The sequence below is a fragment of the Fibrobacter succinogenes genome (genome assembly GCF_902779965.1).
Classification (GTDB): Bacteria; Fibrobacterota; Fibrobacteria; order Fibrobacterales; family Fibrobacteraceae; genus Fibrobacter; species Fibrobacter succinogenes_F.
The window spans coordinates 1-83,557 of the sequence record NZ_CACZDK010000026.1 but is presented as its reverse complement, the minus strand read 5'-3'; the positions used below and the strand labels follow the sequence as shown (position 1 = coordinate 83,557).

Annotated in this window: 59 protein-coding genes, 2 tRNA genes and 1 pseudogene (1 of these 62 cut by a window edge); 36 read left to right on the top strand and 26 right to left on the bottom strand. The window is 46.2% G+C overall.

Features of this window, described 5'->3' with window-relative positions; all coding sequences use genetic code 11:
• Together HUF13_RS17380 and HUF13_RS12215 are read right to left on the bottom strand one after the other, a co-directional pair.
• Nucleotides 1-51 (bottom strand) — tRNA-Gly (locus tag HUF13_RS17380) (it extends 141 nt beyond the left edge of the window).
• Between the two features lie 627 nt (nucleotides 52-678).
• Nucleotides 679-751: transfer RNA gene (locus tag HUF13_RS12215), tRNA-Gly, on the bottom strand.
• 162 nt (nucleotides 752-913) lie between these two features.
• On the opposite strand from HUF13_RS12215, the gene HUF13_RS12210 reads away from it, so the two are divergent.
• Both HUF13_RS12210 and HUF13_RS12205 read left to right on the top strand, forming a co-directional pair.
• Nucleotides 914-2,053: an FISUMP domain-containing protein gene (locus HUF13_RS12210; RefSeq protein ID WP_173475394.1), complete on the top strand. Its 1,140-nt coding sequence runs from the start codon at nucleotides 914-916 to the stop codon at nucleotides 2,051-2,053.
• A gap of 75 nt (nucleotides 2,054-2,128) precedes the next feature.
• Complete coding sequence (locus HUF13_RS12205) at nucleotides 2,129-3,289, top strand: coproporphyrinogen-III oxidase family protein (RefSeq protein WP_173475393.1); 1,161 nt, start codon at nucleotides 2,129-2,131, stop codon at nucleotides 3,287-3,289.
• A gap of 79 nt (nucleotides 3,290-3,368) precedes the next feature.
• On the opposite strand, the gene HUF13_RS12200 is transcribed toward HUF13_RS12205, so the two are convergent.
• On the bottom strand, nucleotides 3,369-4,181 hold the full coding sequence (locus tag HUF13_RS12200) for an RNA polymerase sigma factor RpoD/SigA (protein WP_014545470.1): 813 nt from the start codon (nucleotides 4,179-4,181) through the stop codon (nucleotides 3,369-3,371).
• A 534-nt stretch (nucleotides 4,182-4,715) separates the two neighbouring features.
• Here HUF13_RS12200 and HUF13_RS12195 point away from each other — a divergent pair.
• The 6 genes from HUF13_RS12195 to HUF13_RS12170 all read left to right on the top strand — a co-directional run bounded on the left by HUF13_RS12195 (nucleotide 4,716) and on the right by HUF13_RS12170 (nucleotide 11,722).
• Nucleotides 4,716-5,492: a class I SAM-dependent methyltransferase gene (locus HUF13_RS12195; RefSeq protein ID WP_173475392.1), complete on the top strand. Its 777-nt coding sequence runs from the start codon at nucleotides 4,716-4,718 to the stop codon at nucleotides 5,490-5,492.
• Nucleotides 5,493-5,500: 8 nt separating this feature from the next.
• On the top strand, nucleotides 5,501-6,694 hold the full coding sequence (locus HUF13_RS12190) for a glycosyltransferase family 4 protein (RefSeq protein ID WP_173475391.1): 1,194 nt from the start codon (nucleotides 5,501-5,503) through the stop codon (nucleotides 6,692-6,694).
• A complete protein-coding gene (locus HUF13_RS12185) occupies nucleotides 6,691-7,719 on the top strand; it encodes a lysylphosphatidylglycerol synthase transmembrane domain-containing protein (protein WP_173475390.1) in 1,029 nt (342 codons plus the stop codon). Before HUF13_RS12190 ends, HUF13_RS12185 begins: the two co-directional genes overlap by 4 nt.
• A 226-nt stretch (nucleotides 7,720-7,945) precedes the next feature.
• Nucleotides 7,946-10,192, top strand: coding sequence for a UvrD-helicase domain-containing protein (locus HUF13_RS12180; protein ID WP_173475389.1), 2,247 nt, complete (start codon nucleotides 7,946-7,948; stop codon nucleotides 10,190-10,192).
• The gene (gene murI / locus HUF13_RS12175) at nucleotides 10,176-10,985 is read left to right on the top strand and encodes a glutamate racemase (protein WP_173475411.1); all 810 of its coding nucleotides are present in this window, start codon (nucleotides 10,176-10,178) and stop codon (nucleotides 10,983-10,985) included. The genes HUF13_RS12180 and murI overlap by 17 nt, the downstream gene beginning before the upstream one ends.
• 98 nt (nucleotides 10,986-11,083) lie before the next feature.
• A complete protein-coding gene (locus HUF13_RS12170; RefSeq protein WP_173475388.1) occupies nucleotides 11,084-11,722 on the top strand; it encodes a hypothetical protein in 639 nt (212 codons plus the stop codon).
• A 72-nt stretch (nucleotides 11,723-11,794) separates the two neighbouring features.
• Here HUF13_RS12170 and HUF13_RS12165 read toward each other — a convergent pair whose 3' ends face one another.
• The 3 genes from HUF13_RS12165 to HUF13_RS12155 all read right to left on the bottom strand — a co-directional run bounded on the left by HUF13_RS12165 (nucleotide 11,795) and on the right by HUF13_RS12155 (nucleotide 16,078).
• Nucleotides 11,795-13,237 carry a hypothetical protein gene (locus tag HUF13_RS12165; RefSeq protein ID WP_173475387.1) on the bottom strand — a complete coding sequence of 481 codons (1,443 nt, stop codon included), beginning with the start codon at nucleotides 13,235-13,237 and terminating at the stop codon, nucleotides 11,795-11,797.
• Nucleotides 13,237-15,045 (bottom strand): hypothetical protein, encoded by a 1,809-nt coding sequence (locus tag HUF13_RS12160; protein ID WP_173475386.1) that lies wholly within the window; start codon nucleotides 15,043-15,045, stop codon nucleotides 13,237-13,239. The genes HUF13_RS12165 and HUF13_RS12160 overlap by 1 nt, the downstream gene beginning before the upstream one ends.
• A 91-nt stretch (nucleotides 15,046-15,136) precedes the next feature.
• Nucleotides 15,137-16,078: a lysylphosphatidylglycerol synthase transmembrane domain-containing protein gene (locus tag HUF13_RS12155; RefSeq protein ID WP_173475385.1), complete on the bottom strand. Its 942-nt coding sequence runs from the start codon at nucleotides 16,076-16,078 to the stop codon at nucleotides 15,137-15,139.
• Between the two features lie 239 nt (nucleotides 16,079-16,317).
• On the opposite strand from HUF13_RS12155, the gene HUF13_RS12150 reads away from it, so the two are divergent.
• From HUF13_RS12150 to HUF13_RS12135, 4 genes are all read left to right on the top strand, one after another.
• Complete coding sequence (locus HUF13_RS12150; RefSeq protein ID WP_173475384.1) at nucleotides 16,318-18,999, top strand: LamG-like jellyroll fold domain-containing protein; 2,682 nt, start codon at nucleotides 16,318-16,320, stop codon at nucleotides 18,997-18,999.
• 79 nt (nucleotides 19,000-19,078) lie between these two features.
• A complete protein-coding gene (locus HUF13_RS12145; RefSeq protein WP_173475383.1) occupies nucleotides 19,079-20,056 on the top strand; it encodes a glycosyltransferase family 2 protein in 978 nt (325 codons plus the stop codon).
• 157 nt (nucleotides 20,057-20,213) lie between these two features.
• The gene (gene dnaE, locus HUF13_RS12140; protein WP_173475382.1) at nucleotides 20,214-24,071 is read left to right on the top strand and encodes a DNA polymerase III subunit alpha; all 3,858 of its coding nucleotides are present in this window, start codon (nucleotides 20,214-20,216) and stop codon (nucleotides 24,069-24,071) included.
• On the top strand, nucleotides 24,058-25,224 hold the full coding sequence (locus HUF13_RS12135; RefSeq protein ID WP_173475381.1) for a lipid-A-disaccharide synthase: 1,167 nt from the start codon (nucleotides 24,058-24,060) through the stop codon (nucleotides 25,222-25,224). The genes dnaE and HUF13_RS12135 overlap by 14 nt, the downstream gene beginning before the upstream one ends.
• On the opposite strand, the gene mutL is transcribed toward HUF13_RS12135, so the two are convergent.
• Complete coding sequence (gene mutL, locus HUF13_RS12130) at nucleotides 25,186-27,168, bottom strand: DNA mismatch repair endonuclease MutL (RefSeq protein ID WP_173475380.1); 1,983 nt, start codon at nucleotides 27,166-27,168, stop codon at nucleotides 25,186-25,188. The two genes, HUF13_RS12135 and mutL, sit on opposite strands and share 39 nt — an antisense overlap.
• 100 nt (nucleotides 27,169-27,268) lie before the next feature.
• Here mutL and HUF13_RS12125 point away from each other — a divergent pair, with 100 nt between their 5' ends.
• Entirely contained in the window at nucleotides 27,269-28,567 is a 1,299-nt protein-coding gene (locus tag HUF13_RS12125; RefSeq protein WP_173475379.1) for a hypothetical protein, read from the top strand.
• A 663-nt stretch (nucleotides 28,568-29,230) separates the two neighbouring features.
• Here HUF13_RS12125 and thrC read toward each other — a convergent pair.
• Nucleotides 29,231-30,571, bottom strand: a complete 1,341-nt coding sequence (gene thrC / locus HUF13_RS12120; protein ID WP_074207796.1) for a threonine synthase — start codon at nucleotides 30,569-30,571, stop codon at nucleotides 29,231-29,233.
• Between the two features lie 240 nt (nucleotides 30,572-30,811).
• On the opposite strand from thrC, the gene HUF13_RS12115 reads away from it, so the two are divergent.
• From HUF13_RS12115 to HUF13_RS12100, 4 genes are read left to right on the top strand one after another with little or no spacing between them, the layout of a single operon-like run.
• Nucleotides 30,812-32,269 carry a hypothetical protein gene (locus HUF13_RS12115; RefSeq protein WP_173475378.1) on the top strand — a complete coding sequence of 486 codons (1,458 nt, stop codon included), beginning with the start codon at nucleotides 30,812-30,814 and terminating at the stop codon, nucleotides 32,267-32,269.
• Nucleotides 32,269-33,510 carry a hypothetical protein gene (locus HUF13_RS12110; protein WP_173475377.1) on the top strand — a complete coding sequence of 414 codons (1,242 nt, stop codon included), beginning with the start codon at nucleotides 32,269-32,271 and terminating at the stop codon, nucleotides 33,508-33,510. Before HUF13_RS12115 ends, HUF13_RS12110 begins: the two co-directional genes overlap by 1 nt.
• A gap of 23 nt (nucleotides 33,511-33,533) precedes the next feature.
• On the top strand, nucleotides 33,534-34,814 hold the full coding sequence (locus HUF13_RS12105; protein WP_173475376.1) for a DUF4912 domain-containing protein: 1,281 nt from the start codon (nucleotides 33,534-33,536) through the stop codon (nucleotides 34,812-34,814).
• Nucleotides 34,814-36,427 (top strand): glycoside hydrolase family 57 protein, encoded by a 1,614-nt coding sequence (locus tag HUF13_RS12100; RefSeq protein ID WP_173475375.1) that lies wholly within the window; start codon nucleotides 34,814-34,816, stop codon nucleotides 36,425-36,427. The genes HUF13_RS12105 and HUF13_RS12100 overlap by 1 nt, the downstream gene beginning before the upstream one ends.
• Before the next feature lie 96 nt (nucleotides 36,428-36,523).
• Here HUF13_RS12100 and HUF13_RS12095 read toward each other — a convergent pair whose 3' ends face one another.
• From HUF13_RS12095 to HUF13_RS12085, 3 genes are all read right to left on the bottom strand, one after another.
• A complete protein-coding gene (locus HUF13_RS12095; protein WP_304039123.1) occupies nucleotides 36,524-38,146 on the bottom strand; it encodes a hypothetical protein in 1,623 nt (540 codons plus the stop codon).
• Between the two features lie 71 nt (nucleotides 38,147-38,217).
• On the bottom strand, nucleotides 38,218-40,104 hold the full coding sequence (locus HUF13_RS12090; RefSeq protein ID WP_173475374.1) for a UbiD family decarboxylase: 1,887 nt from the start codon (nucleotides 40,102-40,104) through the stop codon (nucleotides 38,218-38,220).
• A gap of 4 nt (nucleotides 40,105-40,108) precedes the next feature.
• Nucleotides 40,109-40,621 (bottom strand): hypothetical protein, encoded by a 513-nt coding sequence (locus HUF13_RS12085; RefSeq protein WP_173475373.1) that lies wholly within the window; start codon nucleotides 40,619-40,621, stop codon nucleotides 40,109-40,111.
• Between the two features lie 145 nt (nucleotides 40,622-40,766).
• Between HUF13_RS12085 and HUF13_RS12080 the strand changes: the two genes are divergently transcribed.
• The 11 genes from HUF13_RS12080 to HUF13_RS12030 all read left to right on the top strand — a co-directional run bounded on the left by HUF13_RS12080 (nucleotide 40,767) and on the right by HUF13_RS12030 (nucleotide 52,276).
• Nucleotides 40,767-42,242, top strand: coding sequence for an oligosaccharide flippase family protein (locus tag HUF13_RS12080; RefSeq protein ID WP_173475372.1), 1,476 nt, complete (start codon nucleotides 40,767-40,769; stop codon nucleotides 42,240-42,242).
• A 28-nt stretch (nucleotides 42,243-42,270) separates the two neighbouring features.
• Complete coding sequence (locus HUF13_RS12075; RefSeq protein WP_173475371.1) at nucleotides 42,271-43,107, top strand: glycosyltransferase family 32 protein; 837 nt, start codon at nucleotides 42,271-42,273, stop codon at nucleotides 43,105-43,107.
• Nucleotides 43,104-44,129 carry a hypothetical protein gene (locus HUF13_RS12070; protein ID WP_173475370.1) on the top strand — a complete coding sequence of 342 codons (1,026 nt, stop codon included), beginning with the start codon at nucleotides 43,104-43,106 and terminating at the stop codon, nucleotides 44,127-44,129. The genes HUF13_RS12075 and HUF13_RS12070 overlap by 4 nt, the downstream gene beginning before the upstream one ends.
• Before the next feature lie 9 nt (nucleotides 44,130-44,138).
• A complete protein-coding gene (locus HUF13_RS12065; RefSeq protein WP_173475369.1) occupies nucleotides 44,139-45,089 on the top strand; it encodes a glycosyltransferase family 8 protein in 951 nt (316 codons plus the stop codon).
• A 108-nt stretch (nucleotides 45,090-45,197) separates the two neighbouring features.
• Nucleotides 45,198-46,583 (top strand): hypothetical protein, encoded by a 1,386-nt coding sequence (locus HUF13_RS12060; RefSeq protein WP_173475368.1) that lies wholly within the window; start codon nucleotides 45,198-45,200, stop codon nucleotides 46,581-46,583.
• 21 nt (nucleotides 46,584-46,604) lie between these two features.
• A complete protein-coding gene (locus tag HUF13_RS12055; RefSeq protein WP_173475367.1) occupies nucleotides 46,605-47,486 on the top strand; it encodes a hypothetical protein in 882 nt (293 codons plus the stop codon).
• A 2-nt stretch (nucleotides 47,487-47,488) separates the two neighbouring features.
• Nucleotides 47,489-48,412: a hypothetical protein gene (locus HUF13_RS12050; RefSeq protein WP_173475366.1), complete on the top strand. Its 924-nt coding sequence runs from the start codon at nucleotides 47,489-47,491 to the stop codon at nucleotides 48,410-48,412.
• A gap of 21 nt (nucleotides 48,413-48,433) precedes the next feature.
• The gene (locus tag HUF13_RS12045) at nucleotides 48,434-49,192 is read left to right on the top strand and encodes a hypothetical protein (protein ID WP_173475365.1); all 759 of its coding nucleotides are present in this window, start codon (nucleotides 48,434-48,436) and stop codon (nucleotides 49,190-49,192) included.
• Between the two features lie 305 nt (nucleotides 49,193-49,497).
• Nucleotides 49,498-49,857, top strand: a complete 360-nt coding sequence (locus HUF13_RS12040; RefSeq protein WP_173475364.1) for a hypothetical protein — start codon at nucleotides 49,498-49,500, stop codon at nucleotides 49,855-49,857.
• Nucleotides 49,833-50,543, top strand: coding sequence for a hypothetical protein (locus HUF13_RS12035; RefSeq protein WP_173475363.1), 711 nt, complete (start codon nucleotides 49,833-49,835; stop codon nucleotides 50,541-50,543). The genes HUF13_RS12040 and HUF13_RS12035 overlap by 25 nt, the downstream gene beginning before the upstream one ends.
• A 251-nt stretch (nucleotides 50,544-50,794) precedes the next feature.
• Complete coding sequence (locus HUF13_RS12030; RefSeq protein WP_173475362.1) at nucleotides 50,795-52,276, top strand: amidophosphoribosyltransferase; 1,482 nt, start codon at nucleotides 50,795-50,797, stop codon at nucleotides 52,274-52,276.
• 201 nt (nucleotides 52,277-52,477) lie between these two features.
• Here HUF13_RS12030 and HUF13_RS12025 read toward each other — a convergent pair whose 3' ends face one another.
• The 6 genes from HUF13_RS12025 to HUF13_RS12000 all read right to left on the bottom strand — a co-directional run bounded on the left by HUF13_RS12025 (nucleotide 52,478) and on the right by HUF13_RS12000 (nucleotide 58,826).
• Complete coding sequence (locus tag HUF13_RS12025) at nucleotides 52,478-54,058, bottom strand: hypothetical protein (protein WP_173475361.1); 1,581 nt, start codon at nucleotides 54,056-54,058, stop codon at nucleotides 52,478-52,480.
• Between the two features lie 231 nt (nucleotides 54,059-54,289).
• Nucleotides 54,290-54,784, bottom strand: a complete 495-nt coding sequence (locus HUF13_RS12020) for a hypothetical protein (protein WP_173475360.1) — start codon at nucleotides 54,782-54,784, stop codon at nucleotides 54,290-54,292.
• A gap of 398 nt (nucleotides 54,785-55,182) precedes the next feature.
• Nucleotides 55,183-55,338 carry a hypothetical protein gene (locus HUF13_RS12015; protein ID WP_173475359.1) on the bottom strand — a complete coding sequence of 52 codons (156 nt, stop codon included), beginning with the start codon at nucleotides 55,336-55,338 and terminating at the stop codon, nucleotides 55,183-55,185.
• A gap of 52 nt (nucleotides 55,339-55,390) precedes the next feature.
• Nucleotides 55,391-58,153 (bottom strand): valine--tRNA ligase, encoded by a 2,763-nt coding sequence (locus HUF13_RS12010; protein ID WP_173475358.1) that lies wholly within the window; start codon nucleotides 58,151-58,153, stop codon nucleotides 55,391-55,393.
• A gap of 138 nt (nucleotides 58,154-58,291) precedes the next feature.
• Entirely contained in the window at nucleotides 58,292-58,570 is a 279-nt protein-coding gene (locus tag HUF13_RS12005) for a DUF4160 domain-containing protein (protein ID WP_173475357.1), read from the bottom strand.
• Complete coding sequence (locus tag HUF13_RS12000) at nucleotides 58,554-58,826, bottom strand: hypothetical protein (RefSeq protein ID WP_073114413.1); 273 nt, start codon at nucleotides 58,824-58,826, stop codon at nucleotides 58,554-58,556. The genes HUF13_RS12005 and HUF13_RS12000 overlap by 17 nt, the downstream gene beginning before the upstream one ends.
• A 532-nt stretch (nucleotides 58,827-59,358) precedes the next feature.
• On the opposite strand from HUF13_RS12000, the gene HUF13_RS11995 reads away from it, so the two are divergent.
• Both HUF13_RS11995 and HUF13_RS11990 read left to right on the top strand, forming a co-directional pair.
• On the top strand, nucleotides 59,359-61,755 hold the full coding sequence (locus tag HUF13_RS11995; protein ID WP_173475356.1) for a UvrD-helicase domain-containing protein: 2,397 nt from the start codon (nucleotides 59,359-59,361) through the stop codon (nucleotides 61,753-61,755).
• 258 nt (nucleotides 61,756-62,013) lie between these two features.
• Entirely contained in the window at nucleotides 62,014-63,192 is a 1,179-nt protein-coding gene (locus HUF13_RS11990) for an ORF6N domain-containing protein (RefSeq protein ID WP_369697082.1), read from the top strand.
• A 97-nt stretch (nucleotides 63,193-63,289) separates the two neighbouring features.
• Here HUF13_RS11990 and HUF13_RS11985 read toward each other — a convergent pair whose 3' ends face one another.
• Nucleotides 63,290-64,747 (bottom strand): chloride channel protein, encoded by a 1,458-nt coding sequence (locus tag HUF13_RS11985; RefSeq protein ID WP_173475354.1) that lies wholly within the window; start codon nucleotides 64,745-64,747, stop codon nucleotides 63,290-63,292.
• Between the two features lie 202 nt (nucleotides 64,748-64,949).
• Here HUF13_RS11985 and HUF13_RS11980 point away from each other — a divergent pair, with 202 nt between their 5' ends.
• The gene (locus tag HUF13_RS11980; RefSeq protein WP_304039121.1) at nucleotides 64,950-68,048 is read left to right on the top strand and encodes a CotH kinase family protein; all 3,099 of its coding nucleotides are present in this window, start codon (nucleotides 64,950-64,952) and stop codon (nucleotides 68,046-68,048) included.
• Between the two features lie 148 nt (nucleotides 68,049-68,196).
• On the opposite strand, the gene HUF13_RS11975 is transcribed toward HUF13_RS11980, so the two are convergent.
• Both HUF13_RS11975 and HUF13_RS11970 read right to left on the bottom strand, forming a co-directional pair.
• Entirely contained in the window at nucleotides 68,197-68,622 is a 426-nt protein-coding gene (locus HUF13_RS11975) for an ACT domain-containing protein (protein ID WP_173388933.1), read from the bottom strand.
• Nucleotides 68,623-68,639: 17 nt separating this feature from the next.
• Nucleotides 68,640-69,977, bottom strand: a complete 1,338-nt coding sequence (locus HUF13_RS11970; protein WP_173475352.1) for a phenylacetate--CoA ligase family protein — start codon at nucleotides 69,975-69,977, stop codon at nucleotides 68,640-68,642.
• A gap of 477 nt (nucleotides 69,978-70,454) precedes the next feature.
• Here HUF13_RS11970 and HUF13_RS11965 point away from each other — a divergent pair, with 477 nt between their 5' ends.
• Together HUF13_RS11965 and HUF13_RS11960 are read left to right on the top strand one after the other, a co-directional pair.
• A complete protein-coding gene (locus HUF13_RS11965) occupies nucleotides 70,455-73,199 on the top strand; it encodes an outer membrane protein assembly factor (protein ID WP_173475351.1) in 2,745 nt (914 codons plus the stop codon).
• An 18-nt stretch (nucleotides 73,200-73,217) separates the two neighbouring features.
• Nucleotides 73,218-73,733, top strand: coding sequence for an OmpH family outer membrane protein (locus tag HUF13_RS11960; protein WP_173475350.1), 516 nt, complete (start codon nucleotides 73,218-73,220; stop codon nucleotides 73,731-73,733).
• 45 nt (nucleotides 73,734-73,778) lie between these two features.
• On the opposite strand, the gene HUF13_RS11955 is transcribed toward HUF13_RS11960, so the two are convergent.
• The 6 genes from HUF13_RS11955 to HUF13_RS11930 form a co-directional block, all read right to left on the bottom strand.
• Entirely contained in the window at nucleotides 73,779-74,786 is a 1,008-nt protein-coding gene (locus tag HUF13_RS11955) for a hypothetical protein (protein WP_304039120.1), read from the bottom strand.
• Between the two features lie 23 nt (nucleotides 74,787-74,809).
• Nucleotides 74,810-76,849, bottom strand: coding sequence for an AAA family ATPase (locus HUF13_RS11950; RefSeq protein ID WP_173475348.1), 2,040 nt, complete (start codon nucleotides 76,847-76,849; stop codon nucleotides 74,810-74,812).
• 90 nt (nucleotides 76,850-76,939) lie between these two features.
• On the bottom strand, nucleotides 76,940-77,674 hold the full coding sequence (locus HUF13_RS11945) for a hypothetical protein (RefSeq protein WP_173475347.1): 735 nt from the start codon (nucleotides 77,672-77,674) through the stop codon (nucleotides 76,940-76,942).
• A 10-nt stretch (nucleotides 77,675-77,684) separates the two neighbouring features.
• Nucleotides 77,685-78,464: a hypothetical protein gene (locus tag HUF13_RS11940; RefSeq protein WP_173475346.1), complete on the bottom strand. Its 780-nt coding sequence runs from the start codon at nucleotides 78,462-78,464 to the stop codon at nucleotides 77,685-77,687.
• Nucleotides 78,448-79,551 (bottom strand): radical SAM protein, encoded by a 1,104-nt coding sequence (locus HUF13_RS11935; protein WP_173475345.1) that lies wholly within the window; start codon nucleotides 79,549-79,551, stop codon nucleotides 78,448-78,450. Before HUF13_RS11935 ends, HUF13_RS11940 begins: the two co-directional genes overlap by 17 nt.
• A gap of 210 nt (nucleotides 79,552-79,761) precedes the next feature.
• Entirely contained in the window at nucleotides 79,762-80,415 is a 654-nt protein-coding gene (locus tag HUF13_RS11930; RefSeq protein WP_173475344.1) for an SIMPL domain-containing protein, read from the bottom strand.
• 207 nt (nucleotides 80,416-80,622) lie between these two features.
• Here HUF13_RS11930 and HUF13_RS11925 point away from each other — a divergent pair, with 207 nt between their 5' ends.
• The 3 genes and pseudogenes from HUF13_RS11925 to ettA form a co-directional block, all read left to right on the top strand.
• Nucleotides 80,623-81,243, top strand: coding sequence for a CatB-related O-acetyltransferase (locus HUF13_RS11925; RefSeq protein WP_369697081.1), 621 nt, complete (start codon nucleotides 80,623-80,625; stop codon nucleotides 81,241-81,243).
• 81 nt (nucleotides 81,244-81,324) lie between these two features.
• The gene (locus HUF13_RS11920) at nucleotides 81,325-81,762 is read left to right on the top strand and encodes a hypothetical protein (protein WP_173475342.1); all 438 of its coding nucleotides are present in this window, start codon (nucleotides 81,325-81,327) and stop codon (nucleotides 81,760-81,762) included.
• A gap of 218 nt (nucleotides 81,763-81,980) precedes the next feature.
• Nucleotides 81,981-83,557, top strand: a pseudogene (gene ettA, locus HUF13_RS11915) (energy-dependent translational throttle protein EttA); the annotation flags it as partial.

Sequence of the window (83,557 nt, the reverse complement as noted above, 5' to 3'; positions counted from 1 at the left end):
CTCGACCCCGACCTTGGCAAGGTCGTGCTCTACCAACTGAGCTATTCCCGCGAGGACAGCCCATATATAGAAATAAAATTTGTAGTTATAAAGGGGTGTAGGGCGAAAAAAGTGAAAATTTTTGTTTTAGAGCGGGCGACGGGATTGATGGCTTGGCCAGTCACCTTGCTTACGCAAGGCTGTCCAGCCACCCTACGGGTTTATCGCTAAGCGATAAATCCTAAACAACTTGTACGCACTTCGTGCTTCTCGTTGTTTAGTGTCAAAGTCCAGTTCCCGCTGCGCGGCTGGCCTTTGCCCCTTCGGGCTTGCGCTCACTACGTTCGCGTCAAGCCATAATTTGCCTCTTCGCACTTCGTGCATGAGCCAAATTATGCCGCACCCTCGACCCCAAGGAGTCTCGTACCCGAGTCAATTTCAGTATAAAACAAAAAAGACACCGTTAAGGTGTCTTTTTCGTTTTAGAGCGGGAACGGGAATGATTCGTCGCTAGTTTCCGGTCTTGCGCCCGGCTAGCTCCTCACCCTTGCGGGCCTCTCGCCATGAGGCGAGAGTTCCTAAACAACTCGTAGGCACTTCGTGCATCTCGTTGTTTAGTCGGCCCCTCTTCTCGGGTCCTCGTCCAAATTACGGCATAAAAAAAGAAAACCACCTTAGTAGGTGGTTCTTTTATTTTAGAGCGGGAAAAGGGACTCGGACCCTCGACCCCGACCTTGGCAAGGTCGTGCTCTACCAACTGAGCTATTCCCGCGAGGTGACCCAATAATAGAAATAAAATTTCCAATTGTAAAGGGGATAGGGTGAAAAAAGTGAAAAATTTTTATGTGCGATATTTCTTTGGCCACGCGGATTGTGCCGTGTGATGATTTTATCTATTTTTATAATAAAAATGTGTATATGGACGAGGTTTAGAATGAGAAATTTCAAGTATAGCATTATTGCGTCCATAACTTTAACTATAGCCCTTGCCGCTTGTGGCGGCAACAGCGGTACTTCCGTAAATGACGATAATGTGTCGTCTTCTTCCTCTTCATCTGTCATTCCCGCTTCAAGCGGGAATCGCCCTTCAAGTAGCAGTAAAAAGATTGCTTCGTCGTCTTCGACTCCTCGCAATGACGTGAAGTCGTCATCCTCGAAGCGTAGCGAAGGGGATCCGTCAAGTTCTAGTCAAAAGATTACTTCCTCGTCTTCCGTCAAGACTGTTTCTTCTTCTTCCGTTGCCCTGAGCAGTAGCAGTAAGCAATCGTCTTCTAGTAAAAAAGTAGAATCCAGTTCTAGTTCGCTTCGGCTGAGCTCAGCGAATTTGTCTTCTTCTAGTAAAAAAGTTGAATCCTCTAGCAGCGAATATGTTCCGTTTGATCATTTTAAATGCTTAGCGGATAACTGGAATCTTAGGGATTCCATTTACAAGACTTTTGTCGACCCGCGTAATGGCCGTAGTTATTATTACTATACGGCAACTTCGTATAAAACAGGAAGATCTGTTACCGTTATGGCTGAAAATTTGAACATCGGCGAGATGGTTCTTGGCGAAAATGACCAGAATGACGATACAAAGATGGAACGCTATTGCTACAATAACGACACTACATATTGTGACAAGTATGGTGGCTTATACCAGTGGGCCGAAATGATGCAGTTGCCCAGCCGTTGCAATACAGAAAGTTGCTATAAAAAAATAGAAAGTGAACATCAGGGAATTTGCCCTGATGGATGGCGCTTGTTTACGTGGCACGATTACGAAATCGTGAAAGACTATTATGACAAATATGATGAAGGAATACCTCTTGGTTTACGTTCTCAGTGTTTTAGTGGATACAATACAAGTGGTTTTTCCTTAATTGGGGCCGGGGCGCGAACCATTAACGGTGGGTTTGAAGATGTAAACGAAACATTCTTCTGGCGGTATCCACAAGAACATGAGTATGATAAAGCGGAATTTGCTTATGCGGCATATGTTTCGCGTTATAGTGATGATGCAACGGGAACAGCAAAAAATCGTCGTGCTGAAAAAATAGCAGGTTATTCTGTTCGTTGTACAAAGATAGAGTAAAAATCTCTTAACGAATAAAAAGAACTCCCATGGGTGGGGTCGCGGCGTGCGGTGGTAAAAACCTATATTTGAGTTATGTTCGGTATTTATATTCATGTTCCGTTTTGCGCGAAAATTTGCGATTATTGCGACTTCCGCGTGATGCCTGCGAATGCTCGGCTGTTCGAAGAATATGCAGGCTTGTTGGAACGTGAAATCCGTACTTTTGCGGCGACGCATCCTGTATCGCATTCGGCGTCACCCCAAAACGTTCTTTCGCAAGCGCGAACGCTTTATCTCGGTGGTGGAACGCCTTCGATTTTGCCGGGCGCGTGCCTGGAACGGATTTTTGCCGTGCTTGCGGAATGCGGCGTTCGTGTAGATTCGCTTGACGAAGTCTCGATGGAATTTAATCCAGAATCGTGTACCGAAGAATCTGTACAGACGGCGCTTTCGTGCGGTGTACGTCGCTTTAGCCTTGGGCTTCAGACGTTTTCGCAAACGCTCTTGGACCGTATTGGTCGCAGGCACACGGTGGAACGAGGTTTTGATGCTTTGCGGTTGTTGACGTCGCTTCCGCAGGTGAAAGTCTCGGGCGACTTGATGTTTGATTTGCCGGGACAGTCTGTGGATTCTTTCTTGAGCGATGTGGATCGCTTGTCGGATTTTCCGCTTGGGCACTTGAGCTTTTACGGATTGAATGTGGGCGAGAGGACGCTTTTGGGCGGTCGCGTATCGCGTGGCGAAGAAAAAATTGACGAGCGTTTGTACGAACCGATGTATCTCGGCGGTGTCGAAATCCTCGAGAAAAAAGGCTTCGCGCGTTACGAAGTGTCGAATTTTGCAAAGCCGGGCGACGAGAGTTTGCACAACATGAATTACTGGAATCGCGGCGAGTATATCGGTTTTGGGCCGGGGGCGCACAGCTATTTTGGCGGTCGCCGTTTTTGCGCTCCGGAAATATATCCGCGCTGGCGCGATTACGTGAATGCAGGCTCGCCAGATGCATCGCTGACATACGACGATTTGGACAAGGACGACATCCTAACGGAACGTGTGTGGCTTTCGCTTCGCCAACGCTCTGGTCTCGACATGAACGCGCTCGCTGCTGACGGAATTTCTGTTTCGCCGGAAGGCTATGAGCCGTGGGTCAAAAAAGGCTTTGCAACGCTTGAAGGCGGAATCTTGAAACTCGTCGGCCGTGGCTGGATTTTTATGGACAGCATCGTGACCGACGTGCTGAACGCCTGCCGGTAACGCTTTCTCCATAAAAAAAGAAGCCCGCTTGCAGGCGGGCTTGAAAGAGTTTTGTGTTTTGAGCGTAACTTTTGGCTTGTTACTTATTAATCGCTGCCAAGAATGCGTCCTTCTTTTCTTGCAAGAAGTCCTTGCTGTTGTACTTGCGGATACGGCGGAGAGCCTGGTCGCGCAACTGACGCACACGTTCGTGGGAAATGTTCATGGATTCGCCCACTTCGCGCAGTGTCTGCGGAGCTTCCTGGTTGATGCCGAAAATGCCTGTGATGACTCGGGCTTCGCGTTCCGGGAGCTGCTCCATGAGGTCGCGGGCCAAAGCTTCGACGCTCTGGATTTCGGAGTCGGCTTCCGGGTTCGAGGCGCCGCTGTCCGGGAGGACTTCGGCGTAAGTAGCCTTGGAGTCTGCCTTGAGCGGGCTGTCGAACGAAACACCGCGCTGACCGATCTGGATGAGTTCGCGGATTTCTTCGTTGATTTCCTTACCGCGGGACTGTTCATGCAAAGCCTTGCGCACGCGGAGGTGCTGGTTTGCCGGCAAGCGGATGAGGTTGCCCTGTTCGTTAATAGCGCGAGTAATATATGCCTTGATCCACCAAACGCCGTAACTGATGAATTTAAGACCACGGGTGTGTTCGAACGATTCGATAGCGCGGACGAGCCCCATAGCGCCTTCGCTGACCAAGTCCGGCAGAGGAATCGGGCAGCCACGGTACTGGATTGCTACTTTGAGCACGAAACGCATGTTTGCGGAAATGAGCTTTTTACGGGCGATTTTGTCGCCTTCTTTAGCTTTCTGGAATAGAATCTGTTCTTCTTCGCGGGAGAGAGGTGCTGTGCGACGAATATCTTCTAGGTATCTTTTGAGAGTGGTATCGGTAGAATCAATATGCATTTTAAAAACCTTGCTCCTATAATATCGCTTTTTTAAAGCAAGTTGCGTGCCAAATGTGTAAAATTTTCCAAAATTTTTACAAAAAGTCCTTTATAGCCCCCATTTGCGGTTTTGTGAGGCGAAAATGAGGGAATTACGTGTCGTGTTTTTATAAAAGTGTCGTAAAAATATAACAAATTTTCAAAAACGTGACAAGTTGGACGGGTGCATCCCTGCCGAAAAATGTAAAAGAGCCTCATTCGAATGTTCATTATGAACATTGCGGTTCCGCTTTGGACGCGCGTGTTTCATTTTGAGATAAGTCTCTAGATCCTTCGGCTTCTCAATTGCAATTCGAGAAATGATGGTTCCTCGCGTACGCGAGGAAGACAGGTCGAGAATGACTTGCAAGGCGAACACCGCGACAAAATGCTTGCATTTTGGCATGGTTAAGCCGGAGAGTCATGCACGAAGTGCAATGACCGCGCAGTATGGTCTATTTCTAAGTTCTACCAACTAAGTTCTAAGTTCTAAATTTCGTATATTTTTCCCGTTATGTCGATTAAAGAACCCGATCAATCCGTATGGAACCGTTTTTGGCAGCGCAAGAACGACATGGACAAGGTCTATCCGTCTTCGCCGTCTATTATAGAAGCTATTAAGAAGAATTTTAAGCTCGAGGGCTTGAAGGTTTTGGAGGTCGGTGCAGGAACCGGTCGCGATAGTGCCGAACTTGCTCGCCTCGGCGCCGATGTTTATGTGCTCGATTACGCCGAAAACAGCCTTAAAATTGTGAATTCGCTCCGTGAACGCGAAGGCCTTACGAATTTGCATTTGGTTCGTGGCGATGCTTTCAAGTCGCCGTTTCCGGACAATACTTTTGACTTGGTTTTCCACCAGGGCTTGGCCGAACATTTCAAGGATTCGCTCCCGCTGATTCAGGAAAATTACCGCATCGTCAAGCATGGCGGTTGCTGCCTTTGCGATGTTCCGCAGACTATCCACCCGTACACGGTTATCAAGCATATCTTGATTGCGATGGACAAGTGGTTCGCCGGTTGGGAAAAGCAATTCACGATGGGACAACTCAAGAAACTTATGCGTGATGCTGGCTTTGAATGCATTTACGCTTATGGCGACTGGATGCGTCCGAACCTTTACTACCGAATCTTGCGTGAACTTTGCTTCAAGATCGGTATTGAACTTCCGAAGTATCCGCTCGATGGCACGGCTTACCAGAAGATTAAGGACAAGATTTTGGATAGCCTCCAGTCTGTGCCGGTGATGCACTACACTCAGCTTTGCATTGGTGTTATTGGCCGTAAACCTTAGGTAGTTGCTTGAAAATCCTTGTCGTAAATTATCGAGATCGCATGCATCCGGCTGCCGGTGGCGCCGAAAAGCATTTGCACCGCATCTTCTCGAAAATTGTAGAGATGGGGCATGAAGTTGTCCTGTTTACGACATCGTTCCCGGGCGCAAAGGAACGCGAAGTTGTCGATGGAATTCAGGTTGTCCGCAAGGGCGGTGATTTGATGTTCCAATTGACGGTCGCTATGAATTTGAAAAAGCTCGATTGCGAATTCAACTTCGATGTTGTCGTCGAGGATTTGAACAAATTGCCGGTCTTTGCCCATTGGTTCGTCCGCAAGCCGCTGTTGGTGCAGATGCATCACCTGTGGCGGAAGTCGATTTTCTCCGAAGCGTTTTTCCCGATTGCGTTTGGCGTCTGGTTCTTTGAACGCATCATTCCGTTGTTCTACCGCACGCAGCCGTTCGTGGTGGTGAGTCCGAGTACCAAGAAAGAGCTTGCTGAAATTGGCGTGGACGAAAGCCGGATTTCCGTGATTTATAATGGTTCGGAAATGCCGCCGATAGCCGCTCCGCAAGAATGCGCGGAATCTCGTGAAACGAACGAGAATGCAGAAGTTCGTGCGAATGCAGCTCTCGAGAATGCTGATGCTGGCAAAAATGCGCGGGCTCCGTATTTTATTTGGCTGTCGCGCGTGCATCGCTACAAGGGGATTTGGACGGCGCTCGAAGCGTTTGTAATTTTTTCGCAGAAACATCCCGAAGTCCAGTTGAAAATTGTCGGTGGTGGTCCGCTTCTGAAAAAGCTCCCCGCTTGGATTAAAGCTCATGGACTTGAAGGCAAGGTGGAATTGACTGGCTTTGTGCCTGCCGCTCGCAAGTACGAACTGCTTTCGTCTTCGCTTGCGTTGTTGCAGACGAGCTACAAGGAAGGCTGGGGCCTCACGGTGATGGAAGCGGCGCAGCTCTGCAAGACGACGCTCGCGTCGGATGTGCCGGGACTGCGCGACAGCGTCCGTGACGGCGAGACGGGAATTCTGTTCCCGTCGGGAGATGCGCCCGCGTGTGCATCTGCAATGGAAAAAGTTTATGGCGATGCTGAATTGCGTGCGAATCTTGGCCGGAATGCCAAGCGTTATGCGCTCACGTTCAGCTGGGAAAAGTCTGCTCGCGAAACTCTAGAATTGTTGGAACGTACGGTTGAGGGTGGCGTACGAAAATGAAATTGAATCCGAAGCTCAAGTCACTGATTGTTTTTTGCTTGAAACTGGTGGTAACACTTGTTCCTGCTTACTTTGTCTATAGTAACATTGTGAGCGATCCGGAATGGAGTGCAAGTGACCTTTCCAACTTGTTTAAAAACAACAGTGTGTTCCCGCTTGTGCTTGCACTTCTTTGCCTTGCGGTCTCGAACTTTACGGCTTGCTACCAGTGGAAGTTGTTGCTCGAAAAACAGGGCGTCCACATGAAATATGGAAAGCTCCTCAAGCTTTATCATGTCGGACTTTTCTTCAATAACTTTATGCCGGGAAACGTTGGTGGCGATGCCAAGAAAGTTTACGACATCCGTGTGCAGGGCGGTCAAGATACCGTTGGTGCGGGTTTTACGGCTACGGTATTTGATCGTTTGTTTGGACTTTTCTTTATTACGTTATTTGCGCTTGCGGTCGGTGTGTTGTTCTTTGTGCACGATCCGGAACAGCGCGCGTTCATGTGGCCGTCAGTTTGGATTTTCATGGGCTTCTGCGTGATGTTTGCAGGGCTTTTGAGCCGTCGCATTGGCCGCTTCTTTTGCCGCATGGCGGGGAAGGTGCTGCCCGAAAAAATCGAGACGCGCTTGTTGCGCATGTTTGAACGCTTCCAGAAGTTCCGTTCCAAGAAACTTTGGGTAAACATCATTTGCCTTTCGACGGTCACTCAGGCGTTGCGCATCTTTGTCCACTTTTTCTGCGGGATTGCGGTTGGCGTGAACCTCTCGATGTCGTGGTACTTCTATTACATTCCGCTTGTTGCTATTGTGAGTGCACTCCCGATTTCGATTGGCGGTTTTGGTCCACGTGAATTCTTGGCGCAGTCGCTTTTTGCACGTGCTGGAGTGCCCGGTCTTGAATCGGTCGTGATACAGTTGCTTGCTTATTTTGTAAGTTTGATATTGAGTTTGTTCGGTGCTGTCGTGTTCTTGGTTGGGCAGAAACCCGTGCCGTCAACACCGAAAAATGCAAATGGTCATCTTGAAGCTAGGTCGTAAGGCCGATGCGATAGGACCCATAATTTCTTATATCCTTAATTTTATCCGTTTGCTATATGAGCCTGTAGTTTATGGGGCTACGTGTATTGGAAGAATAACGTTTACGTCATTCTGAGCGTAACATCGTGAAGCGAAGAATCCAGTTATGTTCTGCATTGGATCCTTCGTCCTTGCAGTCCTCAGGATGACGTGTTCGGTACTTCTTTGTAAATACGATTGAATTAATATGGATGTAGAAAATATTTTGGCGGGGCTAAACACCGACCAACGTGCGGCGGTGCTGCATGATCATGAAAAGAACGGACAACTTTTAATTTTAGCAGGAGCGGGTTCGGGAAAAACTTCGGTTTTGACCAAGCGAATCCAGTACCGGATTTTGTGCGGTGTGCAGCCGGAGAAAATCTTGGCGCTCACGTTTACGGCGAAAGCGGCTGCCGAAATGCGGGAGCGCGTGCAAAAGCTATTCCCGAATGCGGGCGTAAGACTTTGTACGTTCCATTCGCTCGCGCTGTTTATGCTGAAGTCTAAGATGCCGGGCTCCCTTCGGCAGGCTCAGGGGCCTTGTGAAATTTGCAGGGAGGATGAGTTCACTGAGCAAGGCCGAAGTGAACGATTTGCTTACGAACTTGTCGGGTTCAAGAAGATGCCGGTGCCGACGGAATCGGCTGACAAGTCCTTTATGCAAGAGCTTGCGAAAGTCGGCGGTCGAAAGTTTCGATTCTCGCGCGAAGAACTTTTTTCAGATGCGCATCCGTTATCGCTTATAAAAAAACTGGAACCTTCGCGTGAACGCGTGCTTGAATCCGGTCAAGTTGTATTTGAAGACCTCATTTATCAAGCGATAAACTTGCTTGAAAATCACGAGGAGGCGCGAGCGTTTTTCCAAAATCAATGGTCTGAAATTCTTGTCGATGAATACCAGGACATCAATCCGTCGCAGTATCGGCTTGTCAAGGCGCTGTTGGGCGAACGCAAATCGCTTTTTGTCGTGGGCGATGACGACCAAGCTATTTACGGGTTCCGTGGGGCGGATATAGGAAATATCAATCGCTTCCGCGATGACTTCAAGGAGAGTTCGCTTATCCGCTTGGAATGGAATTACCGCTCAGTGGCGAACATTTTACATTTTTCGAATACAATCTTTGAAAATAAGCCCATCCATTTGCGGAAAGTTTTGCGTGCGGGCAACATGTGTGGCTCGGGCGGTTCCGCCATTTTCAAGGAAAACCGTAAACCGGAAGTGTGGGTGAGTGAAGATCCGGTTGTTGAAATGCAAAAAATCATCACGAATATCAAATTGCTTCGCGAAAGCTATGACCTCAAATGGAAAAACTTTGCGATTTTGGTTCGCTATAACCGCCAGCGATTGTATTACGAAGAAGCGCTCCGCGAGGCGCAACTCCCTATTGCGGGGACCGAGATGGAAAACGGCGAACTTCTCGAAGACGGAATCCATGTCGAGACGGTTCATGCGTCCAAGGGCCTCCAGTATGCGGTGGTTTATTATGCGGGAATGTCCGAGGGGCTTACGCCGGGAACATGCACGGGAACGCGGGAGCAGCGTAAAAAACAGCTGGACGAGGAACGTCGATTGTTTTACGTCGGGGTCACGCGGGCAGAATCTTTCTTGGTTTTGCTATATTGCAAACGTAGGTATTGGAAAGGGCGCCTTGCGAAACTGAAACGGTCCCGCTTCTTGCCCAAAGAAAATTTAAAGACAGAGATAGATATGCCTGTTATTTTATTTAGAATATTTGCCGCCGCAAGAATACTCCTCTTTATGCTTGAGTATATTGTGAAAATTGCGTTCATGTATGTTTTCCGACGCAAGGACTTGGACACATGGCTCGAAGAAAAGGTCCAAAAATTCTCAAGGTTCTGCATGCAGGCTATCCGTGTGGATTTGACAATCGAGGATCAGGCGCAGCTTGCCAAGGTGGATTGGACTCGTCCTGTGTTCGTGATGGGGAACCACCGCTCGTATCTGGATATCCCGATAGCGTTCCTTGCTTTGCAGCGTACCGTTGGCTTTATTGCAAAAACGCAGTTGCAGCGCATCCCGGTTTTGAACTTCTGGATGCACAAGCTTGGCTGTGTCTTTATTAATAGAGAAAAAGGTGGCGGCGCCGAAATTATCCAGAAGGCTGTACAGTCGGGTAAAATGCCGAGATTGTTCATTTTCCCGGAAGGCACTCGCAGCAAGCGCGAGGGAATGGTCGCTTTCAAGAGCGGTTGCTTTAGGCTTGCTGTCGAAGCGAACGCTATTATATTGCCGATTGTAACGAAGGGTTCCGATGAAGCTTGGGAACATCGCAAGGGGTGCAAACACCGTCCGGTGAAAGTGAAGATTCTTGAACCGATAGATACGGTCGAATTCAAGAAAACTCATGGCGGCGATGCGATGGATCCGCGCCATGAACTGCTCCCGTATGTCCGCAGCCAAATGGAAAGTGCTTATGATCGGCGTCTTTGATTCCGGCTTTGGCGGTTTGACCATTCTGCAGAAGCTCCGCCACACGCTCCCGCAGTACGATTACCTGTATCTGGGGGATAACGCTCGTGCGCCGTATGGTTCCCGCAGTTTTGAGACGATTTACCGCTACACGCTCCAGTCGGTACGTGAGCTTTTTCATCGCGGGTGTCCGCTAGTGATTCTCGCGTGCAACACGGCGTCGGCAAAGGCGCTCCGCAGCATCCAGCAGCAGGTGCTGCCTGTCGAATTCCCGGACCGTCGCGTGCTTGGCATTGTCCGCCCGACTGCCGAAGAAATCGGTAAGTTTTCCAAAACAGGGCATATTGGCATTTTTGCAACTGCAGGGACTGTGTCTTCGAATAGTTACGTCCTTGAAATCAGCCACTTTTTCCCGAAATTGCATGTGACCCAACATGCCTGCCCGATGTGGGTGCCGCTAGTGGAATATGGCGAGCGGGGGACCGAAGGTTCTCGGTTCTTTGTGAAAAAAGACGTGGACCAACTTTTGGCGGCTGACCCCGAAATCGATACGGTTTTGTTGGCCTGTACGCATTATCCGCTCCTCGAAGATGAAATTCGGGCCGCACTTCCACCGCATGTTCGCCTGGTAGTCCAGGGAGATATCGTTGCAGACAAGACTTTAGACTACCTGAAAAGGCATGTAGACATGGAAAAACGCCTTTCAAAAGGCGGAATTGTTAAATATTTGACGACCGATACAGCCGAATTTTTCAAAAAAGGCGCTTTTCGCTTTGGAATGGAAGATATTTGTGCGGAGTCGTTGACTTTTTAATCCATAAATTATATTTTAATGGTTGTTACTGACGAACCGTACTCGGTCCGCTTGTATTCTTTTTAATTTTCGAACTTTAAACTGAGTGGATTTATAAAATGCCGAAAACACAGATCAATCTTGAGGGTTGGCAAGACTACCGAGGCAATATGGCCGGTAGCCTGCTTTATGTCGAAACTAGCCATCAGTCCGAAATGCCTGTACGCGACCAGCTGAATGAAAATGAAAAAGGTTTTCTCTATGAACCGAACTACGAAACTAGCACCTATGGTCTGATGAGCTGTTACAATGTTAAGGCTATTAACACGATTGTGAAGAGCAAGAGCCGCTATATCCTTTTTGGTACACGTTACGAAGGTTTGAGCGATTCCGAAATGCGCAACAAGTACCTCATCATGGGTTACATGCGTATCGATAAGATTAAGGATGTGCGTACCCGTCACGTGCAGCGCTACATGGCAAATCCGGAAATGGAAGAACCGGAATGCATGCAGATGGAACACAACTGGGCGGTCTATGGTCCGATGCGCTTTGTCTCTCTCGACGACTCTTTCGTGGTGACGGACGAAATCCTCAAGGAATGGGGTTACAAGGGCCATGCTTCTCGCCAGCTCAAGACTGTATTCTCTAAGGAACATCTCGAAAAGATTTTGGCACACTTGGATTCTAAGGAAGATATGATTGACGAGTATATCGCTACCGTCGATGAATACAAGGAAGCCCTCGCTGAAGAATAGTCTTTTACAGAAAGTAAAAAGATTGAAAGTCTCCGCTCGAATGCGGAGATTTTTGTTTTAATAGGGCGCCGTTTAGAACTTGATGGAGAGTCCGAGGTGCGTGGCGAAGCCGTTGCGGAATAGCAAGTCGGAGAGTCCGCCTTCCAAGGAACCGGCTTTGTCTTTGTCGCCTTGTGTACCGGATTGGGTCCCGCTGCCGTGTTGCTGCGAAGGTCCTGTGCCATCTCCCGGTTCCACGCCTTTGTTGGAGTTTTGGTCTTTGTAGTCGATGTAGAACGGGACTATTTGCGAGATGCCGTACACGAACGCTAAACTTACGGGCCCTTCTTTGCGGATCTCGCATTCGAGGGAGAGAATTGTTCCGATGGCGCTCAATTCTCGGAATGTTTTTTCTTTGTACGTGTTGACGGTGGCAAGGCGCGTTGTTTCTGTTTTCTTGTCGATGTCGAGGTCGCCTTTGATGCCGAAGAAATCGAGACCGACATTAGGCGTAAAAATGTAGCGCTTGCCGAGATTCCAGCGGTAGGTGCCACCGCCGAGAATCGCTTGGGTGCTGAGGTCGGCATCGACGCGGAATGTCTTTTGCAAAAAGGCAAACGAGAGGCCTTTGATGACCGAAGCGGGGAGCGCCCGGTTGGGCGCAAGCGTTTCGTAGAAACGGTTCGGGTTGCTGCTCAACCTCCCCGCGAGGTAGAAGTATTCGAGGTGCGTGCGCACTTGTTCGCGTTCCCACTTGGTGTATAGCGAATGGAGTGTGGCGTCAAGCGGCATGTACATGAACCGCTTGCGGCTTTCTTCGTTATGGTAAATTCCGTAAAGTGTTGCGCTCGCGTTTGCAAATGTGTAACTTGCGTCTAGGCGAGATTTGCTAAAATCGTGCCCATAATTAGCGCTTAGTATTAGGACGCCTGCGGAATCCCTAACGTAATATTCTTTGTCTGGATTGTGCGGCGATGTTTTCAGGTAAGTTCCAGATAAATTTATATGATGTGCCGCAATGTTGTATTCTGCGGAGAGGTTCCCGTAAAAAATATGGCTCACCCAGTCCACGGATATGGTGCCGACCATTTCAGTTTTCTGGTCGGGAATCCAGCGCATGTTCCCTAAGTCAATAGAGCCACCGGCGAAACTAGCGTTCACTTTGAAAAGTGAATCCTTCGGGTGTGCCGAAAGCGTTGCCTTGACGAACGGATAACTGCTGACGTTTACATCAAATGAAAGATACTTGTAGTTGCCTTCGAATCCGGCGGTAACGATGTTCTGAGTATTCTTGCCTTTTATGCTCCATTCATCGGTATAACGGCCTTGAATGGCGAAGTGCTCAAACGAACCGTAGACTTTATAGTTATCAACGGTTAGCGAATCCTTAATGCTACAAGACTTTGTCGAAAATTGCTTGTCGCTCAGGTGTAGCAAAAAAAGCCCGCCACAATCGGCGAGCCTGGAATTGCTTACTGCAAGGGCTGCGTTTACCGCAAACCCAAGCGCAAGGAATATTTTATTGGTGGATTTCACTACCAGTCGTATGCGTCGTCGTTACGGGATTCAGTCTTGAGAACTTGCCAGAACTTTTCGGCTGTCATACCCGGGAGAACGCCGCCAAATGTGACATCGGGGAAGAAGATGAGGTTCTGCATGTCGTCCAACGTGTAATCCTTGGAATTCGGCCTTCTGTTGTTTTCAATGGCGTATGCAAGTTCCGCTTCGTCAACTTTGCCGTTTTCCAAAGCTTGTAACGAAATCGTCTTGTTGCCCATCGGGTCGGTGAAGTAGAATACGTTTTGTTCGTAGTCGTTGTATGCGGTGGCGAATAACTGGACTCCGTTTTGGACTTGGCAGATAGAAGAACTGAGTGTAATCGGGGCTACTGTTTCTATAATTTTCGTGTTTTCGTTGCCGTAGTAGTAATCGTCATTAGGTTCGAAGGTGACTGTGCAATTTGTGGCCTTGACATCGAAACAACGGTACATGTAGCTTACGCCGTATTCAACGTCGGCGCAGTATTCTGCGGTTCCTGCTGTATGGCTGTAGCCTCCATAGAGGTATCCGTAGAAATAATCAATCTTAATGGATTTTTCAATCTGAGTCCTTATGGCTTTGTTGATTTCGTATTCAGCGTGAGAATCTCCATAAAGGTTTGCCGACCAATAGAAACCATCAACAGGAATATTCCATACAGAGTAGTCGTTAAACTTGTGGTAGGGGAGGTAATCTTGCCAGCCATCGGTAATTTCGAAGAACTTGGCAATGTTGATTGTAACCTTGGAGCCTGCCGGGAGCGTGATTTCTACACCGGTATGGAGTGCTTTGCGGTATTGTTCCAGGGAATCGATTGCCTTTTGGAAGTCTTTTGCGCTTACATCGGCCATTTCGTCGTCACCGACTATGTAAGGGTCGTTCAATTGGGTCTTGATGCCATTTTTGGATTCGTCGATACCGTACTGGAGGCCGACTTCTACGAATTGAATGGCGGAATCCAGCAAGTTCGGGATGTCTTTGTAGCGCGGTTTCCAATTGTCGTAAACGGTTGTGAAGGAGCTGCCTTTGTCCATGAGGGCTATGATTTGATCTGCAAAGGTCTTGGAGTCGCCATTGTATTTGTCGGCATCGTTCATCCAATCGTATTTGCCGTTTGCGGAAATGTCGATGTTAAGGCTTGCTCCGAATGTGAGTAAGGCCTTGGCCACGAACATGGTGGCCAGTGCCGGTGCAAATTCACCGCGGTCGAGTTCGAATAATCTGTCTTCAATATTGTAATGGCAAACAAAGTTGTCGTCACCGACGATGTTCTTCAAGTAAATGATGGCCGAATCCAAAGACGGAATAGCTGCGGCTATGGCTTCTTGGCTCATGCTCGTAAGGTGCTTTCCGTTGCCTGCGATGAGGAGCTTGTTGAAGTCTTCAACGCCCATGTCGGCGAGATTCGTTTTGTTGGAAACGGTATCGATAAAGGACTTGATTTTGGTGTTGTTCATCAAGTCGGTGATGATGCTCAAGGCGTAACCGAGTTGCGCTTCGCAGTTTGCAGGGTATTTATCTAAAACAGCCTTGAATGTGCTTTTGGTCTGGGCGCTTATGGCTTGTGCATTCTTGAGATTGTTGTCGCCTAGTTCTTCCAAAACGTCTTTGATGCTTGCTTTAGCATCTTCTAATTGCGCTGCAACAGCTGCGTCTGAGACTTCCTGGCAGCTAAAAACGTTGAAGTTCGGGGTTGTTGGCGTATCGGCGGGTTGCGCGACATTGGTGGGGTTGCTGTCGGAACATCCCATCAGGAATGAACAAGCTCCAATAGCAAGTGCAATCAATTTTTTTGATTTTTTCATAAATACTCCTTCTTTTTGTAGCGTAATATACAAAATTGATTTTACGGAACAAGTCCTTTGTATGAATATTTTTTTTACCGCCGCGAGTCGATTATTTCTTGCGGGCGATGAGTACAACGGCTCCTTGCGCGGCTTGAAAAAGCAATGGAATGTAACCTAATAATCCGGCGGACAAGACAACAGGGGCCGGGATTCCAAGGATACCCGTAAATAGCGCAACCTGTGTTCCTTCGCGGACGCCGATGCCGTTTAAGGAAATTGGAAGCATCGATGTGACGATTGTAATGCTTGTGAATACGACCAGGATGCTGATATCTACATGGACTCCGACGGCGCGGAAATAGGCGTAAGCGATGAACAGCGTCAATAGCTGTAGCCAAAGGGAATCCAACGAAGAAAGCAGAATTTGCTTTTTGTGCTTTCGGTATATAGAAAGGCTTTCTTGAAGTTTTGTGATGAATTTGAATTTATTTGTGATTGCTTGTGGGACGGGAAGTTTATCCGAGAAAAGGCAGAGCGAAATGAATACAACGCAGGCGAATGTAGCTGCGGTCATAATCAAGGTGTAGCTCAAGGGAATGTCAGCCTTGCTTAGCGCGAACGGAAGCGCGATGAAGAAGCAAAGAAACATGGCCAAGAGCCCCTGTATGCGGGCGATGAGGACTGCGGAGACCGATTGGCTTGTCTGGTTGAACTTCTTCCCGAAGGCAAGCGATTTGACGGCGTCTCCACCAAAACCGGTGGGGAGAAGGTTGTTGAAAAAGTACCCCATGGCGGTGTAGGCGTAGTACGTTTTGAACGGAATTTCGGGACCTTGCACTGAAAGTCCTTTCCAGCGATTGGCTTGAATGACCATGATGAGTGTAGCGGCGACTAGCATAGCTACTACCCACGGAGTCATGCTTAAATTCCAGTTGTCGGTAACTTCGCTTAAGGGAATTTTATAGAAAATATAAGCGAAACCACCCACGCTGACGAGGATTTGTATGATACGCTTGGCGAAAACTTTTTTATTTGTCTGATTCTTAGCCATTGGCTTATATTATAGCATTTTTAGCGATGCCTCGTTTTGAAAATCGGACTTTATATGTTCCAAAAAATCATGTTTTTTTCGTATTCCCATGATACATTCTGTATCCGCATGATACATGGTGTATCCTCATGATACAAAATGCCAATTTCTGACACGAAAATATTAACTTTTTTGAAGAAAAGGTCTTGTTTTGGTATAAACAAAAAATTAATTTCTTTGGTACTAAGAATGGAGGAAATATGAAATTAAAAAATTTAGCTTCCGCTGCAGCTATAGCTTCGTTAGGAGTGTTTGCTGGGTGCTCGGACTCGTCAACACCATCCCCTGTCGCAAATGGCATTGATGGTAATGTCAACGTGATTGGCGGGGCCGTAGCTTCAAATACGAACTATAATGCAGCGAGAGTTAAACTTTCCCAATATTCGCACTCTGTTGTGAATGAATGGGAAATGGATACCACGGCAGTTGCCCCGGATACCGTCCCTGGTTCTGTAGCAGCCGCTTTCCGAGAAGGAGGAAACTTCGCCATTGAGGCCGATGTTGCAGTCGATTCGTCCGATGCATATACCGTTGCATCTGCTGGTATCGGTGGAACGGGATCTGCTTGGCTGTTGCAGGTCGACAATGGCGAAGTCATTTTTAAATGGCGCGAAAAGAAGGACGATGAGTGGACTGTCCTCAAGGCCGATAAGGATTTTCGTTTAGGGGAATGGAACGATATCCGTTTGGAACATGTGGACTCTTTGAGTGTCCTTATTGTGAATGGCGAAATTGCTGGCGCCTATCAGCATAATGTGCATTTGGGAAATATCCAGGGTGACATTACTTTCGGTTATGACCGTACAGAATCTGATCGCACCAATAGCGATGGCCGTATTGCAGTCATCCGCATTGAACATACCTTTAATATTTATGTAGTTCCTGCTGAATCTTCTGGCAGCGAAGAAGTGACTGAAGATTCAACGCTCGGTGACCGTCCTTGGATTGCCGCTTGGGAATTCAAGGATGCCGAAAATGTCGGTCGCGATTTCTCTGGAAACGGCCATACTGCTGTTATTGGCGAAGGCTCTGTTCCTGCTGCCGGTGGCGTTGCCAAATTCGATGGCAAATCAGGCTTTAGCGTTCCCTTGACTCCGGATTTCAAGATTAACGATTTCGTGATCGAATCCCGCTTTAAACCGGCTAGCTCTTCTCGCTTCAATAACATCTTGGTTTCTGAACCTCCTGGACGTTATGGTGATGGCTGGATCTTCCGCCTTGGCTACGGCAAGCTGTATTTCAATATTCGTGATGAAGCCAATGGTACGGGTTGGTCTGAATTCGAAATCGCCCCTGTTCCGATGAATGAATGGACGGTTGCTCGTGTTGAACGCCTTGGTGACGAAATCAGCTTCTTTATCAATGATACTTTGATAAAAGTTGTTAAGTTTAACGGCGATGTAAGCGACTTGACTTATAACTGGGGCCTTGGCTATGATGCTATGAACCAGGCTATTCATGAACGTTACTTTGATGGTGAAATTGACTACATCCGCTTTGGCGAAAATCTTGAAAGCGCTCCGGTTGAAGTTGTTCCTGTAGATACGACGAAGGCCGACACTGTAAAGAAGGATGTTGAAGAACAGAAGCCGGAAGAACAGAAACCGGTTGAAGAAAAACCTGTCGAAGAGAAGCCCGTTGAAGAAGTTGTCGATACGGCTGAGGTTGTCGAAAAGCCTGTTTCCGAAGTCGAAGGCGACTGGATTGCCGCTTGGGAATTCAATGATGCCGAAAATATCGGTCGCGATTTCACAGGAAATGGTCACACGGCAAAGATTGGTGAAGGTGCGGTTGTCGCTATTGACGGTATCGCAGCTTTCAACGGCAAGTCTGGATTCTCTGTGGCTCTTGCAAATAATATCAACATCAACGAATTTGTGGTCGAAGCCCGCGTAAAGCCGGCTCAGTTTGGCACCATGCAGAATATCATCGTGGCAGAACCTCCTGGAAGAGGCGTTGATGGCTGGCAGCTCCGCATTGATGAAGGTGTTTTGACGGTTCATCTCCGCGATTCTCAGAAGGACGGCGACAACTGGAACATTTTCCCGGGCAAGAAAATGACTCTCGGTGAATGGAGCACGGTTCGCGTTGAACGCAGCAATGATTCCCTCAAGGTTTTCCAAGATGGCGAACTTACGGTTTCTGTAGCTTATACAGGCGATTTGACCCAGATGCGCTATGATTGGGGCCTTGGCTATGATGCTATGAATCAGGCTTTCCACAACCGCTACTTCATTGGCGAAATGGACTACGTGCGCTTTGGCAAGTTTGAAGGTTTTTCCACTGCTGATGGTGTTGCTCCGGTCGAAGTGAAGCCGCTCGCTGCTTGGGAATTCAACGAACCGACCTATGTGGGACTTGATAGAATGGCAAACAATTCTACCCGCAATTTGGTGGGTGCTCCGAAGATTGCTGATTCTACTGTGATTCTCGATGGCGAATCTGGCTTGCAGGTGGCTCTTTCTCCGACGTTCGCTCGCAATACCTTTGCTGTTGAAGCTCGCGTAAAGCCGACAAAGTTTGGCGGAATGCAGAACATCATCGTGGCAGAACCTCCTGGATGCCGTGGCGATGGCTGGATTATCCGCCTCGATAATGGTGTTCTTGATGCTTATTTCCGTGACGAAAATACCGATGGCTCTACATGGAATTCTCTCTACGGCCAAAAGCTTGCTCTTGATGAATGGACCACGATTCGCGTAGAACGCAGTGCCGATTCTATCAAGGTGTTCCAGAATGGCGAATTGACGGTAAAGGCCGCTGCTAAGGGCGATGTGTCTCAGTTGGGCTATAACATCGGTATCGGTTATGATGCCATGAACCAGGCTATTCACGATCGTTTCTTTGTCGGTGAAATCGATTATATACGTTACTTCGAATAGTAGTTTTTTTCCCTTGGTATAATGTATATTTATAGGGTCTCCTCGATTTTTCGGGGGCCCTTCTTTTTTTGGATAATTTATGGTAGTAGACGTTGGAATTATCAATTATAATGGTGGATCGGAACTTACGGAATGTGTCAAGAGCTTGAAGGCTCAGTCTAATCCGGTTCGGGTTTTTGTTTTTGATAACGCTTCGACGGATGATTCTATCCAGATTCTAAGAAATCAGGGGTTTGATTGCAAGATTATTGAGTGTGCTGAAAATTTGGGTTATGCGGGCGCCTGCAATGGACTCCTTGCGCAGATGGATTCCGAGATTCAGGTGCTTTGCAACATGGATTTGGAATTTGATCCTGCTTGGGCGGAAAACTTGCTCAAGTGCTTTGAGCGCCACCCGGAATGCGGTTCTGTGGCAAGCCTTGTGATGGAAAAAAGCGGCTACGTGAATGCGGTGGGCGTGTTGCTTGGCGCAGACCTTTTTGCAAAGAATGAAGGTAGCGGCCTTGATGCTTCTGATGCCGATATCCGCGAAAAAGAAGTCTTTGGATGCTATGGCGCCGTGATGAGTTTCCGCAAGGCGGCGGCGCAGGCGGTGGGCCAAATGGATGCGAGTTTCTTCTTGTTCTTTGAAGAAACGGAATGGTATTTCCGTCATAATTTGGCTGGGTTCAAAACCGTCTTTTGCCCAGAGGCTAGAGTTTATCATGAACGCTCGATGACAACGGTGCGCTATTCTCCGTTGAAATTATTTTATTCAGAACGTAATCGTTTGCGCTCGGCAATTCGGCTCTTGCCTTTTGTTGAAATTTTAAAACTTCCGGTTCGCGGTTTTGTGCGCTATTTGAATATGGCGAAGGGAGGCGTTCCTGGGCAATCTGGCGATGGGAAAAAACTTTCGAAAGTCGCAATTTGCAAGGCTCTTGCTGCGTCTTGGTTGCAGGCGATGCTTGCGTTTCCGAAGGAATGGGCTGTTCGAAAACAGTACGAACGCAAGTATGGGAACGTGACGGGAAAGGTTCGCGAACTCCTTGCTGCATATCCCTTGCAAGAGAAGTAGAACATTAGATGTTGGTGATGGGCACGGTCGCCTACGGCTCTCTTTCAGGTATGGGGTATGAGGTTGTTGTAATTAGAAAAGCTCAAAGTGCCCCAGAGCGAAGCGTGCCCATAGCCCAAAGCGAAGCGCGCCCATAGCTATTTACTAAATTGCTAGCATGGCGTTCGTTCATTTACAGACTCATTCCGAATTTTCGATTTTGCAGGCTTCGGCCCGACTTGATGATATTTTGGCGGCTGCCGCAGCAGAAAATGCACCTGCCGTTGCGTTGACGGACCATGGTGCCATGTTTGGGATTTTGGAAATCCAGACACGCGGAAAAGATTTGAACAAAAAGCGTAAGGAACAGGGTCTCCCGCCGGTCAAAACCGTTTACGGTTGCCACATTTACGTGGATACGCCGAGCGCAAGCCAGAAAGATCCAACGACTTTTGAACGTTTGACGCTCCTTGTCGAAAACGAAAAAGGCTATTACAACCTGCTCCGCATCGTGAGTTACCGTTACGAAGATGGGGACCGCTGGGCTGAAATTCCGTCTGTTCCGCTCGATACGATTGAACAGTTCAAGGAAGGCGTTATTGCGATTGCAGGTGACTTCTTTAGCCGCTATGGGCAGAATGTGGCTGCAGGGCGCGATTCCTTGGCGCTTGAATACATGGACCGCCTGAATCAGATTTTTGATCACGACCATCTGTACATTTCTGTTTGCGACAACGGGATTCCGCAGCAAAAGCGCGTCAATGAATTTAACGTAGAACTGGCAAAGAAGTATGGGCGAGAAGTGGTGGCGGTAGGCGATGTCCATTATATCAAGCCTGAAGACGCTACGGCTCACAAGATCTTGCGCTGTATTTCGCTCAAGGTGACGCTCAACGGTTTTGAGGACAAACGTTTCCCGACGGAAAAATTCTATTTCCGCACCGAGAAAGAAATGGTGGAATTGTTCGGGCATATTCCGGGCGCCATCGAAAATACGGTCAAGATAGCCGAACGCTGTAACTTTACTGTGAAAACCGGTATCGGTGACGAGTTCTGGCCGCGTTTCAAGATTCCTGATGAGTTCCTTGCTTCGGATGAATACCAGAGCATCAAATCCATCATGAAGGCGGAATACGATGCAGAATATCCGGTTGTGCGTGAACGCGAACTCAAGGGCGTTATCAAGGACCGCAAAAAGAAGGTCAAGGCAAATTACTGTGCCGAAAAAGGCGTTGCCGAAGATGCGCTGACCGACGAAGACAATGCCGAAATCGATCGTTTGTCGCAGCCGGAATTTTTTGATGAAGATGACCAGAAGGCTTTGAAGAAAAATGTGCATCGCTGGTGCAAACCGGGTGGCGATGCCGATATCTATATCACACACCTTTGCAATGAACGCCTCAAGTGGCGATTCCCCGACGAAGATTTTAAGTTCCCGGCTCACGAAACAGATGTGGGCAAGCGCATGTACAAGGAACTGAACTGTATCCGCAACATGAACGTCGCAGGCTACTTGCTCATTGTTTGGGACTTCATCAACTGGTCTCGTGAACACGGTATTCCCGTGGGTCCGGGGCGTGGTTCTGCCGCTGGTTCCCTGGTCACTTACATCATCGGTATTACCGACATTGACCCGCTTACATTCGATCTCCTTTTTGAACGATTCCTGAACCCGGAACGTGTGTCCATGCCGGATATCGATACGGACTTTGCAGACCGTGACCGCGGCCGCGTGATCCAGTACGTGACGGATAAGTACGGCAAGGAGTGCGTGGGCCAGATTATTACCTACGGCATGCTCAAGTCGAAGGCGGTGATTACGGACGTGGCCCGCGTGCTCGGGATTCCGCCTGCCGAAGCGAAGGCCATTACGAAGCTCTTCCCGCAGCGCACGTTGAACTTTAGCTTAAAGCAGGCCTGGACGGGTAAAGACAAGAAGGGCAATAACCTGGAAGATGGTTACAGCCCGGAACCGTTGCAGGCGATGATTGGCAGCCGCGCAAGCTACCAGAACCTTTGGGACGTTGCTAAAAGACTTGAAGATTTGCCGCGCCAGACGGGCGTGCATGCTTGCGGCGTGGTGATTACGCCGACTCCGATTTACAACCTTGCGCCTTTGTATCGTGCCGCGCCCGAAGATACTCCGGTGGTGATGTACGATAAGCACTACGCCGAAGACATCGGGCTTTTGAAGATGGACTTCCTTGGGCTTATCAACTTGTCCATCATTCAAGATACGGTGAAGATGGTCGAACAGAACCGCAACATCAAGCTGGTGATGAATAAGATCCCGATTGATGACAAGGCAACGTTCGATCTTTTGGGCAAGGGTCTTACCACAACGGTGTTCCAGTTCGAATCTCCGGGTATGCAGAAGTACCTGCGCGAACTGAAGCCGACGCGAATCTTTGACCTTATCGCTATGAATGCCCTGTACCGACCGGGGCCGATTGACCAGATTCCGCACTTTATTGCGCGTAAAAACGGTAAGGAAGAAATCGACTGCTACCATCCGGACTTGGAGCAGGTGCTTGGCGAAACGTACGGCGTTATCGTTTATCAGGAACAGGTGATGAAACTGGCCCAGATTCTGGGTGGTTATTCGCTGGGTGGTGCTGACAACATCCGCCGTATCATGGCAAAGAAGATGCCGGAAAAGATGGCAAAGCTCGAACCGGAGTTCTTCCAGAAGTGCTTGGACAAGGGCTACGACAAGGCGATGATCCAGAAAGTCTGGGACGCTGTGCTCCCGTTCTGCGGATACGCATTTAACAAGAGCCACGCTGCTGCTTACGCTTACGTTGCTTACCAGACGGCGTACCTCAAGACGCATTACGGTCCGGAATACATGGCCGCATCCATGACCTCTAAGATGGGCAAGACCGAAGATACGGTGACCATCATTTTGGAATGCAAGCGCTTGGGCATTGAAGTCTTGTCGCCGAACATCAACACGTCGTTGGGTGTATTCTCTGCCAATACCAAAGGTCAAATTCTTTACGGCCTTGCGGGCATCCGCAACGTGGGTATTGCTGTTGTCGAAGATGTGGTCGCGGAACGTGAACGCCGTGGCATCTACAAAGACATCTTTGATTTCTGCAAACGCGTGACGGAATACCAGGCCGCGCAACCGGAAAAGCGTCCGCCGCTCAATAAAAAGGTTTTGGAATGCTTGATCATGGCTGGCGCTTTGGACGACCTGCCGGGAAGCCGTGCCGTGCAATGCGCAACGGTGGACCGCGCTCTCGAAGTTGCGATGCGCAGTCAAGAAGACAAGGTGAAGGGCCAGGTCTCCTTGTTTGACTTGGGTGGCCCTGCTGCCATGCCGAATACTGCTGAAGTCTTGGAAGAAGCCGAAGAATGGACGGCGATGGAAATGCTCAACAAGGAACGCAGCGTGCTAGGCTTGTTCCTTTCTGGGCATCCGCTGGACGAGTTCCGCCCGGAATTGCAGGGATTTACGAGCTGCTCGCTTTCGGAAGATGAAATAACTCGCTATGTGGGCGATACGGTCGTTGTGGGTGGTGTCGTTATTCGCATGCGCTCCATCGAAACAAAGCGCGGTGATACGATTGGCTCTGGCGCTATCCAGGACTTCCATGGCGAAGTTGAAATGTTCTTCAAGAAGGATGTGTGGGAGCGTTTGCGCGATTCCGTTTCGATTGATGACCGCGTTCTTGTGAAGGGCGTTTTGGAGCAGCAACGCGACCGCGATGGCTATCAAATTATCGTCGAAGAAGTCATCCAGCTAGACAGAGTCCGTTGCGATATGGTGAGCCATATTCATGTTTCGCTATACTCGGGAATGCTAACGGACGAGTTTTTGGATAAGCTTGAGGTCGAAATGAAGGCCAATTTGGCCGACGAATACTCCCGTGGGTGCGAATTTGTGTTCCATTTGGAGACAGAATCTGGTTTTGAACATGTCGTTCTCTTAAAAAAATATAAAGTTGTATATACTCAGGATTTGTTGCAGTGGCTCAGAACCGATTTGGGCGCACTGAAGGTTTGGGTATCGAATCGTGCAAAACGTTAACGAAGAAAACTCTCCTTACATCCTCTTCTGCGCAGGAGAGGATTCCGGTGACATGATTGGCGCCGAGATGGTCTCGACGGCGGTCAATCTTGGCTTCAAGGTCATTGGTCTTGGTGGCCCGTTGATGCAGGAGAAAGGGCTTCATCCCTTGTGGGATTACAACGAACTCCCGGTGTCGGGCGTCGGCGATGTAGTCCCCAAATATTTCTCGTTAAAGAATGTTTTTGAAGTTTTGAGCGATGCGGCGGAATCGAAAAAGTGCCTGGGTATAATAGCTATTGATTATCCGGGTTTTAATATGCGGCTTGCGGCCCTTGCCAAAAAGTGGGGCAAACCCATGCTTTACGTGGCGCCTCCGCAAGTGTGGGCCTGGAAATCCAAGCGGGCGAGTTTGTTCAAGCAGGCTAGCAATATTCGTTTGGCCGTGTTCTTTGACATCGAAGCTTATGCGTACAAGCGAATGGGCTGCGATACGATTCGACTCAAGCACCCTATAACGGGCTGGGCGTTTGATCGTGTCGAGCCCAAGTCCGATATGTTACTTTTGCCGGGAAGCCGCCGTACAAGCGCTTTGCGCAATCTGCCGTCTTTTGTCAAGGTTGCCGAAAAATACCGCAATATATGCGCAGAATACAATTTTGGCCCGCTTCCAGATGTCGCGGTTGTTGCATCGCGTGAACATTTGGAAGTTCCGCTTTTGGTCGCTCTTGAAAAACTTTATAATGGGCGTTTACCGAGTTGGTTAAAGGTTGTGGTTGCGCCCAAACGTTTGAGTGACCGCATGAATTTCTATTCGGCATATGCGGCGGCGATTACCTCGTTTGGTACAAGTACGCTTGAAATGGCTTGTGCCGCGATTCCGTTTGCGGCATGCGTTGTACCGGACTTTTTGACTTATGCAATGGGAAAGCTGTTGGTCAAGTCCGAATATCTGTCGTTACCGAATGCCATCTTTGGCTGTGGCGTGACACCGGAATTTATTATTCGCCATAAGATGAACGATCGAATGGCTACAGCTATTGTCGATGCCTTGTTCCAGCAAGATATCGGAACCGTTGACGAAATAGCTTTCCGTCTCCGTAAAATTCTAGATGTCGGCAAGACCTCTAGTGAACTAGTGTCTGAATTTCTTGCTCAGTTCGTCAAGCGTTAAACGCATGAGCGTGGGACTTCCGAAGGGTGACTTGAGCGGGTCCTGCGTAATCATCAACTGACTTACAAGCGCTGTAATTTCTTCGGGCTTGAGTTTGTCGCCGGCTTGGTAAGCGTTTGTCTTGGCCCAAGATTTTGCAATGGCTTCTTGGAATTTGACCATGTCGTTCTTGGTATCGTTTTCATCGACATCGTTCAAGAAGTCGTGAACTGCTTTTGCCGCACGCGAAAGCGGGAGCGCACTCGGAATGGAGCGGATTTGGTACGTGTCGCCGCCAAACGGTTCGACGAAAAATCCCAGCTTGCGGAGTTGTTCATCGACGTTTCGGAAAATTTCTTTTTCTTGCTTAGAGAGATCGATCAGTTCCGGAAACAAGAGCTCTTGGCTATCTTGAGAAATATTGTTCTGGAGCGATTCCATCGCTTGTTCAAAGAGCACTCGCGTGTGGGCGGCGTGCTGGTCGATAATCAAGAGGCCGTTGGAATCTTCTCCTGCAATGTATGTGTTTGCAATTTGGAAGAATGATGGCGGCGCCCAAGGCGTTTCGCGCGGTGGCGTGGGCTTCGTGAGGTCCGGTTCCAGCGAAATAATCTTGCCGTACTCGGGGAGCGAAAACAAGTCCTGAACGTCGTCGCTCACGTTGTACTTGGATTTTTTATCCGAAAGAGAACTTGTCGCTTTGGGCGGTTGTGAGTAAGGCTTGCTTGTAGGCACTGTGCTAGCGAAGTTCGGCTGAGCAAAGCTTGGTTGTGTAAACGAGGATGGCGCGGAGGTATGTGCCGCGGCGCTCGGTTGCGATTCCCAAGACAAATCGTTTTCTGCGTTTGACGATTGCGCAAAGGAAGGCTGCGTTGATGGCTGCGCAAAACTAGACTGTGCGAATGGCGCCTGCTGTGTTGACGTGGACTGCGTCGGTTTTCCCATAAATTCATCGCTCAAGTCGATGAATGGCGAGTTCGCTTCTAAATCTTTGGTGAATGTATCGCGGATAGCATGCGTCACGACGAGGAATACCAAGTTGCCGTTTGCGAATCGGACTTCGCGTTTGGCCGGGTGTACGTTAATATCGAATTCCATGTCGGGCATGTCGAGGAACAACACGGTAACGGGCTTGCACTGCGCTCCGTACGGCTCGTAAGCTTGCGAGACCGCCTTGCTTACCATCTTGTTTTCGATGGGGCGGTTTCGCATGAATAAAAATTGGTGATTGCGTTTACCGTTTGTCTCTGTTGTCGGGGAAATGTAGCCCGAAACATGGACGCCCGCTTCGGTGTAATCGACGGGCAATAAGCCTTTGGCGACTTTGGAGCCGATGGCTTCGGCAATGCGGCTGCGGAGCTCGCCTGGAACGCCTGTGAAAACGGTTCTATCGCCGACTTTATAGTCAAAGCGGATTTCCGGATGCGAAATGGCGGTCTTGATGACTATATCTAATATACGAGAACATTCCGATGTTTCGCTACCGAGGAATGTGCGACGCACGGGCGTGTTATAAAAAAGGTCTTCGACGAGGAATGTCGTGCCGCGGCTTGCCTGGATATCTTCTTTTTCGATGACTTCTCCGCCCTTGACGACAATGCGGCCGCTTTCGCCATCTTGCGTGGCGCTTGTAATTGTCAGCTTAGAAACTGCGGCGATAGAGGCGACAGCTTCACCACGGAAACCGTTTGTCTGGAGGTGGAATAAGTCATCTGCGCTTGTTAGTTTGGATGTAGTATGGCGCAAAAAACAAAGTTCCAGATCGGCATTTCCCATGCCTTTTCCATTGTCAGTGACCTGGATTTTTTTCTTTCCACCTTGTTCGATTTGGACTTGAATTCGGGTTGCTCCGGCGTCGATTGCGTTCTCAATAAGCTCTTTGACAGCCGATGCTGGACGTTCTATGACCTCGCCAGCAGCAATTTTATTGATGATTTCATCGGATAAAAGGTGAATTTCAGCCATTTTTCGCTTTTATATGTAGCTTTTTCGTAGTTATTTAATAATTGATTGCTATATTATAAATATAGCTAATGAATTTTTATGAACAAGTGAGGTGAGTGAAATGGTTTCAAATCTATTCCTTCAGCTAGCACACATTGAATTACTGATGTCTTACCCGGTCAAGGACATTTTGACCTTGGTCAAACGAGATTCGCGATTCAACGTGAAACTTCTAAATGATTTGTACTTCGAAGATTCTTACGTAGATGAAAGCGCTTACCGATTCATAATGGACAACATCGTCGCATGGTTGTACGAACGCGGCGAAAATCCAGATGATTTTATCGATCGTATCGTAAAGCGTTGTGCCGCATTTGAAGCAGTTCCTGCTCGTAGCGTGCTCCGCTCTTACTTGCCGTTTGTCTCTTCGTTCTACTCGGCTGAAGATGCCCGTGAACTCTGCCTTGAAATCATTCCAAAACGTTATCCTTTCCTTACGAAATCCAACATTCTTCGTAACGAAATTATTGACGGAAATCGCAGGGTGGACTTCACCTTCCAGTTCGAGACTCCGGGTGTGCTTGCCGCGAACCCCATGCGTTGGATTCGCAGCATGATCAACATCGGACCTCTTCTCTTGAACACTCCGGCATATGAAAACATTAGCTACCTAGCCACACAGACGTCGTTTATCGAAGCTCTTGAAAACAGAGTTCCCGCTGAAATGAAGGATGACGGTGGGGTCTATATCAAGGGTGAATTGGTGGGCCGCCATGCAACGTTTAACGATTGCATCAAGGAACACAACCTTGAATGGAAGAATGAAGTCGAAAAGAGCATTGGTTGCGTCCGCTCTCTGGTGGACATCCGCGACCCGAAGACCGGTGCGCTCCTTATCGAAAAGGATTGTTTCTACGGTGCCCCGGCTTATATTCTTGAATTCAACTTCAAGGCAAATGTGAATGCTTCTGAACCGTTCCTCAAGCTCATGAGCTCTGTGGTGAAGCAGGAATTTGCTGCATGGGCTCCGATCCAGAAGGCTCATGAACAGTTGCTCGATGCCATGAACGATTCTGTTACGATAGTTTATTATAAGAGTGATGACTCGATTTCTGTGAACAGCAAACACCTTATGCGTAACGTTCCGGCACGTATCCTCCGCAACCTTCTCCGTGAATACACGGTGACTGGCCGTGAAGAATACGAGAACCGCGAGTTCAAGCGCGATCCGGCTATTTGCATGGACCCGCTTCGCCCGAACTTCGAGAGCAGGTTGAACCGCGTCATAGCCCATATCAATGGCTCCGACGATCCGGATCATCCGAGCGAAGGCGTAAAGAAGTACTTCGAAATTGAACGTCACCGTCGTGGTGGTTTCCGCTTTGTTCCGAAGTGCAAAATCGTCTTCAGAGAAGAATAGAATTACTTTGTACTAACTTCGGTTGTTCCAATGTTAGGATAAAAAAAATTAACATTGAGCATGGAAGTTGAAAAGGTAAATTTTATTGAGTGAAGAAATAAGAAAAAGGAAAGAACCGAGCCCTTATCAAATTGGTATATTTAGAGCGTTGAGAATGGTTAGAAAGGTAAATCCTGAAACGACTTTATCATTGCTCCCCTCCTGATAGGTTCAAGGTTCTGGAAACCGCTCAATATTTTCTCCTTCTTAGGAAAGGGCTCTTTTAGAGCCCTTTCTCTTTTTGTATAAAAAAGATTTTTAAAAATTTATGCTGGAGGGGTCCCAGCTCGGAGTGGACGCCTACGGCGTCAGCGGCTTCACTCGGTCATGTGCGCCTGCATAGTCTACAAGGCGAAGCAAGCAGAAAACATTATGTTTTCTATTTGTGAGCCGAAGAACTGACGCTGTAAGCGTCAACCAGTCGCCCGCGACTCTCGTTTTGCACGCTACTGCGAAGGCTTTTTGAAGCATAAAAATACCCTCGACTGATGTCGAGGGTGAATTGTAACTGGATCCTTCGCGGTCTATGACCGCTCAGGATGACGCATTAGCAATAGCTTAATGCCATTGGCTAATGCTTATGCATTAGCGACGGCTCAAGGCCATTGAGCTAATGCTTGCGCATTAGCGACGGCGGGCGGCCATTTCTTTCTTCAAGATGTCCATGACGGCGCCGATTTCAGCAGGGGCTTTGAACACCGGGTTTGCATATTTGCTAGCGATGTTTTCGAGCTTTTGTTCGTGATAGGCGACCTTGAATTCTGTGAACTTGAGACCGTGTGCCGTGCTGATAACGACAACGTTTTCGTCCTTTGCAATCTTGCCTTCTGCACAAAGTTTTTCGAGTGCGCCGAGAGCGACACCCGTGTGCGGGCAGCAGTAAAGACCGATGCGGTCGCCGCGGTGAGCGGCGTTTGCGAGTTCTTCTTCAGTGACGCTTACGACCATGCCGTTTGTCTTCTGGATTGCGCGAACAGCCTTCGGGTAGCTGACGGGGTTACCGATCTGAATGGCAGATGCGAGGGTCTTCTTGGCCTGAACCGGTTCGAGCTTGTCAAAACCGCGTGTATAGGCGCGGTAGAACGGGTTTGCGTTTTCGGCTTGAGCGACGATGATGCGCGGGATGCGGTCGATGAGGCCCATGGCCTTGCAGTCTTCGAAGCCTTTGGCGAGTGCGCTCACGTTACCGAGGTTTCCGCCCGGGATAATCACTGTGTCAGGAACGGTCCAGCCGAGTTCCTGGCAGATTTCCGGAGAAATCGTCTTCTGGCCTTCAACGCGGAGGCTGTTCATGGAGTTGGCGAGGTAAATGCGGTTGTCCTTCGTGACTTCCTGGACAATCTTCATGCAACCGTCAAAGTCGGTGTCGAGTGCGAGCACGATGCTGCCGTTAGAAATCGGCTGGATGAGCTGAGCGGTGCTGGTCTTGCCGGCCGGGAGGAACACGATAGACGGGATGCCTGCCTTGGCGCAGTAGGCGCTGAGGGCTGCAGAGGTGTCGCCGGTAGAAGCGCAAGCAACAGCGTCGATCGGGTGGATATTCTTCTTGATGATGTGGTTCACTTGGCTGACGAGAACTGTCATGCCGAGGTCCTTGAAGCTACCTGTATGGGAGTTGCCGCAGAGTTTTACCTTGAGGCTTCCGATGCCAAGATCTTTTGCGAGCGGAGCGGCATCAAAGAGCGGGCTCCAGCCTTCGCGCATGGTGACGATGTCTTCGACCGGAATGTCCGGGAGCACCATTTCACGCTTGCTCCAGATACCGCTCATGTCTTCGGGCTTAAAGCTCATGCGGCGTTCGGCAAAGAGCTTCTTCCATTCTTCGGGGCTGCGGCTGGCGAGCGCTGCGCGGTCGTGTTCGACTTCGAGCAGGCTACCGTCCACCTTGCTGCGGTAAATGACGTCGGTCAGCGGGTAGGTATCGTCGCCGTTGATGTTTCTGAAATGAGCGTTAAACTGAGACATAATTTCCTCTTTGTTTTTCGACCGCAAATATAGCAATTTAGTGGTTAGTGATTAGTGGTTGGTGGTTAGGATTGCAATTAGAACATTCTTTTGACTTTCCTGCTTACTAACCACTGCCTACTTCCTACCGTCTATCTCTCGTCTGTAGGACCGAAGGTCCGTTCTTTCGTCTAATCTCCCTACAGCGATTTTGCTATATTATGGGCGAAATTTGTTACAAGTAAATACTCGGAGTTCTGAGTGAACAAGAAAAAATTTATTCTATTCCCGCTTTTAGCGTTCGTTTTGTCGTCCTGCCTGTTCGATACGGATGACGAAGGCTTGTCTAACTGGCTTTCTGATCAGGGGATGCCTAGCAGCTATAAGGTCCAAACGGTGACTGTTAGTGACTTGAATCCCTTGTCTGCCGAAGTTTATCGTGATACGCTTCCGAAAAGCGCTTGGAGACGTGGTGTGTTTGGTGCCGCAAACAGCATTTCTTATGATGCTGTTCTTGACTTTGCGTTGGATAGTGCTTATCTCGATACCTTGACGTCTTCGGATTCTGCAAAATCTTCTCTGAGTCTGGTACTTTTGGATTCGTATTATGATGACTATTATGTACCCTCGAACTTTTTCCCAATCAAAGAAGACTTGCAACTCAATGTGAGTTGGATTCTTTCGGAAAAATTGAGCAAGAGCGAATTTGATACTTTGGGTAATGCATCCAGTGATTCCGCTTGGTCTCATGAACTTGAATCGTGGAACGCGAAGAGTTCTGCGGATACCATGATTTCTGTTTCTTTAGACAAGAAGGATACTCTTCTCCTAACGCTTGGTATGCCGAAGGCGCTTGTCGATGAACTTCACAAAACCAAGGGCAATCGTCGTTTGCAATTGCGTTTGTCAGCTCCGAATGCTAAGCGTATTTATCGTTTCTATGGTGCTGGCTCTGCCACGTTATATCCGCAATTGGTTTTGGTTGCGCAGGGTAAGAAAGATTATCCGAAAAGCTATCAACCGACGCGTGCTGTGAATATTTATTCGAGTCACGAGACTTGTTCTGATTGCCTTGTAATGCATGGTGGCGGTTATGATTCCTTGTTGGTTGAGTTCCCGTCTAAGCCGATATTGAAGGCTTTGTCTGATTTTTATGGCGATGAATTCCCTTATACCGTGGGAGACAGCAACGATGTGCGTCAGGCCGTCGTGATGGCTATTATAACGTTCTCTAGGGACGATTCCAAGGGAAGCCAAGAAATAAGTTTGCCGATTTTTATGCAGGCTGGTACCTATTTGGATAGTGCTGATACATCTGTTCTGTATTGGGAAAGTTTTACGTCGAAGATGAACAAGTCAAAAATTGAATTGGTTGGACATCCGAATGTGGTGTTCTATCCTGGCGATTCCTTGTCTTTGCAGGTGACTTATGGCATGCGCGACTTCATCAACAGGGCTAGCGATGGCCGTACGTTCAAGATGGCAATTCGATTTAATCATTCCCTTATCTTTGATAAGGAAACGAGTCTTTATGATCATTCTGTGGATCAGGCGGATACGATTAAATTGGCCAATGGGGATTCAATCATCGTTGCAAAAGGAGATTCGCTCCAGGTGATCAAGTCTGATGTGGATTACGCTCGTTACGATTTTAGTACCATCAAGAGCAAACCCGCTACGCTTAAGCTCTGGCTTGCTTCTAAGCGTGGGGAGGAATAATGAAAAAGTTTATTAGCGCATTGCTTTGTGTTTCCAGTTTTTCCTTTGCGTCGATGATTGGCGCTGATGCTCTTGGTCAAGAACAGATTGCGGGTGGTTCTGCGGCGATGGCTGGTCGTGGCTTTGCGGGTAATGCAAAGACGGGCGATGCCGAAGGGACTTCTGTTGTGAACCCGGCTCGTCAGGCTTTTGATTCTAAAGTTTCGTTTAACTTGAACTTCTTGCTCGATGTTTCGACGGCGGATCGTTCGAATTCTCATTTTACGAAGACGAGTATTGCAATTCCTTCGATGAACTTGACGTTCCCGATGACTGATTTTGGTACGCTCGGCTTTTCGTTGTGGCAGCATTATTCTACTTCGATGCGCGAAAGCATCAATAACGAAGAAGAAAACTGGAATGCCGAAATAGAGTACCAGAGCAGCGTTTATGAACTGGTTCCGTCTTATGCTATTAGACTTCCGTTTTTCCGCGCAATCTCACTCGGTGCCTCGGCGCATTTTGTGATGGGTAGTTTTACTCGTAATCTTACGCTTGGGCCGGACAATAGCAAAATTGACAGTGCCGATGTTTGGGCTACGAGCAATTCCGATGTTACGGATCATGTGAGTGGCGATTGGGATATCAAGAGTTCGGCTTACTTTACTATAGCGGCTCAGTTCCGTGGTCGCATGGCTTCGTATTACTTCTCGTTCTCGACGCCTTACACGCTCAAGAATGATCTTGAATACAACTTCAGATTTAGCGAATTGGATACGCTTGCTCCGACTTGTGATTCTCGTTCTATCAAGGTGCCGGCCATGTTTGCTACGGGTGTCAATTATCGTTTGAACAAACGTCATAACGTGATGGCCGATGTTGCCTGGCGCGCTTGGACCCGCGATATCGAGAATGTTGCAGGTAGTTGGAACATGTCACAGGTGACAAAAACGCAAAATGATTTTAATATATCCATTGGATATCAGCGTGATGGAAGCGATGTCTTTTATGATTCCTACTGGGATCGCATTGCATATCGCGCTGGTCTCTGGTACAAAAACTGGTATGTAGAGGATGTATCTGAAATTGGAGGATCCATTGGTGCTGGTTTCCCGCTTGGGAGAAAGGGCACTATGCTGGATCTCGCTATTCAAGGTGGGGTGCGCCTGACGGACGACGACCGCAACTGGAGTGAATCGTTTATTGGTATTCGCTTGGGTTTAGTGGGTGTCGGAAATTGGGGCAAGACCCGTGGTCAGTAAGATTCAATTAGAAGGAGATCGAGATGACTACTAAGAAGAATGATGAAATTGTAAAGAAGGCCGCAACGAAGGCTGCTCCGGCCAAAAAGGCTACGAAGGCAACAGCGAAGACTGCAAAGCCTGTTGCAGAAGCTTCGGCAAGTGCTGAAGATAAGGCCGCAAAGAAGCCTGCTGCAAAGGCAGAAAAGAAGACGGCTACAAAGGCCGCCGAACAGAAGGTTATTGCTAAGGTGGCAAAGAAGCCTACTGCTGTGGCTGAAAAGGTTGCAGCAAAGGCTGCTCCTGCAAAGAAGACCGTGAAGACCGCTAAGGCTGCTGACAAAGCCGAAGCTTCGACCAAGACTGCAAAAGTTTCGAAAACTGCTGCGAAGGTTTCTGAAAAGACCGCTGCTTCGGCAAGCTCAGCAACCTATGTGAAAGCTGTGAAGAAAGTGGTGAAGGCCGTAACGAAGGCTAAGAAGGTCGATGTTGAAGTTGTAGAAACTCCGGCTGCAAAGAAGGCCGCCAAGGCCGCCGCTCCGGAAGCTCTTCCGCAATCTTTTGATGCCGAATACCTCGTGCTCATGCAAAAGGATCCGAACTGGATGCAAGCCTTCTGGGACGTTTCTGAAAAGAGAATCAATGCCGCAAAGAAAGGCAAGGGCAAGCTTGTTTTGCGCTTGTTTGACATTTCGAACGACCTCACGGTTAAGCGTAAAAAGAAACTCAAGTTCCACGATATCGAAGTTCCGGCAGATGCACGTAGCTGGTATGTCGAAAACAAGGTAACGCAAAATTGTTCGGCTGCAATTGGCGTTGTTTCTGCTGGCAAGTTCGAACCGCTCGTTGAAGCTGGTCCAATGCAGACGTTTACGCTCGAAGGTTCCGAAGTGAATACGGATAACATATTTGTTCGTGCTTCGCTTGGCGGTGCTGCTATTGGCGGCTTCGGCAGTTCTGGACTTTCCTCGATGTCTGCAAAGAACTGGCTTGAATCGCTTTCGAGTTCCTCGGGCTCCATGTTCTCGGGCGCACTTTCCAGTGCAGCTCTCAAGAGCAACAAGCTTGAACTCCCGAAGGATACAGTGAATTACGGCAAGGACTTCTTCTTGTGGGTGAAGACTCGCTTGATTGTTTACGGTGGCACGCGTCCGGACGCTCATTTGCAAGTGCGCGGCGAACCGTTCCCGCTGAATCCGGATGGCACTTTCAGCTTTGAAGAAGACCTCCCGGATGTCACAAAGATCATTCCTGTCTTTGCAACTGACAAGGATGGCGATTTCCCGACTACAATCGTTCCGATTGTCGTGAAACGCACGGAATAATGGCGAAGCCCGGTAAAGTTCATCTTTTGCTTCACGCACATTTGCCTTTTGTGCGTGAACCCTCTTACGACCGGTTCTTGGAAGAGAACTGGTTTTTTGAGGCTATGGCAGAGACGTACTTGCCGATTATCCAGATGCTTAACCGCCTGGAAGAAAAGGGCGTGCCGGGCACTTTGAATTTTAGTGTATCGTCAGCACTTTTGGCGATGCTTACGGATTGTTCGCTTTTGGACAAATTCTCGCGTCATTTGCATAAACAACTTGAGTTGTTGGAGCGTGAGAAGGTCCGATTGCAGAATGATTCCGAAAAGATGGAGGTGGTGAATTTTTACTACCGCCGTCAAATTGCTTTAATCAATACGTGGGAGCGGGATTGCAATTGCGAAATTGTTCCTGCGCTTAAACGCTTGGTGCAGATTGGAAAAATCAACCTGCTCACTTGCGTTGGGACGCATCCATTTTTGCCTGCGTACCAGAACGATGTCGAAGCGATTCGGCTCCAATTAGAAATTACAGTTCGCGCTTTCGAAGAGGCTTTTGGCAAAAAGCCGCGTGGCTTGTGGCTGCCGGAATGTGGCTATTTTGAAGGCCTGGACGCCATCCTTGCAGAATACGGATTCAAGTATTTCTTCTTGGAAACGCATGGCGTACTGCTTGCAAAACCGGCGCCGAAGTATGGCGTTTTTGCGCCGATTAAGACGCCCGCAGGGCTTTATTGCTTTGGACGTGAACAGAGCAGTTCCATGGAAGTCTGGAGCCGCAAGACTGGGTACCCGGGGCATCCAGAGTATCGCGAGTTCTTCAAGGACATTGCGCACGAACGCGAAGATGAGTATTTAGGCGATTATTTCTTGGCGGCAGGAACGCACATCGAGACGGGACTCAAGTATTACCGCATCACGGGAAGCGAAGACAAGAAGATTTATCGCCCGTGGAATGCACTGCGGTTGGTCGAAGACCATGCGCGTTTGTTTGTTGCGAACCGCGAAGAGACTGTTTCGAATTTGCTCCCGAATATGGATGGCAACAAGGTCTCGATACTTTGCCCGTACGATGCGGAACTTTTTGGACACTGGTGGTTTGAAGGTCCGCTGTTCATCGAAAAGATGTTTGAACGGGCGGCAAGCTCGAATGTTGTCGAGATGGCTTCGCTCGAAGATTCTGTGCCGTCGTTGAATGTTGCGGGTAAAGTCGCAGATCCTGATGTTCATGCGCCGATTTTCTCGTCGTGGGGCGAGGGCGGTTTTGGCGAAGTTTGGATGAACGATGCCGTGACTTTTGAATACCCGCTGTTCTTTAGAATGCGCGCGATGATGAACGATTTGAAAAAGCGTATTCATGGGGCAGTGCGCGGTTCAAAGGTTGCAACCGTGAAACGATTCTTAGCGCAGATGGCGCGCGAACTCGTGTTATTCCAAGCATCTGACTGGGCGTTCATGATTCATAATAATTCGGCTGCGGATTACGCGCGTAACCGTTTGAACGGACATTATGAAAATGTCTGTGCGCTTTATGCCGAGGCTGTCAAGGCAAAGCCGAATTTGCAATTGCTTAAAACGTTAGAACAAAAGAATAACTTGTTCCCGTGGATCGGGGAATGTTTTACGTCGTAGTTGTAAGACTAGAAATTATGGATCCCCTACGCTTCGCTTCGAGGATGACGATCCCTAATCACTAACCACTTCTAACTTCCTACTGTCTACTTCCTACTAATAAATCACTATAAAACTAGTTGTCTTGCCTTTGTTGACGACACGGAAGCGATAGATTCCCGGAGCCATCATCGATTTGACTTGATCTTCTTGCAAGCAGAAAGAAGTTCCTTCGTATTTTTCTTGCGAGATTAAATCGCCACGCCTGGTGCGGAGCTCGATAAACTTTTTGTCCTTAGGAAGCGGCGCGAAGCAGAGAGGACCATTTCTCCATGGAACTGGGAATGCGTGCGGAGCGGAATTGCTGTTTGAAATCGGGATGTTTTCGGATTTGCCCAAGCGACTGAAAATCCATGTCGAGGAATCGCTGGTTGCCAAAGTTGCTGTAAGGCTATCGAGCGTTTTATTGCTTGAGATTTTGTAAATGGAAGCTTTGCCGTCGTTATACACAACAACGGATGCTTTACCGATAAAGTTTGCAAAATCAACAGAGTATGGAACGGAGTAATTTTTCGGAATACCATAAAATTCGAACACAAGGCTTTCGAGATTCGGTTTGATGGAATCTTGATAGTAGAAATTGGCATCGCGCCATCTTGGCTGATCTTCATTAATCCAATTTTTCTTGTCGATGGCTGCGGTGCGGGAGCCCGAGAATGAAAGCCGGACTGTGTAATCGTGGAAAATGCTGTCGGCGTCATACTTGAATGTTTTTAGTGCCGATTCAAGTTGGTATTCGAAATTTTTTGTTGGATTTGCGTAATAACTTTCCCAAATAAGTCTGTCCAAATCTTTAGAAACATGCAGGTATAGATAAAGGAATAGCGTTGATGCTCCATAGTTACTTGTATCTTCTGACAGCGGAACACCCATGCTGTCGAGTAATTCAGGTATGTAACGAATATAATCGTCAATTTTTGGATTGGTTATTTCTTCAAATCCTGTGGCGGAGGCTTCGAACCAAAATGAGAAATTTACATTTAAGTCGAGATAGGTGAGTTGTATAGCATGGTAGAATTCGTGGAAAATTGTTACACGAAGTCCTTTTGCCCATTCATCTGTATAACTGAAATTGTATGAAAGATTGAATAACGGATTTTTTGTTTTGGGATAAGTGCAGGTGTTGCCATGAACGAAGATGGTGTCGTTATAGTTATAGCGTGAACATGTCCAGTAGAAATCGTTTTCCATGAAAATTTCCGAGGTGTTGCCAAATGGCATGGTGATGGCGAAGTTTTTGTCGCATCCTGAGTCTCCGAATAAGGTGTCCGCGGCTCTAATTTGATTGATGTCGACGATTTCAACCGGGTACAAACCTTGCTTGACAGCTTGCTGGAAATGATAACTAATGCTTTTGCCTTTGGGCTGGTGCATTTTATGTTGGTTGATGTAAAAGTTCCATGCGCTTTCTAAAATGGCGGCGGTGCTATCTGCGAATGGCTTTGTGGTGGCGTGGGGCCCTGTTAATACATACATCACTTGAAAGTGCAGTGTTTCAATAGTGTAGACGGAGTCGTAAAAATCTTCGACTTTGCATTTTTCTTTGGACTCCTCGTATTGGGGCTCGTGTTTGACGCTTGCTTGGCCTTTGTCTTTTAATTGCTTTTGATTTTTGATGAACTCCAAAGCGTGCATTGTACCGCATTCGCCTCCGTAGGCGTGCGTATAAGTGGCTGCCACAAAAAAACATAATGCAACAAGAATGATTAATTGTAAAGGTGAAAAACAACGTAAATGTTCTTGGCGCATTATTAGTCTCCAATATCTTTAAGAATTTGTTTGGCTCTTGCTTTAATTTCGGCTGGTACAGTCAATTGTTTTTGATGCTGCGGTTTGACTCGTGCATCAATAATCAATGGGGCTTTGCATTTCCAGTGCTTGTCGCAAATGGATTCGTCTAATCCGTAAATGTCTTGTGCCGGATCGGAACGCGTGAATGTAAGCCACAGAAAATCGCTCAATATGTTGTCTGCGTTTAACGCACCTTCGTCGATGATGGAAATCCAAGGGTAGTTTTCGCGGAATTCCCAGCGGGCGAGGGCCGCCTTGAGGTTTGCGAAATGTTCTGCTTTGCTGCTTGCGTCGAAAGTCGCGGAACTTTCGAGTAAGATAACGCCTGGCATCACGATTGTTGCCTTTGAGAATTCCTGTGGAAGTTCGAGCGATTTTAAATCTTCTGGATTGTTGCGGAGTTCGCGGCACTTCAAGCCTGCCGCGGCCATCACGACTTTGGAACCGTGGTTGAGGCTTGTGCCGGTGTAATCGAGCGTGTCAATGGTTGTTGCAGTCTGGAAATGCAAATCGCGGTCGAAATGGATGCGTTCGAGAATGTGCGTAAAAAATGCGGGTACGTTGTTTACATCGAGGCCTGCGGCATTATTTGCTGCTTTATTAGCTGCTTTATTAACGGCATTCCCTTCAACGTCCTCTTTTGCTGCTATTAGCAGGTACTTGGTGAGGCTTGCCTGGTTGAATCCGAGCAACGCATTAGCCGTCTTTAAAAGTTCCATCGGCTCGCGTTCTTCTGGGCCTGCGTAGGGGCGGAATGCTTCCGAACCAAGCGCTAGGCAGAGCGGGTGGACGCCTGCATCATCGACCGCATGGAGCCCGTAAACACCCGGGAGCGAAGCGGGAACCATTGGCTTCGTGATTTTATGAATGAATTTCCCAAACAGCGTGTCTTCTTGAGGCGGGCGCCCGACAACCGTGAACGGAAAAATGGCATTCTTTTTACAGAGCACTTTTTGGACTCTCATGCAGGGAAAATCGTGTTTGCCGGAGTAATAGCCGATGTGGTCTCCAAAGGGGCCTTCGGGTTTTAAACCGGGTTCGAGTTCTCCTAAAATACAAAAATCAGCATCGCTAGAGACAAGGTAACCATTGTATTCAAAGTAACGGAAACGGCGATTACCGAGCATTCCTGCGAACAAAAGTTCCGAAAGGTTTTCGGGCATGGGCATCACGGCTGCAAAAGTGTGCGATGGAGGCCCGCCAATAAAAATGCTCACCTTGAGCGGTCGGCCTTCTTCAATGGCTTTTTGGTGATGGCGGGCGATGTCGCGCTTGATTTGGTAATGCAGTCCGCATTCTTCGTTTGGAATGTATTCGTTCCCGGAAATTTGAATGCGGTACATGCCCACGTTCGTTTGCATGATGCTTGCGCTTTCGCTTGGGCGTGTGGCGACTTGCGGGAGCGTGATGAACGCTCCGCCGTCTAGCGGCCAGCTGACCAACTGCGGCAAGTCCTGCAAGCTGCATTCTTCAAAATCCTTGATGCTTCCCGAACGCATTGGAAGCGATGCTAGCCCTGCGCGAGCGGCCTTGAAAAGCGTTTTCGGCGATTTTAACGCGTTTTTAAAAAATTCGACCGGATTTGCCTTGAAATTTACAGCCGCTTTTGTCTGCTCGAATCCGTCACGGAACAAAAAATTGAATCGTTCGTCGCTTCCGAAAATGTTACAGGCTGCGCGGAACTTGCTCCCTTTGACATGTTCAAAAAGCAGCGCCGGCCCGCCTTGTCTAAAATTTTCCCTCGCGATTTCGGCCATTTCTAAATGCGGATCGACCTCGGCGTGAACACGTTTGAGCATTCCCGCCTTTTCTAAATCCAGCAGGGCCTGTTCGAGGGACTTGTACATGATGCTATCCGGCTGTTGCGGATTGGTCTAAGGCTTCGAATGCCTGCGTCTTTTTCTTTGCTTCTACAAATGCAATTTGTTCGCGAGCCATTTCTCTAGCGGGGATGGCGTAGACCATGCTTGCGCTTGCCATGACAATCGAGAACGTGTCTTCGGCAAAGTCCTTGCATCCCTGGAAAGTCATGCTGTCGTAGCAAGTCGTGATTCCCTTGACGGAATCGAACTTGTGATTGGCGGTAAAACCGCGGAATGGGCCTTCGCCAAGGCGTGCTGCAATCTCGATTACGTTTTCGGTCTTGCCTGGAGTGACCGCTCCAATGATGCCGGTCCAACTTAATTTTCTGAAGCCAGCAACGATAGTGTAGCGGATAAATTCGCCCGGTTCAATGCTTTTTGGCAATGTGTAATAGAGTACGGCGTTTTTCCCAACGGACAAGGTCATTGGCGCATAGCGCATGATATCAAGCGTATCGGAAAGAGAGCCGTGTTGCCAAGAAGTTTGACTGAATTGAACCATGACGTATAATGTAGTAAATTTTTTTGTTATTTACGCATTTTGTCGAAATTTTAGGTCTATTCATCGGAATGTGCATTTTGTGCGGGTTCCCTTTTTAAATAGTATTTTCTAAATTGGAGTTCTACTTTTTTTTGTTGTTGACCTTATGGATTCTATACAAGCAGATAAAAAATATTTACAGAAAAGTACCTTAATTACGTTAGTGGGAACGGGACTCAAGGTGATTGCTCCGGTTCTTACGATTGTTATTGCGCGTGTATTTGGCAAGGAAATCTTTGGTATATATGTTTCAACGCAGCTTTTGGTGCTGACGCTTGCCCGCGTTTCGGTGATAGGTCTAGACAAAGGCTTGCTGCGCCATTTGCCGCAAAATAAGGTGTGTGGCCGCCCTGCTCATGAAGGAATCATTGAATCGCTCAGGTTGGCGTTTGTGATTGCGCTTGTTATTTCGAGCATTATCTGGGTGGGCGCGTATTTTGGCTTGCAGAGTATTTCTACCGGGCTTGCGATGCTTTCGTCGATAGAAATTTCTTTGTATGCACTTTCGATTGTTCCTTATACCATATTGCTTTTGTTTGCTGGCGCTTCGGACGGCAATAGGCATCCGCAGTACAAGATTTTTATCAATGAATTTGTGGTGATGACGCTGGCACCGGTTATCGCTCTTAGCCTCCACTATACAGGTTTTGATGATAAATTGGCGCTCCCAGTGGGCTTTTTTGCTTCGAACATGCTGGGTATTTTCGTCTATATCTTCTTGATTAATAAACAGTTTCCCGAAATTGAGTGGTTTACAAATAAATTTGTGCCGAAGGAACTGTTGAACTTTTCGATTCCTATCGGTTTTACTGAAATTATTGCTTCGTTCTTGCTCCGCGTGGATATGTGGATGGTGCTTGCTTTGCTTGGCCCTGAGGCTGTTGGCATATACGCAGTGATGGTCACTGTTTCGAACGGGCTAAAAACAATTCGCAGCAGCTATGACCCGATTTTGCAGCCCGTTGTGGCGGGAATGTCTAGGGAGCGTTTAAAAACGGATTTGAAACCGGTCTTTTCGTATTGCGTTTCTATGGTGACGATTATCCAATTGGCAATTGGCTTCTTTATTGTGTTGTTCCCTGAACAGACGATGATGATTGCCGGTAAGTCCTTTATTACTAAGGAAAATCCGGTGGCTGTTTTTGGAATTTTGATTATCGGCAACTTGATTAACGGTTTCTTTGGCTTGTCGGGTGCGGTGGTGACTGGGCTTGGCAAGAGTAAGTTTATGCTCATGATGAACATCGTTTCGCTTGTATTTGCGGTGACGATGAACCGTATTTGTATCCCGATCTTTGGCATTGCGGGGGCGGCTCTTTCTTGCATGTCGTATCAGGTGTTGCAGTGTATCTGGATGAATGCGTATCTTCGTCGAATGGGTTACTGGCCGTATCAAAAGAGTCTTATCATTCAGGGCATTTGGATTGTTTCGTTAGTGACTGTTTATATTGTTTTGAATACGGTGTTTTCTGCAACGCTTTTGTCCAAAGGTGTCTTTTATGGAGTTGTAATACTTCTGCTTCTGTTGACTTTCTGGAAACAGGGCCTTGCAAAAAAGAATTTATCTTCGGAAAAAAATTAGCTTTGAATTTTTTAATAGATTATAAGATATGATACCTAAGAAAATACATTACATTTGGCTTTCCAATGATCCACTTCCGCATTTGGCTCAGCTTTGCATAGAAAGCTGGAAACGTCATTGTCCCGATTACGAAATTATCCATTGGGATATGGCGAAATGCCAAAAGATTATCGACACGGTTCCCTTTGTGCGTGAAGCGGTGGAACAATCGAAGTGGGCGTTTGCAAGCGATTATATCCGTCTTTACGCAGTAGCCACGGAAGGTGGAATTTATTTAGATAGTGATGTTTATCTGTACCGCAGTTTTGACGAGCTTTTGGACAATCGCTATTTTACGAATATTGAGTTTACATCACATTTCAAGAGAAATAAGTCTTGGAAATTGCTGAATGAAGATGGCACGAAAAAGAATAAGGATTTGATTCCGATTCCGGGACTTGCTTTGCAGGCGGCAATTTTTGGCGGCGAAGCGAATCATCCGTTCCTTAAAAAGTGCATGTCTTATTACGAAAATCAAAAGTTCATATTGCCGAATGGCAAGTTGAATATAGACAATATTTCGCCTTGCGTTTATGCCCATACGGCAATAGGTTTTGGCTTTGTCTATAAAAATCAGTTACAGCACTTGGACGAGGGAATGACCATCTATTCGAGCAAAATCTTTTTGCCAAGTTGTGATGAAGTTGACTACAAGCCGCTTGCTATTCACGTGACAAGTGGGAGCTGGAGACCGTTCTCGCATCGCATTGTGCGTTTCTTTAGACGTTTGCCGCTTATTTTGGTGAAAGCCTTTAAGAAAAAAATTACGATTGATGATGTCTTGAATAGCTATGAATCTAAAAAAGCTATAAGTATTCAGGAATGATTATGCCTTCTGTCAAGTATCTTTTTGTTTTGACAAGTTCCCCGAAGGATTTCTTTTGCGAGCAGACGCTTGTGGCGATTGCATCGCTTCGCGACCACAACCCGAATGCCTTTGTAACGCTTTTGACTGACGATAAAACAGCGGCAACGCTCACGGGCTCTCGTGCTGCATTGAAAGAAGCTGTCGATGAACTCAAGGTTTTGACGCTTGATGAAAAGTTTACGCCGATGCTCCGCTCTCGTTATCTCAAGACGGTGATGCGTAATGTGGTCGATGGCGACTTCTTGTACATGGATTCGGACATCGCGATTGTCGATGACCTCTCGATTCCGGACGAATGGCGCGGTGGCATTTACGCGGTGCTCGACTTCCATACGAATCTTTCGAAAGCCATTAACCGCAAGAAGGTCTTGAATAACGCCAAGATGATGGGCTTTTCGCCGATTCTGAACGATGAAATTTTCAACGGGGGCGTGATGTTTGCCGCCGATACGCCGGAAGCCCGCGAGTTCTTCAAGACTTGGCACGAACTGTGGCTTTACTGCGTTTCCAAGAATTTCCCGTACGACATGGCTTCGCTTGCCGAGACGAACTATAAGTTCGGTTATATCACGAAGAAGATGGATGGCGGTTGGAATTGCCAGCTTGCTTATGGCAACCGATTCTTGCCGACGGCAAAGGTGTTGCATTTCTTCGGCTCGCGCATTATCGATACGCGCGGTCACAAAGTTCCGGAATCGATGAACTTGTTCTTGCCGAAAATTTTGCGCAAGGATTTTTACACGAACTTGAAGAATCTCCCTGTGACCGTGAACGCAGACAAGTCCATTCACATCAACGAGTATTACGATGACGTGATTTTGCATGCCAAGGAGGCGTTTGAATTCCAAACGAGAAAGGTCGGTGCTGCTGGCGCTTACATCATCCGCTCTTACGCGTTTGCAAAATCGCTCGCCTGGCTGTACAAGAAAGCACCGATTCTCGTGAAGCCGCTTGAATGGCTTGGAAAACTTTTTAAGTAAACATTGGTAATGGCTATGGAACAAATTCACATCCCGGTAATCCTTTCGAGCGACAATAACCAGGTGAATGCCATGGCTGTTGTGATGACGTCTGCCATTGAAACGGCGAGCGAAGGATCGTACTACGATTTTTATTGCTTTTTGTCGGACAACGTAACCGAAGAAAATCGCGAACGTTTGTTAAAGTGCCGCGAAAACTCTCGCAAGAATTGTTCCGTGACGCTGGTGGACATGTCTAAGTATTTTGACAATAATGCCATCCAGTACAGTGGCAAAGTCGGGATGGTGCATTCTGTGACAACGCCTGCGCTTTATCGTTTGAAAGCTCCGTCGGTGCTTTCGCATTTGGATAAAGTTTTGTATCTCGATACCGATACGATGGTGCGTACGGATTTGCGTGAACTTTTTGAAACGCCGATGGACAATGTTTACATGGCGGGCGTGCCTGTCGTTTGGGCGCAAATCAAAAAGAGCGATCGCAATCGCTGGCTCAAGCAAAGCGGGATTCCTGGCATGGACTTTTACGTGAACAGCGGTGTGCTTTTGATGAACCTCAAGGCCATGCGCGAAGACGATGTGGAAAGCAAGTGCTTAGCGCTTGTGGGCAAAAAGGAATTTGCTCCGCTCGACCCTGCTGATCAGCTGATTCTGAATTACGTGTGCTACGGAAAAATCGGTTTTGTGCCTTGCCGCTACAATGTGACCATGAGCAATATCAAGCATGCTAAGCGAATGACGGCGCTGTATTCTGCAAAAGAAGTTCGCGAAGCGTTTGACGATCCGTCCGTGATTCATTGGACGGGTGCGGGCAAGCCATGGAAATATTACGATGTGCTCTTGGCGCACGAATGGTGGCGCCGCTATATGCAATCGCCGTTCAAGGACGTTCCGCTGAATCGCATGGCAAAACCGGGAACACTAGGCAACTGGTGGCGCCTCCTCAAGAAAGTTTTTAAGTGAATTTGTAAAAAATATTTTCTGAGCCGTTCTGCGTTTGTCATGCCCGCCTTGAGCGGGCATCTCCAATTTGCTAAAAATTTATCCTGTTATTTTTTGTAGTTTATAATTATGATAAAACGATTATTGCTTATTGTTGTTGCGTTTGCGAGTGCCGCTTGCGCAATTATTTTCAGTGTTCCTGAGCGTGCTTATCTTGAAGGCGGATCGGACCATTTCTATTTCAATGGCGAACAATGCCGCATTTTGACGTATCCGCTTAACGAATATATCGCCAAGCATTATTCGCAGTGGCCTTTTAGACCCTGGATTCGGGAATGGCATTACGCTCCGATGTATATGTATTATGGTCCTGAAAAAGGTGGTGGTTATTCAGCGTACTGGAGTATTCACGATTCTTCGCTTTACTTGGATAGTGTATTTGTAAAATCGTATTCGCGTTCAATTCATGTTCCTAAGGGATTTCCAGAAAAAACAGGGGAAGACCCTAGAATTGTTTCGGTAAGCATCCCTCCGCAAGAAATTGTTTTGAATACATCCGCTGAAAAACGAATTTTCAGACAGAAAAGCGAACCGTTATTTGCGGATTTTGTCAGTGATACTATAGGCTTTACATGTGAAAAGAAAAATTATGAATTCGTAGTCAAAAATGGTCGTATTTTATCATTGCCTAAACACAATTTGTCTAATATAAAGCGTTATCCTCAGAATAATTTGAATTATGGATTTTTTGATCCTCTAGGGTATAAAGAAGAACAATATGAAAAAAAACTTGAGATGTACCAAGAGACTGCATCTCCTTTTATCGCTTATTACAAAGTTTTAGATAGCCTTCGCCAAGAGCTTGATGATGTGGGCAATGAGTCGATTCTTGAAACATTCCGTGAAGACTCAAGATTTAAACGATTTGAGGATTTCTTTAATATCAAAGCTGTAGTCGGTCGCACTCGTACTGAAGATGATGTTGAGTATTCTGTTTATGTATCGCTGAAAGGGGAAACTCCTTTTAATGAGCTCGTTTTCCGTCTTGAAAAGTATGAAAAGTTTTATGAGGACCCGATTGAATCAGTCAAGCTTTTCTTAAAGACCTTGATTGCGATTCGTAAAAATCCGACTTTTGAAAAATGGTTGCGATATAAAAATTCTTTGATGAATTACACAGAGGTGACTTTGACTTATCGAGATTCATTGGGCCTTTTCCGCCCTATTCCAAAAGACGCTGCTTGGAAAAATGTGGGGATGAGAGGAGGATATGTTGGATCGCTGCAATATGGAGATTATTATGAATTCGCTTTGAGCGATAGTGGTGATGTCCTTGTGCCTACGGCTTGGGAGTCTGAAGGTGATAAATTGCTTAATATCGAAGATGATAGACCTTATTTTAGAGGTTTTAAACGTCAGGCGGAAATAGCTGAAATGTACGACCATTTCTATGATTACATCATTATCCGCAACGATGGTTCAATCGAATACGGCCCGAAATCGGGAAGGTGGTAATTTTTGACAAGGGTAGTTTTGATGATAAAGAAAATTAGTTTTGTTGTTTGCTTGTTACTTTTTGGGGATGCTTTTGCATGTAAATCCATGCCTAGTCCTCCTTGTTTGCTCATTAGATGTCCGGGCTTTGGCGATATGGGTTGTGCACGACTCGATCCGAAATTTAAGGATTTTGAAAATTTTTTTGATGTTAAAAAAGTTCGCCATTTATGCGGAGAAAGTTTTACTTTTTATGTAACGCCTAAAGTTAAAATACCGTTTGAAAATATAATTTTTAAATTCAATATGGCGTTTGCAGATAGTTCGTTTAAAAAATCTCCATTAGATGTTGTAGAGTCTTTTAAGACAATGGCGGCTGCTATCCATAAAAATCCATCTTTCGAAAAATGGTTGGAAAGAAATGCTAGGGAACGAGTAGAGAAAAAAATGCCCCATCAATTATTAGTTTATGAAAATATTGCAAAGATATACAATCAAAAAGAGATATATGTTAAGGGTAAATCTTGGTGGAACGAGCCTATAGAAAATGTTTGGAATAAAATAGGAATGTCTGGTAAATATGTTGGTACGTTATCTTTTTGTGAAGCTCCAGATTTTTGCGAAGTTGTTGAAAGCTGTGGAACTCCAGATTTTTTGTTGGGTGATAATGGGGACGTTTTCGTTCCAGAAATATGGTTGTGGAATTCTAAAAAAGAAAAGATAAGATTGAAACAATGCAAGGTTCAAAAATCTTCTAAAGGAATTTTATCATACGTTGAAGACTTTCTGTGCAATCATTCTCTAGTCTCAGAAAAACGTTGCGCAGAATGGCGTTCAAAATATTATAAGACTGAATATTGCGACTACCTTATCATCCGCAATGATGGTACAATCGAATACGGCCCGAAATCGAGGGATTTGTAATCATGCATAGAAAAATTTTATTTGTTGTTTTTGTTTGTGCGGCTTTGGTGCATGCTGAGCCAAGTGCGTATGATTTAGAGCTTGTTCGCCAGGATTCGAGATTTGTTGAATTTGAAAAATTTTTTGATATTGAAAAAATACAAAAAGAAAATATTCTTTTTTGCACTTCGGATCGGAGAGGGCGTGAGGAAGAATTTAAAAGACAATCTTTTTTGGGGGGTAGTGTAAGTAAAGTTTGTACAGTTACGGGCTATAAATATAAAATTTATGCAAATCCCAAAGCAAAAATGCCGTTTGGAAAATTATTTTTTGAATTTGTTTTAAAAAAAGAATCTAAAACGTTAAATGAAAATCCGCTTCATGCGGTTAATCTTGTGAATGAAATTTATAAAGCGGTTCGTAAAAATCCTTCATTTGAAAAATGGCTTGAAAATAAGAATCTGCAACTGAAAAATAATGAGGTGACTAGTGTTGAATTCAATAGAGATGAAAATGTATGGAAAAAAGTAGGGATGTTTGGAGAATATATGGGAACATTAAAAATTAGCACGGAAATGCAATTTTGCGGACCGAATAGGTGGAGTGGTGGCAGTAGTTGTGATATCTTGTTTTTTGATCATTATAATTTTATGTTAAGTGACGACGGCGATGTACTTGTTTCAAGTATTTATAGACCTAACGAAAAAAAACTTTTAGATGTTGTTTTGGAAGATAGTTATTCTTCTTTTCGCATGCAAGAATGTAGAGAACCTAAATCCAAAAGAGTTTCGTCTTACGTTGAACACATGTTCTGTGATTATTCGATAATATCCAAAGATTATTGCGTTGAATCTCTTTCGAAGTATAATATGTCTGAATTCTGCGATTACATCATCATCCGTAATGACGGTTCAATCGAATACGGCCCGAAATCAGGGAATATGTAAGTTTTTATGAGGGTGGTTTTGATGATAAATAAAATTAGTTTTGTTGTTTGCTTATTACTTGTTTGGAATGCTTATGCTTTTAAATACAAGCCAGGTCCTTGTTCTAATAAAGTCATAATAAATTTAAATATTTGTCCAGGCGTCCGTGGTGATATGGATTGTGCGCGACTCGATCCTAAATTTAAGGATTTTGAAAATTTTTTTGATATTGAAAAAGTAAGAACAGATAGACGGTTAGATAGTCATTGTGAAGAAGGCGGAAAGTATTTTACCTTTTATGTAACGCCCAAAGCTAAAATACCGCTTGAAAGTATAATTTTTAAATTCGAAATGACTTTTGGACATAGTTCGTTTCTGAAATCTCCAATAGATGCTGTAGAATCTTTTAAGACAATGACGGATGCAATCCATAAGAATCCATCTTTCGAAAAATGGTTGGAAAAAAATGCTAAGGAACGTCGTGCAGAGGAAAAAGAGTCTAATCAATTATTAGTTTATGAAAATATTGCAGTGATAGAAAAACAAGAAGATGTGCGTATTATGGGCAAATCTTGGCATGAACCTATCGAAAATATTTGGAATAAAGTAGTAATGTCTAGTGAATATATTGGTACGTTAGCTTTTTGCAAGGCTCCGAATCGTAAGTCTAATGTTGGACATAGGTCTAAAGTTGAACATTGTGGATCACCTGAATTCTTGTTAGGTGATAATGGGGATGTTTTCGTTCCTGAAATAAGGATATCGTTATGGAATTCTAAAAAAGAAAATATATTAGATTGAAACAATGCAAGGTTCAAAAATCTTCTAAAGGAATTTTATCATACGTTGAAGACTTTCTGTGCAATCATTCTCTAGTCTCAGAAAAACGTTGCACGGAATGGCGTTCAAAATACTATAAGACTGAATACTGTGACTACCTTATCATTCGCAATGACGGCACAATCGAATACGGCCCGAAATCAGGGAATATGCAAAAATTAATCGAGTCCCTTTGCCTGTGAAATTTATTTTTCACGCTTTTACAACATTGCCATAATTCAGATTTCTATTTTAGAATAGGATAAATTCATGTTGCTGGAATTGGAATGAAACTTGGAAAAATTTTATTTATTATTTTGTTTGTATGTGCTGCCTCGGTTTGTGCTAAAGAACAATCTTCTTCTGTTGGTATTCTCAAACCCTTAGCTAAAACTAAGCCTTGGTCCACGTTGTATGCCGGGGATTCCTATGCGTTGAACAAAGCTCGCCAAGATTCGAGATTTGTTGTATTTGAAAAATCTTTTAATGTTACAAATGTGATAACTCGACCAGTCTATGAGCTGGGTGGTGATAATCCTTGCTGTGTAATTGCTGAAGATTATTCGGTTTACGCAACACCTAAAGTGGATAAGTTTTTTGAAAATTTGAGTTTTAGATTTGATTGGCGTTTTCAGGAAAAAAAATAGGATGTTTAATTTCCACTAATATAGAAAGTTTAATTCACACTAATGTAGGAATTGCGGCTAATACGAAGTCGTTTAATGAATCGCCGATAGATGAAGTTAAATTGTACGAAAAAATTAAAAAAACTATTTATAAAAATCCTTCATTTGCAAAATGGCTACAGCAAGAGAGCCTAAGGTACAAGGGAGAATCTGAAAAATCGTATGTCGCTAAAATCAGTTATGATAAACATATAAATGATGGAGCTTGGGGCTCTTCTATAGATTATGTATGGAAAAATATTGGTTTGTCAGGAAAATATGTGGGGACATTGCAAATGGGGTTTGAAAGCGAATATCGTGGTCGTCTGATTCAATGTGGTCATAGGTGGGGTTATCGTTTTTCTTTTCAGTATGAATTTATGCTGAGTGATAACGGTGATATTCTTGTTTCAAAGCTTTTTTTTGTGAGTGATGAACATTTTTTAGCATCCGTTCTCAATGGAGGCTATTCACATATAGAACGATGTAAAGAACCGAAAAAAGTTGGCATTCCATTTGATTGCTATTATTCAATAAATTCTAACGAAAAATGCCAAAATCCGTTTTCAAAAACGGATGTTCCGTATAGGTTCCCTCAATTCTGTGACTACCTCATCATCCGCCATGACGGTTCAATAGAATACGGCCCCCAAAGCGGAAATCTATAATTTATATTTTTGTTACATGAAAAATGATGGACCCTATCAGGGCCACGCCCCTCCAGGGTGACAGGTTGCACAATGTGTGGGTTCACTCCAGTGATACAGTTTTAAAACGTTGCTTTCCTATCACGTCATGGCGGACTAGATCCGCCATCTTTCTAGCTTACAGAAATATTTTTTTTGCGTTGATGTCTTTGCATATGGCGCAAGATTTCTATTTTTTCGCTGGAAAAATCCTTTTCATCTAGGAGTCTTATATGGGCGGCTTTTGTGGTGTTATTTCCAAAGAAGATTGCGTTTGTGATCTCTTTTACGGAACCGACTACCATTCTCACCTCGGAACCCATCGCGGCGGTATGGCTGTTTTGAAATCAGATGGAGTTTTCCATCGCTCGATTCACAACATCCAGAACACTCCGTTCCGCAGCAAGTTCGAGCACGATCTTTCACATTTTTCCGGCAAGGTTGGCTTAGGCGTCATCTCCGACACGGATCCGCAGCCGCTCGTCATGACCTCCAAGCTGGGAACGTTCGCGATTGTGACTGTTGGTCTCATTACGAACATTGAAGAAATCAAGGAAGAACTCTTCCGCAACAATTGCATGCAGCTCCAGTTCTCGACGACGAGTGGAATGGTAGGACCGACCGAAGTGGTGTCGGCCCTTATTGCTACTCAGGATTCCATCATCGATGGTCTCAAGTACGTTCAGGACAAAGTCAAGGGCAGCTGCTCCGTGCTCATCATGGATAGCCAGGGCCGCTTCTACGCTTGCCGCGACAAGTGGGGCCGTACGGCAATTATCCTCGGCAAGAAGAATGGCGCTATGATTGCCTTGCAAGAAAGCTGCGCTCTTCCGAACCTTGGTTACGAATACGTTCGCGATCTTGGTCCAGGTGAAGTGGTTGAACTCACGCCGGATGGCGATACAACGCTTGTTGAACCGCGCAAGAAAAAGGCAATTTGTTCGTTCCTTTGGGTGTATTACGGTTACCCGGCCTCCAGTTACGAAGGACGCAATGTTGAAATGACTCGCTACCGTTGCGGTTCTGCTCTTGCCAAGCGCACCCCGACCGAAGCCGATGCCGCTTGCGGTATTCCGGATTCCGGCACGTCTCACGCTTTGGGTTATGCTCATGAAGCTGGCATCAAGTTTGCTCGCCCGTTCGTGAAGTACACTCCGACTTGGGCACGTTCCTTTATGCCGCAGGACCAGCGCCAGCGCGAACATGTCGCCTCGATGAAGCTCATCCCGATTCCGGAACTCATCAAGGACCGTCGCCTCGTTTTCTGCGATGACTCCATCGTTCGCGGAACACAGCTCGGTAAGCAAGCCCAGAAACTTTATTCGATGGGCTGCAAGGAAACGCACATGCGTATTGCTTGCCCGCCGCTCGTTTATCCGTGCAAGTTCATCAACTTCTCTCGCTCCAAGAATGAATACGACCTCATCACGCGCCGTTACATTCGCGACCAGGAAGGTGAAAACGCCGATCTCGACAAGTACACCGATCCGAATGGCCAGCCGTACAAGGACATGGTCGAATACATCCGCAATAAGCTGAACCTCACGTCGCTTGCGTTCCAGCGCATTGACGACTTGATCCAGGCTATCGGCCTCCCGGAAGAAGACCTTTGCACTTACTGCTGGACTGGCAAGGACTACGCCGAAACGGGTGACTGCTATCATTGCCCGTGCCATTGCAGTGAATGCCACGACAAGGAAAAGGATAAGGAATAATCCGTCATCTCGTCATGGGGCTTGCCCCATCCAGTAACATAATTACATTAGAACTTTAACTGGATTCTTCAAGGCTTCGCCTTTCAGAATGACGGTAGAGAATTGAAAAATCCGACCTCATGTGAGGCCGGATTTTTGTTAAACAGAAAAGTCCCGCACTCTGTGCGGGACTTTCTACATAAGGAGATTGCTATGATTTTTTTATTTTGACTGAGCGATAACTTGAGGTGCGCAGGTTCCGCTGTTGTACGGACCGATTGCTTGAATGTTGAAGTCGTATTCGCCTGATTGTGCCTGTATTTTGAATTTGAGATTTGCGAGATTCTTTGCTGCTTCTTCACCGGTAAGCGTTTTTTTGCCACTGTACCAAGACGGCTGCTTGAAGCTAGACCACGGAATGAACTTTGTTGTGCCTGAGATGCTCTTGGGAAGTATTATGGCAGGATTGGCATAGCCGATTGCTGCGTCCATTTCTTCGCCAAGGCCCATTTCGAGAACCGGTTGTGTACTGGATGTGTATGTGATGCAGACGCCGCCCATGGCAGAGGCATCAACTATATCAGCTTTACCCCCGTCATACGATTCTCCTGCCAAATTGAAGCCTACAGCTACATACGGCTGATATACCAGTGAACCCTGATCGAGGACTGCTTTTCCGCAAAGACCGCCGCAGTGTTCAATAACGGGATCCTTAGCTTCTGGATCGTATTCATTGCCTATTTCCACAGGCCAAATGATTGTAGACATGCCACCATCAACATTGTCACTATAGGTGAACCAGTAGCCGGAGGTTTCGGTGCCGTTGTCGTATCCGGTAATGATTTGTGCGGAACCAGACGTGCCGAACCAAGTTTCAAAGTTGTTCGGTTGCGGAACTGGTGGCTTTGGCGGATCAATCGGCGGAATTTCTTGGGAAGTAAAGTCAAGCGATGCTGGAACGCCCGTGCAACCATCTAAGCTCCCGACTTCTGTAATGTTGAAACGGTAGTCACCCTGATTAGCTTGGAAGCGGAAACGTAAAAGAGCGAGCTGCGTTGCTCCTTGGTCGCCAGACATTGTAAATGCTCCAGTGTACCAAGAAGGTTGCTTGAAGTTAGACCATGGAATGAACTTTGTTATGCCCGAGGTGGCTTTGGGAAGAGTGACCATGGGATTGGCGTAACCGAGTCTAGCGTCAATGTCATCGGTAAAGCTCATTTCGAGAACTACAGGAACTTCGGATGCGTAAGATACGCATACGCCACCCATGCTTGAAACATCAGCGGCAGCGGGTTCACCGAATTCTGTTTCTCCGGCAATTGTGAATCCAACGCCTACAAAAGGTGGGTATGGTAAGTTACCCTTTCTTAAGGTGGCTGTACCGCAAATACCATTGCAGTGTTCAACGACTGGCTGTAGAGATTCATCGCTGTATACATCTCCTATTTCCACAGGCCAAATGATTTTGGATTCGCCACCGTCAGCTTTATCGGCATAGCTAAACCAGTAGCCGGAAGTTTCGGTTCCGTTGTCTGCACCTGTGATGATACGCTGATCGCCGTCTGTTCCGCGCCAAGTCTGGAATGCAGAGTGCTCGCTGTTAGAAGAGTCCGGCAAAATGGCGCTGGATGATGATACCGGTGTTGGTACAACATTGCTTGATGAACTTATCTGTGGTTTCGGATCTCCTGGATTGGGATCTGCGGGGATGAAGTCGTTGATGAGGTCACATGCTGTGAAGAGTGTTGACACAGCGGCTACGCCCAAAATCGAAGCTTTAGAGAATTTTTTTGTTCTTATCATCAGAGTATCCTCCTGTTTGATTGTCTGATGCTAAGAATATAAATAACCTTGGACAAATGCGTTACAGTTTGTTACTTTGTGTAATTACTTTGTATATAAAACACACTTCTGTATTATACTACACTTCGTATCATATAATACAAAAGTTTAATGAAATGTCTTTATAATACACGTTATGTTCGTATAGAATACGATTATTACTTTTTTATGTTAAAAAACTTACACTACGGATTAATAGCTGGTTTGGCTGGTTTTATATCGCTTGTATGCCGAAATGTAGTCTTCATCGGAAGTCTTTTTTGCTTTTTGGCGGCTTGAGCTAGAAGCAGTCTTGCTGCTGGAACTTGATGCAAATGGCGAAATGTCCCATCGTGCGGCGTTTTTCTGGCTTTGGATCCTTTTATTGCGTGCGCTAAGATACTCATTGATTGGAACTACAACATCGGCTCCAAGGAATCCTTCTGGGCATCTGTTGTATTTTTCATCGTCATTTTTATCAAGAACCGAAATGAGGAATGGAACTTCTTTATAACCGTATTCTTTTGAACCGTAGATTGTAGAATCGCGCCTTGCGGAGATGTTCATCAAGTTGCATCTGCTGTTCACATTGTGCTTGAATATGCATTTGTCCGTATAGGAACATACAAGGCCTTCGTTTATGTAAAAGTCGTATTTTTCGCCATCGGATGCTTCAATCGTTATTGATTGCCTTTGATCTGCAAGCATGAGCAACGTTACGCAGCCCGTTAAGGGTATTGTTGACGTAATTACGAATAAAAGGCATAGTATTCTTTTGATAGAACTCATAACAATTGCAATATACTAAATGAACGTTTTGAGGAAAACAAAGAAAGCTCCGTTCACTGACGGAGCTTGCGTTTCACAAGATGAAATGCAATGCTTACGGATTGCAATACTCTACGGCCCTTCGGCAGGCTCAGGGACCTTCAAGTTCACTGAGCCTAGTCGAAGTGAACTGCTATCTACTTCAGTTCTTTCAATGCCGCTTCGTTTTTGGCAATGATGGGCACTTTCGCTTCGCTCAAGTGCCAAATGCTGGCCTCGGTCATGTGCAAATAAATTTGCCCGCGACTCTCGCCCTACGCATTTGTCTTGCTGAGAAATTATCGCAGATCCTTCAGGGCTGCTTCGTCCTTGGCGATAATTTCTCTCTGTGTAGCGAGCTTGGTGCGTTCGGCGTTCACGACAGCTTCCGGAGCGCCATTGACGAACTTCTGTACTTTCGCTTCGCTTAAGTACCAAATGCTGGGCTCGGTCATGTGCAAATAAATTTGCCCGCGACTCTCGCCCTACGCATTTGTCATTGGAGAGCTACTTTAGTTCTTTCAATGCCGCTTCGTTTTTGGCGATGATATCCTGCTGAGTAGCCAACTTTACACGTTCAGCATTGACAACGGCCTCCGGTGCTCCTGAGACAAACTTTTGGTTAGAAAGTTTTTTCTCGATAGAAGCGGCGAATGCCTTTGCCTTTTCGATTTCCTTTTCGAGGCGTGCGATTTCTGCAGCCGGGTCAAGGATACCTTCGAGCGGGATGTAGAGTTCGCCACCCGGCACCACGGAGCTTGCGCTGAACTTCGGCTTTGCAGCCTTAACAGCTACAGAGAACGATTCAAGTCCACCGAGTTCGGTGATGATTGCCTGGCAGTCCTTCACGCTAGCTTCGGTTTCGGCGGTGTCGACGCTCACGACAGCCTTGAGCTTGGTAGCCGGGCTTACGTTGTAGCGACCGCGCACGCCACGCACACTTTCCACGACGGCGAATGCCTGGTTGAAAGCGGCTTCGATCTTGGCGTCGATGAGGCTTGTGTTAGCCTTCGGCCATGCGCTGTTGATCACGCGTTCAGAACCCGGGAAGAGCGTTGCGTTCAGTTCTTCCGTGATGAACGGCATCACCGGATGCAACAGGTCAATCACGCCGCGGAGCACGTGGCTGAGGATTGCCATAGCGTTCTTCTTTTCGGCGGTGAGCGTTTCGCTGTTGATCACGGCCTTCTTGATTTCCAAGTAGCTTGAGCAGACATCGTCCCACACAAAGCGGTAGAGGAAGCCGGCGAGTTCAGCAAAGTGGAACTCTTCGAGCATCTTCGTTGCGTCCTGGATGGTGGAGTTCAAGCGAGAGAGAATCCAGCGGTCTTCGAGTGCGAAGATCGAAGAATCCATCGGGAGCATTTCCTTGGAAAGTGCGCCTGCCTGTTCCAAGTGCGGGAACAAGAAGCGGCAAGCGTTCCAGAGCTTGTTCGAGAAATTACGACCAATTTCGAACTTTTCGCTCGTGTTGATGACGGAGCCATCTTCCTGCTTTTCCTTCTTCACCGGGAGACGAACGTCCTGGTTGTCGGTGCAGAGGCTTGCCATCACGAAGCGGAGAGCGTCCGTGCCGTACTTCTTTTCGATATCCATCGGGTCCACGCCATTGCCCTTGGACTTGCTCATGGTCATGCCATTGCCGTCCAAAATCTTCGGGTGGATGTACACCGTGTGGAACGGAACCGTGCCCATGTTCTCCTGGCTGAAGAGCACCATGCGGGCGACCCAGAGCGTGATGATGTCGCGGCTCGTCACGAGCACAGAAGTCGGATAGTACTTCTTGAGCGTGTCCGTCTGTTCCGGCCAGCCCATCGTGGAGTGCGGCCAAAGGCCACTGGAGAACCACGTGTCAAGCACGTCTTCTTCCTGTACAATCTTGTGACAGGCAACAGCGTCTTCGGAGAGGTTTTCTTCTTCGGAGCAGATGAGCCAGATGCCGTTCTGTGCCTTGTAATAGTAAATGTCGTTACGGCCTGCGAATGCCTTGCTCAAGTCCTCTTCGGTCGTCGTTTCGTCGGCGTGCCAAATAGGAATGCGGTGGCCCCACCAGAGCTGACGGCTGATGCACCAGTCGCGCTTTTCCTTGAGCCAGTCGAGGTACTTGTTCGCATAACGTTCCGGAATAATCTTGATTTCGCCGCTCGTGACAGCCTTCATGGCGTTGTCGGCGAGAACGTCCATCTTCACGAACCACTGGTCGCTCAAGTACGGTTCAATCACAGTCTTGGAACGGTCGGAATGACCCACCTGCATTTCGTGGTCTTCGACCTTGATGAGGAGGCCGAGATCTTCGAGACCCTTCACCACAGCGTCGCGTGCGGCCTGACCCTTCATGCCCTGGAACGGACCGGCGTTCTCGTTGAGGCTGCCGTCGTCGTTCATGATGTTGATCATCGGGAGCTTGTGGCGGAGGCCCGTTGCATAGTCGTTCGGGTCATGAGCCGGAGTCACCTTCACGGAACCCGTACCGAATTCCATATCCACGAGAATGGCATCTGCAATCACCGGAATTTCGCGGTTCACGAACGGAACCTTGAGCATCTTGCCGATGAACTGCTTGTAGCGTTCGTCGTTCGGGTGCACAGCGAGAGCCGTATCGCCCATGATCGTTTCCGGACGCGTCGTCGAAACCGGGATAAAGCCCGAACCGTCGGCCAACGGATACTTGAACGTCCAGAAGTGCCCCTTCACAGTTTCGTAATAAATTTCATCGTCGGCAACAGCGGTCTGGAGCTTGGTGTCCCAGTTCACGAGACGCTTACCGCGGTAGATAAGACCCTTCTTGAAAAGGTTGAAGAATGCGTGGCGGACAGCCTTTGCGCAAACCGGGTCGAGCGTAAAGCGCTGGCGGCTCCAGTCGCAGCTCACACCGAGGCTCTTCAACTGCTTGGTAATACGGGCTTCGTATTCGTCCTTCCACTTCCAGATGCGTTCGACGAGAGCTTCGCGGCCGATATCGTGGCGGGTCTTGTGCTCGTCCTGGAAAAGTCTCTTTTCGACGACAGCCTGCGTGGCGATACCAGCGTGGTCCGTGCCCGGAATCCAGAGCGTGTCGCGGCCAGTCTTGCGGCGATAGCGGACGAGGATATCCTGAAGCGTGTCGTTCAGGGCGTGACCCAGGTGCAATGCACCGGTTACGTTCGGGGGCGGAATGACGACGGAGAAAGGTTCACCCTTTCCGCTCGGGGCAAAATCATTATTCTTTTCCCATTGGTCGTGCCAACGGTCTTCTACAATTTTCGGGTTGTAACGTGTTTCCATTTCCATAGTGGGCACAAATGTAGAAAAAGTGGTTGGTGGTTAGTGGTTAGTGGTTAGGAATGTAGCGGGAAATGCGATGAAAAATGCAGGAAGGAATGCGTCGCTTTTCTATGTGAATGCGGATATTATGCGATTTACATGTCTTTAGCAGAAATACGATATCTCGTTAAAGAATTCCGTCCATTTTTTTACAACCTCTTCATTACGTGCCTCGATAATTCGGAGAATGTTCTGCAAAACATGTGGGTTGATATGCGAATTATTATGAGCCAAGAGACATTTCCCGGCCTTCGTAACCCAAATTTTAGTTGCGTTTGCAGATGGCAAGCCTTCCGACACATGGATGTGAATTGGTTCTAATGGATTATTCTCGTTAGACCAGAAATAAACCCAAAACGATCCGATCTTAAAGATTTGCGGCATTGCTAAACCCGCCTTTCTGAGAAAATTCCATTATCAAATGAGCCGTAGACTCAATCACTTTCTTATAGCGATCGATTTCCTCATCTGAAAATCCGAATATATCTTCCCATGTATAGGAGGGTAAGTAGCATGTTGCCCGGTGGAAGCCATCCTTTGCGTCGGGCTTCTCAATGTATACCTTGACGCGACCGTCCTTTCCCATTTCGGAATGGACTATTTCGGCGTTATCGTCAAGTGTCATGAATGGGTACATCATATTGCTTACGGGCAATATAACATTTTTCGGCCTATCTTGGCTAGTAGTCATATTTACTCCTTCCCGCAAACATGCATGAAATTGCGGGTCTTGAAATTTGAACATTTGTGCACTAAAAATAAATCAAAAAGAAGCTGTTTGTCAATATCAATTTGAAATTTTTTTTGATTGGAGGGGAAAAGCGTTAGACTTTCGCTACGCTCAAGTCTCAACTGTTCGGCTCGGTTATGACAGCTTGCGAGCAATCTGTCGCAACGCTCGCCTTATACAGTTGTCCCCTCGCTTCTTATTCGTCGTCATTCCGGCCTCCGAGCCGGAACCTAGCCGATTCATCCGCGCACCCCTTCGAGCGGGGCGCTCAGTCGCCGCGCCCCGCAACGCCCCGGGCTTGTATTTATTGTAAATGTTGATGGAAAAGGGTGTTTATAGATGTTCTTTTTAAATTATATTCCTGAATATGAAATCCCATTTAAATTCAACGACATTGTGTTCTTCTTTTATAAAAGATTATGTTGATCATCAAAGAACTAAGATGGTTGTGTTAGAACAAGAATGTTGTGATTTGATTCAAAAAATAAAGACCTGCCAAAATGGTATGGATGCAATTTTTTCGAATTCTGATGAATATATTTCAGATGAAAAAATTGATTTGTGGAAAAAGCAAAATCAAGCTTTTGTTAATTTGCTGAAAAAAAGATCCCCAAAAATATTTGAAAAAATATCATTTTATTCGTCTTACAAGGAATCTTGGGAACAGTTCTTTTTGTTGCTAAAATCGTTGTTTCAACGGCAGAAATCTCATAACGATAATGTCGTTGCTATTCGTATAGCTGATGCTAAAAAAGTAATTGGCAACATCAATGGATTCTGTTTAGATGACCAACAATTGCAGTGCGTTGTTTCTGATGCTCGTAATCAACTAGTCATTGCTGGTGCAGGGACGGGAAAAACAACAACTATTGTGGGAAAAGTTAAGTATTTGCTCAAGAAAGGAATGTATAAGCCTAACGAAATATTGGTATTGTCTTTTACAAATAGAACAGTTGAGGATATGAGAAAACAGCTTGATGCTAATATTGGTGTTCCGATAGATGTTTGTACTTTTCATTCTTTGGGTTATGATAAGGTTCTTGCTAAATATGAAGGCAAACGAGCTGTATATGATGGCAAAAATCTTTATAGGTTTATTAGTGGACAACTTCAAAAGGTAATGGGGAGTATAGACTATTTAAGTCTATTATGTGATTTTTTGCTATATGATAAAGAAAAATCAAAAAGTATAGATTGTTTTAAAAACCTTGAGGAATACGATCAATACATAAAAGATAATCCGCCGAAAACGATTGATGGAATTTCTGTTAAGAGCTATGGCGAAATGGATATTGCTAATTTTCTATGGCAAAATCAAATTGCATATGAATATGAAAAGCCTTATAAATTTTCAACTGCTACCGAAAATTATCGACAATATCAACCTGATTTCTATTTACCACAATACAATATTTACATTGAATATTTGGGAATCAATCGGCAAAAACGAGTGGCGGATTTTTTTACTGGAAAGAATGGGAAAAATGCATGTCAAACATATTTGGATGGGATTGCATGGAAGAGAAAAATTCATAGAGAATATAATACCAAATTTGTAGAATGCTTTGCTTTCGAAAAGTTTGAAGGAAATCTTCTTGATAGTTTGAAACAAAAGCTTGTTAATCAAGGGGTTGTGTTTAAGCCGCGCTCTGCAAAAGAAATATGGGAAATCTTAAAAAGTGTATATGAAAGTAATATGATGCTCGAAAGGATTTCTTTGCTTTTTAGATCAATGCTGAATAAGGCTAAAACAAATGGATTGTCAATTGAAAAACTTTATGAAAAAAACAGGCTTTATCGCAATAGATTAGAGCGTATCTATAATAACGATTTATTGCATCTGTTTGAACCGATTTATAGAGCGTATGTTGATATGCTCTTGACGACGAATCAAATAGATTTTAGCGATATGATTAACGGAGCTATAAATTATATTAAAAATGGAAAATATAATAATCCGTACAAAATGGTGATTGTTGATGAATATCAGGATATGTCGAAGTCAAGATATAACTTATTAAAAGTACTTCGTGATTCTTCTGATTTTAGATTGTTTTGTGTTGGTGATGATTGGCAGAGCATTTATCGATTTGATGGTAGTGATGTTAATTACATTCTAGAATTTGAAAAGTATTGGGGACCGACGGAAAAGAAAAAAATAGAAACTACTTATAGATTTCCAAAACGCCTCATTGAAGTTAGTAGTCGCTTTATAATGAAAAATCCTGCTCAGATTAATAAACTATTGAGAACGCCATTAAAAGATGATGGTTATGTATTGGGTGAAGAATTGTGGAAATGGAGATTGCTAGAACTGCCTCGTGATAGTAAAGTGTTCTTTCTAGGTCGTTATAAAGATGATGAAAAAATTATGAAAAAACTTTTGAAAGATTTTGTAGTGAAAAATAATGATGGAGTTTATAAAATTCTTGCTCGTGAGGATTTGTCTATTAGTTTTTTAACGATTCATGCATCAAAGGGGTTGCAGGCCGATTATGTTTTCATTTTGAATACTAAGAACGGCAGGTATGGTTTTCCGAGTAAAATTGAAGATGCTCCTATAATGAAGTTGTTTGCAGAAAATTCTGAGAGGTATCCATTTGCGGAAGAACGACGTCTTTTTTATGTGGCAATGACTCGTGCAAAGAAAAAAGTGATTTTTGTTACTCCAACAAAAAATGAAAATGCGTCTTGTTTCTTCAAAGAAATTAAAGATGATTACGGCATGGATCTAAATACTGAAATATGGACATGTCCTAGATGTGGTGGTCGTTTAAAAAAACAGAATGGTCCTTTTATAGGTTGTGTAAAATGCGAATTTAAAAGAAATGTGGACTAAAACTAAAAATGGAAACATAACTTTTAAATTGAAAGAAAGTCAAAATAATAGATCAAGTTTAAAATGAATGAGAAAAAATATCCCACCTCTTGACGAATGGTGTACGTTTGTGTATTTTATAAACGTAGAATTTGTATTTGCGGATTTTTTGCTTGTTCCGCAAAGGAGTGAAAAATGAAAAAAGTTATTGCCGCTGCCACAAGTGTTGGCGAAGTTGAAGTTTCGGCAAAGTCTGAATTTTCCCTGATTGATGAGAATATGCTCAAGTCTCGAATCTATACGATTCGTGGGCTCAAGGTAATGCTTGATGCCGATTTGGCTGAGATTTACGGGTATAGCACTAAAGCATTCAATCGACAGGTCAAGAATAATATTGAAAAATTTGACGAGGATTTTCGCTTTCAGTTATCAAACAGCGAAATTGAAGAACTTTCAAGGTCAAAAAATTTGATTTTAGAACCTCAAAATTCTTTGAAATTAGCCAATTTTGAGCCAAAAGACAACTTGAGGTCAAAAAAATTGACCTCAAGTGACGGGAGTAAATTTGAGTTGCAAGATATCTTGAGGTGCAAAAATTGCACCTCAAGTTGGGGCGGTGTTAGGTATGCACCTTATGCATTTACCGAGCAGGGCATTTATATGCTCATGACGGTTCTCAAGGGCGAGCGTGCTACGGCTCAAAGCAAGGCTCTTATCCGCCTTTTTAAGCAGATGAAGGACTACATTGTTGCTGAAAATCAAAGTTTGCTGGGGTCTGATGGTATAGCTCAAATTGCTTCCCATACGGTTCAGAATGCGAAGGATATTGCCGAGATTCGTGACGGTCTTGCCGAGACGCGTGAAGATGTTTCAGTGATGAAGTCGGACCTTCAAAAAGTTATGGAAAATTTCATTGATCCAAGCACTTTCAAACATTTCTTGATTTTGAACGGGCGTAAGCTGGAAGCGGATGTCGCCTATATGCAGATTTATGGCTTGGCAAAAAAGTCAATTACGATTGTCGATGATTACATTGGCGTGAAGACTCTGGACTTGTTGCGTGAAATTGCCAAGGGAGTAGCTGTAACGATTTATAGTGATGAATGTGGCTTTGAAACGTTAACGGATCGGATGCAGAAGGATTTCTTAAAGGTACGCCCCGACATCTCGTTAAATGTGTATGAAACGAACGGAAAATTTCACGACCGCTATATTTTCTTGGATTATGGATTAAAAAGCGAGAAATTATTTCACTGCGGGGCATCGAGTAAAGATGCTGGCAATAAAATCACTACGATTATGCAAATTGAATACACGGAAGCGTATCACAACATCATTGCTATGCTAAAGGAAACTGCCAAAAACACGAAAACTTCTTCGCTCGATAAAAGAACTTTAATTGGTGAAAATGCCAATTTTAATGCTAGTACACAGAAAAGTTCACAGAAAAGTACATAGAAAAGTACACAGTTGTGAAGAATGCTTAATCGGATTTGATAAGCAAAAAAGTCGCCCGCTGTGCGGACGACTTTTTGTAATGAAAAGACTTCGCTTTTTAAATCTTTATCCTAATCTTCTTCTGCTTATAAATCGATTGTCCGCCATTGCAGATGTAGGCGACCGTGCAGACGATGAAAAATGCGGGGAGGCAATCGAATCCGAAGATTTCGCCTGCGATGAGGATGGGCGCCCAAAGCGTGTTGCTTGCGCTCGCGAAAACGGCGGCAAGGCCGAGTGCTGCGGCGAGTGCAACGGGCATTCCGAACATTCCCGCAACGAATACGCCAAACGTAGCGCCGATGGCGAAAAGCGGGGTCACGACACCGCCTACGAATCCGGCGGAGAGTGTGAGTATCGTGAGCGCGAATTTTATAACCCAATCATACCCGGTGACGTTCCCAATTAAGTCGGCGGTTCCGGCGGCACTCCCCGTAGCATTCCCGGCGGCAGTTCCAACAGCATCGGCTGTTCCTACAACATTCGCGGCATCCCCAATCAAGTCTGCATTTCCGGTGATTCCAAAACACATGTCCAACAAGTTTGTTCCAAGTCCGGCGTAACGTCCCTGGAAAAATACGAGCAGCAAAGCGCTTATCCCAACGCCCATAATTGCGATTCTTTTTATGTTGTTCGGAAACTTCTTTGCGAAAAAGTTTTGCGAGAGTCCGAGGAGCTTTGCAAAACCGCCACCGACAATTCCGAAGAGCACGCCCATCAGCGCGAGCTTCACGAGGAACTTGCCGTCGAGCGCACCTTCGTTCGTGAAAATGTTTGCTGAAAATCCGCTCGCATCAAGAAGCGAACTCAAGTCAACGCTGAACTTGTGGAATCCGAGCTTGCTCGAAACTTTGCAGGCGGTAAATGCTGCGGCTGCAGCGGGGAACAATGCGGAAAGTTCCAAATGTCCAACTAACAGAACTTCTAATGCGAATGCGGTCGCAGCCATGGGGGCTTGGAAAATTCCGGCGAAGCCAGCGGCCATGCCTGTGACGAGCATGATGTGCGCTGCGTTTTCGAATGGTAACTTTTTACTTATGTTGTACGAAAGTGCAGAGCCGATTTGCATGGCGGCGCCTTCGCGGCCTGCGCTTCCGCCAAAGAGTTGCGTAATCCAAGTGCTCACGGCTGCCATGGGGATGGCGACCAGCGGAAAGTCCGTTTCTTTGTTGAGGCCGACGGCAAAGACTTGGTCCATGCCGCGTTCCGTCCAGCGTCCCCATTTCTTGTACGCGAATGCGATTGCAGCTCCGCCAAGCGCGAGTGCCGGGATAAAGTATAACGGGTTTGCGTCACGAATTGCAGAGAGTCTGTCGCTGATGTCGCCGAAGCATGCTGTGAGTGCACCGATGACGGCTCCGAGTGTGATTCCAATCACGACGAATGTCGGCGTGGCGAGCCACTTGAGTAACTTTTCTTTAATGCGAGCTTTTGCCATTTTCATCATTTGCTCTTTCATTTCGGGGCTGAACTGATTGAACTGTTGACTCGCCTTACTAAAATCGCTGAAATTCATGAAATTTCCTTTTTGTGCAACGAAAAATTTTCACAAAATTTAGTAAAATGGAACGTCTTGTTCCGCTTTTTTCTGTGTTGTCAAATGCTCAATCCTTTTACAACGCGTATCTAAAAAAAGAATGACGTGCTTTGTTCATCAATGTATAATTAAGCAATGGATTGGATTGTGGTGTATCGCTAAAAAAATCAAGGGAATCGAAATGAATCATTTTTCGAAAATAGCGCTTTGTGGGATTGGTTTTGGCTTGATGCTCTCCGCATGTGGAGACTCGAACGATTCAAATTTGAGCCCGATGGGACCTGATGCTGGTGAAGTTAGCTCCGATGCTAATTCAGGTTTTGGACTTGGGCTTTCGAGTTCGGCTGGTGTTTTACCAGGCATTTCTTCGTCTGGAATTCCGGGCGTGTCAGCATCGTCATCATCCCAGATGGTTTCGACGAATTCATCGCCTGTTATTGTGAATTCCTCGAGTTCTTTTGCGATTCCGCAGAGTTCTAGCGTTCAAGAAGTGATTCCTCAGTTCCTGGGGAACAGCCCGGTTTTCTTCTCTGAAATTTCTCCAACAAATGCGAATCTCAAGGACAATGACGGTAATGATCCGGGATGGGTCGAATTCTATAACTCGTCCGATGCTCCTGTGAGTTTGAAGGGCTATTCTCTTACGGATGATTTGACAAATCCGCGTCGTTGGGTCTTTGGAAACGTAACTGTTCCGGCCAAGAGTTTCATGGTGGTGTTCCTTTCGGGCAAGGACTATGCGGATTATGTTTTGCCTTCTGATTCCCTCAACTTGGTGGGCTCCGATTGTAGTTCAGAATCTGCAGCCGGTAGCGCTGGCGGTTTCAACTTCCCGGGAATGGGCGGTGATTGGGGCGGCGGCATGCCCGGCATGGGTGGTAATCCTGGTGCTGGTGGAAATACTGGCAACAATGTTCAAAATCTTCAAGGCAAGTCTTCTCTTTGCTTTAGCGAAGGCGGAGCTCAGCAAATCGGTGCTGTGATGAAGGTGGCTCAGGGCGGTTCTTATTCCCGCGTTGTGGTCAAGTCTAATAACGCATCGAAACTAAGCAAGGCTAATCAGATTGTGGTCCGTGGGTTCATTACCAAGAATCACAAGATTCGCGTGAACTTTAAGGAAGGCGAAAACATTAGCAATTGGACTGGCAAGAATCTTCGCGGTACGGGCGATTTGTCGTCGGTGTATTACGTTCGTTTGGATGACAATGCAAAGGATTTGAATCGCAATCAAATTACGGCAATGACTTTTGCTACTGAAACTCAGGGCAGCGAATCAACGACTATCCAGATTACATCGGTGATTGCTCGCAATCGCGGACACGAACCGCATGCGTCGTTCAAGGTCGATAAGGATGGCGGTGCATTGTACTTTATAAATGCCGAAAATGCAATGCTTGACTCTGTGCGTTTTGGTGCTGTTCCGACGAATGCTTCTTGGTCTCGTGATGGCGCTGGCAAGTGGGGCTTTGCTCTTCCGTCGCCTTATGGCAATACGCTTGGCGAAGTCTTTACGGAACAAGTGCAAGTGGCCGAAGTGAATATTCCGCCTTCTGGATTCTATTCTTCTGCGGTGTCGGCTACGTTCCCAACGGGCACGCGTTGCGAACAGGGCGGTGCTGAACCGACTGCAAATTCTCCGGTGGTACAGACAACGTTGACGATTAACGCCACAACCGTTTTGCGTTGCCGTACTTATGCTACGGGCTCTTACCCGAGTGAAGAAATCAATCGTACTTATGTTTTTGAACAGCAACCGTCGCTCGCTGCAATCTTTGTGACGACCGATCCGCTTTCGATGTTCAGCCCCGATTCCGGTCTTTACATGACGGGTAATGGCGCTGCAATGATGGACCCGAAAAAGGGTGCGAACTTCTGGAGCAACCGTGAACTCCCCGTGTATGTCGAAATGTTTGAACCAGGTAAGCCGAAAACGCCTGCGTTTGGCATCAAGGGCGATTACAAGATTACAGGGCAGTATAGCCGTGCAAAAGAAAAGAAATCGTTTGCAATTACCTTGCGCGAAGAATATGGCGACAAACGCTTGAAATACACCTTGTTCCCGGATTATCCGGAACTCAAGAAGTTCAAGGCTTTCTCGTTCAGAAACTTCGGTAACAACAGCGGTGACGATTATTTGCGCGACCGCTTGGGAACTTCGATGACGGAAGGTCTCGGCGTTGATTATCAGCGCGGCCGTTATGTTGTCGTGTATTACAATGGCAAGTATTATGGTATCCATGACTTGCGCGAACGTAACAATGAATATTATTACGAAACCAAGTACGGCTATGACCCGAACGATATAGACCTCGTCGCGACCACGTCGAGCGGCACCAATGAAGCTGCCGCCGGTTCTGCCGCTGATTATAAGGCTATGATAGATTGGTTACAAAGTAATAATTTGACCTCTGATGCGAACTATAAAAAAATTGCAGACCAGATTGATGTTGACAACTTCATGAATTACATGCAGGCGGAAATGTTTGTGAATAACAGTGACTGGCCGCATAACAACTTGAAGAAATGGCGTGTTGCAAGCCAGAAGACCAAGTGGAAATGGTTCATGTACGATGTGGACTTTGGCTTTGGCGTGTCTTACAATACCCAGAATGGCAACGTGTTTAGCTACGTGACAAACGCTAGCGGTACACAGGGCATGGGTGGCATGAATTTCCCTGGTATGGGTGGCGACTTCGGCGGCGGCAACTGGGGCGGTGGCTTCGGCGGGCAGCAACCGCAAATGGCTGCAGCAAATGGCGGTATTTCGGAACATACAATTCTTATCAGTCGCTTGCTTGAAAATGCAAACTTCAAGAATGCGTTTATCAACCGCTTTAGCGTGCTCCTTTCGATGAACTTCTCTGCCGACAGGCTTTTGAAGCGAATTAACGATTTGCAGTCTCAGGTGGAATCCGAAATGACTCGCGATCAGCAGTTCTGGAACTACAACGCTTCTTCGATGAGCAATAACTTGCAGACGATTAAGTCGTTTGCACAGTCGCGCCAGGCTACGGTTCGTGAGCAGATGGTATCGTTCTTCTCGCTGGGCTCGCCTGTCGAAATGACACTTGCCTCGCAGGGCTCGGGCACAATTCTTGTGGATGGCCTCGCTTTGGATCAGTCTTCGATGAGATTGACGTTCTACACGGGCGTGCCGGTAACGCTTACGGCTCAGGCAAAATCTGGCGCAGTGTTCACGGGCTGGAGCGATGGCGTGACCGATGTGACCCGCAAGGTGAACCCAGGCGAAGTGACCTCGTTGAGCGCTGTGTTTAGATAAGCTAGATGAATGTTGTAAGTGCTCGGCTCTGCCGGGCATTTTTTCTGAATAAAAAAAACGGCTAAACGGTTGTTCCGTTTAGCTGTTCTTTAACTAGTAATTAGAACCAGTAACTTTGGCGGGATTCGATGAATCTCGCCAATCTCAACTATCCGAGCATTTCTTGAGTGCTGAGAGTCTTGAAGTTCTTTGCTTCCAAGACCTTGAGCGCCTTTTCGGTATCGCTAAAGCGAAGAATCATGATGTTCGTTGCAGCCTTGCATTCGGACGGGTATGCGTACATGTAGTCAATCTGCAAGTCGCCAAGAACGTCCAAAAGATCGGCGAGCCCGCCGACTCTGTCTTCGACAGGGCAAGCGACAACGTCGGTAATCGTGGCGCTGAGGCCGGACTTTTCGAGCACAGCAACAGCTTTTTCGGAGTCGTTCACAATCAGGCGGATAAGGCCGAATTCGCCGGAATCGGCGAGCGTGAGCGAGAGAAGGTTGATGCCTGCGTCAGCGAGTGAACGGCAAACAGCCTGGAGACGACCCGGACGGTTCTGAACAAAAACGGAAACCTGTGGAATTTTCATTTTTTTCTCCTTTCTTCTTAAATCTTCTTTCTGTTGTCAACAACTCTCTTTGCCTTGCCTTCGCTGCGCGGCAGAGAATCCGGTTCGCAGAGCGTGACAATCACAGAGATGCCAAGAATCTGTTCGATGGAGTGCTTGAACTTCTTGGAGAGCTGTTCCATATCGCTCATGGAGTCGCTCACCATGTCGCGAGAAACTTCGACCTTGACTTCGAGCGTGTCCATGTTGTTCTTGGTGTCGAGAACAATCTGGTAGTGCGGCAATGCCTTTTCGGCGCGGAGGAGTGCCGTTTCGATCTGGCTCGGGAACACGTTCACGCCGCGCATGATAATCATGTCATCGCTACGGCGGCCAATGCGGCGGATACGGCGGATGGTACGGCCGCAGGCGCACTTGGTCTTTTCGATAGCGGTGATGTCGCGGGTGCGGTAGCGCAAAATCGGCATAGCGCGCTTGCTGAGCGTGCTGATGACGAGTTCGCCTTCTTCGCCGTCCGGAAGCGGTTCGAGCGTTTCCGGATCGACAATTTCGGGGTAGAAGTGATCTTCGAAAATGTGGATGCCGTCGCGGCATTCGCATTCGCAACCAACGCCCGGGCCAACAATTTCAGAAAGACCGTAAATGTCGTAAGCCTTGATGCCCGTCTTTTCTTCGATGTAGTCGCGCATGCCATCGCTCCACGGTTCTGCACCGAAGATACCGCGCTTCACGTTGAGCTTGGAAATGTCGACGCCCATCTTTTCGGCAACGTCGATAATGCGGACAAAATAACTCGGAGTGCCACCGACAGCGGTCACGCCAAAGTCTTTCATGAGCATCACCTGGCGTTCGGTATTGCCGCCGCTAATCGGCACGACTGTGGCGCCGAGTGCTTCGAAACCGCCGTGAATGCCAAGGCCGCCAGTGAAGAGGCCGTAGCCGTAGAAGTTCTGCACAATGTCCGTGCTGCGGAAACCGCAAGCGAGGAGGCCGCGCTTGACAACCTGTGCCCAGACTTCCATGTCTTCCTTGGTGTAACCGACGACAATCGGCTTACCGGTGGTGCCGGAGCTTGCATGCAAACGCACGACTTCGCTCATATCAACAGCGAAAAGACCGTACGGATAAGTGTCGCGAAGGTCCTTCTTCATGGAGAACGGAATCTTCACGATGTCCTTCAGAGTCTTGATGTCTTCGGGCTTGACACCTTTTTCGACCATGCGTTCATGGAACAGCGGGACCTTCTCGTAGGCGAGCTTCACGGTTGCGCGCAAACGCTGCAACTGCAATTCGCGTAATTTTTCTTCGGGCATAAAGTCAAGAGCCATTTCGGGCAAGACTTTGTTTTCTTCGTCGTTCCAAGCTGTAGATCGCATAGTATCCTTCAATAGAGGGTGTGAGTTAAATTTTTTCGACTTAAATATAAATAATGCGCTTGCGTTCCGACTAAATAAAGAGAGTTTCTTTTTCTTTGCGAAAAAAAACGGCGCAATCCTTGCCCATATATATGGGCGATGATGTCATCCCGACTTGTTTGTGGATGGTTTATGTAACACTTTCAAAAAATGTAAAGTACTCTTTAAAAGAGCGCCGCATCATCCTCCGTTTCGTCTGTCGTCAGATAGGTAGGAGACTCCCTTCAGTCGCGTCATCCTCCGTCAGAAGGATCCATACGGTTCTAACAGCACTTACAAGAATTATGGATTGTCGGCTGATTGCCCTTTTTTAAAAATGTTGAGTGGGCGGGAGCGTATATTTTTTGTATTTTTGGCAAGAAATTTTAATAAACTGCTTTTATAGGTAGGTCTATTCTGCGTTCCCGTTCGCTTTTATTCGTTCTTGCTTTGGTCGGTATGTCGAATGCCCAGTTGTTGGACATGTCGCAAATTTCCGACAAGTACATGGTTGAGAATAAGATTAACAAGATTCGTGTCGAAGGTACACATCACATGGACGAACGCTCGGTTTTAGGGCGTGTCGGCATCCGTACGGGGCAGAGCTTTTCCCCGTCTACGCTTTCAGAAAAGGTGCAAAACTCGGTAAGTTCGCTTTACGCTTCCGGTTTGTTTGACGATGTGACTGCATGGGTGGACTATGTGGGTGATGATGGTTCCTATGTGGACTTGGTCTTCAAGGTCAAGGAACTCCCGGCTCTCGATACCGCTATTTTGGATGGCTGCGACGAAGTTTCCGAAGATGATCTTCGTTTGAAAATCCACATGATTGCAGGCCAGGTTTACAGTAAGGCTCAACTGGAACGCACTCGCCAGGCTTTGCTCGACCATTACCGCTCCGAAGGCTTCCTTCTTGCCGAAGTGGGCTACCGCGAAGAACCGGTGGACGAATACCAGAACAAGGTGACCTTCGTGATTCGCGAAGGTTCCAAGGTGCGTATCCGTGGCGTCGAAGTGAAAGGCAACGATCATGTGCCGGTCGAAGAAATCACCGATCACATGCTTTCCAAGGAAAACCAGTGGTGGGGGGGCGGCGAATTCAAGGAAAACATCTTTGAAGCCGACCGCGATACCGTGCTGAATGTGTTCCGCCATTTCGGCTTCTTGGATGCTGAACTCAATGATTATCATGCCGAGTATCTCCCGGATTCTTCATGCTTGTTCTACCTTGGACGCATGGTGCCGGTTGGAGAACGCTTGGCTCCGCTTTACACGCAATTGAACGATGCTTTGGCCGATTCTACGAGTCCGTTCTTCAAGATGGCTGGCAAGCCGACAATGGAAGTGACGCACTATTATAGGCACATGCGCAAGGCCAGTGACAAAAATCCTGTGACAAGACGTGTGCAGCAGGTCAAGGATGAAGAAGGTGCCTGGAAAATTCTGAATGACATTATTCGTTATGAAAATGCCCGCAATGAATGGCTGGACTTGGTCAAGGACCAGAAGTGGAGCAACCCGAAGATTGATTCCCTCCTGAAAATCAAGAAGCGTACCGCTTACGAAAGTAAGCTCCTCGTGCGTTACATGATCGAAGACTTGATTCCGGCTCTCTACAAGTACGATAACATCAAGACTTCTAGCGATATCATTGTGCATATCGATGTGACTGAAGGTCGCCGTTACTACATGGGCGGGCTCCACTTTACCGGTAACGAAGTCCAGACCGATGCGATGCTTGGTTACGTGTTCCGTTTGGATAGCGGTGCCGTGTTTGACCAGTATCTTTACGAAGCTTCTCGCAAGGCTTTGCTTGATTCTTACCGCGAAGATGGCTACCTCTTTGCCCAGTTCGACGAAGAAAGAACTTTCGAAAACGATTCTATCGTGAACCTCGCCTACAAGATGAACGAAGGCTTGCCGGCTCAGATCCATAAGGTTCATGTGCGTGGCAATACCAAGACGAACGAAAAGGTCATCCGCCGCGAAGTTCGTTTGTATCCGGGCGATACGTACCGCCAGTCTGCTTTGGAACGTAGCTTCCGCGACATTATGCAGCTCAACTACTTTGACATGGTTGTTCCAGATATCAAGGTGGTGGGCGAACAGGAAGTGGATCTCGACTTTGCCGTTCAAGAAAAGCAGGCCGGTACAGGTCAGTTCAGCTTGGGTGTTTCTTATAGCGAAAGCGATGGCTTTGTCGGTACGGCTAGCATCTCCATCCCGAACTGCTGTATGGGCGATGGTCAGCAAGCCGCATTGAACCTCGAATACGGTGCCGACAAGAAGAGCGCTACGATTAGCTTTACGGAACCGTGGTTCCTCGACAAGCCGATTACGCTCGGTGCAAGCCTCAGCTATTCTTGGTGGAACATGGAAGACTATGACGACCACGACATTACCCGCTACGGTGGTAACATCTTTGCCGGTAAGCGCCTCAAGTGGCCGGATGACTACTTCTATGGTCAAATTGGTTATGGCTGGCTCATGAACGATCAGGGCCCGAATATCCCCAATAGCTATGTAGTTTATACAGGTATTGAATCGGCGTTCAACTTCCGCATCCAGCGTGACGACAAGAATTTGCCGCAATTCCCGACCGAAGGTTCTCGCTACGTGCTTGATGTGCAGTGGGCCAATAAGTACTTTGGCAGTGACTTTGAATTCATAAAGGCTGATCTTTCTATCAAGTGGTGGTTCCCGCTCTTCCGCGACCGTTTGACGATTGCCCTTACAAACGAATACGGTGTGATTTTCGGCGACAAGTTGCAACACCGCACTCTGTATAAAATGGGTGGCGTGCTTGGTTACGATGGTATGCTCCGTGGCTATAGCTCTGGTTCTATTGGTAATAGCCGCTTGGGCCGTAGCTACCAGTACATTGGTGCTGAACTTCAGCTTGGACTTGTGCCGCAGACATTCTACCTCTTGCCGTTCTTCTTTGATGCTGGTAACGTGTTTGGTGATCGCATTGATTCGGAAAAGAGAATCGATAAGCCGAAGAAGAATCCGCTCAGCGAATGGGATCCGACAAAGCTTAAGAAGGATATCGGTTTTGGTTTCCGCGTTGTGGTGCCGATGCTTGGTATTATCGGTTTCGACTTTGCTTGGCCGCTTGACCCGGGTGAAATTTCCAGCATGGGTACGCAGTACGGCAAGGTTGGCGATATGGAATTCAACTTTGTCATTGGTCAGTCTTTCTAACCTGACTGGAGGAGCGCTATGATTCGCAAGTTGATAGTTTTACTTTCGGTAGTTTTTGCCTGTGCAAGCTTTGCCGAAGATGGTCTTCGCATTGCCCATGTGGATTCAAAGATTATCTTTGACGGTTATAAGGGTACTAGGAAAGCTCAAGAAGAATACGACCGCCAAGTGGCAAAGTGGGAACAGCAGGCGAACCTTTTGCAGAAGGAACTTGCTGCCATCAAGGAACGTTTGGATAAGCAAGTCTTGATGCTTTCGGACGAAAAGAAACGCGAACTTGAAGCCGAATACAACAAGAAGGATACGGAACTCAAGTCATTCATCGACCGCGTTTATGGACGTAACGGCGAACTCATTTCCGAAAACGAAAAGGTGAGTGCCCCGATTATCCAGCTGATTCGCAAGGCCGTGAACGAAATTGCGCTCCAGGAAGGCTATGACATGGTTGTTGACCGTGCTACGGGCGCCGTGCTCTTCTGGAAAAAGGAAAACGACCTTACGAACAAGGTGCTGAACTATTTGAATAATAGGTAGTCGTTAGTTGGTAGAACTTAGAATTGAGTTGCTAGTTCTAAGTTACTATATAATCTTTGCGATTGTGTCTAATTGCCTACGGATTTCAGTAAAGTCTTTGTTCAAATCTAGACTTTTTACACTGATTCTGTTACCGCTCATTTTGTAGTCTTGGTCTGGTGAAATGGCCTCATTTGTTTTGGCATAAAGAAGCATCCCCGAAACGATTTTGTTGGCTGATTGAGTTTCGTACGCCAAGTTCTTTACATAGGTGAAGATTTGATACATGTTGTGTGAATGCTGGGTGCTAGAATTGTAGGTGCTTTGCAACATGCTATTGTAGTATTTGGTGTCAATAATCAGTATTCGGTTTTCTTTTTCGAGCGTCACATCTGTTTTCATAATAGGCAACATTTTATCAATTGAGTCATCCAGTTGCCAATTTAAATGCGGTGCATTTGCACTCAATTCCGGATGTTCACGACGAAAATATTCAAGTACAAATTTCTCGTATAGACGGCTCATTTTTTGATCGTCTTCATAAGATCGCTTTGTGCCTGTATCTTGATTATGGTTTATGAGCCACTCATCATATATCCAATGGCAAATGTAGATCAACATCTGGTATGTTGCGTTGCAACGATTAAAATGAATGTTCCAATCCACAATTCGTAAATCTATCGGCTCTACACAAGAAAAGTAGGTCAGTAGCTTATGAATTTTTTTCTTGCGTTCATGGGATACATCCTTGCTTTTCAAAAGAAGCGCGAATGTTTGTTTTAGAATTCTATTCAACAGGGCGTTTACAGTATATTCTTGAAAAGAACATACTAGCTCTCTTTTTTGTGAAGATATGTTTTTGATGGATTCCGAAAGCTCTATTTTTCCATGAGGGCATTTGAGGGATTCTGTTGCATCAATATAATCCCTCAGCAATCCACGCTTTATTTGAACCGTCACTCCGAGAATCAGAATTTCTGCATATAGGTTGTCTATATTGTCGAAAGATTCTGTTTCATCGGATAACGCTTTAAATGCGCCTTCCTTCAAACAGCGAAAGGCGTACGAAAGCATGTGATATATGTTCTTTACGAGAATCATTGAATCGATGCTCTGAGTTTATCGCTCCAGTTCTTTACTTTTTCAGGCTCGTCAAACCAATATTCTTTCAGGAGCGGAATGACATCATATTCAACAACCGACTTGAGCCATTCATTATCAATGGTTTCATTTTCTTCGAAGCAAAAGTAGCTGTGACCTATGCAAAATCCTTCACCAAGAGAATCATCGGCGGCGATTTCCTTATTGAGATTCTTTACGCATTCAATAAGATTGTCGTATTTTTCATTTTCTGCATTTTCACGCTTGCTTTCAAATTGCTCTGAATCAAATGCCGGTTTAACCTCAAAGAATGAAAAACGACGGCGTAAAGCATAGTCAATCATTGCAATGCTGCGGTCTGCTGTATTCATGAGACCAATGATGTATAAATTGGGAGGTACGGAGAATAATTCATCTTCGTATAGCAAACGTATTTGCTGGCCACGTTTATCGTTTTCGATAAGCATGAATAGTTCGCCGAAAATCTTGCTGATGTTTCCACGATTTATTTCGTCGATGATAAAGAAATAGTTGTTTTCTGAATCCTCTGCCGCTGTATTACAAAATTCATAGAACGGACCGCGTTTTAGCTTGAATCCATTTCCATCAGGACGGTAGCCCATTATGAAATCTTCATAACTGTAACTTTGGTGGAATTGAATCATTTTTACTCTTGATTTATCTATTTGCCCCATTATGGAGTAAGCTAGGCGCTTTGCCATGAATGTTTTCCCGACTCCAGGAGCTCCTTGCAGAATAATATTCTTTTTTCTCTTTAGCAAACCAACAAGTGAATCATAGCTTGATTCATCCATAAAGACTTTTTTTAAGAAATTTTCTTTAGAGTAAATGGATGGTGTTTGTGGTTTCGGCTCGATAGATGTTTTACCACCGATTTGCGTTGATTTCTGATTATCAAAAAATTCCTCAAGCTCGTTTCTTAAACCAGAATATTTTGTGATGTCGGTGAGCATCTTCATAGAGAATGCTCCGTCCTCTTTCAATTGGTAGTTGCAATTTGTATGTGTCCATTGCACTTTTCGACTGCAATAAAAGGAATCTTTGTTGGCATCGTAGGTGTAATCGCCTTGGACTATGCCGCGCCCAATAACTTTTGACATTCCATCTTTTGCATAAACAACATCGCCAATTTTCATTTCGTTTACGAATTGCCAAAAACCGAGAACATCGTTTTTATGAGATGATGTGTCGTGGTTGAAATTCTGCAAGGCTGTTCGATATTCTTCTTTAGTTTTTAAAGTACTCCAGTCAACAATGTTATCGTAGCCGATGGACATAACTTCATTCTTTTTGTCGTTATTCCAGTTGGTTGCTTTTGCACCAGGAGAGTAAACCCAGTAGCGAACGGTATCAGAATCGTCTAGAGAAAGATCACTTTCTTTCCAATATTTTGATATTTCTCCATCGTATAAAATATGTCCAAAAACTGTACCGAGGTTGCCTGAGTTATTGCATTTAATATCAAATGGTTCAAAGAATTTTTTTGCGGAATCAAAAAAAGAGTTTCTTTCGTAAGGAACCATGAAAATTTTTTCTGCAATCAGTTTACGATGCTTTTCACTTACATTTCCAAAATGTGTTGCAGGTTGATCCAAATATTCAATGGCGTTCATTACAGAATCTGGAGCATTGCTTGTTTTCTTATATGTAAGAAAGTGATGTAACCAGTCGTTTTGGCGAATGCCTGCTTTAGCAATGACACGGTAATCTTCGTATTTATTGTATTTCTTTTTATCGCAGGCATTCATGTCGCAATATGCGACAATAGAGAAAATCAGTTCTCTAATTTCAATAAGTGCGGGGTCTTGAGAATTCTTGATTTCTTGGAATCCCTCACTGGTAGAAGATTTTTCAATAAGGTTATCTAGAAGCTCTGGATTTATAGAGTATGCTTGATATTTTCTGAGGGCTTCTTGCCCTTTGGCAAGCCAAAAGTCTTCACACGCTATTTTAGCAGCGAGTTTTTTATCTGTTGCAATTTTGTTTCTTATCAAATTTTCAAGTTTATCGTCCATATTAGCCTCTCTACCTTCAATTATACATTTTGTCGCTTGATATGCGTTCAATTATTGCGAAAATAAACCTTGATTGGGGATAATTGTATTTCAAAAACATACAACTGCGGCAAAGTTTGCACTATTGCTTATCGGAAATGCGTGCTTGCGGAAACGTGCGTCAATCTTTTTTGCAAAGGAAATAATTTTTTGACCGTCATCAGTACAATACATCATATAGCCGTGACATTTTTTGTTCAGAAATTTATAGTATTGGTAGCTTCCGTCGCAAAATGGAGCTTCTGTGGTTTCGTCAGGAAAACTTTGAATGACTTCCCTATTTTTTTCTATGAATGCCTTTATTTTATCTGCGAACGGCCTGCTTGTTGCTTCTAGCACATAAGAGCGTTTTTTACTATCGCTGTTCCCGAACATTGTGTATATTCTTCCGTCATCGTAAAGAAGAGTCCCTTCGCTTTCAGGTACGTAGGTCCCTTCATCAATGGTTTCGTAGATTGTTTGGCCTAGCGGCTTTTCAAAGAAAAGAATATCTTGCAGTTTGTGGGTTTCACAAATGAATTTCTTTGCGTTTATGATGCTGTCGTCGGAGTCATAACAGGCATATTCTGCAATGTACCGAGCAAGGATTTTTTTGTCATAATTGCTCATGGTGTTGGCTACAAAATGCAGAAACTCCGAGATGTCTTGCGGAGATGTTTTTGCTTCGCAGACTTGCTTTTCGCATTCCCACGCGATTCGTTCAAAATCGGTCTTGTATGGGCATTTTTGTTGGGAGGGGGAATAGTGGTAACAATATTTCTTGTTTGTTTTTCTTTCTTCGCCCATGTGTATATCCTTATTTTTCTTTTTTAGGATTTTTGAATACATGACCGCACTGTAAGCACATTAAATCGTCTTTACTGGCATTTTGATTGACATAATCCTCTGAAAGTGAATAAATTTCGCCGTCTTTCAGTGTATTCGCTTTTGGGAATTTCGTTTTTTTATCAATTTTTATTTGGCAAGCTATTATACCTTCGCATTTGGGGCAAACGCAATCTGCTATTAAGGCGTTTTCGTTTCCGACAACCATTAAAATCTTTTTTGATAAATTTATTCTTTCCGCTTCACGATTTGACAAAATTGTATCTTTCAATTCTTTCGCGTGTTCCTCGAAACCATTTTGATTCATGAACCTGTGTATTGCATTGTAATCTTCGTTACGGTTTTGAAAATTCTTGTATTCTTCGCGCAAACTCAGAATTTTATTCACTTCGTCTTCGGTGAATAATTGCAGTGGCTCGTTGTCTTCTAAATAGTGACCTAGGGCTTCTCCATAATGCCAACGCGAAAATTCTAGCATTTCTATAGAGGGTGAATTGCATTTGGGACAGTATGAAGATTTTTTTACGCCAATCCCTGCTTTTAACCATTTATGATTGCATGCTTCACAATGCTGGATGATTTTAATGGGTGGACCGTAAAGGATTCGTATTGTATTTTCAAAAGGTTTAAATTCTCCATTGCCCCTTTTGGTGCCACATTGGTCGCAATATCGGGCCCCCTTCAACAGAGGCGCTTGGCAGTTTCCGCAACGTCCACGATATTCTTTTGGCTTTCTATTTATTTTGACCATGATGATCCTCCAGCATTTTGAAAACGCAGTAATTGGGTTCGTTGTTTTGGAAGTTCCAGGTATGGGTTGAATCTCCCATGCAAAATTCCCTTTCGCTACATTGTTGGCATTGCGAATTTAATTCCGCCTTATCTTGACGGAAAATTTCAAACCGGTTTTTCCAAACATCTACGAAAGAATCTTTATAAATGTTTCCCTGTATTGTTAAATCGTTCCGTTCAATGTCCAGACATGCTCCGATATCGCCATTTGCCATGACGCTTGCGATTTTAGTTCCCGCTCCGCATTGAAAGTAAAAATCGCGAACCATATACTCGTATTGCATTCCGAGATAGTGCGAACAACCTAAATTAATTTCCATGTTGTTGCTTGGATTAAATCGGGTCTGTTTAACGAAATCGAGCAGCATTTTGTATTCGTGAGCGTCGAGGAACATCGATGAATTGTCCCTGGCTCTGCCGATGGGTTCGATGTTCGCAATTTTCCATGATTCGATTTTCTCATCGCAAAGGAATTCGTATAGGATATCTAGTTCTTTCAAATTGTTTTTGTGGACAACGGTTACAACTTCGGGATATAACCCTGCTTTTTTCGCATTTCGGATACCTGTCAGCGCTTGTTGGAATGCATTTGGGGAACATCGAAAGTTGTTATGAGTCTCTTCCAGACCATCCAAGCTAATAGAAATTGTGTCCAGTCCAGCTTTCTTGAACTCTTCACCGACTGTTTCGGACAATAAGGTTCCGTTAGTCGTTATTCCGCAAGAAAAATTTAAATGCTTGGAATAGGCGATGATTTTGAATAGTTCTTTGTTCAAAAGTGGTTCGCCGCCTGTGATGCAAATGAATATCTGTGATGCATCGTATTCCTTGGCGACTTCGTCCAGCACTTTTTGGGCGGTCTCAAAAGGCAAGTAGTTACGGTTTGTGGATAGGCAGCCGCTGCCGCAATGCTTGCATTTTAAATTGCAACAATCGGTCACTTCAAGGAACAAGTATGCGAGTTGCGGACTTTTCCACAATTTTCGCTGGTATTCTGCCAACGAGCGCATGTTTTTTCGTTTTGTCGCGTATAAATCTTTCATCATCTCTAAATATACAATCGAAAAATGTCAAATTATGACTTTTTTAGGCGCTTGGAAAATTTTCGCTTTGTCTTACCCTCTTTAACATTTCCCCTCAATCATAACATTTCAAAATGTTATAATCGCGGAAAAATGTTATAATTAGCGAATTTAATGTAGAATCACGAAATTTTAGTTTATAACTTGTTGATCCGTTGAAATCGCGTGTTAGTTTTACTCCAAATACCACACGGTTTCGATCGTGTCGCCGGCCTCGATATCGTCGGGAGTGTAATCGATAGAGCAGTTTTTGTCGCCAAAGCCGCCGTCGCATATGGCCAGCCGTTCTTCATGGTAGTTGATGTCGATGCTCCGCTTAGAGTAATCTGCGCTGATAATGCCGCCGAGCTTATGCCCCAATGTCGCTGCGATGATTTCGGCTTTTTCGCGAGCGTCTTTGACGGCGGATTCCAAAATTTGCAGCTTGACATCGTGCGAGTCTTTTTTGATGAATGCGATGTTCACTTCGAGTTCGGGCCATGCTTTGCCGAGTGCGGACATGACTTTGGAGGTGATGATGCTGTCTAGCGGCAATTCGATAGCGAGATTTTGGTGCAGTTTGAATCCGACAAAGACGAACTTGTCTTCTTTGTGCTTGTACTCCGTTTCTTTGGTTATAGAAAAGTTCGTGGTTTTGAGCGAATCTTTCGGAATATTCAGTTTCTCAAGCGTTTCTCGCAGGTTTTTATTCCCGATTGCGGCTTCGGCGTACGCTTTTTCGTACGTGTCATGCAGGGAATCCACTTCGAAAGTGAGTCTCGTTGTGTCGGGGGTGGTTTTGACGAATCCTGTACCCATGACGCGGATTGTTTTCTGTTCTTGGCTCATAAAGACCTGCATTGGGTTGTTTTTTGTTAATGTATATTTCTTTAATGTCATAAAATGACGTTTTGTGTATGGTGCGTAAAAAAGATCTTCCAATCAAGTTTGGAATGACTGTGCGAGGCGGGGCTGACAGGTCTGTTTGCTTTTTATTACTTTTCTCCATATATCCCACCTACGGAGGTCCCCATGCCAAACACACTCCCTGATCCGATGACTGTCCACCCGATTGCGGGTTATGACAAGGAAATTTACGTGAAGCCGACGCTCAAAAATCTGCAGATTGTCGTGGGGGATTTTACCTACATTGCCGATAGCGATTTTGTGAGCCACGTGACGCATCTGTATCCGTGGAATGATGACAAGCTAATCATCGGGAAGTTCTGCCAGATTGCTGCAGGCGTGGAGTTCGTGATGAATGGGGCGAACCATCAGATGAATGCGGTTTCGACGTTCCCGTTCTACACATTGCAGGGTTGGAATATGGAGCCTCCTGCCAAAGAAAATTTGCCACTTAAGGGCGATACGGTGATTGGAAACGATGTGTGGATCGGGCAGAATGCGGTGATTTTGCCGGGGGTGAAAATTGGCGATGGCGCAATCATCGGTGCAAATGCGGTTGTCGGGAGCGATGTGGAGCCTTATACGGTTGTAGTGGGGAATCCTGCGCAGTTTATACGCAATCGTTTCGACGAAGAATTGACGGCGCTGATGCTCCGGTGGAAATGGTGGGATAAGCCTGTCGAAGAAATCAATGCGCTGATTCCGATTCTCACGAATCCTGATTTGGCTTTTGTCAAGGCGAAAATCAAAGAATTCCTCGCTGGTGATTGATGCTTGTAATTTGTTTGAGTAAAGGCTAGAGTTTCGTTGTGTAACGCATGTCGTTGTGATTCGTAAAAAGGTGTCTTGAAAATGAATGTTTTTGATAAAGTAAGTGTATTTGGCTTGAAAAAAGCGGGCTTGATAAATCTCGCTGTTGGTGGAATAAATGTGCTTATCCATGTTTCTGTAATTGCGGGTTTGTTGCCTTATGTGTGGGTGAATGGTGGACGGACCGAAAATTTTGAAATGGCTTGTTCTATTTCTGCTTCAAGTATTGTGGTGACCCTAATTGGCATGATTATAACGCTTGTGGGTGCAAAAATTATTCCTGTGAAATTTAATCGCTTTTGTGGAATTGCCTTTACGGTGTTTTTGGTGGCGATGCTGCCGCTTGCTTTTATGGGGATTATTCAGCAGTTTTGGGGAACTTTGTTTGAAAAAAGCTTCTGTAGTATCCTTACGATTGCTGGGTTTTTGACTTCTTTCCGAATTGCGTTTGAAAAGCGTTGGCCCCCAAAGAAAGCCTAAAAATATTTCTATATTCAAATTGACGAAAATAAGGAAAAAATAACTGGATCCTTCACATTCGTTCAGGATGACTTCGTCCTGAAAACTTTAAACCTCATACCCAAAAGGACCGAAGGTCTGCGCTCATAGCTCAAAGGGAGCGAAGCGACCGACCTCATACCTCGAAGCGAAGCGAGCAAATTATGGCCGAAAATAAAGCAGAAAAATTCGTTTTCTACATGTACAAAATGACCAAGTCCTATCCGCCTACAAAGAGGTGCTGAAGGACATTTCTTTGAGCTTCTACTATGGCGCAAAGATTGGTATTATCGGCCAGAACGGTGCCGGTAAGTCGACGCTCCTCCGCATTATGGCGGGTATTGACAAGGAATTCCAGGGCGAAGCTTGGATTGAACCGGGCCGCACCGCAGGCTACTTGCCGCAGGAACCGCAGCTGGACCCGAACTTGACTGTCAAGGAAAACGTGATGCAGGCCGTTGCGAAAAAGCAGGCCGTGCTTGACCGCTTCAACGAAATTTCCATGAAGTTTGCTGAACCGATGGAAGACGACGAGATGAACAAGCTTCTCGACGAACAGGCAAAGCTTCAGGACATCATCGATGCTCAGGATTTGTGGAGCCTCGACCGCAACATTGAAATTGCAATGGACGCTCTCCGTTGCCCGCCGGGCGACTGGCCGGTGACAAACCTTTCCGGTGGTGAAAAGCGCCGCGTGGCTCTCTGCCGCTTGCTCCTCGAAGAACCGGATTTGTTGCTCCTTGACGAACCGACGAACCACTTGGATGCTGAAACGGTCGCCTGGCTCGAACGCCACCTCCGCGAATACAAGGGCTCCGTGATTTTGGTGACGCACGACCGTTACTTCCTTGACAACGTAACGAACTGGATTTTGGAAATCGACCGCGGTCGCGGCATTCCTTGGGAAGGCAATTACGCCCAGTGGCTTGACCAAAAGCTTGAACGCATGAAGAACGAAGAAAAGGGTGAATCTGACCGTCAGAAGCGCCTCGCTCGCGAACAGGAATGGGTCAAGCAGAGTCCGAAGGCTCGCCAGGCGAAGAGCAAGGCCCGTCTTAAGGCTTACGAAGAACTCTTGGCCGAAGATTCTAAGGAACAAATTAAGGTGGCGCAAATCCACATTGCAAACGGCAAGCGTTTGGGCGATATCGTTATCCAGGCGGAACATTTGCAGAAGGCCTTTGGTGAAAAGGTGCTGTTCGACGATTTGAACTTCAGCCTGCCGCGCTCGGGTATCGTGGGTATTATCGGTCCGAACGGTGCTGGTAAGACGACTTTGTTCAAGATGATTATGGGCCAGGAAAAGCCCGATGGCGGTACGCTCAAGATTGGTGAGACCGTGGAAATCATCAGCATGGAACAGGGCCGTGAAAGCCTGGACGATTCCAAGACGGTTTGGGAATCTATCACGGGTGGCAATGATGAAATCTTGGTGGGCGACCGCAAGATGAATGGTCGTGCTTACTGCGGCCTCTTCAACTTCACGGGTGCGGCTCAGCAGAAGAAACTTTCGCAGCTCTCTGGTGGTGAACGTAATCGCGTGCTCATGGCAAAGAACTTGCAGAAGCCGGGCAACCTTTTGTTCCTCGACGAACCGACGAACGACTTGGATATCGAAACGTTGCAGGCTTTGGAACAGGCTATCCTCAAGTTTGCAGGCTGCGCCGTGATTATCTCCCATGACCGCTGGTTCCTGGACCGCATCGCCACGCACATCCTCGCTTACGAAGGCGATTCCAAGGTGGTGTGGTTCGAAGGCAACTGGAGCGAGTACGAA

Excerpts from the sequence above, each read along its gene's own strand:
- HUF13_RS12070 (WP_173475370.1), top strand. The coding sequence starts at position 43,104 with ATGATTATGCCTTCTGTCAAGTATCTTTTTGTTTTGACAAGTTCCCCG.
- HUF13_RS12050 (WP_173475366.1), top strand. The coding sequence starts at position 47,489 with ATGCATAGAAAAATTTTATTTGTTGTTTTTGTTTGTGCGGCTTTGGTG.
- HUF13_RS11990 (WP_369697082.1), top strand. The coding sequence starts at position 62,014 with ATGCTCAAGTCTCGAATCTATACGATTCGTGGGCTCAAGGTAATGCTT.
- HUF13_RS11945 (WP_173475347.1), bottom strand. The coding sequence starts at position 77,674 with ATGGGCGAAGAAAGAAAAACAAACAAGAAATATTGTTACCACTATTCC.
- HUF13_RS12030 (WP_173475362.1), top strand. The coding sequence starts at position 50,795 with ATGGGCGGCTTTTGTGGTGTTATTTCCAAAGAAGATTGCGTTTGTGAT.
- HUF13_RS12185 (WP_173475390.1), top strand. The coding sequence starts at position 6,691 with ATGAAATTGAATCCGAAGCTCAAGTCACTGATTGTTTTTTGCTTGAAA.
- HUF13_RS11920 (WP_173475342.1), top strand. The coding sequence starts at position 81,325 with ATGAATGTTTTTGATAAAGTAAGTGTATTTGGCTTGAAAAAAGCGGGC.
- HUF13_RS12100 (WP_173475375.1), top strand. The coding sequence starts at position 34,814 with ATGGCGAAGCCCGGTAAAGTTCATCTTTTGCTTCACGCACATTTGCCT.
- HUF13_RS12200 (WP_014545470.1), bottom strand. The coding sequence starts at position 4,181 with ATGCATATTGATTCTACCGATACCACTCTCAAAAGATACCTAGAAGAT.
- HUF13_RS12205 (WP_173475393.1), top strand. The coding sequence starts at position 2,129 with ATGTTCGGTATTTATATTCATGTTCCGTTTTGCGCGAAAATTTGCGAT.
- HUF13_RS11955 (WP_304039120.1), bottom strand. The coding sequence starts at position 74,786 with ATGCTTTCGTACGCCTTTCGCTGTTTGAAGGAAGGCGCATTTAAAGCG.
- HUF13_RS11925 (WP_369697081.1), top strand. The coding sequence starts at position 80,623 with ATGACTGTCCACCCGATTGCGGGTTATGACAAGGAAATTTACGTGAAG.
- HUF13_RS11975 (WP_173388933.1), bottom strand. The coding sequence starts at position 68,622 with ATGAAAATTCCACAGGTTTCCGTTTTTGTTCAGAACCGTCCGGGTCGT.
- HUF13_RS12020 (WP_173475360.1), bottom strand. The coding sequence starts at position 54,784 with ATGCTTGCAGATCAAAGGCAATCAATAACGATTGAAGCATCCGATGGC.
- HUF13_RS11965 (WP_173475351.1), top strand. The coding sequence starts at position 70,455 with ATGTCGAATGCCCAGTTGTTGGACATGTCGCAAATTTCCGACAAGTAC.
- HUF13_RS12040 (WP_173475364.1), top strand. The coding sequence starts at position 49,498 with ATGAAACTTGGAAAAATTTTATTTATTATTTTGTTTGTATGTGCTGCC.
- HUF13_RS12105 (WP_173475376.1), top strand. The coding sequence starts at position 33,534 with ATGACTACTAAGAAGAATGATGAAATTGTAAAGAAGGCCGCAACGAAG.
- HUF13_RS12060 (WP_173475368.1), top strand. The coding sequence starts at position 45,198 with ATGATAAAACGATTATTGCTTATTGTTGTTGCGTTTGCGAGTGCCGCT.
- HUF13_RS11930 (WP_173475344.1), bottom strand. The coding sequence starts at position 80,415 with ATGAGCCAAGAACAGAAAACAATCCGCGTCATGGGTACAGGATTCGTC.
- HUF13_RS12000 (WP_073114413.1), bottom strand. The coding sequence starts at position 58,826 with ATGATGTACCCATTCATGACACTTGACGATAACGCCGAAATAGTCCAT.
- HUF13_RS12075 (WP_173475371.1), top strand. The coding sequence starts at position 42,271 with ATGATACCTAAGAAAATACATTACATTTGGCTTTCCAATGATCCACTT.
- HUF13_RS12195 (WP_173475392.1), top strand. The coding sequence starts at position 4,716 with ATGTCGATTAAAGAACCCGATCAATCCGTATGGAACCGTTTTTGGCAG.
- HUF13_RS11960 (WP_173475350.1), top strand. The coding sequence starts at position 73,218 with ATGATTCGCAAGTTGATAGTTTTACTTTCGGTAGTTTTTGCCTGTGCA.
- HUF13_RS11985 (WP_173475354.1), bottom strand. The coding sequence starts at position 64,747 with ATGAATTTCAGCGATTTTAGTAAGGCGAGTCAACAGTTCAATCAGTTC.
- HUF13_RS12150 (WP_173475384.1), top strand. The coding sequence starts at position 16,318 with ATGAAATTAAAAAATTTAGCTTCCGCTGCAGCTATAGCTTCGTTAGGA.
- HUF13_RS12210 (WP_173475394.1), top strand. The coding sequence starts at position 914 with ATGAGAAATTTCAAGTATAGCATTATTGCGTCCATAACTTTAACTATA.
- HUF13_RS12065 (WP_173475369.1), top strand. The coding sequence starts at position 44,139 with ATGGCTATGGAACAAATTCACATCCCGGTAATCCTTTCGAGCGACAAT.
- HUF13_RS12090 (WP_173475374.1), bottom strand. The coding sequence starts at position 40,104 with ATGTACAAGTCCCTCGAACAGGCCCTGCTGGATTTAGAAAAGGCGGGA.
- HUF13_RS11940 (WP_173475346.1), bottom strand. The coding sequence starts at position 78,464 with ATGGTCAAAATAAATAGAAAGCCAAAAGAATATCGTGGACGTTGCGGA.
- HUF13_RS12180 (WP_173475389.1), top strand. The coding sequence starts at position 7,946 with ATGGATGTAGAAAATATTTTGGCGGGGCTAAACACCGACCAACGTGCG.
- HUF13_RS12085 (WP_173475373.1), bottom strand. The coding sequence starts at position 40,621 with ATGGTTCAATTCAGTCAAACTTCTTGGCAACACGGCTCTCTTTCCGAT.
- HUF13_RS12080 (WP_173475372.1), top strand. The coding sequence starts at position 40,767 with ATGGATTCTATACAAGCAGATAAAAAATATTTACAGAAAAGTACCTTA.
- dnaE (WP_173475382.1), top strand. The coding sequence starts at position 20,214 with ATGGCGTTCGTTCATTTACAGACTCATTCCGAATTTTCGATTTTGCAG.
- HUF13_RS12055 (WP_173475367.1), top strand. The coding sequence starts at position 46,605 with ATGATAAAGAAAATTAGTTTTGTTGTTTGCTTGTTACTTTTTGGGGAT.
- HUF13_RS11970 (WP_173475352.1), bottom strand. The coding sequence starts at position 69,977 with ATGCGATCTACAGCTTGGAACGACGAAGAAAACAAAGTCTTGCCCGAA.
- HUF13_RS11995 (WP_173475356.1), top strand. The coding sequence starts at position 59,359 with ATGGTTGTGTTAGAACAAGAATGTTGTGATTTGATTCAAAAAATAAAG.
- HUF13_RS12025 (WP_173475361.1), bottom strand. The coding sequence starts at position 54,058 with ATGATAAGAACAAAAAAATTCTCTAAAGCTTCGATTTTGGGCGTAGCC.
- HUF13_RS11980 (WP_304039121.1), top strand. The coding sequence starts at position 64,950 with ATGAATCATTTTTCGAAAATAGCGCTTTGTGGGATTGGTTTTGGCTTG.
- HUF13_RS12160 (WP_173475386.1), bottom strand. The coding sequence starts at position 15,045 with ATGAAAAAATCAAAAAAATTGATTGCACTTGCTATTGGAGCTTGTTCA.
- HUF13_RS12110 (WP_173475377.1), top strand. The coding sequence starts at position 32,269 with ATGAAAAAGTTTATTAGCGCATTGCTTTGTGTTTCCAGTTTTTCCTTT.
- HUF13_RS12145 (WP_173475383.1), top strand. The coding sequence starts at position 19,079 with ATGGTAGTAGACGTTGGAATTATCAATTATAATGGTGGATCGGAACTT.
- HUF13_RS11935 (WP_173475345.1), bottom strand. The coding sequence starts at position 79,551 with ATGATGAAAGATTTATACGCGACAAAACGAAAAAACATGCGCTCGTTG.
- HUF13_RS11950 (WP_173475348.1), bottom strand. The coding sequence starts at position 76,849 with ATGGACGATAAACTTGAAAATTTGATAAGAAACAAAATTGCAACAGAT.
- murI (WP_173475411.1), top strand. The coding sequence starts at position 10,176 with ATGATCGGCGTCTTTGATTCCGGCTTTGGCGGTTTGACCATTCTGCAG.
- HUF13_RS12155 (WP_173475385.1), bottom strand. The coding sequence starts at position 16,078 with ATGGCTAAGAATCAGACAAATAAAAAAGTTTTCGCCAAGCGTATCATA.
- thrC (WP_074207796.1), bottom strand. The coding sequence starts at position 30,571 with ATGTCTCAGTTTAACGCTCATTTCAGAAACATCAACGGCGACGATACC.
- HUF13_RS12015 (WP_173475359.1), bottom strand. The coding sequence starts at position 55,338 with ATGACCGAGCCCAGCATTTGGTACTTAAGCGAAGCGAAAGTACAGAAG.
- mutL (WP_173475380.1), bottom strand. The coding sequence starts at position 27,168 with ATGGCTGAAATTCACCTTTTATCCGATGAAATCATCAATAAAATTGCT.
- HUF13_RS12045 (WP_173475365.1), top strand. The coding sequence starts at position 48,434 with ATGATAAATAAAATTAGTTTTGTTGTTTGCTTATTACTTGTTTGGAAT.
- HUF13_RS12005 (WP_173475357.1), bottom strand. The coding sequence starts at position 58,570 with ATGCCGCAAATCTTTAAGATCGGATCGTTTTGGGTTTATTTCTGGTCT.
- HUF13_RS12010 (WP_173475358.1), bottom strand. The coding sequence starts at position 58,153 with ATGGAAATGGAAACACGTTACAACCCGAAAATTGTAGAAGACCGTTGG.
- HUF13_RS12170 (WP_173475388.1), top strand. The coding sequence starts at position 11,084 with ATGCCGAAAACACAGATCAATCTTGAGGGTTGGCAAGACTACCGAGGC.
- HUF13_RS12125 (WP_173475379.1), top strand. The coding sequence starts at position 27,269 with ATGGTTTCAAATCTATTCCTTCAGCTAGCACACATTGAATTACTGATG.